This is a genomic window from Tenacibaculum profundicola (genome assembly GCF_057220795.1).
Genome location: NZ_CM170137.1, coordinates 1,445,001 through 1,560,343, shown reverse-complemented (window position 1 = coordinate 1,560,343; position 115,343 = coordinate 1,445,001). Strand labels below are relative to the sequence as shown.

Genomic DNA, 115,343 nt, shown 5'->3' with positions numbered 1-115,343 from the left:
AAAAGGAAGATACCATATCTATTCTTGATGTGGTGAGATCCAATATATTTTTGACGTTAGAAAGTGATCAAGCCGCAATATTTAATCCTATGGGCATGGCCGCATTTGATATTGCAATATCTGAGAATTATATAAAGAAAGCGATTAAAGAAAACATTGGGGTGTTTTTGAATTAGTAATTTAATAAAGCTAAAGGGTAAGTAATATTATTTCTAATGTTTATTTACTGAACATAATTATTTGTGAAAATCCCCCTATTGATAGGTAACCTCCAGTTTTAGGGAGTTATACGATTTATAGATACATATTTCGTGTATAGGTATTGAATTATTTTAAGTTAGTTTAAGGCATAAAACTTTAGCATAGCCAAGCTATGGTTAAGTTTTATAACGCAAAAATAGCTACAAAAGAAATAATAGATATGCGAAATATTTATTTGTAAATCGTATTACTAGGTATAGTCTAATAATCAGAGTGTAAAGAGAAATTTTATAAGTAGAATAGATTTAGTAGGAGTAGTGGGAAATGGTGTATTTGAAAAATAATAGGTATTAATTACTCCCCCTTGAAAGTAATTTTAAAAAGTAAAAACTATAATTGATGAAATTCAGAATTAAGAAGATAACGAGAAACCCATTTTTATGGGTATTAGGATTATTATTTGTTCTAAGTATAAAATCTTGCATAAAAAGTAATCAGAAAACGGGAGCTGAAATAACAGTAAATGGAACGAAAATAGCTGTTGATTCACTGGAAAAGAGATTGATGTTTTTAAAAGAAGATATTGGTATAACTGGAATTTCTGTGGCTGTAATTGATAAAAATAAGATAGTATATAGTAATGCATTAGGTGTTAGAGCTGCAGAGAATAAAGATAAAAAAATTGACATTGAGACAGTTTTTGAAGGATGTTCATTGTCAAAAAGTTTTGTTGTTTATTTAGCATATGATCTATTGAATAAAGGGTTGCTGGATATGGATAAGCCTTTACATGAATATCTGGAGTACGAGCCTCTTAAGTATGATTCAAGATATAAAGAAATAACAGCGAGAATGGTTTTGAGTCACAGTTCTGGAATAGAGAATCATAAAGTGAAAAACAACCCAGAACTTCTTGAAATAGTGGCAAATCCTGGAGAAGAATATGTGTATTCTGGAGAAGGCTATATTTTTCTTGGTGAAGTTATTAAAGAGATTTTAAACAAACCTATTGAGACCTACATGAAAGATGAAGTATATGAACCTTTAGGGCTGAAAAGAACGTTTACAACGTTTACACAAATAGATAAAGGGCAAGAAAAGAATTTTGCATTTGGACATAATGTTTTCGGAGAACGATTAGATAATCTTGAAACCGATTGGCCAAGTTTATCTGCCAGAATATATAGTAATGCAAAAGATTACGCCAAAATGATGATAGGAATTTGTAAAAAAGAGAACTTAACCAAGGATAGATTACTTGATCCAGTTTCAAAATTGAATCTTAAGAATTTATATTATGGTCCTGGGTATGAAGTTTTTTATAGTGGTGAAGATACCATATTAATGCAAGGAGGTAACAATGATGGTTATAAAGGTTTTGCTTGTTATTCGGTAAATACTCAATCTGGATTTGTGTTTATGGCTAATTCTGATCGTGCAGATAAAATTGTTGCTTCGCTTAATGACTTATTGACTCATTATGATTTGACCCAATATTTTGATAATATTTATAATAACCAGTATCCAAGCCATGCGAATGCTGTTTTTAATATTTATAGAGAACATGGTGTTAGTGCAATGAAAAAAGAAATTGATGAACTCGTGAGCAATGAAAAGGAAATGATGACTGTAAAAGATGTCATAGAATTGGCTTACTACTTCAAAGATCGAGAATATGAAGTGGTGAAAGATATGGTTGACCGTTATACAAAGATGAATGACAAAGTAAATTTAGATTTTATTTACTCACGTTGGTTAACAAAGTAATGATTGATGAGAAAGTAATAGGGGTAGTTGGAGGCATGGGGCCAGAATCAGGTGTAATGCTTTGTAATTATATCAGTGCCTTAACTCCGGCAACTAAAGATCAGGAGCATCTTTCTATGATACTGATGTCTTTTCCTAGGCATATTATGGATAGAACGGCATTTTTAAATGGTGAAATCACTATAAACCCTGCCTATCAAATAGCTAAAATTATTGAGAAATTAGAGAATGCCGGAGCCACAATTATTGGCGTTGCATGCAATACAGCACATTCTGATAAAATTTTTAATGTAGTTAAGAAGGAGTTGGAAGAAAGAGAGAGCTCAATAAAATTATTACATATGCCTCAGCTAACATGTGATACCCTAGATTATCAATTTCCTATGGTAAAAAGAGTTGGGGTAATTTCAACCAATGGAACCTATAAATCAAGAATCTATGAAAATCTTTTAAAAGAGAAAGGATATGAGGTAATTCTACCTGATTTTGAGTTTCAGAATAAAGTAATCCATAGAATGATATATGATTCTGATTTTGGAATCAAAGCCAATTCAAATATCCGAACGAAAGAAGTAGAACAGTTAAAAAATAAAACATTAGATTTTTTTTATGAGAATAATACTGAGGTAGTTATTCTAGGATGTACAGAATTATCGTTAGTGTTTTCTGAAAACATCTCGGGAATCAAAGTTATAGATTCTACCATGTCTTTGGCGAAGGCTCTAATACATGAAGCCTCAGTTGCTATGCCCAAAGCAATTATTTAAGTTTAAAAATTAAGCAACGAAACTATACATATTATGAGTGACACATTGCATAAAACCAAGGAACAAGAACTAAAATCTATTGCGAAACCTAAATTAGGAATTTTTTATCCGATATTAACTAACAGTAGTAGTTCAAAAGGATATGATGATGTAATAAAGGTGGTAAAACAGGCAGATAAAAATAAGTTAGATGTATTTTGGACAACTGACATTGAGGCGAATAATACAACACCTTCATATAGCAACCCTTCTATTATTAATGCTGCATTGTCTATGGTTACTTCTAGAATAAAAATAAGAGGAGAAAGTGCCATTGTTGCCAATCAGGACCCACTCAGAATAGCAGAAGAATGGTCTGTGATTGATAATGCTTCTAATGGTAGAGTTGGATTATCAGTTATTGGGGCAAACAATATGCAAGAAGACCAAAAGAAAATTCAACAAAAGATTGAAGTTGTCCGTACATTATGGAAAGGAGATAGTATTGCAAGAAGAAACGGTACAGGGCAGGAAGTAGCACTAAAAATATTTCCTAAACCCATTCAAAAGGAATTACCATTATGGGTATCTATAAAGGAAAACGATGACGGTATGTATAAAATGGCAGGAGCTATACGTGCTAATATATTGATCTATTATTTAGGTGAAAACATTGAAGACCTAGAAAGGAAAATTAAAATATACCAGAAGGCTTATCGTAATCAAAATAGTATAGAAGGAACAATTTCATTGGTACTTCCGACCTATTTAGTAGCTCAAGAAAAAGAGCTTCAACCGATGTTAAATACAGAGTTAATGCAATATTTAGAACATGTTGATTCTTTTTATAAAATGCTTAACAATATAAGTTTAGAGGGAAGTCTTCAGCATTTCTTACATAAAAACTCACTCATTGGCACCGAGAAAAGCTGTATAGAATTTTTTCGAAAAATCACAGCTATTGGCGTCAATGAAATAGCTGGCATCATGGCTCCTTCAATGAACTCAAATGGTATATTCGAATTACTTTCTACCCTAAGAAACAGTTAACTTAACTATAGATAAGGATATGGAACTGTTTTAACGAAATAGTAGAGTCAGTTCAGCTATGAATACAACTCATTCCTTAAAATCATTTAAGCAAATTACATACTGATAATCTTTTAAAACGATAACGCCTTTACAATGGCGTTATAACTATTTACTTAACTAAACCATAGTCAAAAAAAACGATGATGGAACAGAAACTTAACAAAGCTAACATCCAAGATATATTAGCACTGAATGATACTCAAAAAGGAATATTAATTGAGTGGATTAAAGGTGCTAAAGATTTATATACAGTTCAAATTTCATTTTCAATAACTGGAAATCTGGATGTATCATTATTTGAAAAAGCAGTGCATCTAGTTCAGACTGGAAATGATGCCCTGAGATCTGTATTTCGATGGGAAGGAATAAGTAACCCGTTACAGATTATACTGAAGGAAACAAACTCACCATATCAGTTTATAGATATTTCTTTACTGAATACAACTGAAAAGAAAGAAAAGCATGATACAATTATTAATGAAGATCGTCATGTAGGATTTGATCTTTTAGAGCTTCCGTTAAGAGTTGTTCTGATTAAAAAGGATATAAATGAATACGTACTTACGATTTCACATCATCATGTGCTTTATGACGGATGGAGTACAGGGGTATTGTTAAGAGAACTTTTTGAAACCTATAGTTCTCTGAAAGATGGAAAAACACCGCAGTTTAGAGCGAAGCCTGACTTAAAGAAAGTATATAAGAGAAATGAAATAACACAACCGAAAGAGGAGAAAGAAATTTTTTGGAAATCATATTTACAGGATTTTACGGCTTCTGAACTTTTTGAGGCTAAAGAGCAACGTAGGCAGGCTAATAGGGGCAAATACATGGTTAGTAGGTGTTTATTGTCAGTTGATAGCTTTGCTAATAAAAATCAAGTAACAAAAGCAGCAGTAATTTATGCAGCTTACGGATTATTACTTCAAAAATATTTAGGTACAAAAGATGTAATCTTTGGAAGATCCCAATCAAACAGACCTCCTTCACTCAGAGGAATTGAACATATTATCGGGAACCTGATTGATGTATTACCTTTACGTATTAAAAGTAACAATACAACAACGTTACTTGAACTCATTAAAGAAACACATACCAGTCTTCTTGAGAACGATCAGCAATTTAAAGGAACAGCATATTCTAAAATAAAAGAAATAGTTGGACTTAAACCTTATGAGCGTTTATTTGACTCAATCATTGCCATTGAAAATTACCCCTTAGATCATAGTGTTTTAGGAGGGAATAACCACTTTTCATTACAGCTAAACTCTACATACGAGAATAACAGTATTCCTTTAACAATGACGGTTTTTTTCAATGAAAAACTGGAGATTGAATTTGATTATGATGAACACTACGCAACGGAGAGCTATATTCAAAACATAGCAGAAAATTATGCGGAAATTCTTGATATTATTATGAAGGATTCGTCAAAAACAATAGATGAAATTTCGCTGATTTCGGAAAAAAATTATAAGGAGTTGATAACTGATTTTAATGATACATCAACGAACCTTTCAAATGAAGAAACGGTAATATCTCTTTTCGAAAAGCAACGTAGAAATACTCCGTATGCCATTGCAATTCGAGATGGTAATACCACCATGACGTATGAAGAACTTGGGATAGTTTCTAATCAAATAGCCAACTATCTTTCTGCTGAGAAAAAGGTAAAACCAGGTGATCTTGTCGGAGTTCTTTTAGAGAGAGAGTATGTGTTTATCCCCACCTTATTAGGAATATTAAAATCAGGAGCAGCCTATGTACCAGTTGATCCGAAATATCCTACTGAGCGTATTAATACGATACTTGAAAACGCTCAGCCGAAAATTGTAGTTACCAGAGGTTCATATATTCACCCTGAAATAACCCTGCCTGATACAATACTTGATTTTAGTAAGGAATACGATGCTATTTTGCTTGAAGAAAAGGATACTGTTTCCAGAGCAGAGCAATCTGAAATCGCCTATGTAATTTACACCTCTGGTTCTACGGGAGTTCCTAAAGGTGTAGCAATAGGACATCGTTCTTTTCTGAATTATATTACCTGGGCATCAGAATACTATCTCAGTAATATAAAAGGGAATTTTCCATTATATACATCGATCTCATTTGATTTAACGATTACTTCCATTTTTGTACCTCTTACCAGTGGAGGTGAAGTAGTTCTTTATAAGGAAACTGATGACAGTTTGTTAATAGAAAAGGTCTTATTAGATGATAAGGTTGATATTATTAAATTAACACCTTCTCATCTGCGAATCATTAATATTAGTGAGCGCTTAACAGGAAAATTCACAAATTCTAAGTTAAAGAAAATAATAGCAGGAGGGGAAGCTTTAGATTATTCTTTAGCGAAAACCATTTCTGACAAATATAATGGTGAAATTGAAATATACAATGAATACGGACCTACTGAGGCAACAGTAGGGTGTATGATCCATAAGTTCTCTGAAAAAGAGAATACTGCAACATCAGTTGCCATTGGGAAACCTGTGGCGAATACTCAGGTATATATATTAGATGCATCTTTACAACCAGTATCTAAAGGAGCTAATGGAGAACTCTACATTTCAGGAGAAGGATTAGCTCTTGAGTATCTCAACAGAAAAGAACTTACAAATCAGAGATTTATTCCGAATCCTTTTGTGAAAGGAAAACTAATGTATCGTACAGGCGACCTTGCCTGCTGGAATGATAACCAAACCATAGCGTTTTTAGGTCGTGTTGACGATCAGATAAAATTAAGAGGGTATCGAATAGAATTAGGAGAAATCCAAAGTCAACTCTCTGAATTTGAAGGGGTAAAAGAAGTTGTGGTGGTTGAGGTTACTCATGAAGAAGAAAAGCACTTAGCCGCATATTACGTTGGAGAAGAAAAGATACATCAAAGAGCACTTCGTTCGTTTCTTGCAGAGAAACTTCCGGCTTATATGATCCCGACATTCTATACACAGATAGAAGAAATTCCATTAACTCATAATGGTAAACTTAATAAAAGAGTATTGCCTAAGCCTGAGTTGGAGACCACTCAGGAAGTTACCAATGAAGCCGAAACAGTTATAGAAAAAAAGATCATTACTATTTGGTCTTCAATATTAAATGTTGATGAAGCAAAAATGGGATTACGATCAAACTTCTTTGAATTGGGAGGGCATTCATTGAGCGCAATTAAATTTGCAAATACCATATTCAAGGAATTTGATATCAAGATTACGATTAAAGAAATTTTTGACAACCCTACAGTTAAGGAACTGGCATCCTTAATTCCAAATACTGAAACCACAGTATTTACTTCAATTCCTAAAACTTCACCAAAACCATACTATCCAACCTCTTCGGCACAAACACGTTTGTACTTCCTATACACTATGGATACCGGTTCAACAGCATATAATATGCCATATGCGGTTAGAGTCAAAGGCGTACTGGATAAAGAACGTTTTTCTAAAACATTTGAAGCTTTAATCAAACGACATGAAACACTAAGAACTCGATTTGATATGGTAGAAGGGAAGGTTGTTCAAATCATTTCTGAAGATACTAGTTTTGAGTTTCAGTTTTTTAAAGTAGCAGATAAGTTAGATGAACTGTGCAATGCATTTATAAAACCATTCAACCTAGAGAAAGGGCCATTGTTACGCGCCGGATTGTTTGAAATAAATAAAGAAGAGTCTGTATTTATGGTTGATATGCATCATATTGTTAATGATGGATTATCGCATGCAATATTCATAAAAGAATTTATAGCCTTATATCAAAAAGAAGAACTTCCTGATCTGCAACTACAATATAAAGATTATGCAGCATGGCAACAGCACAATGATTACCAGAAGATGGTTGCAGAAGATAGGGCGTTTTGGATGGAACAATTTGAAGAAAAAGTGGAGACTTTAAACTTACCTACAGACTTCACAAGGCCTTCTATAAAGACATATCAAGGAGATCATTTAAAGTTTAAGATCAATAAAAATGAGGTTAAGAAATTAAAATTAATTGCGGAAGAAGAAGAAGCAACCATGTTTATGATTCTGATGTCAATTTTCAATATTCTACTGAATAAACTAAGTAATCAAAAGGATATTGTTATAGGAACGCCCTCTGCCGGAAGACCTCATGCCGAATTAGAAAATATTATTGGAATATTCCTGAATATGCTGTCGGTGCGTTCAAAAATAAGAAAAGACGCTTCTTTTAAAGAATTTCTGAAATCATTGAAAGTTACATTATTAGCGTGTTTTGAACATCATAAATTTCAATATGAGCAACTCATTGAGGAATTAAACATAGAAAGAGATCCAAGTCACAACCCATTATATGACGTTGCATTTTTCTTTGAAAACTTCGATTCGGAAGAACTTAAAATGCCTGATTTAACATTGGAGCCTTTTGGTTTTGATCATAAAACAGCAAAATTTGATATAGTACTTACAGCTGCAGAGGTAAATGATGAGATTGCACTGCGATTCGATTATGATGCTGCTCTATTTGAGAAAAAAACCATCAAACGATTTGCGTACTACTTTAAAAAGATAGTTAGTGAGATAACTACTAATCCGGATATTCAGTTGTTTAATATTGAAATCCTGTCAAAACAGGAGAAAAATCAATTGTTATATCAATTTAATGAAACGGATAAAGAACTTCCAGAATTAACAATTGTTGAATTATTTGAAGCGCAGGCAAAAAAGACGCCTCATAAATCAGCGGTTGTTTTTGAAAGAAAAGCACTTACCTATCAGGAGGTAGATGAACTGTCTAATGGTTTTGCAAACTACCTTAAAGAAAATTATAGTGTAGCTAAAGGAGATATTGTGGGGCTTATGACAAAGAGATCAGAACTTACAATTATCGCAATTATTGGAATTTTGAAAGCAGGAGGGGCATATTTACCTATTGATCCTTCATATCCTCAGGAAAGAAAAGAATATGTTCTTAATGACAGTAAAGCTAAATTACTGATTACAGATCAAAACCTAAATGATAATTTTGACTATGACGGAGTTTCTATAGTGCTTTCTGATACGAAATCATGGAATAGTAGTGAAGCGCTGACGATCTCGAATACAAATTCGGTTCACGATTTGTGCTATATAATTTATACTTCTGGTTCTACGGGAAATCCTAAGGGAGTGATGATTTCGCATCAAAACCTTGCTAATTTCTTTGTAGGAATGGATGAAAAGCTACCGATATCAGAAAAAGATAAAATGCTAGCAATGACCAGTGTGTCTTTTGATATCTCAATTCTGGAACTCTTATGGACGTTGTGCAGAGGAATAGAAATTACCATTCATCCTTCTGATGCACCTCATAGTGAATTAGACCGTTATGCAGAGACGGAAGGAAGCACAATGGATTTCGGGCTTTTCTTCTTTGCAAGCTATAATCATGGTGCCGAAGAAGGAAAATATAATTTGTTCCTAGAAACTGTTAACTATGCTGATGAAAATGGTTTTAGTGCTATTTGGACACCGGAAAGACACTTCCACGAATTTGGAGGGCTATTTCCTAATCCTGCTGTAACCAGTGCTATGCTATCAACAATTACTAAAAATGTTGAATTGAGAAGCGGTAGTGTTGTTGTGCCATTACATTCACCGGAAAACATTGTTGAAGAATGGGATGTAGTGGATCAAATATCAGACGGACGAATAGCATTGTCGTTTGCTCCAGGTTGGAATCACGATGATTTTTCTTTATCACAATACAATTATGCTGATCGACATAAGATAACACATGAAAATATCAATACGATACAGGAATTATGGAGAGCACGTAAAATAGCTCAGAATAGTTCTGAAAAAGAACTTTCCATCTGGTTAACAACAGCTGGTAATGAAGATTCATTTCGTTCAGCAGGACAAATAGGAGCGAATTTGTTAACACATTTGTTGGGGCAGGATATAGAAGAGCTAACTAAGAAGATCAGTGTTTACAGAAAGGCGAGGAAAGAGGCAGGACATCAAGGAGAAGGAAAAGTTGCTGTGATGTTGCATACTTACATTGGTAATACGATGGAAGAAGTTGAAGCAGTTGTAGAAGAGCCTTTTAAAGAATACCTAAGAAGCGCAATTGGGGTTAGCAAAATAGTGTATCAAGAAGCAGGATACATTGAAGGTGAACTAACGAAAGAATTTGAAGATAAAATTTTACAAAATGCAGTAAAACGCTACTACAAAACTAGTGCTCTAATTGGTACTAAAAGCACCGCGATTAATATGATCCAAAAGCTTTCTGCCGCTGGAGTGAATGAAATAGGATGCTTAATAGACTTTGGTGTAGAACAGCGTAAAATAGTAGAGGGACTGACGTATTTAAAAGAACTTAAAGACGTGTTTTCTGTAGAAAACAATAATTTTAGTCATCCAATATCAGTATTTCAAACGACACCTTCATATTTGAAATTGTTGGAGAATGACCAGGGGTCAGAAAGGTTCTTAAGCTCGCTTAAAACCGTATTGGTGGGTGGAGAGGCAGTACCGGCTGCATTGATTCAAAACCTGCAAAAAAAGACGGAGGCAGAGGTATACAATATGTATGGTCCTACGGAAACAACCATTTGGTCTAGTGTAAAACATTTTGAAAAAAACTTAAAGAAAATAACGGTTGGTACACCTATTGCTAATACGCAATTATATGTACTCGATGACCATTTAAACCTATTACCACAAGGAGTTATAGGGAACCTTTATATAGGTGGTAATGGAGTTGCAAAAGGGTATTGGAATCGTGAAGAATTAACGAAACAGAGGTTTATTGATAACCCTTTTGATCCGCAACAAAAGATATATTTTACAGGAGATTTAGCGAAGTGGTTACCTAATGGCGAAATGGAATTACTGGGTAGGGTTGATGATCAAGTTAAAATTCGTGGCTTTAGAATTGAACTGGGTGAAATTGAAAGTTTATTGAATGAAAATGAAAAGGTAAAAGAGGCTGTGGTAATAGCCAAAGAGAAATATGGAGAAAAACATTTGGTTGGGTATTGTGTAGTTCATCAACATATAGAAACTCTAGAACTTAGAGAATACCTTGCCAATAGACTTCCTAGTTTCATGGTACCAACCTTCTTTATGATCTTAGAAAAAATGCCACTGACGCCTAATGGGAAAATTGATAAGAAAGAACTACCTGACCCCAAAGTAGAAGCGAGTCAAAACTATTTGGCACCAACTACAGAAGAAGAGAAAATATTGCTTGACGTTTGGTCGGAAGTTCTTGGTATAAGTTCCATAGGTATCATGGATAACTTCTTTTCGGTAGGAGGAGACTCTATAAAATCTATCCAAATAAGCTCACGTATGCGTAATCTTGGGTATGAAGTATCAGTAAAAGATATTTTTACCAGTCAAACGATTAAAGAATTAAGTTTAAAGTTAAAGAAAACCCAAACATCCTCTATACAAGAGCCTATCGTTGGAAAGCAAGAATTATCACCGATTCAAAGATGGTTTTTTGATCATTCTACCATCAATAATCATCATTACAATCAAGCGTCATTACTAAGTTTCCATGAGAAAATTTCCAAAGAAGGAATAACGAGTGTCTTTGCAAAGCTTCAAGAGCATCATGATGCTTTAAGAATGACTTTTAAACAGGAAGGGAACACCTTACAAACTATGAATAGAGGACTCGATTTACCTCTAGGAATTCAAGAATTCGATCTAACAAAAGAAAAAAATCAGGAAGCTACATTGATAGATATTTCTGAGGAAATTCAATCAGGGATAGATCTTGAAAACGGGCCGCTTATGCAACTGGTACTTTTTCATCATACCGAAGGAAGTAAATTACTTGTGGTTATTCACCACCTTGTGATTGACGGAATTTCATGGAGAATATTGTTTGAAGATATTGAAACTTTATTCAAACAATTACACGAAGGTGAAGCATTGGCATTACCACTGAAAACGGATGCATTCTTATCTTGGCCGAAATATATTAAAGAATACATGCAAAGTAGTCGCTTTGCAAAAGCTAAGGCATATTGGGAAAAAAAGATAGTGCAGCCTTATGAAGTTATACCTAAAGATTTTCCAGAAGGTAAACATAAAGTGCAGGAGCAAAATACAGTAAAATTCAGATTAACTAAAACACAAACTGAAAAGCTTCTGACTTCAGTACACCGACCTTTTAACACAAAGATTAATGACATTCTCCTTTCGGCACTAATGCTGAGTGTACAAAAGAAATACAACATTAATGATCTTAAGGTAGATTTGGAAGGTCATGGTAGAGAAGAGATACTTCCCGATGTAAACATCAATAGAACGGTAGGTTGGTTTACCAGTATTTATCCGATGTACTTGCATAGCCAAAACACAAACCTTGCTGAAAATATTATTGCAGCCAAAGAAAGTTTCCGAAGTATTCCGAATAATGGTTTTGATTACCTAGTGGCTAAATATTTTATATCAGAAACCAATAAAGGATTTAAAGACTGTTCAGCTCAAATATTTTTTAATTATTTAGGGCAATTTGATGAAGATGTAAAAGGGAAATCATTCGATGTAGCTATTGAAGGTATTGGAAATGTGGTATCGCCTGAAGAAATATTGCATCATGACTGGGAAATTCTGGGCTTAGTAGCTGATGGTTGCCTTGAAATGAAGCTTACCTATAGCCCTAAGCAATATAAAGAAGAAACAATTGCTGAGTTTATGCATTTATATGAAGATTCATTGTCGAATATCATTACTTTTTACAGCACAAACACTAACGTAGAACTTACTCCTTCAGACCTAACATTCAATGAACTTTCTTTGACTGAACTTGGTGAGCTGTCTACAGCATATAGAATAGAGGATGTTTATACATTATCACCGATGCAAGAAGGCATACTATTCCACGCTTTGCATAATCAAGAATCGGATCATTATTTTAATCAAATATCATTTAAAGTAACAGATGGCATTGATATAAATGCAATGAAAGAGAGTTTTGAATCACTTGTAGAGAGATATGATGTTTTTAAAACAAAATTTATACCCAATTCATATGAGCGACCATTACAAGTTGTAGTAAAGGAATATGAAATAGATTTTCATTTTTTAGATGTACAAGAAGAATGTTTAGAACACTCTGAAGAGCAGGTTATCGAAGAATATAAAAAGGCGGATAAAGATAGAAAGTTTAACCTTATAGGAAAAAAGCCTTTAATTCGAATGACGATTCTTCAACTTCAAAAAAGTGTATATCAGGTAATATGGAGTTACCATCACATACTAATGGATGGATGGTGTATTGGCATTGTATTACAAGATATGAAGAAGATTTATGAGAAAACAAAACGTAAGGAAGTTTTTGAATTGCCTCCCGCAGTTCCGTTTTCGAAATATATAGAATGGATTGAAAACTTAGAGAAAAAAGAATCCGTTACTTTTTGGAATAACTACCTTAAAAATTATGAAAGTGTAGCTTCTTTTAATAAAAAACATACCTCGGAAACCTATAATTTAAGTTCAAGCAAGTTTATACTAAAAGGAGAAAGTATTTCCGGTATTAATTTTATATCTGAAAATTTAGGGGTTTCTATAAATACAATAATACAATGTGCTTGGGGGGTTTTGTTAGCTAAATACAATAATACCAATGATGTTATATTTGGTTCAATAGTTTCAGGAAGATCACCAGAGGTAAAGGGCATTGAAAGTATGGTAGGGTTATTCATGAATATGATTCCTGTTAGAATTACTTTTGATGAGAATGACACGTTAAAATCACTTATCCAAAAAGTTCAGACCAATGCTTTAGATGCAGAACCTCATCATTATGTATCGTTAGCAGAAGTTCAAAACGAAAGCTCTTTAAAAAATAATTTATTCGATCATTTTATAGCTTTTGAAAATTTTGTTGTTGAACCAGAAGGAAATGAAAATATTTCAGGTGAAGGTTTTGAAATGAAAGATTTAGAAGTTTTTGAGCAATCAAATTATGATTTATCGCTTATAATTGTTCCTAGTCCACAGCATTTAGAAATAAAAATAGAATACAATCAAAGTGTTTTTTCTACTGATTTAATACATGATTTAAGAGATAATTTTCAACACATTCTTTCTAAAGAAATAGGGAAGCTTAATGAAAAGGTTCTAGATATAAATGTACTGAGAGATCCGGGTAAATTAGTAACGAATAAATTCAATAATACCTTAATGACTTATAATAATGAAGAGTCAATTATCTCAGTCTTCGAAAGTCAGGTTAATAAAGTGCCTAATCAAATAGCAATTTGGTGCAATGAACAAACGCTCACGTATAAAGAATTAGATGAATTGTCATCTCAAATTGCGATATACTTAAAGCATAGAGGCGTAAGAAATGGAGATTATGTTGGAGTATTACTAGGAAGAGAAGAATGGGTTATTCCTTCAATGCTTGGAATAATGAAAGTAGGAGCAATTTATATTCCAATAGATACTTCTTACCCTGTTAACAGAATTGAGTTGATAAGTAAAGAAGTGGATTTATCAGCTTTAATTTCGAGAAGCGAATTTCTAAATGGATTACATGCAGCGAATGCTGAAATAATTGATTTGGATAAAAATTCAGAAGAAATTTTAAATAAGCCAATTATCTTTAATAATGAATCATTAGGACATGATACTGCTTATGTGATTTACACTTCGGGTTCTACAGGAATACCCAAGGGTGTGGAAGTGAATCATTATAGTATAGTAAACTTAATATTAGGGTTAAAAGATAAAGTATATAGTAAAATTTCTATAGAAAAAATGAACGTTAGTTCAATTGCTTCGTTCTCTTTTGATGCGTCTTTTCAACAAGTTTTTGGAGCCTTGCTGCAAGGTCATAGTTTATATATCATACCAGAAAAGGATCGTACAGATGGTAAACTTTTACGAGAGTTTTATAACCATCATAGTATTCATATTTCTGATGGGACACCAACACATTTCAGGTTGTTTGTGAATGCCAATCAAAAAGAAAACACCTTAAATACGCTTAAAGTATGGATGTTAGCCGGAGAAGAATTACCTAAAGTTTTGGTAAGTGAATTCTTCAATAGATTAGGTCTTTACTCGGTGAAAATTTTTAATATGTATGGCCCTACTGAAACATGTGTAGATTCAACCTATTTTGAAGTTGATCCAGCTAAATTAAACGATTATTCTTTTATACCTATAGGGAGTCCATTACCTAATGAAAGAATATATATAACTGATGAAAAAGGAAATTTATTACCTGTAGAAGCTGTTGGAGAATTATGTATTGCAGGTGATGGACTGGCAAAGGGTTATAAAGGAAATAAGGAGTTAACAGAAAAGTATTTTAGAAAAGATTGGATACCAGGAGAAAGAATATATAGAACTGGAGACTTAGCTAGATGGCTACCAAATGGTGTTATCGAATATATAGGGAGAGTTGATAGTCAAATCAAGTTACGAGGTCACCGTATTGAACTTCAGGAGGTTGAGAGGGTTGTTAAAAGGGTTGAAAATATTGATGATGCTATTGTAATTTTGAAGGATGTAGGTGAAGAAAAATCTTTAGTTGTTTATTATTCATCAGAGAAATCTATTTTAACTAGTGATATTAGACAGTATCTTAAAGGAAACATTCCTTTTTATATGATACCGTCGTATTATGTTCACATCGATAAAATACCTCTAACTTTAAGTGGTAAATTAGATCAAAACAAACTACCAAATCCTATTCATACAATTAAAGAAAATGGTAGAACTCCACAAGGTGAAATAGAATTACTTGTCGCTAATAAATGGTCGGAAGTATTGGGTATAGATACTATGTCAATTGATGTAACTAAAAGTTTCTTTGAACTGGGAGGACACTCTTTGAAGGCGGTTAGTTTAGTCGGAAAATTAAGTGAAGCATTTAATATAGAAATTCAAATTGAGCATCTTTTTGATAAAGATACTGTTGAAGCATTGTCAGATTATATTATGACAGTGAAAAATTTAACTGCTGAAACAGAAGTGAGTAATGATAATATTAGTATAGTGTTATGAGAATAGGTGATTATATAACTAAATTAAGAAAGGAAAACAACATAATTGTTTCAGTTTCAAGTGAAGGTAAGCTCATTTTAAATGGGAATAAAGAAGCTTTAACAAAGGAGGTTATTGAAGATATTAGAGAGAAAAAAGAAGAAATAATATCTTTTTTTCAGAAAAGTAAAATTCAAGTAATACGGAAAACTGAAAATAAAGAATGGTATAGAACTTCTTCAGTACAGAAAAGATTACATTTTTTACAAGAGTTAACACCTAATTCACATGCCTACAATCTTCCATATGCTTTTTCCATAGAAGGGAAGCTGAATATTGATAAGCTAGAAATGGTTTTTAATAAACTGTTAGAAAGACATGAGAATTTAAGAACATCATTAGATGTTAGGGATGGTGACGTTGTTCAAATTATAGAAGATTCAATTTCTTTTAAAGTAGAAAATTTTAGCGCTAATGAAGAAAAGGATATCGATGAGATACTTTCAAAATTCATAAGATCGTTTGATCTCAAACGAGCACCATTGATGAGACTTGGCGTTATTGAAATATCTCCATTAAAACACATTTTGATAATTGATTTTCACCACAGCATTATAGATGGTATTTCCATTAACATATTAATGGATGAATTTATAAAGTTGTATAGAGGTAATACACTAGAGGAAGTTAAATTTCAATACAAAGATTATATAGATTGGCAAGAATCAGAAGAACAGCATGAAAGTAAAAAAGAAAGCCGTCTTTTTTGGGTATCTGAGCTAGATAATTTACCATCTCCCATTGAATTACCAACTGATTTCCCTAGAACTTCAGAATATGATTTAACAGGTGAGTTGTTTACATTTAATTTAGGAATAGAGGAAACACAAAAGTTACAGGTTATTTCTAAACAAGAAGGTGTAACTCTGTACGTGCTGTTATTGACAGTATACAATGTGTTCTTATCTAAACTCTGTAATCAAAAAGATATAATTATAGGAAGTGTATCTAGTGGTAGAACTCACAGAGATATACAGAACACTTTGGGAATGTTTGTAAATACATTTGCCTTAAGAAATAATATAGAGAGTACATGTACTTTTAGAGACCTATTAAATAAAGTAAAGTTTAGTTCTCAAAAGTCGATAAAACATGGAGATTACCCTTTTGAAGATTTATTAAGAGATTTAAATTACCAGCGAAGTCATGGTAGGAATCCTTTATTTGATGTAGTTTTCAATTTCCAAAATTATGAAAACAAAATTTTTGATGTGGATGGATTGTCAATATCAAAATATGACATTGAAGCTATAACTTCAAAGTTTGACCTTAGTCTTACGGCTTATGAAAAAGACAATGATTTATTGTTTACGTTCGAATATCCAAAAGGACTTTTCAAAAAGGAAACAATAGCTGTATTTTCAGATTATTTCAAAAGAATTCTTAATACAATAGGAAATGATATTTTGTCTGAAGTGGGCACAATACAAATGGCGCCTTCTAAGGATGTAAAAAAAGTAGTATATGAATTTAACGAAACAACTGCTTTATATCCGCAAAATGAGACCATAGTTTCGTTGTTTGAAAAACAAGTACTGAAAACACCAAGTTTACCAGCAATTCATGGGCAGGGAAAAGTGTTAACCTATCAAGAGCTTAATGAAGAGGTTAATCAGTTGGCAAATTACTTGATAGAAAAAAAGAGTATAGGTCCTGAAGAGCTTATTGCTATTAAACAACAAAGGAATGAATGGTTAATTATTTCTATTCTAGCGATTTTAAAAACTGGAGCGGCTTATGTGCCAATAGACATTGAATACCCAGATAGTAGAATCGAATATATTTTAAAAGATTCTAATGCAGAAATAGTTATTGATGAACACTTTTTGTCAGACTTTTTTAAAGTAAAAGAGTATCTATCAAAAGAATTTACAAGAAACCATATTGACAATCATCATTTAGCATATGCTATATATACTTCTGGGTCTACAGGAAAACCAAAAGGAGTAATGGTAGCGCATAGAAACCTCATCAATTTATGTTTTTGGCATATTCAAGCGTATGGATTAACAGAACATAGTAAAGCTACATTATATTCAGGAATAGCATTTGATGCCTCTGTTTGGGAAATATTTCCGTATTTAATTTCAGGAGGGTGTTTGTATCCAATTGAAAGAATGAATATAAGAATGCAAATTGATGAGTTGGTTAGTTTCTTAAGGGAAAATACAATTACACATGCTTATTTGCCGTCTAAGATTTGTCAAGAATTAATAGAGCAAGAAATTCAATTGGACACTACCATATTAACAGGAGGAGAGGCCTTGAAATATGCTAAAGAGCCAAGGTTTAAATTATTTAATAATTATGGACCAACAGAGAACACAGTTGTAGCAACATATCTTGATACGAAAGGTCATATAGGAAGCATAAAAATAGGAAAACCGATTACAAATGTTAAAACATATGTCCTCTCTGAAAGTCTCATTCCTCAACCAATAGGAATACCTGGTGAGCTTTACCTTTCAGGAGCAAGTGTTGCTAGAGGCTACCTTAATAACCCTCAATTAACAAAAGAGAAATTTATTGAAAATCCTTTTGTGTCAGGGGAAAGGATGTATAGAACTGGAGATTTAGTAAAATGGACTCATGAGGGGCTATTAGAATTTTTAGGCAGGTTTGATGATCAAATTCAATTAAGAGGATATCGAATTGAGCTTGGTGAAATAGAGATTAAACTACAAGAGTTTGATTTAGTAAAAGATTGTGTTGTACTGTTAAAACATATTGAGGAAAAAGAACTACTAGTAGCATATTATGTTTCCGATGCTTTAATTCCTAAAGACGAACTGCATGAATTTTTAATGTCTAAGATTCCAAGTTATATGGTTCCGAATTATTTTGTGCACTTTGAATCTTTTCCACTTACCCCTAACGGAAAGGTTGATAAAAAGGCATTAGCGGCACCGAAGCTTGATCATGAATCAAATTTAGTTTTGGCAACTAATTTGGAAGAAAAGATACTCTCTAAAGTTTGGTCTGACGTTTTAAATGTAAAGAAAGTAGGAATTAATGATGATTTTTACTCTTTAGGAGGTGATTCGATCAAATCTGTTCAAATTAGTTCTCGTTTGAGAGGAACCGGTTATGAGCTTTCTGTTAAAGAAATCATGACTCATTTAACAGTGAAAAAGCAGGCGAAAAAGATCAGAAAAATAGTAAGAGTACCTGATCAATCAATGATTACTGGTGAAGTTGGCTTATCAGGGATTCAACAGTGGTTTTTCCATTCACCAATTGCAAACAAGCAACATTATAATCAGTCCGTAATGTTGCGTTTCATATCATATATTAATTCTAAGCAAATTCGCTTAATTTTTGACAAGTTAGTAGAGCATCATGATGCCTTAAGAATGAGTTTTAATCATACAAACTCAGGAATAGTTCAAGAAAATAGAGGAACAGATTTCGAATATGATATTGTTGAGTATAATTTGCATGATAAAAATGTAGATAATCAGTTTCTACAGGAAAAGTGTCAAGAACTACAATCTGGCATCCGTTTTAATGAAGGAGCGATATTTAAAATTGGACTTTTTCATTTTAAGGAAGGGAGTTATCTTTTTATAGTCATTCATCACTTAGTTGTTGATGGAATTTCATGGCGTATCTTATTTGAAGATGTAGAATTGTTATATAATCAGTTACAAAGTAATAAGAAACTCATTTTACCTTTAAAAACAGACTCTTTTCAACTATGGTCATCTGAGATAGATACTTATGTAAATACCTTAAACTTTCAAAGGAATAAAGAGTATTGGAGTGATGTTTTAAATAAAAACGCTCAACTTTTACCTAGTCTGAACAAGAAGAATAATACCCTAAAAGAAGTAAAAAAAGTTGGTTTTGTTCTAGATAGCTCATATACTAATTTATTGTTGACAGAGGCTCATTACTCTTTTAATACACAAATAAACGATTTATTGATTTCAGCGTTTATAAAAACATTAGGAGAAAATTTAAGTATATATGATATATGTATTGATTTTGAAGGTCATGGAAGGGAAGATTTCGGCGCAAAGCTAGATATTAGTAGAACCATTGGTTGGTTTACTAGTATATTCCCTGTTTTCTTCAATAACTCAACAAGTAACTCTATATCCGATATTATTAAATTAGTAAAGGAAAATTTAAGAAATACACCTAATAAAGGGGCTGATTATTTGCTATATAAATTTTCAGGAAACGATAAGATAGAACAAGGAACTAAGTCTCAGATAAGCTTTAACTACTTAGGGCAATTTGATCATGATATTAAAGGGAAAAGTTTTGAGGTTTTAAAGGAGGATTTTGGTCAGAATACCTCTTTAAATTCAGAAAAAAATTATGATTGGGATCTGTCAGGAATGATTATCGATGATCAATTAAACATGGGGCTTTCTTTTAATCATAAGGCTTATGATATTGATATGATTAATGGTTTAGTGCAGAGCTATAAGGAAAATTTACAACTAGTTATAAAGTTTTGTTTAGACCAAAAAAAGGCAGAATTGACTCCTTCTGACTTAACGTATAAAAAATTAAGTGTTTCAGAATTAGACAAGCTTCAGAACAATTTTTCTATTGATGATGTATATCCTTTGTCAGTAATGCAAGAAGGGTTGTTATATCATTCACTAAAAGATAGCAGTTCAGATCATTATTTTGAACAGGTAAGCTGTGAAATAGTAGGGAATTTGGATATTGACATAGTGCAAAAAACAATGTCTTATCTTGTTAAAAGGCATGAAGTTTTAAGGACTATATTTTTAAGTGGAGTTCATGAACGTTCATTACAAATAGTACTGTCTGATCAGAAATTAAACATCCTTTTTGAAGATATTGAAGAACGCTTAAAAAGTAAGTCGAAAGAACACATAATAAATGAATATAAAGAAAAGGATAAATTAGAAAAGTTTACGCTACCTGAAGGGCCTCTGATGCGTTTAACTGTTCTAAAGGAAAGCATTGATTCCTACACATTAATATGGAGTTATCATCACATCTTAATGGATGGTTGGTGTATGGGAACTATAGTGAATGAATTTAAGTTAATTTATTCACAGTTAATAAAAGAAGAAGAAGTTACCCTTTCAACTCCCGTAAAATATTCAACCTATATTTCTTGGTTAGAAGAAAGAAATACTAAAGAAACAGTAAGTTATTGGAAACAATTTTTGTCTGGATACGATAGTTTAACAACGTTTCCTAAAAAACAGAAAAATAATATTGCGTTTGATAAAAAAGAACTCGATATGTCTCTTAGTTTGGAGCAAACTTCTGGATTACAGAGTTTATCAAGAACTTTTGGAGTTACCATTAACAATATAATCCAAGTAGCATGGAGTATTTTATTGAGTAGGTATAATAATACTACGGATGTTGTATTCGGTTCTGTTGTTTCTGGACGTCCTTCAGAGGTTCAGGAAGTAGAAAGAATAATAGGCTTGTTTATTAATACAATTCCTGTAAGGGTTAAATTTGAAGGTAATGACGCTTTAATAGATGTAGTTAACTCGGTTCAAAATCAACAACTACAAAGTAATTCTCATCAATACTATTCATTAAGCAAAATTCAATCATTAAGTGAACTGGGACGTGGGTTGTTAGATCACATCTTGATTTTTGAAAACTTGCCAATAAGTACTAGTAATAATGGAGGGAATGAATCAGAGTTTTATATTAAAAATATTGAAGTATTTGAACAAACAAACTACGACCTAACGGTAATTGTTGTGCCAGGTAATGAGCTTAAGTTTAAGTTCTTGTACAATGGAAATACCTATACTCAAGAACTAATTGAAGGAATATCAAAAAGTTTAAGTTTAGTTGTTGAGCAAGCAATTCAAAATCCAGAGATGTACATAAAGGATATAAGCATCTTATCAACTACCGATAAAAACAAAATTTTACATAAATTTAATAGTAAAGAAATTTCTTATAAAAACGAAGAAACGGTTCTTTCTCTATTTGAAAAACAGGCACTAAAAACACCTAACAGAATTGCTGTAAACTATAAGAATGAGCAACTCACCTATAAAGAACTTAATGAACTATCAAGTCAAATAGCGCAATACTTAACGGAAGATAAAGGAATAAAGAAGAAGGATATAGTTAGCATTATTCTGGAAAGAGAACCTCTGTTAATCGGGGTTATTTTTGGAATTATGAAATTAGGGGCAATCTATTTACCTATAGATACAAAACAGCCCTTCAATAGAGTTGAAGCCATTTTAAATGACTCAGAAGCAAAAGTCTTACTAACTAGAAAGTCTTTATTTACACCAGAAAATGATCTTCCTCTAGATATTATAGATATTGATACAGTATATAATACTATTATAAATAAAGAAACATATTATAAATCAAAGACTACCTTAAATGATTTAGCATATGTGATTTATACGTCAGGGTCAACAGGCTTGCCAAAAGGAGTAACGATAGCACATTTATCATTAGTCAATTTGGTTTCAGCTATGCAGCAAAAATATAGACTAGCTGAAAATGATTCGTTTTTATTCAAAACAAATTATTCGTTTGATGTTTCAATAGCAGAAATTTTCGGATGGTTTTTAGAAGGCGGATCGTTAACTATATTACCTCAAAACCATGAAAAAGAACCTTTAGAAATTGTAAAAACAATTAAAGAGTACAGCATTACTCATATTAATTTTTCACCTTCTATGTTCGCGGTGTTTCTAGAAGAGCTAGAAATAACTAATTTGAAAGATATAAGCGCTTTAAAATATGTTTTTTTAGCAGGTGAAATGTTAACGCCTAATCTAATAAAGCGTTTTCAAGGCTTAAATACGAGTATTCAGTTAGAAAATATTTATGGACCCACTGAAGGAACAGTCTATAGTAGCTGGTTTTCAACAGAAGACTTCAAAGATGAAGTTAATACACCTATTGGAAAACCATTGAATAATGTAAAATTATACATTGTTGATATATTCGGTAATCTGCAGCCTGTAGGAGCATCTGGAGAGTTATGTATTGCTGGGGAAGGGTTAGCTACAGGTTATTTGAATAACAAAGAACTCACCGAAAAACAATTTGTCAACAATCCGTTTTCAATTAAAGAAAAAATGTATAAAACCGGAGATTTGGTTAGGTGGCTGAAAAACGGTAATATAGAATATTTAGGAAGGATAGATGACCAAATAAAAATTAGAGGTTTTAGGATTGAATTAGGTGAAATAAAAAGTCATTTATCGCAATACAAAGGCATTAAAGATGCAGAGGTATTATTAATAAAAAATGAAGAAAACAGTTATTTGGTAGGCTATTATGTTTCAGAAAAACCTATTAAAGCACAAAAAATTAAGGTATACCTGTCACAAAAGTTACCCAATTATATGGTGCCTTCCCATTATGTTAGTTTAAAAGAATTTCCTTTTACATCAAGTGGTAAAATAAACAAGAAGTTATTGCCTTTACCAAAAAAAGAGCACGATATCGAATTTTTATTTCCAAGGAATAAAGAAGAACACCTTTTAAAAGATGTTTGGCTAAAGGTACTAAACATAAAGGAAGTAAGTATTAAAGATAATTTTTTCTCGGTAGGAGGAGACTCTATAAAATCAGTTCAGATTAGTTCAAAATTAAGAAGTCTGGGGTATGAGTTATCTGTTAATTCAATAATGAGTAACTTCACTATTGAGACTCAAGCAAAGAAAATAAGCAAGGTTATAAGGATATCTGATCAATCTCCGATGACAGGAATTGTTCAGTTGACCGGAATTCAACAGTGGTTTTTGGATGGCTTTCAGGGTAATAAAAATCATTATAATCAATCAGTATTGTTATCTTTTCCTAATGGAATTAACTCGATAGATGTTTATGATATCTTTTCAAAATTAATAGAACATCATGATGCGTTAAGAATGGTGTTTAAAGAATTAGCTACAGGATTTGAACAAGAAAACAAAGGTACTGATGTAGTTATAGATTTAAAAGAGTTTGATTATAAGGAAACTGAGATAAACAAGAAAGAATTATCACTTTTATATAATAAAATTCAATCAAGTATTGATATAGAGAAAGATCCCTTACTAAAATTAGGATTATTTCATTTGAGAGGAGAGAGTAGGTTGTTGATCGCTATTCATCATTTAGTAATTGATGGAATTTCATGGAGAATTATTTTTGAAGATTTAAATAGCCTATATCAACAGCGTAAAAACAGAGAGGAATTTTCATTACCACTAAAAACCGATGCTTTTAAAAAATGGTCTTCAGAGTTAGTTACGTATGCAGAAGGTACGTCTTTTCTTGAAACCCAAAAGTATTGGGATCATAAATTAGCGCAAAAAAAAGGCACACCAAAAATTCCAGTATGCAACCCTTTAGGAGAAAATAATTACAAGCGATGCAAGAGTGAAATCTTTACGTTGAATACAGAACTAACTAGTAAAATGCTATCTGAAGTACATGTGCCTTTTAACACCCAAGTTAATGATATTCTGCTAAGTAGCTTATATATTTCTATTAGCTCATTTTTCGGTATTTCTGAAGTTCAATTAGACTTGGAGGGGCATGGTAGAGAAGATTTAGGGTATGATTGTAACATTACAAGAACCGTAGGTTGGTTTACAGGTATTTATCCTGTTTTCTTTGAAAGAAATCTAGAATCATTATCTGAGACTATTAAATGGGTAAAAGAGAGTTTACGAAGTATTCCTAAAAATGGAATGGATTATTTATTGTATCAAAATTCTCTACCGAAAGATAAAAGAGCAACTAGATCTCAAATTAGCTTTAATTATTTGGGACAATTTGATTCAGATATACAAGATAAGGAGTTTCAAGTTTTAAATGATTATAAAGGAGAGGATGTTTCTTTAGATTCAATTAGAGACTATGAATGGGAAATATCAGGAATGATTATTTCAGATAAATTAGAAATGCGTTTGTCATATAGTTCAGATAGATTTAAAGCAGCTGAAATAAAAAGATTTATAAAAACGTTCAAAACTACTTTAGAAGAGGTAATTGAATTTTGTGTTGGCTACCCGTCTTTAGAATTAACTCCTTCAGATTTGAGTTTTAATGGGATTACAATTGAAAAGCTAAATTTATTACAACAAAAACATGCTTTACAAGATTTGTATCCACTTTCACCAATGCAAGAAGGAATGCTATTTGTTTCATTGTTTGATAAGTTTTCTAATGATTACTTTGAACAAGTAAGTTGCGAACTATATGGAGATTTAGACATAGAATTGGTCAAACAATCCATAAAACAATTGGTAAACAGACATGAAATCCTTCGAACAACATTTTTACATGAAGGTTACAACCGTCCTTTACAAATGGTTTTAGAAGATCAAGAGTTAGATGTTGTTTATATCAATATTCAAGATGAATTAAAAGAAAAAACCAAAGATGAACTTGTAGATCAATATAAATATGAAGACAAGCTAAGAAAATTTAATTTGTCGGAAAGTACGGGTTTAATGAGGGTTACGGTTTTAGAAATTGGTGAGAACCAATATGAATTGATTTGGAGCTATCATCATATTTTAATGGATGGATGGAGTTTGGGGATTGTTGTAAAGGAGTTTAAAACAATTTATGATCAGCTTAGAAATAAAAAGGAAATAGATTTACCATCAAAACGTCCCTATGCAAAGTATATAAATTGGTTAGAAAGCAGAGATAAAAAAACGGCACTATCCTACTGGGAGAACTATTTAAATGCATATGAGAATCTAGCTTCATTTCCAAAATTGAAGAATACTTCAGGAATATATGAACAGCATGAGTATAAAACAGAAATATCAAATAAAGAAACGAGAAAATTACAAGAAGTTTCAAGTTCGTATGGAATTACTATAAGTAATCTGATTCAATTAGCTTGGGGAATTGTGCTAGGCAAATACAACAATTTAACAGATGTCGTATTTGGGTCTGTAGTATCAGGAAGACCTGCTGAGATTTTAGGAATAGATACTATGCTGGGGCTATTTATTAATACGATTCCTGTAAGAGTTTCATATAATAAAAACACTACAATAGAGGAATTGTTTAACAGTATTCAAAAGAAAGCATTAGAAAGTGATGCATATAAGTATTGTAATTTATCAGACATACAATCTATTAGTAAGCTACAAGGAGATATATTTGATCATCTTTTAATTTTCGAGAACTTTCCAATTAGCGAGCAACTTGAAGATAAAAAAGACAAAAATAGTACTGAAGAACCTTTTATAATTAAAAAAGTAAAAGGAGAAGTTAAAATAAACTACGATCTTAATGTAAAGATCGTTCCTTCAGATAAATTAGAAATTATTTTCGATTATAATTCAAATACCTATTCTTCTGAGTTTATTAAAAGTTTAGCCCAGATATTTGAGAACTGTATCAAAGAGATGGTTGATAATCCAAAACAGGAAATTTCTAAACTAAATACTAGTGCCCATGATCATAGATTGACAGAAGAAATTTTGACAACAGATTTATCGGAAGGAATAGAGCAAGTGACAATTCAACATCTACTTAACAAGAGTTTTACCCGCAATGAATTTTGTTCAGCTATTGAGTATAAAGGAAAAGTAATTACATATAAAGACTTAGAAATTCAATCTAATAAGATAGCTCACGAGCTACTACTTACTAAGAAATCAAAAGATGAATTTGTTGGAATTATGTGTGAAGATAGGCATCTAGTAATTGCATCAATTGTAGGTGTTTTGAAAGCAGGAATGACCTTCGTACCATTAGAGGTGAATTTACCTAAACAGAGGTTGAAATCAATTTTAGAGCAAGTTGAATGTTCTTATATTTTAACAGATAGCACCTCAAAACCTTTTGAGAAAAATGTAGAAGGTGTTTTTGATAGTAAATGGTTAGATATTAACCAGATCTTATTAAATGGATGTACTGATCATGTAGAATTGGATAATTACGATTTAAATGATTCTATTTATGTGTATTTTACCTCTGGCTCAACAGGAAGTCCGAAAGGTGTTTTAGGGAGAAATGTTGGTCTATCTCATTTTATTAATTGGGAGATTACGACCTTTAATATTGATAAAACTTTTAGATTTAGTCAATTTACGAACCCTGGGTTTGACGTTTTTTTAAGAGACATTTTTGTGCCATTATGCGCTGGAGGAACTATATGTATTCCAGATGAGGATCTACTTTTATTTGATGAAACATTAATTAATTGGGTAGAAGAGCATGAAATTACGTTGATTCACTGTGTACCCAGTCTATTCAAAATGATGAATACCTCAAGTTTAAAAGCTTCGGTATTTAATAAACTAAAATATATTCTTTTAGCAGGAGAAAAAATTGCTCCGTTTGAACTTATCAATTGGTATGAAACTTTAGGAGACAAAGTTCAACTAGTAAATATTTATGGTCCAACCGAGACTACTTTGGCAAAAGGATGTTACTTTATAGAACCAAATGACTCAAAAGAAAAGTACATTCCAATTGCACCAATACCTGGGGCTCAGTTTCTAATACTTGATAAATTTATGAATCCATGTCCTATGGGAGTTACAGGTGAAATATATATCAGAACGCCCTTCAGAAGTAAAGGATACTTGAATTTGTTAGAAGAAAATTCAAAAGTTTTTATCGCTAACCCTTTTGGAAATCAAATAGATGATCTTCTTTATAAAACTGGTGATCTAGGAAGATTAGATGTTAAAGGAATGGTTGAAATTTTAGGAAGAATTGATAGGCAAATTAAAATTAGAGGAGTTCGCATAGAATTAGATGATATACGCAAAAATATTTTATCATATCAAGGGGTAACTGAAGCTGTTGTTTTAGTTAAAAAGGAGGGAAAAGACGATGCAGTAATTTATGCATATTATGTTGCTGAATCGGAAATTGATGCTCAGGTTCTAAGAAAGTATATGTTAAATGTTCTACCAAGTAACATGATGCCATCTTTTTTTATTCCTATTTCAGAAGTACCCTTATCAGCCAATGGTAAATTAGATGTTAAGAAATTACCTGAAGCTAAACTCGAATTAAAAAAAGCACCTAAATCCTTAACTAAAGTGCAAAAAGATGTTATGGAAATATGGGCAGAAGTGTTAGATGTAGCTGTAGTTAATGTGCATACGGAACATTCTTTTTTTGAACAAGGAGGGCATTCAATTAAAGCGTTTCATTTACTATCAAAAATTCATGATCAATTTGGAGTTAAACTAAGTTTAAAAGATGTTTTTAGGTATTCAACCATTGAAGAGTTATCTCAAATAATTGAAAATTCAGACAAAAATGTGTCAAAAGAAATAGCGAGAATTAACGATGCTCCTTATTTTGTTTTATCTCCAGCTCAAAAAAGAATGTACTATCAACAAATGCTTCAAGAGAGAAGTGTAGCTTATAATATTTCTGTACCGATAAGAATAAATGGGTTGGTTGATAAAGTGAAAATAACAGCTGTTTTGTCAAAGCTTATAAATCAACATTCTTCTTTGAGAACAGGGTTTATTGAAGTTAATGGTGACATCTTTCAAAAAATATATGAAACAGTAGATTTTAAAATAGCGCAAATCGAAGATGGCTACAATAATACACAAGAAGCATTTTATGATTTTATAAAACCATTTGATTTAACGGAGCCTTCATTAATTAGAGCTGGTATTTATGAGAGTGAAAAGAATGGAAATTATCTATTCATAGACCTGCACCATATAATTGCTGACGGGACTTCTTTAAATATTTTAGTGAATGATTTTATAAATGTATTCGATGGAAAAGAACTAGATACTTTAGAGTTAAGGTATGTTGATTATGCTCAATGGATTTCTGAGAATAAAAATATAGATGAACAATTTAATTTTTGGAAGACAATATTATCAGATGATATCCCATATTTAGATTTACCGAAAAATGTAGATGAAGATATTAATATACATAATGAATCAAAGGAAGAAGTCTATGAGATAGCAGCAGAAACAGGTAACTTAATTGATGCGTTTTTGTCAAAGAATGAGGTAACTGAGTTTATGTTTTTTATATCAATCTATTATGTTTTATTATCAAAATTATCAGGAAATAATGATATTATTATAGGAACGGATGTTATAGGAAGAACTCAAAAAGAGCTTACTAAGCTTATAGGAACTTTTGTAAACATTATACCTCTAAGATTTAACATTACCCCTGAATCTACATATGAAGAACTGTTGGGTAAAATAAAGGAATGGGTTTTGGATGCCTATGAGAATCAAGACTATCAATTTGATGAGATGGTTTCTAATTTTCATAAGAATAAAAATAGTAATAATGCTCCACTTGTTCAAGTACACTTTTCTCAGCTAAATACACTACTCAGTACGAATAACAAAACAAGTGAGTTTGAAATTGTATCATTAAATTCTAAGAGAACAGTTAGAATGGACTATGAGTTAAAGTTAGAGGTAAGAAAAAACAAAAAACAAACAGCAATTGCTTTTATCTACAATCCTAACTTATATGATCAGGATACGGTGAAAATGTTTGTAAAAATGTATTCTATTTTACTTACAAATAGTATGAAGAATCCTCTATCGAATATTGAAGATATTCTAATAGAAGAAACTGCAGAGCTTTCAGCTCAAATTTAATAAAAACGACTTTCTGAAATATATGGATGGCAGATGAAATCATTATTGACGTATGATGCAACTGTGGTATCCATAAAAAATATAATTAATTCAAAACATATAACATGAAACAACAAGAAGAAGAGGTATTGGAAGGTATCAAAATTCAATTTTCTGAAGAATTTGGTGGTCATTTAGTGATAATTGAAGCAAAAGAGGGGCTTAACAGTCTTGATTGGGCAAAAAATAACAGCGATTATGTTAATAAATTATTATTAGAACACGGAGCAGTTCTTTTAAGAGGTTTTGAAATTAGTGAGGCTGAGAAATTTAATGAAATTTTTAAAGTGTTCGCAGGAGAAACATTAGAATACAAGAATAGAACCTCTCCCAGAAGTCAGGTATATGGTAATGTGTATACGTCGACAAGCCATCCGAAAGATCAAGTTATTCACATGCATACAGAGAACTCATATTCTAAAACTTACAATAGAATGATCGCCTTTTTTTGTTTAGATCCTGCTGATGTTGATGGAGAGACACCAATAGCGGATGAACGTAAACTGTTAAATTATTTATCTGAAAGTACCATAAACAAATTTAGAGAAAAGGGAGTCAGATATGTTAGAAATACGGTGCCAGGAGTTGGATTAGATTGGAAAACTATTTATCAAACAGATGATAAGAATTTAGTAAATGATGTACTAGAGAAAGGAGGGATGGAATATGAATGGGTTTCTGATGATCATTTAAGAGTAAAATGGACATTTTCTGCGTTTCAGAAACATCCTATTACCGGTGAAGAGATGTGGTTTAACCATATGTATTTTGGACATAAATCACTTTATGACCCTGTAGTACTAGAGTTTTTCGAAGAAGAGAACCTACCTTTTGTTACGTATTATGGAGATGGATCCGAAATTGAAGATGAAGTTATTCAAGAATTTAAAAATTTTTATGAAGAACATTCAACCATATTTACTTGGAAAAAAAGCGATTTTCTTTTGTTAGACAACATGATGTTCTCACATGGAAGAAGACCTTATGGGGGTGACAGAACTATTCTTACAGCAATGGCGCAACCTTATACGTTTGATTAATTTAAATTTAAAAGAATAGAGTATACATGTGTGGAATAAATGGATATATAAATTTCTCAAGGAAAGCAGATGGTAGAGATAGGAGAATTGTCGAAAAAATGAACGCAAAAATTATCCATAGAGGGCCAGATTCGCAGAGCTCCCTATTGTATAAGAATTTAGCGCTTGGTTTTAATAGGTTAAGTATTATAGGGATTGAGAATGGAATGCAACCCATTTTGAATGAAGATGAATCATTGATATTGGTATGCAATGGAGAGATTTTTAATTATATTGAACTGCGTAAAGAACTACAACAAAGAGGGCATCGTTTTAAGACCAAATCTGATGTTGAAGTAATCGTTCATTTATATGAAGACCATGGAATGGGGCTTTTAGATAAGCTAAATGGTCAATTTTCATTTGCCTTATATGATAAACAAAAAGAAAAATTATTTTGTGCGCGAGATCATTTAGGAATTCTACCTTTCTTCTATACTTTTAAGGATAATACATTTATTTTCGGTTCAGAAATAAAAGCTATTCTAGAACACCCTAGCGTAAAGTCAGAACCTGATCTTGTAGGTTTAGATCAAGTAATGACTTTTGCAGGGCTTATTAGCCCAAGAACCATGTTTCAAGATATAAAGAGTTTAGAAAATGGACACTTTCTTGAAGTAGATAATAATGGTAAAATTACGGATCGAGAATACTGGGATTTAATTTACCCGGAAGGAGAGGTTCCAATGAATGGAAAGACCGAAGCCGACTATATAAGTGAGTTGGAAGAACTTTTTCACGAATCTGTAAGTATTAGATTAAGAGCAGATACTCCAGTTGGGTATTACTTAAGTGGAGGGCTTGATTCATCTATGATTGCCATGAAAATTAATCAACTGTTGCCCCAAAAAGAAAAAGTATCTTTTTCAATAGACTTTCCTGATTCAAATATTTCGGAATCATATTATCAAGAATTAGTGGCCAAAGCAGGTAGCTCTAAATTGAATAAACGAACTTTTTTATCCAATGATATAGCAAGCCGATTAAAAAGATCGATATACCATAGTGAATGTCCTATAAAAGAAACATACAATACAGCTTCTCTTTATTTATCTAGTAAAGTTCGTGAGGAAAACATTAAGGTTATTTTATCTGGTGAAGGGGCAGATGAATTTTTTGCAGGATATGTAGGTTTTAGGTTTGATAAAATGAGAGAAATGGGCATGCTTACAAATAATACTTCAGAAGCAGAAAAACAGATGAGAAGAAACTTATGGGGAGATGAAAATTTTTATTACGAATTAGATTTTTCACATCATAATACCATTAAAAAACAATTATATTCTTCGGAACTACTAGCTTCTTTTAATGATGTAAATTGTCTTAACTACCCAATCATTAATAAAGAAAGAATTGCGAATAGAAGTATTTTAAATAAAAGAGCTTATATAGATTATAAACTTCGTTTAACAGATCATTTGATTTCTGATCATGGCGATAGGATGGCCATGGCAAATTCGGTTGAGGTCAGATTTCCATTTCTAGATAAGAATATTGTGAATTTTTCAACAAAAGTTCCTGATAAACTTAAACTTAATGAAGATCTTATAGAGAAACATATATTAAAACAAATGGCAAGTAAGTTTGTGCCAAAGGAAATTTGTGAAAGAGAAAAGTTTGGATTTGTAGCACCAGGGAGTCCATACTTATTACAACATAACCAAGAATATTTGTCTGATATTTTATCGTATGATACAATTAAAAGACAGGGCTTTTTTAATCCTAATGAAATAGAAAGATTAAAGAAAAAATATAGCGAAAAAGGATTTACAGTTAACGTTCCGTTTGAAATGGATTTATTACTTATTGTTTCAACATTTGGAATGTTTTTAGATAATTTCATAGAAAAATAAGAGGTAACCATATAAAATTTTAAACTAATTAAATTACACTTATGATAATCCAAGATGTACTTTATAAGAGTCTGCTAACGTATAATAATAATGTTGCAATCGAAGAAAATGGCATTAAAATTACATATGCCGATCTATTACGTAATGCTGATAAAATAACGGGCCACCTACAAGAAAAGCAATTAAAAACAGGAGCTTATGTTGGTATTCAGGCAGATACTATTTTTGATATGGTATGTGCTATGATAGGAATTATGAATGCCCGTTGTGTATTTGTACCTTTAAATAAAGATTTGCCTGAGAAAAGAATTGAATCTATAGTAAATTCATTGAGCTTATCCTGCATATTGGAAAGTAATGAAACCATACTTTCAGAAAAATACACATCAGTTCCTAAAGAAAATTTTCAATCAATTTATGCGGGCTCTTACGAGTTGGTTGAAAATGAGTATGATGCTGAAGATGCGGTTTACGTATATTTTACTTCAGGAACCACTGGAAAGCCAAAAGGAATCGTCGGCAAAAACTGTAGTCTAAGACATTTTTTAGATTGGGAAACTCAAAAGTTTAATATCGATACTTCAGACCGATTTAGTCAATTTATCAGTCCGTACTTTGACGCTTTTTTAAGAGATATATTCGTTCCATTATTAAATGGAGCCACTATTTGTGTTCCACCAAAAGAGGAAGATTTTTTTACGTCACCAAAGTTAATAGACTGGATAGATAAAAATGAAATAACTCTAATTCATTGTGTGCCTAGTGTTTTTAGAATTTTTAACGCTAACAATTTAACTCAAAATAATTTTAAATATTTAAAACATGTTTTGCTCTCTGGTGAGAAAATCAATCCCGTTGAGCTAAAAAAATGGTTTAAGGTTTTTAACAATAGAATACAGCTAGTGAATCTTTATGGAACTACGGAAACCACAATGGTTAGAAGTTGTTATTTTATTAAACCAACAGATGCAAATAGAACAAAAATACCAATAGGTTTACCCATTGATGATACTGAGTTTCTCATTTTAGATAAAAAACTTAAAGCATGTAATGTACTCTTAAAAGGAGATCTATATATAAGTAGCCAGTATATGACGAAAGGGTATATAGATGAAGATTTAACGAGAGAGAGATTTATAGTATTAAATGAAGGAAGCGCAGATGAAAAGCGTGCATTTAAGACGGGAGATATTGCCCGAAAACTGATAGACGGTTCTATAGAATTATTGGGAAGGTCTGATAGGCAAATTAAGGTAAATGGTATACGGGTTGAAGTAGATGAAATTGAAAATACATTGACAAGTGCCCAACAAGTTGAAAACTCAATAGTAGTAAAAAGTGATTTGGATCCTAATCAATTAATGGCTTACTACACAACAAAACCTTCATATGATGGAACTGTATTAGAAAGTGAATTACATAATTACCTTCTAGACCACCTTCCAACGTATATGATTCCTTCATCGTTTATTGAAGTAAAAGACTTTCCTTTATTGTCAAACGGGAAAGTAGATATTAAAGCTTTACAAGAACTAAAAAAAGAAAAAGCAGTATTGCTTCCTGAGAATGAATATGAACATAGAATTTTAACAATTTGGAAAAACCTATTAGGGAATAACGAAATTTCAGTTGATGAAAGTTTTCAAAAAGTTGGCGGAGGCTCGCTCGCGTTAATGAGATTAATAGGGAAATTTTTTACAGAGTTCGGTATAAGAGTTACGCTAAAAGATTTGTTTAACAATTTAACTATCCAAAATCAAGCGAATTTGATTAAGAGCTTGGAGAAGGGTAAAGACGATGTTTACATTATAAAGAAAGCAGATAAAAAGAAATATTACCAACTATCATCTTCTCAAAAAACCATTTATTATAATTATGAGCTTAATAAAATTGGAGTTGATTATAATATGCCAATGGTCTGGGAAATTTTATGGGAAGTTGATTGCTCTAAAATAGAACAAGTCATTAAAGAACTAGTCTCACGTCATGAAGTTTTACGTACATCATTTGTTGTGTTAGAAGATGAAATATACCAAATGATTCATGAAGAAAATAATTTCAAATTAGAGTATCGAGATATAAAAAATAGTAATCTGGATGACGAGATAGAAAAATTCATAAGACCTTTTGATTTAGGAACCTCTCCTTTATTAAGAGCTGGAGTGTTTAAAACTGAAACAAAAATATATTTGATTGTTGACATGCACCATATTGTTTCGGATGGTATATCACAACAAGTTCTTCATAAGGAGTTTATATCACTTTATACAGGTAAACCATTACCTCCATTAAAGTATACTTATACAGATTATGCTGAGTGGGAAAACTCTTTTAGAAAACAAAATGAATTTGAAAAACAAAAGAAATTTTGGTTAAATAAATTTAAAAAGGAAGTACCAAAATTGAATTCTCGTTCTAGTGATACTTCAAGTTTAGCTAAAGAAGGAGCTCAAGTTAATTTTAGTATTGATAAAAAAGCACTTGAAGAATTAACATTGTTGCTGCATAAAGATGAAGTTACCATTTCTACAGCAATTTTTAGCGTACTACAATTTTTGTTATTTAAAATAACAAAGCAGAATGATGTAGTAATAGGAATGCTATCTTCAGGAAGGTTTCAAGAAGAAATTGAAAATGTACTAGGGAATTTTGTAAATATATTACCTGTAAGATTTCAGATAGAAGAAGAAGAAAATATTAGCACTCATTTAAAAAGCTTGAAGAAAGAAATTGTAGAGGCTTTATCTAATCAGCAATATGATCTGATTGATATAAAGTCTGACTATAGTAATAATAGAAACCAACAGAACAATCGATTGTTAGATGTAGTGTATGGTTATCAGGATGTTACGGGCTTAGGTGAACTTCCAGAAGAATTTCCAATGAATCATTATGAGATTGATTCAAAAACTTCAAATTACCCACTTGTTTTTAAGGTGTTTGAAATGAATGATGTACTAGATTTTCAAATTATGTTTATGGAGAACTATTTTATAAAGGACGATATTTTAATTTTCATTGAAGAATTAAAGTCAATGATACTCAATTTGTATGCTGATAGAGAGGTTAAAATATCTGATTTTTTAAAGTCAGATATGAACCTCAAAAAGATAGATGAAGATATGGTCTTCAATTTTTGATACACTTAATTAATAACAAAATTCAGATAGTTTAAACAATTTAAACATCATTTAAAAACAGTTATCTCTAAGATTTAATTTTATGAATAAGACAGGCATTAATAGATATTGGAATAATAGGTTAGAAAACTTTGAGTTAGACGGGTATTTTGAAAATGGAAAAAGTGATATACCTTCTAATACACGAGAATATAAAAGCGAAATAGTAAATACTTCAAACGAGTTATTTGAACGTATAAACTTTATTGCGCCAACTGATAAATCTAAGTTTTTGATGTTGTTATCAACATTGGGGGCTTTTATTCAACAAGTAGAAAATAAAAGTAGTAGTTTGATTTGTGTTCCGCCTTTTTCAGAAAAAGAAGAAAATATTCTATCAAAAAAGACAATTCCAATACTTATAGATTCAATCGATGATTTCACCATTAAAGATTTGTTGTTTAGTTTATCTGAAAAGTTAAAAGAAGATTTTAAAAATATTGATTACCTAAAAGATACAATATGGAATAGTCAGTTAAATAGCACCAAGGTTGGAATGTATTTAAAACAGATACAGAAAGATAATTTTAGTCCATCGTATTTGCCTAGTTTACAATTCATTTTTGATATAACTGATAAAATTAGTTTAGAGATAAAGTATGACCCCAATTTATATAGTTGTGATTATTTGAAAACAATATCTGAGCGTTATTTTATATGGTTAGATTACGTATTAGCAAATAAAGAAACTAAACTCAAAAATTGTCGTTTAATCACAAAAGATGAAGAGGAAAGGATAAAGGCATTTAACCAAAATATACCTACTACGACTTCTGAAAAAGGAGTAAGTTTGAGTAAGCTATTTGAAAATCAAGTTTCTGTTTCTTCTGGGAAAGGAGCATTGATTTGTGGAGAAAAGAAGCTTACTTATGGGGAGTTAAACAAAAAATCGAATCAATTAGCCAGAATTTTTCAGAAAAGAGGTGTACAAAAAGGAGATGTAGTAGCCGTATATTTTGAGAGATCAGCAGAAGCTATTGTGAGCATTATGGCCACCCTAAAAATGGGAGGAGTATATTTACCGATATCACCGCAATTCCCTAAAAAGAGAATTGAATATATGTTGAGTTTAGCTAAAGCAAAATTGCTGGTAACTGATAGATTGAATTCAAAAAAATCTTTTTCTTTTGATGGAGTAGAGTTAGATATCAATGAACAAGAAATTGAACAAGAAATAGATACAAATATTGATATTGAAGCATCAATAGATGATACCGCATATTGTATTTTTACCTCAGGGTCTACTGGGAATCCAAAAGGGGTGTTGGTTTCGCACGAAAGTGTTATTAACCTAATTGATGGCTTGAAGGAAAAGGTATATAGCAAACTAGGAAATGAGTTACGAGTAGCTATGTTAGCATCTCATGTTTTTGATGCTTCAGTTCAACAAATATTTGGGAGCTTACTTCAAGGTCATACGTTGTTTTTAGCAAAAAAAGATGAATGTTCGGATGGGAAGAAGTTACTTGAGTTTTTTAATAACAATAAAATTGAATTATCAGATGGTACTCCCACTCATTTTAGATTGCTAGTTAAAGAATTAGAAAACGAGAGTGAGCTGTATAATTTAAAATCATGGATATTAGCTGGAGAGGAACTTTCCAAAGAATTGGTAGCGCTTTTTTATCAAAAGGTTGCAAAAGATATTTCACTATTCAATATGTATGGTCCAACTGAAACATGTGTAGACTCAACCTATTATCCGATAGATAGAAACGCTTTAGAAGATTTATCATTCATTCCAATTGGATACCCATTACCCAATGAACGAATCTATATAACCAATAAGAATGGTCATTTAATGCCTATTGGAATAACAGGCGAAATATGTATAGCAGGTAAAGGATTATCTAAAGGGTACATAGGGGATACTTTAATGACGAATGAAAAATTCCGAAAGGATTGGATAGAGGGTGAAGAAAGAATATATCGAACAGGTGATTTAGGACAATGGTTACCTAATGGAGAAATAAAATTCATTGGCAGAAAGGATACTCAAATAAAGCTAAGAGGATATCGTATTGAAGTATCTGAAATAGAAAGCAGGCTTAAAAAGCATGAAGGTGTTGAAGATGCAGTAATAACTTTCGAAGAAACTAATGATAACAATGATCAGATTGTTGCACATATAGTGCCAGGTGAAAAACAGGCATTTACAGTAAAGAAAATAGTAAATGCTAAGAATTCGTCTGAATCTATTTCAAAAGGAGAGTTGTATGAAATGGAGAATGGAGTTAGTATGTACTTCAATAATAAAGCAGAAGCAAAAACACTTTACAAGGAAATTTTTGAGCTCAGAACATATCATAAAAATGGGATAAAGCTCCCAAAAAATGCAACCATTTTTGATATTGGGGCAAATGTAGGAACGTTTACCGTGTTCTCAATGTTATCATTTCAAAACCCTAAAATATATGCTTTTGAGCCCATTAAACCTACTTTTGAATTATTACAAAAGAATGTAAATTCTTATAAAGGAAATGTAGAATTATTCAACATAGGTATTTCAGATAAAGAAGGAGAGGCAGTATTTGATTATTATCCAAATGCAACGACCCTTTCAGGTATGGAGTCTGATGATGATAGTATTCAAAAAATAGTTAAAACGTTTATTGAAAATACAGCAGGAGAAGATGTAAAAAAGTTAAGATCTAATAAAATTGAAGAATTGGTTGATCATCGTTTGATTAAAGAAAAACATACGTGTAAATTAAAACCAGTATCTCAATTAATTAGAGAATTACAGATTAAGCATATCGATTTGTTGAAAATAGATGTAGAAAATGCTGAACTAGAGGTTCTAAATGGAGTAGAAAACAACGATTGGTTGAAAATAGATCAAGTGATTATTGAAGTTTATGATGTAAATGAAAGGTTAGAGTTTATTAAAAGCAAATTTGAAAAATTAGGATATAGAGTTTCTGTTCTTCAAAGTGATGAATTAGAAAGAACAAATCTATACGATGTATATTGTATAAGAGAAAAAACTATTGTAGAAGGAAATATAACATATGATTACTCTAATAGCCAATGGTATTCAGAAAGTACTTTAATTTCTTCTATACGAAATATGTTATCTGAGAATTTACCAGATTATATGATTCCTAGTAAATTTTTATTTATCGAGGAAATGCCTATAACGACAAGTGGAAAGTTAGATTACAAAGCATTAAAGAATAAAATAAAAGAAAATGACTCCAAGAAAATTAATTTATCAGAACCTACAAATGATATAGAGAAAAAACTACAAAATATTTGGTCTGAAATATTAAAAATTGAAAAAGAAAAAATTGGCGTTCAGAGTAATTTTCTGGAATTAGGAGGTCATTCTTTGAAAATGATTTTTTTGTCAAATAAAATTAAAAAGGTGTTTGGTGTATCTATTGACCTTCCTAGTCTTTTTGAAAAAGGAACCATTAGAAGTATGGGACAAGAAATTATGAGTAGAACAAGCGAAAAGAATCTACCTTTCAAAAAAGCAACAGATAAAAAATCGTATCCCCTTTCATCCGCTCAAAAAAGATTATTCTTTTTAAGTCAATATGAAAAAAAGGCCTTAACATATAATATTCCTCAGTTTTTGAGGTTGAATGGAGCAATTGATATAGAAAGGCTAGAAACATCGTTTGCAAAAATTATAAATAGACATGAAATATTAAGAACTCAAATTGAAATTAACGAAGAAATTCCCGTTCAAAAAATAGTACCTTCATTAGATTTTAATATAGAGATATATGAAAATAGTGAGAATAATATTAATGATGTGATAAATAGGTTTGTTAGACCATTTGATGTATCAAGAGCACCATTGATAAGAGTTGGCTTACTTAAACTTTCTAAGGAAGATCATATATTACTAACAGATATGCATCATATGGTATCAGATGCAGTAACACAATCAATATTAATTGATGAATTGGGTTCCTTTTATGGAAATAAAGAAAAAGAACCCGTACAATTTCAATACAAAGATTATTCAGAGTGGCAAAACAGTAAAGAGTATAAGTCTAAAATAGATGCACAAAAAAGATATTGGTTAAAAGAATTCTCAGAAACTCCAGAACCAATTAATTTGCCAACTGATTATGAAAGACCTGAGGATAGAACTAAAAAAGGAAATACTATTGGTTTTACAATAGCACAGGAACAAATATCAGAACTTGATTTGTTTTCCAAAAAGGAGAAAGTAACCATGTTTTCCGTATTGTTTAGCACTATTGTTATATTACTGAATAAAATAAGTAGTCAGAAAGATATTGTGATAGGTACTCCGGTATCAGGGCGTGTTAATGATCATTTAACCTCTATGGTTGGGGTTTTCATTAATAGTTTAGCATTAAGAATTAGTTTAGAAGATGATTTTACTTTTAACGAGTTGGTTCAGGTTGTCAATAAAAAAACTCTTGATTCATTAAAAAATCAAGAATATAATTATGAAGACTTAATAGACGATCTTAAGTTAGAAAGAGATAGAAAAAGAAATCCACTTTTTGATGTAATGTTTAATTATCAGGATGTTGAAAGTTCGGAATTAGTATTACCGGGTTTAAAATTGTCCGATTATTTGGTTAATGATTCTGTTGCAAAATTTGATTTAACATTTCATATCAGTAAAAAAGGAACCAATTTTTTCTGTAGTTTGAATTATGCGACGGATGTGTTTGAAAAAAACACGATCGAAAGATTTATCGATTATTTGCAGCATATTATATTGAAAGTTTCTGAAAATCAGCATACAAATATTTCGAATTTATCGATTCTTTCTAAAGAAGAAAAAAATGAGATAATACAATTTAATGATACTAAAAGAATTTTTAATAAAGATGAAACAATTTTAGATTTATATCTAAATCAATTGCTAAGAAATCCTCATAAAAATGTTTTAGTGTTAAATGACGAAGCTTTAACTTATAAAGAGTTAGATGCTAAAGCGAATCAGTTAGCAAATTATATTGAAAACAAATTCAAAAATGAATCTAATTTTATTGCCATTAGTTTAGATCGCTCTTTTGAAATGTTTATAAGCATGCTTGCCGTTCTAAAATTAGGAAAAGCTTTTGTGCCTATTGATCCTAATAATACTATTAACAATAGGACCAACATCATTGAAGAAGCATCCATAAATTTAGTATTAACAACGCATAAATATAGCGAGGAGTTTTCCAAAATTAAACAGGTTTCTTTAGTTGTGTTGGATGATCAAGTTTCTGATTTCGAAAATTTTTCAAGTGAAAGAGACAGGCCGAATGTAACTGTGGAAAGTTCAGCATATGTTATATTTACTTCTGGAAGTACTGGAAAACCAAAAGGAGTTATAGTTGAGCATCATTCTATTGCAAATTACCTGAATTGGGCAAATGAAACGTATTTGGACAATGGAAAAGGAGATTTGCCTTTTTATACTTCAATAGCCTTCGATTTAACATTAACCTCTATCCTTTTACCTTTAGTTACAGGGAATGAAATAATTATTTACAATGATGATGATCCTGCACTGGTAGAAAAAATTCTAATGGATGATAAGGTGGATATAATAAAGATGACTCCTTCTCACTTAAGGATTCTAGATACAAGCACAGCGATTCTTCATAAAACCGAGCAATCGAAATTGAAGAAAATCATTGTGGGAGGTGAAATGTTACATAACGAATTAGCAAAAAGCATCAATGAAAAGTATAAAAATAAAATAGAAATTTATAATGAATATGGCCCTACGGAAGCAACTGTTGGCTGTTCGATTCATAAATATTCTCCAACGGATGTAGGTTTTTCTGTACCGATAGGTAAACCAATTTCAAACACTCAATTATATGTTCTTGATGCTGAGTTGTTACCAGTGCCTAAAAATAGTTATGGAGAGTTATATGTAGCTGGTGAAGGAGTTGCACGTGGCTATTTAAATAGGGAAGAATTAACAGAAAGTAAGTTTTTAGAAAATCCTTACGAAAAAAATAGCATCATGTATAAAACAGGTGATGTTGTAAAATGGTCGCCTGAAGGAATTATTTTTATAGGAAGAAAAGACGAACAAGTAAAAATAAGAGGACATAGGGTTGAGTTAGGGCATGTAGAAAATACAATAGCGAAAATTAATACAATTAAAAAATGTTGTGTATTAGCTAAGGAAAACAAAAAAGGAGATAGTCAATTAATTGCGTATATCGCCATAGATGGAGATTTCAAGAGAAAAGAGATAGAAAATGAATTGAGTACCATGCTTTCTAGCTATATGATTCCTGAGCTATGGATTACTATTTCAGACTTCCCTCTTACAAAAAACGGAAAAATAGATAAAAAGAAATTATTAACACTAGAGAATTATGATAGAGAAGAAGTAAAATATGAAGCACCTCAAAATGAGATTGAGAAAAAACTTGTTGAAATATGGGAAGAATTACTAGAGGTTGAAAATATAGGAGTGTTTGATGAGTTTTTTAAATTAGGTGGGAATTCATTGAAAATAGTATTCTTGTCTAATAAAATAATGAGAGAATTTAAGGTAACAATTGAAGTCGTAGATTTATTTGATCTCAGAAACATTAGAAATATTAGTAAAGAAATATTATCAAGAGAGAAAAAAGTATTTTATGAAATAGAACCAACTAAGGAAAACGATACTTATATCCTTTCTTCTGCGCAAAAGCGTTTATATTTCTTGCATGAATACGATAAAACATCCATAGCTTATAATATTCCTCAGTTCTATATCTTTAAGGGTGAACTAAAGGTGGAATTGGTCGAAAATGCGTTTAAACTGTTAATAGAACGTCATGAGGTTCTAAGAACAACTATTGAACTAATTAATGATCAACCAGTACAAAGGATAGCTTCAGAAATAGCTTTTAATTTGGAGTATTTCGAAACTGAAGCTAGTAGATTAAATGATTTAATAAAAGAATTTGTAAGGCCTTTTAATTTAAGTAAAGCACCTTTTTTTAGGGTTGGATTAGCCAAGGTATCATCGTCTAAATATATATTGCTTTTTGATATTCATCATTTAATTTCTGATCGAATAACGCAATCAATTTTAATCAAAGAGTTTTTAAACCTCTATGAGGGGAATCAAATAGAACCTCATAAAATTCATTATAAAGATTATGCTGTTTGGCAAAATAGTTTAGCCAATAAGCAAAGAGTGGCTATTCAAAAACAATATTGGTTACATGAATTCAAAGACATACCACAATTATTGGACCTTCCTTTAGACCATCTAAGACCACAGATTCGTAAAAAATTGGGGAATAGCATTAACTTTACTATAGATAGTAACACATATACATCACTTAATAATATGGTAGCGGAACAAGGAGTTACCATGTTTTCATTCCTTTTAGGGAGCTTTGTAGTATTGTTGAATAAATTGACTGGACAAGAAGATATTGTGGTAGGAACATCTGTTTCAGGAAGAGCTCATCCTTCTTTGGAGAATCTTGTTGGGGTTTTTACAAATAGTTTGGCATTGAGAAATAAAATTGAAGAAAATGTACTTTTTCGAGAATTTATAAAGGAGGTAAACCATAGAACCATGTCAGCTATTAATAATCAAGAATATAATTATGAAGATTTAATAGATGATCTTGATTTGAAGCGTGATAGTAGTAGGAATCCCTTGTTTGATGTTATGTTTGAATACCAAGATTCATTACTATCAAAACCGAATGTAAATAGTATCGAGGTTGAATCATATATATTACCTGATGAAATTTCTAAATTCGACTTAACTTTTAGAGCTCATAAGTCAAAAGACAAATTAGAACTAAGTTTTAATTATGCTACTGATATTTTTAAAAGAGAAACAATCAGTCGTTTCGTTATGTATTTCAAAATTCTCTTAAATCAATTAGTAGAATCAGATACATTAAAATTGTCTCATTATACAATTTTATCACTTGAAGAAAAACAGAAACTAAATAGAGTTAATTCTTATCAAATAGATTACCCAAATCAATCGAATTTAGTAGAACTATTTGAAGAACAAGTTAAACTGACCCCTGAAAATCATGCGGTAGAAAGTATAGGCGAAGTACTAACGTATAGAGAGCTAAACTCTAGGTCTAATCAACTCGCTAAAAAACTGTTAGAAGTAGGAGATGATAGTGCAATTATAGGACTTCAGGTAGATAGATCAGTAAATATGGTTATAGGTATTTTAGGGATATTAAAAGCTGGAAAGGCTTATCTTCCAATAGCTACTGATTTTCCAATAGCAAGAGTAAATAAAATGTTAGAAGGCAATGTTACGTTAGTTGTAACGCAAAGAAAGTTTTCTGAAAGGTCAAGAATGTTTTCATGTACATCAATATTTATTGATGATATCATTGAAAAAGATACACAAGCAAAAAACCTGTCTTTGGATATTAAAAATGACGAACTGGCTTATTGTATTTTTACCTCAGGCTCTACAGGAGAACCCAAAGGAGTGTTGGTAGAACATAAAAGTGTGATTAACTTGGTATATGGATTGAAAAATACAGTATACAAAGGAATCTCAGAAGATAAATTAAAAGTAGGGTTATTCGCTTCATATGTATTTGACGCATCTATTCAGCAAATATTTGCTAGTTTACTGATGGGCCATTCCTTGGTGATAGCTAATGAAAAAGAACGATCATCAGGTGATGGAATAAAAAAGTTTTTGAATGAAAATAAAATTCAAGTTTCAGATGGTACACCAACACATTTTAGACTGTTTTTAGAAGCCTTAGATAGTAATGATACCTTAAACACATTAGAAATGTGGTTGATTGCAGGTGAACAGTTATCTAAACGATTAGTGGAAAGGTTTTATTCAAAGATTTCTAAAGAAATAAAATTACATAATATGTACGGTCCTACAGAAACCTGTGTAGATTCGTTATTTTATTCAATTAATAGAGAAAAATTAAGCCATGTACATAATATGCCAATAGGTGGTGTTTTGCCAAATGAAAGAGTATATATAGCGGATGGACATGGGAATATATTACCCACTGGAATTATTGGCGAAATTTGCATTGCAGGAGATGGTTTAGCGAGAGGCTATTTAGAAGATGCTTCGTTAACTCGTAATAAATTCAAAGAAAACTGGATAAAAGGAGAAGACCGAGTGTATTGTACTGGAGACCTAGGGAAATTACTACCTGATGGGACTGTTGAATTTATAAATAGACGAGATAATCAAATAAAGCTACGAGGTTATCGTATTGAACTAGGAGAAATTGAATACCTTTTAAAGAAAAATATAAATATTCTTGAATGTGTGATCGATTTTAGGGACTATAACGGAGAAATGTGCCTAATTGCGTATTATGTTTCAAAAAATAAATTTAAGGACTCTGAACTAAGAGATTATATATCAAATTACTTGCCTAATTATATGGTGCCTAGTTACTTCGTTGAGTTGGAGGAAATGCCGCTTGCTATAAGTGGTAAATTAGATAAATCAGCATTACCAAACCCTAATATAAAAGTAAACAAAGAAATCATTTTACCATGTAACTCCATGGAAGAAGAACTTTTAGATATATGGGCAGCAACCTTAAATATAGATAAAACACTTATTAGTACCGATATAAGCTTTTTAGAATTAGGAGCACATTCTCTAATGGCAATTCAAATTGCAAATAATATTAAGCAACTATTTGAGATAGAAGTTGCCTTGATAGATTTATTCAAAAACCCTACAATAAGTGAGCAAGCAAAATTCATAGAAGTAAATAGTTGGATATCAAAAGGGGTAGAAAATAATGATAAATCAACGATAGAAATTGACTTGTAGTAATATTACATAAAATGGTTTTGGTATACCATTTTATGATTGTATAAAAGTTAATAAAACTAAAAAAACTTCAAATTTAGCATAGTGCCAATAGAATCCATATGGAGGTGCTCAATCGCTCTATTTTGAGATGATTCAATATGAAATAGACTTTCTATTATTAGGATTGAGTTAAAAATCAAACTATAAATCATTTTACTAACAAAACTTTCTTACCTATAAAATAAACTCGCGCTTTTATAAGTCAGTGAAATATAAACGCATGGTTGCATGTAGTTAATTCAGTATTAACTAAAGTAATATTTTACTAAATAGATTTTTAGGTATAAAAACAAGATATTAATTGAAAATGGAAGAATTAATTTTAAAATTAAAACATTATAATGTTGAACTTAAGGTAGACAATAATAAGCTGAAAGCAGTATTACCTGAAAACTTTAATAATGATGACCTAATTAATGAGTTACGTAAACACAAGGATGAATTAAAAACCTATATTAAAAAGCAGAGTGATAAAGTACGGTTGAATGGCAGAATTCCTGTAACAAATAAGAGTGGTTTTTTTCAATTAAGTTCCCCTCAACTGAGAATTTTTTTAGCAGAGAAATTAAATGAGAACTCACTAGTTTATAACCTACCTCAAGCTTATGTGCTAAAAGGAGATTTAGATATAAATCATTTAAATACAGTTTTTAGAAAACTTATAAAGAGACATGAAAGTTTACGTACAAGGTTTTTAGTGAATGCGGAGTATGTTCCTGTTCAAGAAGTGTTGGAAGAATTTGAGTTTAACATAGAGTGTTTTGAAGGAGATTTAGATACGGCCAATACCATCATAAAAAGATTTATTCGTCCCTTTAATTTGCAAGAAGCTCCTCTATTTAGAGCGGGTTTAATTTCTCTGAAAAATAATAGTCATATACTAATCATAGATTTGCATCATATTATTTCAGATGGTAGTTCTCAAGAAGTTTTATTAAGGGACTTTGTGGCTCTATTTAAAGGAGAGTCATTACCGTCTAATAATATTAGATACACTGATTATATTGATTGGTATTTTGGTGAAAGTTATCAACAAAACCTTTTAAAACAAAAAGAATTTTGGATTGATTCTTTAAAAGGAGACTTACAATTAACAGAACTTCCTACAGATTTTTCTAGGCCAAAAGAGAAGACATTTAGAGGAGACGGTTTTTCTTTTTCTTTGGATACCGAAAGGTCAAGTAAATTAATAAAATTAGCATTAGAAAATAAGGTGTCTCTTTTTACTATTCTTTTTTCTGCATATAGCATTTTAATATCAAAACTGGATAACGAAGCAAAAGATATAGTCATTGGTTCACCATCTGCTGGTAGAAACCATATAGATTTAGAATCTATAATAGGATGTTTTGTAAATGTATTACCCGTACGAGTTTTTCCTCTTTCTGAGCTGACATTTAAAAAGTACATTGAAGTTACAGGAGCTAAACTTTTATCGTGTTTTGATAATCAAAACTATCCCTATGAACAATTGATAGACGATTTAAAGGTGCAAAGAGACCCAGCTCACAACCCATTGTTTAATACAATATTTGCATTGCAGAACATGCAAAAGGAAATTTCTAGTACTGATAATACAGGGATTGATAATTTCACTTTTGAAGCAGAAAGGAGTTCAAGATATGATCTGTCATTGTATGCACTTGAAAAAAATGATAAACTATATTTTGAATTTGAATACGCATTAGACTTATTTGAAAAAAATAGCATTGAAAACTTTTCAAGATATTTTTTAACCATCATTGATCAAATTATAAGCAATCAAGATATCTTAATTTCTGATATTTCTATTTTATCTGAAAAAGAAAAAAATGAAATCATACATTTAGTTAATACTAATGAAGCAGCAGAATACGATAAGGAAAGTACCATTTTAGATTACTTTAAAATTCAAGTATTAAATAGACCTGATTCAATAGCTTTAGTAGATAAGAATACAAAATTAACATACAAAGATGTAGATATAAAATCTAATGAAATAGCGTATGAATTAATTGGGCATGGAGTAAATAAAGGGGATCTAGTAGGCTTATTCATGGGTAAATCTGTGAATGTTGTGGTAGGAATGTTAGGTATTCTGAAAGCAGGAGCAGGATATGTACCGGTAGATACAACCTATCCTCAAGAACGAATTAACTATTTATTTAAAGATAGTAAGGTTGATTATATTGTAACTGATTCTACTTCTCAATCAAAAATAGAAGTAGATAGTAAGGTGATTTTAATTGATGGGTTAACAATAGATTTGGAAAATCAATGTAACTTAGATGATATTGTAATTCGACCTAATGATACGTGTTATGTTATTTATACTTCAGGAACAACGGGTAAACCGAAAGGAGTATTAGTAAAACATCAAAATGTAGTAAGATTACTTTTTAATGAAAAGACTCCTTTTAATTTTTCAGAAAATGATGTTTGGACGATGTTTCATAGTCATTGTTTTGATTTTAGTGTTTGGGAAATGTACGGCGCCCTATTGTTTGGAGGGAAATTAGTGGTTGTTTCACCAGAAGAATCTAGAGATCTGCCTAATTATTTAAAAATACTATCTTCTCACAAAGTCACTATATTGAATCAAACACCAAGTGTTTTTTATAAACTCTCTAATCTTAGTGAAGAACAGAATATTTTATTAGAAAGTATTAGGTATGTAATTTTTGGGGGAGAATCATTAAAAATTTCCAATTTAAAAAACTGGAGTTTAAGACATCCAAAAGCCAAACTTATCAATATGTATGGAATAACAGAAACGACTGTTCATGTTACCTATAAACATATTTCACATACTGATATGGAGGTCAATATAAATAATATTGGAAAACCAATTCCAACTACATCTATGTATTTATTAGATACTAATATGGAACTAGTACCTAAGGGTGTTGTAGGGGAAATTTATGTTGGAGGTAGTGGTGTTACTAAAGGTTATCTTTATAAAGATGAATTAACAAATGAAAGGTTTATTCCCAACCCTTATAAAAAAACGGAACAATTATATAAAACAGGAGATTTAGGGAAGTTATTACCAAATGGAGATATAGAGTATATAGGGAGAATAGACAACCAAGTTCAACTAAGAGGGTTTAGAATAGAGTTGGGAGAAATAGAATATCATTTATCTGAGTACCTAAATGTAGAAGGAGTGGTTGTGATAAAGAGAGATGATAAATTGTGTGCATATATAAAAACTAATAAAAGTATAGATGTAGATCCTATTAGAGCTTTTTTGAGCAAAAAATTACCTCTATATATGATACCATCAAATTACTATAAAATAGATGAAATCCCTTTAACAAATAATGGAAAAGTTGATACCAGTAAACTTTTAAAGATAAAGAAGAACCTATCAATAGCCAACTATATAGCTCCAGCATCAATAATAGATCAGGAGATGGTGAAAATTTGGGAAACATTTTTAAAAATAGAAGGAATTGGGATTAAAGATAATTATTTTAGTTTAGGAGGAGATTCTTTAAGAGCTATAGGTTTGATCTCTGAAATCAATAATAAATTCAATTCTACCTTAACAATTGCAGACTTATACTCGAATCAAACGGTAGAAGAATTAAGTAGCTGTATTTCAGTTAATAAAAACGAAGAGGTTGAAGTGGCAATGGATCTTGCGAGGAAAGAGTTGAGAGAATTTAAAGAGAATTATAAAAAAGAAAAAAATAATTCTTTAGAAGAATTCGAAGAAATATTTCCAATGAATGGTATAGAAAAAGGAATGGTTTATTACTTCTTGAAGAATACGTCAAACAATATCCATGAAATAATGTATCATGAACAAAATTTATATGATATTCCGTTCAAAGATTTTGATTTTGCAATATTAGAGAAGGCATTACAATTATTGATAGAAAAGCATGGAGAGTTAAGAAAAGTGTATGATGTAGAAATATTTGCTCACCTCATAAAAAAACATTTTGAAGCTGAAGTAAACTTCATTGATATTAGTAACCTAACTAAGTATGATTATGAAAAATTTATTCGAAAAAAAGGAAATGAAGAGAAATTAAGAGGATTTGATTTAAGTCAATCGTTATGGAGAATTCATGTATTCAAAGTTGAGCAAGACTATCATTACCTTATGTTTGATTTTCATCACAGTTTATTGGATGGTTGGAGTTTATCTTCATTTATAACTGAATTAACGAATACTTATTTTAGAATAAAACTTGAAGGAAACGTTTCTTTGAGGGAGATAGAAGTTAGTTATTATGATCAGATTCTACAAGAATTAGCTTCCAATTATAGACAATCAAGTTTAGATTATTGGAAAAAAGAATTGAAAGGGTATACCAGATTTGAATTACCAGAAGCAGGGGGGAGCCATACATTTCAGAGTGATGAGTTTAATTTGGATTATTTACGATCAGACTTAGAGAAAGTTGCCAATAAAAATAATACTAGTTTTAAGCATTTATGCTTTAGTGCTTATCTCTATGCATTGGGGATGTTAAGTTATGATAAAGATATTACAGTTGGTATGGTGACGAACAACCGACCATTAGTGAAGAATGGAGAAAGACTATTAGGGTGTTTTTTAAATACAATACCGTTTAGAGCAATTTTACCTGAATCGTTAACATGGAAAGCATATATAGATCAGATAGAAAATAAATTACGAAAACTAAAGTATCATGAACATATGCCACTACATAAAATTGTAGAAATAATAGGTGATACTTCTTATGATGGGAACCCAATTTTTGATACTGCATTTAATTTTGTTGACTTTAGAGTTTTTCATGAACTTGAAGGGCATGAAAAATCAGAGGTGGTTGAAACAGATTTGAATAAAGATTATATGAATACGAATACAAATTTAGATATTCATATTCAAGGAAGAGACAAGGAATTCAAACTATACATTACCTATTCAACGGCTTATTTAAATGAAGATTTGTCAAAAAAAATGGCCAGTTTTATTGAAAATGTATTGCTTCAGTTTATCAATAATATAGATGAAAAAGTAGATAATGGTTTTATTATTCCTCAAACGGAGTATCAAAAATTAAAGCAGTTTAATGCTACGGAGGTAAAGTATCCAAGAAATAAAACGTTCATTGATCTTTTTAGAGAAAATGTAATCCTGAAAGCAGATGAAAAAGCTGTTGTTTATGGAGATAAGGCTTTGAGCTTTCAAGAACTAGATCAGCGTTCTAATCAAGTAGCTAATTATTTAATAAGTAAAGGTGTTAAACCTAATTCGTTAGTTCCTATATGTATTAATCGCTCCTTAGAAATGATTGTTGGTATACTGGGGATTCTAAAGACAGGATCAGCTTATGTGCCTATAGATCATGAGTATCCTCAGGAGAGAATAAATCTAATATTAAAAGACATAAATGCACCTATTGTTTTAACTGAAAGTAGTTTTTTACCATGTTTTACGAATTATCAAACGCTAGATTTGGCAAACTGGAAGCTATGCAGTGAAATGCCTGTACTAGCAACAGATGTTGAGGTTAGTGAGGAGTCAATTGCATATGTGATTTATACTTCAGGAACAACTGGTAAACCTAAAGGAGTCGCAAATGCCCACGCTGGATTATATAATAGGTTATTGTGGATGAAAGACTATCTTGAATTGACAGAAAACGATGCGATTATGCAGAAAACAACTTTTTGTTTTGATGTTTCTGTATGGGAACTATTTTTGCCATTAATTTCCGGAGTAAAGTTAGTTTTTGCGAAACCAGATGGTCATAAAGATCCAAACTATTTACAAAGATTAATAGAGAAAGAGAAAATAACTATCATGCACTTTGTACCCTCTATGTTATCAGTTTTTTTATCAGACATTGATAAACATAGATGTAAAAGTTTAGTACATGTTGTTTGTAGTGGCGAAGAACTTAAATTATCTACAATGAGAGAGTTTAAAACAAAACTGTCTGCTGTAAAATTACATAATCTTTATGGACCAACTGAAGCAGCAATTGATGTTACTGCCATTGATTTGACTGAAGAAAATGAAGTAACCATTGGTCGACCTGTACCGAATACAAAAATATTCATCGTTGATAAAAACAATAATATTCAACCATTGGGGGTAAAAGGTGAATTATTAATAGGAGGTGTTCAAGTTGCTAAGGGGTATATTAATCGTTCGGAACTTACCGAACAAAAGTTTATTAACAACCCATTCGAAAATGATCAACATAAGCTCTACAGAACAGGAGACTATGCAAGATGGACAGAGGATGGTCGTATTGAGTTTTTAGGAAGAATTGATAGCCAGATTAAAATAAGAGGCTATAGAGTAGAATTGGGAGAAATAGAATTTCATCTCGAAAATATTGCTTCGCTAGAAGAGTCTTGTGTTTGGGTAAAAAAGGACTTAGCTGGAAGTCAGTTAATTGCTTATGTAAAAGGTAAGGATATTGATGAAGAGTTTATAAAGGAAGAACTTCTTAAGAATCTACCAGATTATATGGTGCCTCATACCTATGTTAAGCTTGATGAGTTTCCTTTAACACCAAATGGCAAAATTGATAGAAAATCATTGCCAGCGCCTACATTAAAACTAAAAGATGAATATGTAGCTCCAAAAAATGAAATAGAACAACAAATTGTAGCCATCTGGCAAGAACTATTAAAAATTGAAGAAATAGGAGTGAGAGATAATCTTTTTAGATTAGGAGTGAATTCTCTTTTGATAATGAGGTTTATTGCTAAGTTGAAAAGTGAATTGGAAATAGATATTTCATTTAATATTGTTTTTAAATATGGCACTATTGAAGAATTATCGAGATTTTTAGAAATTACTTTGGAAGAGAAAACAAATGTAAAAACTACAGAAGATGTAGAAAATGAATATGAAGAGGGGGTGTTTTGATAATAATGTCTTTAAAAAGAAGAAGTTAAAAAATATGGAAAGCATGAGAAATATAAATTTCTTGAATATAAAAACATCTGATTATAGTGGGTTTAAATTGCCTTTTTCACAATTAACAAAAGATTATAAGGAGATTTCATTTAGTACTGAAGAAGTTTTTAAAAAGAATATTGTACAAAATGATGATATAAAAAAAATAAGTATTGCTGCATATGTATATGCATTAAAAATGTTTTCATATAATAATGATATTCTTTTTGGAACTAAATTTGGAATCAAAGATTATTTTTTCCCATTTAGGATAAAAATTGAGAAGCAACAAACATGGGCATGTTTCTTAGAGTATGTTACCAATGAATTGGATGAATATAGAGAACATGTTCTGATGCTTAAAGATGGGGCTAATTCTTTAAAAGATTATACAAACAAAGAGTTCGTTAGAGATATAACATTTACTTATTTAGAGAATAATCAGCCTACGGATGTGAATACATCAAATTATGGTAGCGTATTGTCTTTAGTAGTTCAGAATAATGATAAAGAGAAGTGCTTTACGTTTCGTTATAATGAAGGAATACCGCAAAACATACTCAATAGACTTGTTACTTACTTTAAGAATGTCTGTAATCAAATGTTTCTTTTTCCAGAAAGTAAACTGAGTAATGATTTTATTCTAACTAAAGGAGAAAAAGACGCTCTTTTAAATAAATTTAATGCGACTAAGGAAAAATTTCCTGAAGAAGAAACCCTTGTTTCTTTATTTGAAAATAAAGTGAATTTGATCCCTAATGCTATTGCTATACGTATGGAAGAACAGACCTTGACGTATAGAGAATTAGATATTCTTTCAGATAAAATCGCTTCTTTTTTAATAAAGGATTTTGGAGTTAAAAAAGGAGATATTATTGGGGTACTTTTATACAGAGAAATATGGCTTATTCCCGTAATCTACGGCATAATAAAAGCTGGAGCAGCTTATTTACCTTTAGATCTTAATAACCCTATAAATAGAATAAATTCAATTATTAACGATTCACAACCATCTGTATTAATTTCCAGAGGGAAATTTCTTAGTAGAGAATTAACACCTGTTAATAAGGTACTGAATTTAGATGTTTCTTTGGATCAAATAGAAAAACAAGAAATAATATATTCTGTTGATGTTAAGCCTAAAGATTTAGCATATATAATTTATACTTCTGGCTCTACTGGTAAACCAAAAGGAGTAATGATAGAGCATTATGCAATCGTTAACTTGATGTATTCAATGCAGAAAAGATATAAGTTATCTGAGGAAGATTCTTTTTTGTTTCAAACAAATTATGCATTTGATGTTTCTGTAGTAGAATTGTTTGGTTGGCTCCTAGGTGGAGGAACACTAAATATCTTCCCAAATTTTAAGGATAAAGAACCTTCTGAAATTTTGGGTATAATTGAAAAGTATAAGATAACTCATATCAATTTTGGACCGTCATTGTTTTCAGTTTTCTTAGATATTGTAGAGCTTGAAGGGGAAAAAAAATTAAAGAGTTTAAAATATGTTTTTTTAGCAGGTGAGCCCCTAACATTAGATTTAGTAAAACGATTTAACAAACTGAAAATTGAGGCAGAATTAGAAAATATGTATGGTCCTACAGAATGTACAATATATAGTTCTAGTTATACTACAGCTGATATAAAAAACGAAACTACGGTTCCTATAGGGAAGCCTTTAGATAATGTTAGGTTTTATGTTATTGATGTGATAAATAATCTACAACCAATTGGAGTGATAGGAGAATTATGCATTTCGGGAAAGGGGGTATCTAAGGGGTATCTTAACAGAGAAAATTTGACAAAAGATACGTTTAAAGAAAATTTGTTTGAAGAAGGCAAGACAAGAATATATTATACGGGGGATCTTGTGAGATGGAGAGAAGACGGAAACTTAGAGTTTGTTGGGAGGATAGATGATCAATTAAAAATAAGAGGTAATAGAATTGAACTAGGGGAAATTCAAACAGTTATAAATGAAATAGATAATGTTAGTCAATCTATCATAAGTGTTCAAGAAGATAACAATGAAAAAAAACTCATTGCATACATCATCGGAGATGATCTAGACATGGAAAAAATAGAAACCTATTTGATATCAAAACTTCCTGATTATATGTTACCCCACTATTACAAATCACTTGACAAATTACCATTAACAAGTAATGGAAAAATAGATGTCAAAGCTTTACCGAGAGTACATAAGAAATATTCAGGTAAATATGTAGCTCCAAGAACAACTTTAGAAATAGACTTAGTGCAAATTTGGAAAGAGTTAATGGAAGTTGATGTAATAGGGATGTACGATGATATTCTAAAGTTAGGGGCAAATTCATTGATAATTATGAAGTTTATTGCGCAGTTGAAGAAGAGGTTTGGTATAGATATAACTTACAGTATGGTTTTTAAATATAAAACAATAGCCTCATTGTCAAAGGCAATTAGTATATCGAACCAAGTAAAAAGCATATTAAATATAGAAGAAGAACTAATTGAGGGTGAATTTGATAGTGGAACTATATAGAAGATGTGCCTGATTGATAAAACTAAACTTTAAAAACTTGATGACACCATGGGTAATGTTTCTTAAAAAAATGTATGTTTTTAAGTACTTAAAGTTTTAAACTTTTTAAAATTAAAGGGGAGATCTACAAGTTCAAAAAATAAAATCAATTAAGGTTTTAATTTTTCTACTGAGTTTCTTCTAACAAAACTTCAACACCATTTGTAATTTGAAATTACGGTGTAAGAAACGAATAATTTTACTTTTTATACAAACCATAAAAATCAAACAGACCTTTTAATGATGTTTTTTTTCTAATAAAATTTAGAAAAGAAGGCATTTTATTACGTTAATTTCAAGTAATACATAAAAAAAACAGTCAGGATTCAAGTTGTTTAGCAAACTAGTAAATCTGCATTTAATCTCTTGTGATAGGAATTATTATCAACAATAAAAGAGAGTCAATAGTCTTTATGAAATAATGATTAAACCAGTTTTGTATGTAATGAGAGAAACGATTTACTCAAGAAGCATACAAATAAAATTAAATTATGAAAAACAATACAATTTTAGATATCATATATGAAGCGAAGGAGAAAGGAATTAAGTTATATGTTGAAGGAGGTGCACTTAAGTTTAGAAAAAAGAAAGATGTAAATATAGACAGTGATATTTTCAAAAAAATAAAATCTCATAAGAGTAGTATAATCAATTTTTTTGAAGAGGAATTGCACTTAACAAAGAAAAAAACGAGTATAGAAAAACAAGAGAGACCATTAAAAATACCGTTATCATTCTCACAGGAAAGGTTGTGGTTTTTAGATGAATTGCAAGGAACTCTTAATTATCATATACCATTTATATCAAGTTTTGACAAGGAGTTAAGTATAGATGGGTTAGAATATGCTTTTAAACGTATAATGGAAAGGCATGAGGTGTTAAGAACCATCATAAAGAAGGATGAAAGTTTACCTTACCAAGAAATAATTGCCCCAGACTCATTCAAATTAGAACACCTTCATTTGAAGAGGGAAAACTTAGACGATACCATCAGGAGCCTGATGAATATACCTTTTCAACTCGATAAAGATTATATGTTAAGAGCATATTTGTTGAAGGTTGAAGAAGAAGAAGAGCAAGTACTGGTAATTATTTTGCACCATATTGCTTCAGATGGTTGGTCATTACCAATTTTAGGAAGTGAATTAGATCTTTTCTATAAAGAATTTGTTCATGGTATTGAATCTAATATAGAGCCTTTAAAATTTCAGTATGCAGATTACTCTATTTGGCAAAAGAATGAACTTTCAGATGAAGCACTGGGCTCAAAACTGAAATTTTGGGAAGGGTATTTACAAAATATTGAACCATTAGAGCTACCTACTGATTTTGCCAGACCTCGAGTAATGAGCACCAGAGGGGCTCATTATAAATTTAACATAGATAGTACCTCTGCAAAAAAACTAAAAGACCTATCAGAAAAATTTGGAGGAACGTTATTTATCACATTTTTGGCTGTATTTAAAATTCTGTTATACCGGTATTCTAATCAAAAAAATATAGTAGTTGGAACACCTGTTGCGAATAGAAGCAATGAAGAGTTTTTTAATCTTATAGGCTTTTTTGTTAATAGTGTTGCCATAAAGAGTGAAGTAGACGGGAATTTACGTTTTAGTACATATTTAAAGGATCTAATAGACAATGTACTAAAGGTGTTTGAACATCAGGATGTGCCATTTGAAAAAGTAGTACAATTGGTTGAGGAAGAAAGAGAACAAAGTAGAACATCCTTATTTCAAGCTATGTTTACTTTAGAAGAAGGTCAGCAACAGGCTGGAGGTGATTCGGATAGTACAAGTATGTATGGTTATGATAATAATTCAGCTTCGTATTTGTATGATTTAGATCTTTCTGGTCTTAGACTTAGTGATGGTAGTATATCATTCAGCATGACCTATTCTCTTGATTTGTTTAAGGAAGAAACTATTGCTAGAATGATAGCACATTTTAAAAGTTTAATTCATTCAATTTTAGAAAATATAAACTGTGAAATTGATTTTCTGAAGATGCTTAAACCAGAAGAGGAGAGTGAATTATTACAGCTTAGCGATGGAGAAGGTGGAAAAAATGGATGTACTCAATACGAATCAATTCTAGATTTATTTTTGAAACAAGTTGAAGAAACCCCAGAAGAGATTGCTATAATTGATAAAGAAAAGGAAATTTCATTTTATGAGTTAGACAAGGAATCTGATCAATTTGCAAATTATCTAATATCCTATGGAGTTGAGGAGGGAGATTTTGTGCCAGTTTATATGGATAAAGAGGCTCTCGTAATAAGTCATATATTAGGGATAATGAAGTGTGGGGCAGCATTTGTACCTTTAAATACGAGTATAACTATTGAAAGGTTAAAGTTTATTTTAGAAGAAATAAAGGCCAAGTTAATAGTAACATCGATAGCATACAAAGAAATATTAAAAAATGAACTAGAACTACCCATTCTCAATTTTTCTTGTAAGTTAGAAAACAGCAAAAAGGTCTGTAATAAAATCAAAAGCAACCACCCCGCTTATGTTATATATACATCTGGATCAACTGGGATACCGAAAGGTGTAGTTGTTTCTCATAAATCGTTACTGGCTAAATCTTGGACATGGAAAGAATTATATAGTTTAGATAGTTCAACAGTTGTTTTACAAATGGCTAATGTATCATTCGATGTTTTTGTGGGTGATTTGTGCCGATCTATACTCAATGGAGGTCAGATGGTTTTATGTAGAGTCGAAGACTTTGCCCCTGAGAGACTAACCGAGTTGGTACAGAAACATAAAGTTAATACCCTAGAATTCACCCCAGGAATAATAGTCCCGTTTTTAGAATATACGTATCATAATGAATTGGATATTAGTTGTTTAAATACGATTATTGTTGGTTCAGACACTTTCCATCTTAATGATGCAAAACTATTGTTAAGCAGGTATGGAAATAAAATGACTATTTATAATAGCTATGGAGCCACAGAAGCTACAATTGATTCCGTTTGTTTACAATTGAATAAATATCAATTAGAGAATATATCCTCTGTCCCTATAGGGCGTCCTTTAGCTAATACCTTTGTATATATATTAGATAGCAAAGATAGATTACTGCCAAGAGGAGTAATAGGTGAATTGTTTATTGGAGGAGATGGAGTTTCTCAAGGGTACTTAAATAAACCCAATCTTACGAAAGAACGCTTTGTCAAGAACCCTTTTCGAGAAGGAGAATTAATGTACCGCACAGGAGATTTAGGAAGATGGCTAGCTGATGGTAATATAGAGTTTTTAGGAAGGAAAGATAATCAAATCAAACTTAGAGGTTATCGTATAGAGTTAGGAGAGATTATTACACAAATTGAATCACATGCTGAAATAGAGCAGAGTGTTGTTCAAATCCAAGGAGAAGGAAATGAGCGATTTTTAGTGGCTTATTACCTTAGTAATAAAGGAATAGATGAAGTTGAATTAGAAAAATATTTAGCCGAACGTTTACCAGAATATATGGTTCCAGGAGTTTATGTTTTGCTAGAAAGTTTTCCACTTACCGTCAATGGTAAGATTGATTATCGTAATCTGCCTGAAGTGAGTATGGTTTCTCACCAAGAGTATGTACCAGCATCCACATCATTAGAATCAGAATTAGTAGAGATATGGTCAGAAGTGTTATCAGTTCCTTCATCAGAGTTAAGTGTAACTCATAGTTTCTTTCGAATGGGCGGACACTCTTTAAAGGCGATTAGTTTAATCAACAGACTTAACAAGGAGTTAGACATATCACTGAGTCTTCGAGATATTTTCACATACCAAGATATCCGATCTTTATCACGTCATATTGATAGTAATCAAGCGGAAGGGTCGAGTTCTGTAATTCCAATGTCAGAAGTTAAGGAATATTATGAGCTATCATCAGCTCAGAAACGTATGTACTTTTTGTATGAGTTTGATCGAGAGTCGACCAACTATAATATGCCGTCGTTCTATCACTTGGATAGTAGTATAGATATGAATCAAGTGACAACCGTATTTAAAAGATTGGTAATTCGCCATGAGAGTTTGCGCACACGTTTTGTATTGCAAGAAAATCAAGTGTATCAACAAGTGATGGACGGATTGGATTTTAGTGTAGCCTATATGGAAGCTATGCTGTCAACAGAGGAACAGGTTAAGTCTTTTGTACGTCCTTTTGATTTGAATAACGAGTATCCTTTCCGAGTGGCATTATTGAAGAATCCGGAAGGAGGATATTTATTGTTAATTGATATGCATCATATTATTAGTGATGGGGTATCATATGAAATCCTGATGGATGAGTTTATGCGAATGTATAAAGGAGAGGATTTACCTGAATTACCCTTACAATACAAGGATTATTCGGAATGGCAGCAGAGCAAAGCACACGGCAGACAGAGAGCATTGGATAAAGAGTATTGGCAAGAGAGGTATGCTACTCCTGTGACGACATTGATGTTACCGTACGATTATACAAGACCAACGATTAAAGATAGTCAAGGAGCGGGTTTTGGTATTACTCTTAGTAAGGAAAAGACGTTGAAGCTTATTGAGTTAAGTGTTTCTAATAATAGTACCATGTATATGCTCATGCTATCATTGTATAAGGTATTACTGAGTAAGTTAGGAAATCAGGATGATATAGTTGTAGGAACACCAACGTCAGGGAGAGGTCATGCAGATGTTGAGCGAATGGTGGGAATGTTTGTAAATACTTTAGCACTTCGTAGTTATCCATCAGGAAATAAGTGTTATAAAGATTACTTATTAGAAGTTAAGAACATGGTCTTATCAAGTTTTGAGCATGAGGGCTATCAATATGAAGATTTGATTGATAGCTTGTCTATACGTAGAGATACCAGTCGTAATCCACTATTTGATGTGATGTTTTCATATTTTAACTCAGAAGATACAGTTCCTGATACAGAAGTAAAGATTCGTCCTTATGAAGAGAAAGGGGGTGAGATGAATTCAAAGTTCGATATGACGATGTCTGTAGTAGAAGGAACGGAGCATATCAGCATAAACCTGAACTATAGTAGGAGCTTGTTTTCTGAGTCGACAGTAAAGAGCTTTCTGGTTTACTTTGAGCGCATAGTCGATACGATTCTTTTGAACTCAGATATTGTTATAGGAGATATCGGTTTATTGAATAAAGAAGAAGAAAGTCTTCAGGTTTCAATGTTGCAGGGAGTTAGTGTAGAATATGATAAAAAAACGACCTTTTTGGATATGTTCCGTAAACAGGTGTCCGTTAATCCGCATAAAGAAGCAATAGTAAGTGAAGAAGGAGAAGTCATAAGTTATCAGGAGTTAGATGAGCTCTCAGATACAATGGCAGGGTATTTATCAGAGAAAGAAGGTCTGTCTTCCGGTACCTGTGTAGGAGTATCACTTTCCCGAGGAAGCTGGCTTATTATAAGTTCACTTTCGATTCTTAAAGCAGGTTGTGTTTATGTTCCAGTAGACCCGTCGCTTCCAGAGCACCGTAAAGCATATATAGCAGATGATTGTGGTTACCGTGTTCTTATAGACGATGATTATATAGAAAGATACTTAGGAATAAGTAATTCATCAGACTTTAGTACCCGTTTCTCAGGAATTTCTTTAAAGAGAGAAGATATAGCTTATATCATCTATACTTCAGGTTCAACAGGAACTCCCAAAGGAGTCAAGGTTAGCCATGGTAACTTAGCACATTTGTGTTTGTGGTATCGTACGTATTATGAATTGAGTAGTAGCAGTAAGAGTACGTTATATTCGGGAATAGGGTTTGATGCATCCATCTTTGAGGTATATCCGCAACTTTCTGAGGGTTCCTGTATTTACCCTTTAAATACAGACAGAGTTCGTTTGGATATAGACTATTTATGTGATTATCTCGAGAGTAATGGCATTACCCATAGTTTTTTACCTACTGCGATGTGTCATGAGTTTGTAGAAAAGGGCAGGAAGCTAAAATCTATAAAAATCCTTACGGGAGGCGATGCACTGAATTTACAAAAGGAAGCAGATTTTGATCTTTATAACAATTACGGTCCTGCTGAAACTACAGTAGTAGCTTCTGGTTATGCTGTTCAGAGAGGAGAGAAAGGAATGATTTCTATAGGAAAGGGGATTTTAAACACAGATATTTACCTGTTGGATACTTGCAGAAATATGGTTCCGCAAGGAGTAATCGGTGAGATTTACATAGGAGGCCCTGGTGTATCACAAGGATATTTAAACAGAGCAGACCTTACCGAGGAACGTTTTATTGAAAATCCATATAGAAAAGGAGAGAAGATGTACCGTACAGGAGATCTAGGGTGCATTACAAAAGATGGTGTGATAGCCTTTAAAGGTAGGAATGACGAGCAGGTGCAACTTAGGGGATATCGAATAGAACTAGGAGAAATCATCACACAGGTAGAGTCGCATCCAGAGATACAACAAAGTGTTGTGCAGATTAAGGGAACAGATAACGATAAATATCTGGTGTGTTACTACCTAAGTAATAAAGGAATAGATGAAGCTGAATTAGAAAAATATTTATCCGTTCGATTACCAGAATATATGGTTCCAGGAGTTTATGTTTCGCTAGAAAGTTTTCCACTTACCGTCAATGGTAAGATTGATTATCGTAATCTGCCTGAAGTGAGTATGGTTTCTCACCAGGAGTATGTACCGGCATCCACATCATTAGAATCAGAATTAGTAGAGATATGGTCAGAAATGTTGTCGGTTCCTTTAACAGAGTTAAGTGTAACTCAGAGTTTCTTTCGAATGGGCGGACATTCTTTAAAGGCGATTAGTTTAATCAACAGACTTAACAAGGAGTTAGACGTATCACTGAGTCTTCGAGATATTTTTACATACCAAGATATTCGATCTTTATCACGTTATATTGATAGTAATCAAGCGGGAGGGTCGAGTTCTGTAATTCCAATGTCAGAAGCTAAGGAGTATTATGAGCTATCATCAGCTCAGAAACGTATGTATTTTTTGTATGAGTTTGATCGAGAGTCGACCAACTATAACATGCCGTCGTTCTATCACTTGGATAGTAGTATAGATATGAATCAAGTGACAGCCGTATTTAAAAGATTGGTAATTCGCCATGAGAGTTTGCGCACACGTTTTGTATTGCAAGGTAATCAAGTACATCAACAAGTGATGGACGGATTGGATTTTAGTGTAGCCTATATGGAAGCTATGCTGTCAACAGAGGAACAGGTTAAGTCTTTTGTACGTCCTTTTGATTTGAATAACGAGTATCCTTTCCGAGTGGCATTATTGAAGAATCCGGAAGGAGGATATTTATTGTTAATTGATATGCATCATATTATTAGTGATGGGGTATCATATGAAATCCTGATGGATGAGTTTATGCGAATGTATAAAGGAGAGGATTTACCTGAATTACCCTTACAATACAAGGATTATTCGGAATGGCAGCAGAGCAAAGCACACGGCAGACAGAGAGCATTGGATAAAGAGTACTGGGAAGCAATGTATGCTGTTCCTGTTAATACACTGACATTACCTTATAATTATACCAGACCAGCGATTAAAGATAGCCGTGGATCTAGCGTTAGTATTACGCTTTGTAAACAGCAGACTTTAGGACTTCGTGAATTAAGTGCTTCTCATTATAGTACCATGTATATGCTTATGTTATCATTGTATAAGGTATTACTAAGTAAGTTAGGAAATCAGGATGATATAGTTGTAGGAACACCAACGTCAGGGAGAGGTCATGCAGATGTTGAGCGAATGGTGGGAATGTTTGTAAATACTTTAGCACTTCGTAGTTATCCATCAGGAAATAAGTGTTATAAAGATTACTTATTAGAAGTTAAGAGCATGGTCTTATCAAGTTTTGAGCATGAGGGCTATCAATATGAAGATTTGATTGATAGCTTGTCTATACGTAGAGATACCAGTCGTAATCCACTATTTGATGTGATGTTTTCATATTTTAACTCAGAAGATACAGTTCCTGATACAGAAGGAAAGATTCGTCCTTATGAAGAGAAAGGGGGTGAGATGAATTCAAAGTTCGATATGACGATGTCTGTAGTAGAAGGAACGGAGCATATCAGCATAAACCTGAACTATAGTAGGAGCTTGTTTTCTGAGTCGACAGTAAAGAGCTTTCTGGTTTACTTTGAGCGCATAGTCGATACGATTCTTTTAAACTCAGATATTGTTATAGGAGATATCGGTTTATTGAATAAAGAAGAAGAAATTCTTCAGGTTTCAATGTTGCAGGGAGTTAGGGTAGAATATGATAAAAAAACGACCTTTTTGGATATGTTCCGTAAACAGGTGTCCGTTAATCCGCATAAAGAAGCAATAGTAAGTGAAGAAGGAGAAGTCATAAGTTATCAGGAGTTAGATGAGCTCTCAGATACAATGGCAGGATATTTATCAGAGAAAGAAGGTCTGTCTTCCGGTACCTGTGTAGGAGTATCACTTTCCCGAGGAAGCTGGCTTATTATAAGTTCACTTTCGATTCTTAAAGCAGGTTGTGTTTATGTTCCAGTAGACCCGTCGCTTCCAGAGCACCGTAAAGCATATATAGCAGATGATTGTGGTTACCGTGTTCTTATAGACGATGATTATATAGAAAGATACTTAGGAATAAGTAATTCATCAGACTTTAGTACCCGTTTCTCAGGAATTTCTTTAAAGAGAGAAGATATAGCTTATATCATCTATACTTCAGGTTCAACAGGAACTCCCAAAGGAGTCAAGGTTAGCCATGGTAACTTAGCACATTTGTGTTTGTGGTATCGTACGTATTATGAATTGAGTAGTAGCAGTAAGAGTACGTTATATTCGGGAATAGGGTTTGATGCATCCATCTTTGAGGTATATCCGCAACTTTCTGAGGGTTCCTGTATTTACCCTTTAAATACAGACAGAGTTCGTTTGGATATAGACTATTTATGTGATTATCTCGAGAGTAATGGCATTACCCATAGTTTTTTACCTACTGCGATATGTCATGAGTTTGTAGAAAAGGGCAGGAAGCTAAAATCTATAAAAATCCTTACGGGAGGCGATGCACTGAATTTACAAAAGGAAGCAGATTTTGATCTTTATAACAATTACGGTCCTGCTGAAACTACAGTAGTAGCTTCTGGTTATGCTGTTCAGAGAGGAGAGAAAGGAATGATTTCTATAGGGAAGGGAATTTTAAACACAGATATTTACCTGTTGGATACTTGCAGAAATATGGTTCCGCAAGGAGTAATCGGTGAGATTTACATAGGAGGCCCTGGTGTATCACAAGGATATTTAAACAGAGCAGACCTTACCGAGGAACGTTTTATTGAAAATCCATATAGAAAAGGAGAGAAGATGTACCGTACAGGAGATCTAGGGTGCATTACAAAAGATGGTGTGATAGCCTTTAAAGGTAGGAATGACGAGCAGGTGCAACTTAGGGGATATCGAATAGAACTAGGAGAAATCATCACACAGGTAGAGTCGCATCCAGAGATACAACAAAGTGTTGTGCAGATTAAGGGAACAGATAACGATAAATATCTGGTGTGTTACTACCTAAGTAATAAAGGAATAGATGAAGCTGAATTAGAAAAATATTTATCCGTTCGATTACCAGAATATATGGTTCCAGGAGTTTATGTTTCGCTAGAAAGTTTTCCACTTACCGTCAATGGTAAGATTGATTATCGTAATCTGCCTGAAGTGAGTATGGTTTCTCACCAAGAGTATGTACCAGCATCCACATTATTAGAATCAGAATTAGTAGAGATATGGTCAGAAATGTTGTCGGTTCCTTTAACAGAGTTAAGTGTAACTCAGAGTTTCTTTCGAATGGGCGGACACTCTTTAAAGGCGATTAGTTTAATCAACAGACTTAACAAGGAGTTAGACGTATCACTGAGTCTTCGAGATATTTTTACATACCAAGATATTCGATCTTTATCACGTTATATTGATAGTAATCAAGCGGAAGGGTCGAGTTCTGTAATTCCAATGTCAGAAGCTAAGGAGTATTATGAGCTATCATCAGCTCAGAAACGTATGTATTTTTTGTATGAGTTTGATCGAGAGTCGACCAACTATAACATGCCGTCGTTCTATCACTTGGATAGTAGTATAGATATGAATCAAGTGACAGCCGTATTTAAAAGATTGGTAATTCGCCATGAGAGTTTGCGCACACGTTTTGTATTGCAAGGTAATCAAGTACATCAACAAGTGATGGACGGATTGGATTTTAGTGTAGCCTATATGGAAGCTATGCTGTCAACAGAGGAACAGGTTAAGTCTTTTGTACGTCCTTTTGATTTGAATAACGAGTATCCTTTCCGAGTGGCATTATTGAAGAATCCGGAAGGAGGATATTTATTGTTAATTGATATGCATCATATTATTAGTGATGGGGTATCATATGAGATCTTGATGGATGAGTTTATGCGAATGTATAAAGGAGAGGATTTACCTACATTAGCATTACAGTACAAAGATTATTCGGAATGGCAACAGAGTGAAATACATAGCATACAGAGAGTATTGGATAAAGAGTATTGGAAGGAAATGTATGCTACTCCTGCGACGACATTGATGTTACCGTACGATTATACAAGACCAGCCATTAAAAGTGACGTAGGTTTATCAGTTAACATAACCATTACACCGCAACAAGTCAAAAAATTAAGAAACTTAGTGGAGTCAAAAGATGTAACGATGTTCATGTTTTTACTCTCAATTCACAAGGTAGTACTGAGTAAATTAAGCGGGCAAGAAGATATTGTAGTAGGAACTCCAACTTCAGGGAGAAGTCACGCAGATGTTGAGCAAATGGTGGGAATGTTTGTCAATACCTTGGCTCTTCGTAGTTACCCATCAAAAAAGAAGAAGTATACAGATTATTTACAGGAGATAAAGGACATGGTATTATCAAGTTTTGAGCATGAAGGGTATCAATATGAAGATTTGATTGATAGTTTGTCTATAGCTAGAGATACAAGCCGCAATCCACTATTCGATGTGATGTTTGCATATCAATATCAAGAGAAAGGAGAGCAACAAGAAGTTGTTGCTATTCAACCATACGGAAATAAAGAAAATACAACATCTAAGTTCGATTTAGAATTTGATGTATTAGATAAAGGTGAGGAGATTGTTCTTTCTGCTACATATTGCACAGCTCTATTTAAAGAAAGCACTATTAAAAATTATATGACGTATTTTGAAAATTGTATTGGACAAGTCATAGAAGATTCAGAGAAACAAATTGCTGATATAGATATTATTACTAATGAAGAGAAGGAGAAGTTAATTAAAGGATTAGGAGAGGGAATTATAAATACCGAATATAAAGAAGGGTCCTTTTTAGACTTATTTAAGAGCCAAGTTAGCTTTAGTCCAGAAGCTATTGCTGTAGTCTATAGAGAAGAAGTCGTAAGCTATAAGCAATTAGATGATCGTTCAACGCAGCTGGCATTAATGCTACAAGAACAAGGAGCCAATCCTCAAGATTTTATAGGTCTTTATATGGAGAGAAGTGTTTCTGTTATTGTAGGGATTTTAGGGATTCTAAAAATGGGAGGAATATATGTGCCTATCGATCTAGAACACCCTGAAGATCGAGTGAATTTTATGATCTCAGATGCTCAAATAAAGTATATGGTTAGTGATGCTTCTACGGCGTTGAATAATTTAGCTTTTCGAAATACAAGTGTGCTGTTAATAGATGATAAACCAGGGCTGGATACTAAGGATCCAAAAGACTTTGTGATTCCTTCGATAGTTGATAAAAATGTAGCATATATAATCTACACCTCAGGAACAACAGGGGTACCTAAAGGAGTTATGGTAACCCATGGTTCATTATCGGATTATGTGCATACAGTAAAGGAATATTTTGGATTGAGAGCAACAGATAGTATGTTACAACAATCTAGTATTTCTTTTGATACTTCAATAGAGGAGATATTTCCGATACTTGGAGTTGGTGGAAAGTTGGTTATCACTGAGGAACGAAGAGATTTTGTGAGGGTCTTAGCAGACTGCATAACGCATAAAATTACCGTGTTAAGTACCAATCCATATTTATTGGGGTATCTGAACGAGAATATCGAAGATTATGATTTGTCTTTGAGGGTATTGATAAGTGGAGGAGACATATTGAAATGGAGTCAAGTAGATAATTTGATTTCTAGATTTGCAGTGTATAACACCTATGGACCCACAGAATCTACAGTATGTGCTACGTATCACAGGGTTGAAGAAGAATCAGAGCATATTCCAATAGGGAAGCCTATATGTAATAGAGCTGTATATATTCTAGATGAGAATTTGAGATTACAACCTCATGGCACAGTAGGAGAGTTGTGTATAGGGGGGGCTGGAATAGCCAAAGGATATTGGAACCGTCCAGAACTTACATCTGAGAAGTTTGTGAATAATCCATTTAGAGACGATGAGTTGATGTATCGCACAGGAGACTTGGGAAGATGGTTGTCAGATGGTAGTATAGAGTTTTTAGGAAGGAAAGATACTCAAATTAAGATTCGAGGACATCGTATTGAGTTGGGAGAGATAGAAAACAGACTTACTGAAATTCAAGGAATAGGCCAAGCAAAAGTAATTGCTGTTGACCATCTAGGAACGAAACAACTAGTAGCTTACCTGGTTGCACAAAATCAAAATATAGAAGCGATAAGAACAGAATTAGCATACCACCTACCGAAATATATGATTCCTGTCGAATACCTTTTCTTAGAAAACATGCCACTTACTACGAATGGAAAGATAGATAAACAAGCTTTACCTATTGCTGAAATTAAAGGAAAGGAAACGGTATATGTAGCTCCTAGAGATAAGAAAGAATATAAGTTAGTAGCATTATGGAAAAATTTATTGCAACGTGATAAGGTAAGTATAAAAGATAATTTCTTTGATATTGGAGGACATTCATTGCTATTGATAAAACTTAAAATAGCGATCAAAGAGGCACTAGATTTAGAAGAGTTAGAACTTCAAACTTTACTAAGATATCCAACAATTGAAGAGTTTAGCAATGCTGTATGCCAAAAAGAATCTAAGGATCAACAAAACAGTAGGCTAACGCAGTTAAGTCCTGGAGGAAAGGAATCTCCAGTTTATATTATTCCAGGATTATACGGTATAGTAGATTATTATTATGACCTTGCTCAAGCACTTGGAGAAAACAGACCTGTTTATGGTATACAGGCTATAGGTATGCAACAGGGAGAAATGCCTTTATCAAGTGTTCAAGAAATTGCTCAAAAAAATATTGAAGAGATCCGAAAAATACAACCTGAAGGGCCTTATGCTTTTGTAGGACATTCTGACGGAGGAATTATAGCATTAGAAATCACGGCACAATTACATCAAGAAAATGAGCAAGTGACCTTAACAATGCTTGATTCTCAACCGGGAATTCAACCTGTAAAACAACAGCAAATTGTTGAACATGTGTTTTTTCTGTTGGAACGCTATTTACTACAAGATTTTTTTACGCCTAAAAAGGGTTATAAAAGAGTGACCATTGAAAAAGAGTTTCTTGTAATGAAAGGAAATGTTCTTAAAAGTGGAGTGACTTTAGAGACTTTTAAATTCTTAGAAACGTATTTTGAATTTGACAATTATATGGAAACGTATAAAAAAATATATAAGGTCTTTATAGCAAACTTAAAATTGAGCTATGATATCGTTACGGAACATTATGAAGCGTTACTTATACAAGCCCAATCACATGATAAAAAACATATAGATGAAAGCATGGAACAATGGGGAATGAAAAATCAAAAGTTAATCTTTCAAACAAGTTCAGGAGACCATTTTACCATGGTACAAAAAGAAAATGTAGAAGAACTTTCAAAGAAGATTCTCTCTTTTATATCTGCAGAAATGATCATTGCCTAAAAGCAATGCCAATTAAGGTAGCTTAAGAGAAAAAATAGCGGAAGCCGAAAAGCTTAAAAAGTAGGCAATAATTTATTAATTTTTAATTATGTGTAAATCACGTAAATTAGCTAAAGAAAAAGAAATAAAAATACTTTCTAGAGATGAATTAGTATGATTTTTATAGGCTGAATAATAGGGTCTTGGCACTGAGTGTTAGAGTTTTTGACCTGAATATTGTCGTTGTTATTTACTATCTCCCACATGGTAAGTAGTATTTAAAAACACGATTAATTTAATAGCGTTGGAGGTATTTATATAATCTTTTAAAAAAAGTAAATATCAGAACTTAGTAAATATTTTCTGACAAGAATAATCATTATAAAAAATCAAATAACCATTTATAACTTACACAAAATAACTAAAATGCAGATGCACAAAAAAAGTATACGTTATACTATAGTTTTAATAATTAACTTCTTATGTTTTGGAGTTACATTTGGACAAGAAGAGCAACCAAAAAAATCTCTTTTTTCCAAAGAAATGATTTCTGAATTAGAAGATTTAATGGAAGAAGGGGATATACCAGGCTTAGCTGTAGGTATTGTAAAGGGAAACCAAAAAGAAATTAAAACCCTAGGATATCAATCAACAAATCATGATAGAGAAATAACTAGCCATACACTTTTTGAGTTGGGTTCTACTACAAAGGCTTACACTGCTTTAGCAATTCTAAAGTTAGTAGAAGAACAAAAAATAGACTTGAAGAAAAATATCTCAGATTATATCCCATGGTTTGATGTTGTTTTTGAAGGAGAACAAGTTCATATTACAATAAAACAATTGTTACATCATACCAGTGGAATTCCTTGGACAACATTGTCTTTAATTCCTGAGGGAGCGGAAAAAGAAGCGTTGAAAAACACTGTTAGTTTGGTTGATGGTATTGAACTCAGTACCACTCCAGGCACTACTTATGAATATGCTACGATCAATTACGATATACTGGGGTTACTAATAGAGAAAGTAACAAAGATGTCTTATGAAGAATACATCCAAAAAGAAATACTGCTGCCTTTAGGGCTTAAAGACACCTATGTTGGATCTGATGGTGTTGAAGACCGAATGAGTATTGGAAATAAAATCAGCTTTTTTGAAGCCAGACCTTATGAAGCTCCTATATACAAAGGAAATGAACCTGCTGGTTACATCGTTTCTGATATAGAAGACATGACAAGATGGTTGCAGTACCAAATGGGGGTAAAGTCTAATCCATTTCAACAACTCATTGAAAAATCACATCAAAGAGACCCATCTGTAAAGCCTCACGGATTGGCATCTTATGCCTATGGATGGGAAGTTTCCTTACGTGGAGATGATGCAATTTACCATGGAGGCATGAACCCTAACTTCTCTTCCTTTATTACTTTTCGGAAAGAAGAAAACATTGGAATAACGGTACTAGCGAATGCTAATAGTAGCGTTACACAAGTTATTGGAGATCGTTTGCTTAAACTTGCGACAGGTGATGAGTTAGAGCCTCTTCAGTTTCAGGCATCACAAGACAAAAGCTTTTCTATTGTTTCAATTCTAATTGTAATATATCTGCTAGGAGTGCTAGTGTTTATGGGATATGCTCTTTATGAAATTGTTGCGGGAAAACGTTCCTTTGAAAAGGTTACGCTTCAAAAAGTTAAGAAATTGTTTTTAGGTTTATTAGCCTTTATACCATTATTAGCTGGAATATATCTCTTACCCATGGCAATGGCAAATTTTTCATGGGATACAGCCTTGGTTTGGGCTCCCAATAGCTTTGCTGCCGTTGCTGTTTTAACAGTGATCGGGATGGGGCTAAGTTATATAGCGCTTTTAATAACTTCGATATTTCCTGAAAAGAATGAATATAAAAGAGCCGCACCAAAAGTAATTGTACTTAGTGTGATTTCTGGATTGGCAAATATGGTAGTTATTGTTTTAATAACGTCATCTTTTGAAAGTAATATGGAATTAAAATATATGTTCTTTTATTTTACTTTAGCGGCAGGTACTTATTTATTAATGCGGAAGATTGTACAAAGCAAAATGATTTATGTAACTAAAGACATCATTTATGATTTACGTATAAAAATGATTGATAAAGTTTTTCTTACCTCTTTTCAAAAATTTGAAAAAATTGACCGTGGAAGAATATATTCGGTAATGGATGATGATATTGGAACCATTGGTCAGTCTGCTGATACATTTGTAAGTATTACCACCAATATAATTACGGCTTTTGGAGCATTTACTTATATGGCAATTTTGAATATGTGGATTACATTAGTAACGGTCTTAATGATTGGTGTAATAACCTCAATTTATTATATAGTGAGTAATAGAGCCAGAGGATTATTTGATAGAGCTAGAGAAACCAAGACAATTTACTTAGAGCTCCTTAACGGAATGATTGATGGATACAAGGAACTAAGTATTAATAATAAGAAAAAAGAAAATTATAAAGAAGACCTCAAAGATAGTACTGAAGAATTTAGAAATAAGAGCACAAAAGCCAATATAAAATTTATTAATGCATTTCTCGTTGGTGAATCATTGTTAATTGTTCTTCTAGGAGTAACAGCTTTCGGAATTCCTGAATTTTTCCCGCATGTACAAACTGGGCTTGTATTAAGTTTTGTGGTGATTTTACTATACCTCATTGGCCCTATTAATGGAATTTTTAATGCAATTCCTCAGCTTATTCATTTACAAATCGCTTGGAAACGAATTCAACATTTACTAAATGATATTATTTTAGAAGCAGAAATAAGCTCAACCCCTAATGAAATTATTGTTCCTAAGACATTAGAATCTTTTCAAGCTAAGTCTCTTAAATTTGAATATGGAAGTGGATTTTCAGTTGGCCCCATAGATGTAGAAGTGAAAAAAGGGGAAGCCCTCTTTATAATTGGCGGAAATGGAAGTGGAAAAACAACATTGTCACGATTGTTAACAGGATTGTATGTAGCCCAATCAGGAGCATTACTTATCAATGGAGAAAAAGTTAAGCCTGAAGATTTAGGAGAATATTACAGTGCTGTGTTCAACCCATTTTATCTTTTTCAAAAGATATACGCAGAAGATATTAATTTAGATGAAAACAAAATTGAAGAACTTTTAGAAGTACTTAAACTTCAAGGTAAAGTTGATATTAAGGATGGTAGGTTTAGTACTATTTCACTCTCAGGAGGTCAATTGAAGAGGTTGGCATTATTACAGTGTTACTTGGAAGATAAGCCAATCTATCTTTTTGATGAATGGGCAGCAGATCAAGACCCAGTATTTAGAAAATACTTCTATAGAGAACTTTTACCCAAAATGAAGGAACAAGGGAAAATTATTATAGCAATTTCTCATGATGATCAATATTTTGATGTAGCTGACAAAATTTTAAAGCTAGACTTCGGGAAAGGGCAATATGTTAACGAATACGAACTAATAAACGATAATAAAACGTTACAAATTTAAGAATACCTATGAATACAATAAAACTATTTTGCTTCCCATATGCAGGAGGATCCGCAATGATCTATCACAAGTTGGAGCCTTTTTTAGATGATAGTATTATACTTAAACCGATTGAGTTACCAGGAAGAGGGAAACGAATTAAAGAAACACCACTGTCTTCTTTAGACGAAATCGTAGAAGATGTATTGAATACAATAGAAAATGATATATGGAGCGGAGAACCATATGCCTTCTTTGGACATAGTATGGGAGGGCTAATTGTTCACCAATTATTAGAAAAAATACAAACAGATAAAATGCCGTTGCCAGTTCATGCCTTTTTCTCGGGAAAAGGAGCTCCACAGGTTGAAAGAAAGAAGAAAGATTATCATTTGATGGATGATGACACTTTTAAGAATGAAATCATGAGATTAGGAGGAACTCCTCCTAGCTTCTTTGAATATCCTGAATTGGTCGATATTTTTCTTCCATTGCTAAGAAAGGATTTTAGTATTGCAGACACTGCAGTTCATGTACAAAAACATAAGTTGAGAACCGTTGATATTACAGTGCTTTTTGGAGAAGAAGAGGAATTATGTCAAGAAAAACGAGATGGGTGGAATGACTACTCAACGGGAACGTGCACTATAAAATATTTTAAAGGCGGCCATTTTTTCATTCATAATGAAACCAAAGAAATAGTAAAGGTGATTAATAATGAATTAGCAGCTATTGTAAGAGTATAATTCCCTGCTAAGGAACATAAAAATTTAAAATTTGAACACAGTTTATATCTTTTATTCAACTTTTCCGAAAAGCCTTCCGGTGGCAAGTTATAATGAATATTTACAATTTTTACCAGACGAATTAATAGAAAAAAATAAGTTTTATACACGTTGGGAAGATCAGCATGCAAATTTATTTGGTAAATTGCTATTACAACTTGGATATAATAATTTTGGACATAAAGATTGTATTTTGAATAAAATACAATATGGGAAAAATTCAAAACCATATATTGAAGGCGATCTAGAATTTAATATCTCTCATTCAGGAGAATATGTCATATGCTGCTTGTCAGATAATGTGAAATTAGGAGTTGATATAGAGGAAATAAAAGATATTGGATTTAAAGACTTTAAACAAGTTATGAATAAGAAGCAATGGAAAAAGATTAACGATGCTTCTGATCCTCAAAAACAGTTCTTTACATATTGGGTAATTAAAGAAAGTGTAGTAAAAGCAGATGGCAGAGGGTTTTCTCTCTCTTTACCAGAAATTGATATTCAATATAATAAAGCAATTTGTAACGGAGTAACTTGGTACTTGAATGAAATTCACTTGGAAAAAAATTACAAAACCTATATAGCAACTAATACAGAAGAGATACAGATAGAACTTGTCAATATAGATTTCTATAGCACTCTAAAGAAAAAGAATATTATAAAAACATTAGAAAACGGTGTAATTATTTAAAACAATAAGGTGAAGGTTGTCTTCTCATTAACTTTGGAATGAAGTGAAATATTCCCTCCATGTAAATGCATTATTTGTTTAGATAAACTCAAACCTATACCTGTTCCATGTTCTTTAGTGGTGAAAAAAGGAACAAAGATATCATCTATAAATTCTTTAGGAATACCAGGTCCATTATCAGAAACGCGAATAAACTTTTTACTAGAGCTATGTATACCAGCTTCAAGAATTATTTTCCCTGAAGTAGTATTAGTATCGAAAGCTTGGAGTGCATTATGAATTAAATTTACAAGTACTTGATTAATTTGTTGCTTATCGGCAAAAAGCTGTAATTCTTCAGAAATAGTAAGAATTGATAATACGATACCTTTTTTGTCGGCTTCCGAGATCATTAAATTTTGAACTTCTATTAAGAGCTCATGTACATTGAAAACATTTTTGTTTGGAAGAGGAATACTAATATAACTACGATAAGAATCTACAAAGCGAAATAGATTTTCACTTTGAAGTTTTACCACAGCGAGTCCTTTAGCAATATTTCTCTGCTCAATATCAGAAAGAGAGAATTCAGGGTTTTCTTTTTTAGGGTTATAATAGCGTAATAACGAATCGGCAATCGAGGTAATAGGAGCTATAGAATTCATAATTTCATGAGTCATAACCTTGATTAATCGCATCCAAGAATCGGTTTTATTTCTATCGAGTTCTTGTTTAATATTTTGTATCGTGATTAGTTTAAGTGTATTTGTGAATAATTTAAAAGGAGTAATTTTTACAATCAGTTGAACAGTTTCTCGTTCATTAGCGATTTCTATAAGTGTTTTGTCAGAAGTTTTGGTAGCATTAATAAAAGAAAACAAATGTTTATTTAAACCTTTAATTTGGCGTACATGATTTAAAGAAGAGTAATTTAGTAGTTCTTTAAGTTTAGAGTTCTTAAAAAGAATGGTTCCTTCTTCATCAATAGTAAAAATACCAATACTTGTTTGGTTCAATAGAGTTTTATAATAATTTTCTTGCGCGCGGTTTTCTGCGTGAATACGCTTAATTTTTTGATTAAATAAATTAATGTTCTTTGTTAAATTACCCAGAGTATTCCCTGAAGTATGTTCAGGAAAATTTAAACTAAAATCGTCATTTTTTAAGGCTTCAAAAAAAAAAGCAATTTTCTTATTGATTTGATTGATGTATGAAATCAACATAATTGTTTGAAAGATCAAAAGAACAATAGATAACGCAATTCCATAGTATGAAGAAGAAAATATAAAAGCTCCTGCAAAGCAAGTAAAAGCAATTAGGATAACTCGTATTACAATTTGAATAAAATAATATTTACTTGCCATTAGCTTTCATTTTTTTTAACTTATTATACAGCGTTTGCCTTGTAACTCCTAATTTGTGAGCAGCTTCGGTAAAGTTACCTGAAGAATGTAATAATGCTTTGGAAATCATGTTTTGCTCCATTTCTTCAAGTGTATGAATTGTAGCGTTTTCAGAAGCTTTTTTTACAGAACTTACAGTAAAATCTTCGGGGGTTAATATTGATGAACTACTAAGAATAACAGCGCGTTCCATAGTATGTTGTAACTCTCTAATATTACCTGGCCACGAATGTTCTCGGAGTTTTATTTTTGCTTTTTCACTTAACGAAAAAGGTGATTTATTATATTTTGATGCAAGAGTGTTTAGGAAATGTTTTGATAATAAAATAATATCATCACCTCTTTGACGCAACGGCGGAATACTTACATGAATTGTGTTAATTCTGTAAAGAAGATCTTCACGAAAGGAGCCTTCTGTAACCATTTGCTCCAAATTGCAGTTGGTTGCGCACACTAAACGAATATCAACAGGAATAGGGGTGTTTGACCCTACTTTAATAATGGTTTTATTTTGTATAGCTGATAATAATTTCGCTTGCATTGAGAGAGATAAATTTCCTATTTCATCAAGAAATAATGTACCTCCTTCTGCGGCTTCAAATTTTCCAATACGATCATCTTTGGCATCTGTAAAAGCACCTTTTAAATGCCCAAATAGTTCGCTTTCGAATAAGCTTTCGGAAATAGATCCCATATCAACAGAAATAAAAACTTCATCTTTTCTATTAGATTTAGTATGAAGTGCTTTGGCAATCATTTCTTTTCCAGTTCCATTTTCGCCAGTAATTAGAACATTTACGTCAGTATTCGCAACCTTGTCAATTAAATGTATAACCTCTTGCAATGCTTTAGATGTGCCAATAATAGAATTATGATCTTGCTGGGTGATAATTTTTTTTAGTTGTTTGGCTTTGCTTTTAAGATTGTGGATTTCAACTCTAGAGCGTCGAAGTTCCATGGCCGACTTAACCATGGTTAGTAATTTTTCATTATTCCATGGTTTTAAAATAAAATCGTATGCCTGTTCTCTTAAAGCTTTAACAGCAAGTTCGATGTCTCCATAAGCAGTCATCATAATCACAGCAGAACTAGGAGAAAGCTCCTTAAGTTTTCGCAACCAAAAAAGTCCTTCGTTTCCGGTGTTTACACCAGCAGAAAAATTCATGTCTAATAAAATGACATCGTAACTTTTAAGATTTGGAAAAGAAGGTATTTGATTAGGGTTGTTAATAGAGACGATAGTTTCGTACTCAGATTGTAACATAATCTCTAAAGCACTAAGTACGCTTTTATTATCATCAATAATTAAGATTTTTCCTGAATGCATGACCACTATTTTAGTCTAGTAAAAGTATTAAAAACTTTAAAAACATACAGTAAGAGTGTAAAAAAAATATACAGATAACGTTAAAAAATTTTACATATAGAAACCAGTGTATGTCTGTTCTTTTTCATAAGGGATTGATATATAGATTTTTGTTTTTTTTGGCATTGTCTTGGCACTGTTTCCATATATATGATATTACTAATTAAATTAAAATGACACAAAAAACTAGTCTATACATATTAAGTTTTATCTTTTTGACCCCGGTTCTAGCAGTAGCGCAGAAGAGTTGGTCATTGGATGAATGTATTAATTATGCTATAGATCATAACCTATCAGTGAAAAGACTAAAATACAACGAAGCTTCAGAGCTTGAAACACGACGACAATCGTACAGAAATTTACTCCCTGATATTTCAGGAAGCACCATGTATTCTGTGCGATATGGAAGATCAGTCGACCCAAATAACAATACCTTTGTTAGTTCAGACTTCTTCTCTAATAATTATTCATTAGATGCTTCATTAGATATTTTCAACGGATGGCAAAAAGTGAATACAATAGCATCAGCTAAATATATTTATACAGCAGTTTCAGAAGAAACATTACAAGAGAAATACATGCTTTCTTTTAGAATTATGCAGCAATATTATGATGTATTATATTTTAAAGAAGCGATCATTATTTCTAAAAAGCAGCAAGAAATATCTGAAATGAATTACCGCCTAGTTAAGCGCCAAAAAGAATTAGGACTTAAGGCAGGGGCCGATGTTTACACGGCTAAATCTACTTTGGTTTCTGATAAATTGAAACGTACTCAGATGGAAAATAATCTAAGGCTAGCCAAACTTCAATTGGCACAAGAAATGAATTTAGAAAACGCATCAGACTTTACTATTGATAATGTATCCTTCTTTGAAGAACCTCAGAAGCAAAATGATTCGATTCGTTTTGTCGAAGTTGTTTATGATAAAGCTGTTAAGTTCCTTCCTTCTATTAAAGCAAGTGAAGCAAGAATGGAATCGGCAATAAAAGAATTGGCAATTTCAAGAGGAGCATTAGCGCCATCATTATCACTCTTAGCAGGATATAGTACTGGGTACTTCGAAACTAATCTAGATGAAGATGGAAAGATTATTTCTTTTAATAAGCAATTAAGTGACAATGGGTCAACTTTTATCGGTGTTAATCTACAGGTGCCTATTTTTCAGGGATGGAGAAGAAGGTCAAATGTAAAACAAAAGAAAATAGCCTTGTTGCAGGCTGAAAATGACTTCGCCTTAAAAAAGCAGGAATTGAGAAAGATTATTGAGCAGTTAATTCAAAATTATAATGCCTCTCAATTAGAATATGAGCAAACCCAACAGCAGGAAAAAGAAATGGGATTATCCTTTAAAATTGCTCAGAAAAAATATGATAATGGGTTGATTAACGTGATTGATCTTAACATGGAAAAAAACCTCTATGCAACTGCACAAAATCAACATTTACAAGTAAAACTAAAACTAAAACTGCAAGAACAAACTTTAGCATTCTACAGAGGGATTAAAGTGTTTAACATTAACGAAGCAAATTAATAATAATGGATATTCAATTAGAAGAAAAAAAAGGAATTAGAAAAAAACATATTATCATAGTATTCGTTGGAATCATTGCATTTTTTGTAGGACGAAAACTGTTGTTTGGGTATAACGGAGCTACCTATAAAACAGATAGAAACCGTTTAAGTATTGTTCAAGTAAAGAAAGGAAACTTTGATGACTATATTTCAATTAATGGCTCAGTAGCACCAATAGCCACTATTTATATGGATGCCTATGAAGGAGGAAGAGTAGTAGAAAAAAAAATAGAAGAAGGAGCTATGGTAAAAAAAGGAGATATTATTTTGCGATTAGAAAATCAAAGTTTATATGAAAGGATTCTCTCAAGTGAGAATAATTTGGCGCTAAAACAAAACGATTTAAGAAGTACAAGATTAAATTTTGATGTTCGTCAGATAGAAGGACAGAAAAGCTTGGCACAATCAGATTATGATTTAGTTCAGAAAAAAAGAGCATATGAACAAAGTAAAACTTTATATGAAGAAGAACTAATAGCAAAAGAAGAGTATTTAAAAGCAAAAGAAGCATATGAATTGGCAAAACGAAATAATCAAATTATAACCAAACAAACTGAGCAAGATGCTAAACTAAGAGTTGCTACAATTGGTGAGTTAAATTCTGACTTGGCTCGAATGCGTAAAACATTATCAATGGTATATGAGCGAATAGATCATTTAAATGTAAGAGCCCCTGCTGATGGACAATTAGGGTACCTAGATGCGGAAATTGGTCAGAGTATTGATGAAGGCGAACGTATAGGTCAAATTAATGTGTTAACCGATTTTAAAATAGAAGCAGCGATTGATGAGCATTATATTGACCGAGTTCAACGAAATCTTAATGCTATTATCGAGAGAAACGGAACATCATATGCACTTCGTTTACGAAAAATATTTCCAGAAGTGAGAAACGGTAAATTTAGAGTCGATTTGGTATTTACAGACAAAAAACCAGAAACGATTAGAACAGGGCAAAATTATACGTTAAAATTACAGTTAGGAGAGTCAAATGAAGCTTTATTAATTCCAAGAGGCGGATTTTATCAAAGTAGTGGTGGGCAATATGTATTTGTGCTTAATAAAGATGAAATATCCGCAGTTAAAAGACCCGTTCGCTTAGGGAAACAAAATTCACAATACTTTGAAGTAGTTGAAGGGCTAAAGCCTAATGAAAAAATAATAACGTCTAGCTACAATGGCTTTGGCGAGGCAGAAAAAATAGCCATAACCAATTAATCAATACAAAACTTTAATAAGAAGAAATGATACAATTAAAAAATTTAAAGAGAAGTTTCAGAACTGAAAATGTAGAAACCTTTGCAATTAATGATGTTTCGTTACATATTGCTGAAAATGAATTTGTGGCCATAATGGGACCGTCAGGGTGTGGAAAATCTACATTGCTAAATACACTTGGTCTTTTAGATAAACCTTCTTCTGGTTCGTATGTGTTTGCTGGGCACGAAGTTTCAAAACTTACAGATGATCAACGTGCACAAATCAGAAAGGGAAATTTAGGATTTATTTTTCAAAACTTTAATTTGATTGATACACTTACTGTATATGAAAATGTAGAGCTTCCATTACTATTTATGAAAGTTCCGAAACAAGAGCGTAAGCAAAAAGTAGAAAAAGTATTGGAGAGAATGAAGATAGGGCATAGAGCAAAACATTATCCACAGCAACTTTCAGGAGGGCAGCAACAACGGGTAGCAATAGCTAGAGCAGTCGTTACTAGTCCTAAAGTCATTTTGGCTGATGAGCCTACGGGAAACCTTGATTCAAAAAATGGGCAAGAGGTAATGAATTTGCTCTCAGAGCTTAGTCAAGAAGGGGCTACCATTGTAATGGTAACGCATTCTGATTACGACGCTCAATTTGCAAATCGAATAATCAATCTATTCGATGGTAAGGTCGTTTCAGAGACGATGAATGAACCTGTTGAGGTGAACAGCAAAATGTTAAATTAACCATGTTAATTAAAAAAGATTATGATAATCAATAATTTAAAACTGTTTCTTAGGAATGCATTGCGCTATAAAAGTGTAACTCTAATTAATATCATTGGATTAAGTGCTGGTTTAGCCTGTGCTTTATTTATTTGTCTTTGGATATATGAGGAGTGGACGGTAGATAAGTTTCACAAGAATGAAAAGCAGTTGTATCAAGCAATGGTGAGGTCTCAAGAAAGTAATGGTACTTCAATCTATGAAAATACGCCTCCCGTACTAGCAGAAACCATTAAAAATGAGATCCCAGAAGTAGATAAAGTAATTCCTTATATCTATGATTTTGCAAAAAATGTGATCTCTGTAGAAAACACAAGCTTTAAACTTCAAGGGGTATATGCTGGAACTGAATTTTTTGAAATGTTTTCGTATAATCTTATACAAGGAGACCCGAAAACTACCTTAAGAGATATTAATAATATTGTTATTTCAAAAGAAATGGCAATCAATTTTTTTGGAACTAGTGAAGGGGTGTTAGGGAAAAGTATCATGTACAATAATGAACATGTAAAACAGGTTTCTGGTGTTTTTGATATGACAGGGTTAAATAACTCTATTCAATATGATTATGTTGTTCCGTTTGAGTCTTTATATGTTCACATTCCCAGGGTGAAGAAAAACTGGAACAATAGTTATGTTCATACCTATTTACAACTTCAAAAAGGGGCATCACCTCAATTGGTTGAGTCCAAAATAGAAAGCATCATTGCTCAAAACTCTAATAATAAAACAGCAACTTTATTTTTGCGTCCGTTCTCTAGTAAATATTTATATGGTAAGTATGAGGAGGGGGTTCAAGTAGGGGGAAGAATTGATAACGTGAAAGTTTTCGGACTCATCGTATTTTTTATTCTACTGGTAGCCTGTATTAATTTTATAAATCTATCTACAGCGAATGCTTCTAGAAGAATGCGAGAAATAGGGATAAAGAAATCTATGGGAGCCAAAACTAAAGAGTTAAGAATGCAGTTTTTTGGAGAATCCATACTAACGGTTTGTATTGCTGGAATTATTTCCCTCTTCATTGTTGTTTTACTGTTGCCCCAATTTAATGCGATTGCAGGCAAACAAATTACACTTTCTTTAAATATCACATTACTAGGGCTTTTTGTGGGGATGATTATAGTTACTGGTTTTTTAGCGGGAAGTTATCCAGCCATTTATTTGTCAAAATTAAATGCAGTAGAGGTTTTAAAAGGGAAGTTAAGTACAAGTTTTAGTGAATTATTGATACGAAAAGGATTGGTTATTTTTCAATTTGCACTATCGGTAGTTTTAATTGTTGCGGTAATGGTTATTTACCAACAAATGAAATTCATTCAAAATATGGATTTAGGGTATAATAAAGATAATATTATAGCTTTCAAAGCTGAAGGAAAAGCAATCACTCAACTAGATGATTTCCTATTAGCACTTAATAGACAACCAGGAGTAAAGCATACTTCAAGTATGTTTAATGAATTTATAGGAAAAGCAAATTCTACTGGAGATTTGATTTGGCAAGGAAAAAATCCTAATGAAACTACTGATATGCAATATATGCGTGTAAATTATGATATGCTAGAATTATTAGGGATTAAAATGAAAACAGGAAGGTCTTTTTCAAGAAACTTTAGTAGTGATAGTCTTAAAATTATCTTTAATGAAAGTGCAATAGGAGTTATAGGAATGAAAGACCCTATAGGTAAAACTGTAGATCTTTGGGGAGACCGTTATGAAATCATAGGGGTTGCTAAAGATTTTCATACAGAATCTTTACAGCAACAAGTGAAGCCAATGTTTATGATATGTAATACAAAAAGAACGAGTACCATAATGGCTAAAGTTGACACTAACGGACTTCAAGGAATCATAGGAGGGATAGAGCGTTTTTACGCAAACTATAATCCAGGGTTTCCATTGGAATATAAATTTATAGATGAAGACTTTGATGCTCAGTATAGATCTGAACAGCGAATTGCGACTCTTTCAAAGTATTTTGCAGGATTGACTATACTTATTTCCTGTTTAGGGTTATTTGGGCTGGCAATATTTACATCTGAAAATAGGAGAAAAGAAGTAGGGATAAGAAGGGCTTTAGGTCAAAAAAAATCAGAGATAATTGTATTGTTAACTTCTGAATTCGCAAAGCTTGTTGGTGTAGCTATTTTCATAGGACTGCCCTTAGCTTATCTTTTAATAAAGGATTGGTTGGCTGGCTTTGCATACAGAGTAGATGTAAATATAGGATATTATTTGTTAGCCGGCCTTATAGCTATGGTTATAGCACTTTTAACGGTAAGCTACCAAGCAATTCAAGTAGCTTATAAGAATCCCGTAGAAGCGCTGAGAGATGAATAAGAATTTTCGATGTTATTACAGAAAGAGAAAGAAGTAGTAACCTAATGTATTAATAATAAATAAAATTTTATAATAATGAGTCTTACGATTAGAAAAACAAAAAAACATATTGTTTCTTTAAAAGATTTATCTCCTCAAGAAACGATAGAAATAATAAATAGAGGTGTGTCACATGTCAATAAAGAAGTGATATTGGGGAGTCAATTAAAAGGGAAAATAGTTGGGGTGTATTTTACAAAAACATCAACGAGAACAAGAACCTCTTTTTCAACTGCGGCGCTGCGGTTAGGAGCACAAATTGTAACCTATGGGCCCAATGATTTGCAATTGAATACAGGAGAAAGTATAAATGATACCATAGAAGTGCTTTCTAGAATGTTAGATGGCTTAGTGGTTAGAACTGCCGGTGACCCTAAAGTGATTAGAGCTTTTGCAAATCAAGATAAAGTCTCAATAGTAAATGCTATGACAGCTGATGAACATCCAACGCAAGCATTGGCCGATTTGACAACCATGAAACACTACTTTGGCGAGTTAGCTGGTTTAGATATAGTTTATTTGGGAGAAGGTAATAACACAGCTGTAGCATTAGCACTAGCAATAGCTAAAATACCAAATATGAGAATTAGTTTCTTTACACCTGCAAATTATGGTTTAGATCCAATGTTGTTGAAATATGTAAAAGAGATGGCAGGTAAAAGAAATACTATTATTAATGAATTTAATGATTTAAAATTTCTGCCAACTAAAGCAGATGTTGTATATACAACACGTTGGCAAACAACGGGAACTCAAAAATCAGATCCAAATTGGCGTAAATCCTTTGAACCTTTTGCTGTAACTCAGGAGTTAATGAATAAGTTTACAGATTCAATTTTTATGCATGATTTACCAGCACATAGAGGAGATGAAGTAGAAGCTGCTGTAATTGATGGAGTTAAGAGTATTGCATTTGATCAAGCTGAAAATAAAATGCATAGCGCAAAAGCTGTATTAGAATGGTGTATGCAAGGCGAAATATAATGAAATTCAAAAGAGTAAACAGAAAACGTGAAAATTAAGGAGTGATTGAAATAGCCTCTTATATGATTTACAGATAACTATTTCGTCTATAGGTATTGAATTATTTTAAGTTAGTTTAAGGCATAAAACGTTAGCATAGCCAAGCTATGATTAAGTTTTATAACGCAAAAATAGCTGCAAAAGAAATAATAGATATGTGAAATATTTATCTGTAAATCGTAGTAGGTACTATACCTACAATTATTAAATTTAAAAATAGATAAGCCTCTTGATTGAGGCTTATTTTCGTTAGTTGGAATATTAAAAACTCGTCAGGTGGGTAATACCGATTCTCAGGTAAAAATCAATAATCTTTTTGTTGTATGTATTCTTGTATTTCATTTCTAGTTTAGAATGACTAGAGGGAGCTATACAACGAGGTGAAAATAGATGGAGATTTTTTTAGAGTTTAGGGTATGTTTTTAAACGCTTATGAAATCTTTATATATTTGTGAGTGAGCTAAAAAACTGGTAATGAAGATAGAGAAAGCGTATAGAGCAGACGCAGAAAAAATAACTGAATTGACAATTCGTTCAAAGAATCATTGGAATTATGGCGCAAAACAACTTGCGGAATGGAGAGATGAATTGACCATCACAGCACGATATGTTGATGAAAACGAGGTATACAAACTAACTGTTGTTGATGAATTAGTCGGATTTTATGCCTTTCAATCTATAAACAAAAAGGACGTTAAATTGAATTTCCTGTTTATCGAACCAAAATATATTGGAAAAGGATATGGAAAAACACTAATGACCAATTTTTTGCAACGAATTACAAATATTGGATACGAAAAAGTTATTCTTGATGCCGATCCCAACGCTACAAAATTTTACCAACGAATGGGTTTTAAAGTAGTCGGAAAAATAAAAAGCTCAATTAAAGATAGGTATCTACCAATAATGGAAATGAAAATAAAGTCAGTACATCATAAAGTATAATTACTATAGATTCGAGTACATATAATTACCCCCCTGAATAGTAAGGGGCAGTGAGTCAAAATTATATAATAAGCCATAAGCTGGTTATACTAAAACTTAGAGGTAAACTTGAGAAAATCACGAATATGAAAAGCATAATAATTTATTTCACTGCTTGTCATGTTACCTATATCCTGTAATCAAAATAAAAAGGAAACTTAAAAAAACAAATGAAAAGCAAATAGAATAGACCAATTAAGATAGAAAATTTTGACTGGCTATTGGGAAAGTGGAAAAGATTAAACGATGAAGTAGGGAAAGAAACTTTTGAAAATTGGAATAAAATAAGTTTAAGCAAATATTTGGGAATCGGATTTACAATGCAAAGGGGAGATACGATTAAAAGAGAAAAATGAGTTTGATAAAAGAGAGTGAAGACCGGAAGTTAGCAGTAGAAGTTCTTGAAGAGTAACGCTAACAATATTTATGGTTGAAAGTTATAATGAAACCGAATTTACTTGTGAAAATGACTCAATTGAGTTTCCAAACAAAATAAAGTAATGGAAAGAGGGCAAAAAATTAAAAGCAACAGTTTCCAATGCTGAAATAGAAATTCCATTTGAATTTTAAAAACTGGAAGAATAAAAGTAAATGACTAACAAAAGCATAAAAACAGCTTCTTAAAATTAGTTGTTTTAATACCATTGTTTTTTTTTGGGGTAAAATAAGTCGATGATTTTTTTCTTTATAAAAAATTAAACACAGCCTTAGTTTATGGTTTTTTTTCTAATGAAGAAGAAAGGAAAAAAAGGGTGTTTTAGTATAGTAGCTTCAAATTATAAATGGCGTAAATTTTTGAGAGTAAGTGTTTTTATAATAACGATTGTATTTTATCATGTTTTTAATAAAAATATAACTCGTGATTTTGATATATTTGATAAAAATAAACGACGAACTATGCGAACACAAAAGATACCAGTGACAATAATTACAGGGTTCTTAGGATCAGGAAAGACAACCCTTATTCATCAGATAGCGAAAAATGCAAATGGAAGACGTTTAGCCATTATAGTGAATGAGTTTGGAGAATTAGGAATGGATGGTGAAATTTTAAAAGGAAACGACTGTGGTTGTGAAGAAGAAAATATTTTAGAACTGAGTAATGGGTGCTTATGTTGTACTGTTCAGGAAGAGTTTTTACCGACCATGTTAGAACTTATGGAGCGTAAAGATCAAATAGATCATATTATTATTGAAACTTCTGGACTGGCACTACCCAAACCTCTAGTGCGAGCTTTCAACTGGCCCGATTTAAAACCACAAATAACAGTTGATGCTGTGGTAACGGTTGTGGATAGTGTAGGGCAGGCAACAGGGCAGATATGTGATAGAGTAAAAGTACAAGCACAGCGCTTAGAAGATGATAGCTTGGACCATGAATCGTCTATAGAAGAATTATTTGAAGATCAATTATCATGTGCAGATCTGATTATCATGACCAAATCAGATTTGATAGATAGAGAAACCTACGAAGATGTGCGCGGAACTATTCAGAATAAAGTAGGAAACAATATTAAGTTAGTAGAAGGGGTAAAAGGAAATGTGCCAATTGATATATTATTAGGATTAGATGCCAAATCAGAAGATTTTATTGAAGAAAAACATTCACATCATGAAGTGCATCATCACGACCATGACCATGACCATGACCATGATCACGACGATACTATTAACTCTATTGTAATTGAAATTAAAGTGCCTCACCAACCAAAAGAGTTGATCAAAGCTTTAGAAGAATTAGTAGGTGAGTACCAAATATACAGAATCAAAGGAATTATTCATGTACCGGGTAAACCTATGCGTATGATTGTACAGGGTGTAGCAAATCGATTTGAAAACTATTTTGACAGAAAATGGAAAGAAGGAGAGTTACAAGCAACACAATTGGTAATCATAGGGGAGCAGCTGAAGGCAATAGAACTTCAAAAAACACTTGAAGAAAAACTAGTAGTTAACGCTTAAAAAAGATAAATCTAAAGATACATTTAGCTTTGGATAGACATTGTTTTTTTAATCTTCATAGTTGTTAATGGTTTTAACACAAAGGAAATTAGATCAAATGACGTGGAGATGTGATTATACAACCATGGAGAAATAAAGGTGATAGTCATGTAATAATAGATAAAATCTACATAAATGAAAATATATACTCGTAAAGGAGATACAGGGAAAACCGGTGTTTTTGGAGGAAAAAGAGAGCATAAAGATTCTCCAAGAATTGAATGTATAGGAACACTAGATGAGGCAAACTCAACAATTGGTTTACTACGTGCTAAATTAGGTGATGAACACCCGTGGCAAGAGAACTTACATCGAATTCAAAAAGATATGATGGATATGATGTCGCATCTTGCCCGACCATCAGATTCCAAAAAAACAAATACCAATCCTAAACACCTCGATGGAGCCGAATTTTGTGAAGTTTGGTTAGATGAATTAGAAAACAATATAAGCTCTCCTTCTGACTATTTTATACTGCCAGGAGGAAATGAAATTTCGGCATTGTGTCATGTATGTCGTACACAAATAAGAAGAGGAGAACGTACTTTGGTAACTTTAATGAGACACGATCCAGAAAGTGTTGAAGAGTACGTAATGGCATATATTAATAGATTGTCTGATTTGTTCTTTACCATGGCTCGTGCTGAAATGGATAAAAAAGGGGTCGCAGAAGAAAAATGGCAGTTGTTTTTATATAAACGAAAAAAGAAAAAAGCCGAGTAGCGTGCATACAGTATACGGAGTAGCATTAGGGCCTGGAGATCCGGAATTAGTAACCTTAAAAGCCTTACGCGTTTTACAAGCGTCAGATGTTATTTATTATCCTGGGTCTTTGTTTAAAGGAATAAAGAAAAGTTATGTACGGCCTTTGTTACAATACCATCAACTGGAAAATAAAGATCTCAGAGGGTTTTATTTAGAAATGTCCGATAACAGAGCACAGTCGGAAAAAGTCTATGTAGAAACAACACATGAGATAGAAGAACTGGTTCATATTGGTAAAAAAGTAAGCATTGTGTGCGAAGGAGATATCAGTCTATTTGCGTCTTTTTCATATGTCTTAGCAAACCTAAAGAATAAGGAAATTCCTGTTGAATTAATTCCCGGGGTAAACTCGTTCAGTCTAGGCGCTGCTAAACACCAGATTCCTTTGGGGCTACTCAATGATAAAATAGCTATAGTACCAAGAGTAAAATCATTAGAAGAAATACAAGACTATTTATCTAAATTTGACACGTTAATTTTGATGAAGGTAAAAACAAGTTGGACGCACTTTTATCGACAATTGAAGCAACAAGATTGGGAATTTTACTATTGTGAACGATTGGGAACAGCAGAAGAATTTATAACTACGAACTTAGATGCCATAACGGAGCGGGAAATCCCATATTTCTCCTTGTTAATTATAAAAAAGAAACCGAATGATTAAAGTTGTGGGGCTTGGGCCCGGACACAAAGATTATATTATACCCATGGCGGCAGAGGCTTTACGAGAAGCCACAGTTGTTATCGGGTATCATTACTATTTTCAATTTATAACACATATAATTCAACCAGATGCACTATGTATCGGAAAGGAATTAAGTGAGGAGGAAAAAAGAGCAGATATCGCTATTGGACACGCGTTAAATGGTGAAAATGTAGTAGTTATAGGTTCAGGTGATGCCAGTATTTATGCTATGGCGTCAATAGTATATCAGAAAGTAGCCGAACAACAGCTAGAGTTACCCGTAGAAACAGTTCCAGGTATTTCAGCTTTTATTACAGCAGGAAGTAAACTAGGAGCAGTGCTGGGTCATGACTTCTGCTGTATCTCATTGTCTGATTTAATGACACCTTGGGCTACTATTGAAAAAAGAATTAAAGGAGCCGCAGTTGGCGATTTTGTAACGGGCTTGTACAATCCTAAAAGTAAAAAACGATATTGGCAGCTACAAGCGTTGAAAACCATATTCTTAGCACATAGAAATGCGGAGACTCCAGTAGCTATATGTAAACAATTAGGGAGGCCAGAAGAAGCCATTACAATTACTACTTTGAGAGATTTAGAGGTAGAGGAGGTTGATATGTTTAGCGTAGTTTTGATTGGAAATAGCCAAACCTTTCGATATAAGAATCATTTAATAACTCCAAGAGGTTATTTAGATAGAAAGCCCCATACAGGTGCTGAAATTCAGCAAGCAAGTTTTCAGGAAATTGTACATAATTTACCTAAAACTAATTTAGATAAAGATGCTTTATGGGCTGCCATTCGTTGTATACATACTTCAGGAGATTTTGACTATATCAATTATGTAAATGCATCTAAAAATGCGTTTACACACTGGCATGAATATCTAAAAAATGGAGGAACGATAGTTACTGATGTTACCATGGTGCAATCTGGAATAACCAGAGCTTTTACCAGTAAGTATGGTAATAAAATTGTTTGCTTGTTGAACGATGAAGAAGCTTTAACGATAGCTAAAGAAGAAAACTTGACCCGCTCACAAGCAGGAATAAAATTAGCGGCTCGGAAGTATCCTGATGCTTTGTTTGTTGTAGGAAATGCCCCAACCGCTTTAATTGAAATTACAGATCAGGCATATGAAGGAATCATAAATCCTGCGGGTATAATAGGGGCTCCGGTTGGCTTTATCAATGTAATAGAGTCGAAAGAACGCTTGAAAATGCTTTCTAACGTTCCTTATGCATTGATAAAAGAACGACGAGGGGGCAGTAATTTTGCGGCAGCTTTGGTGAATGCAGCATTTACCTTAGATGAGGTAGAACAGTTAGCAATATAAATGATGGAAGAACAGGATAAACAACGTCAGTTTAATGAACAAGAGCAGCAACTACTAGAAGAAATTCTTATCAGTAGAAGAGATGTTCGAGGAAATAGGTTTTTGTCTCAAGAAATTGATAAAGAAACTATTAAAAGAATTGTAAGGGCAGGTTTATCGGCACCCTCAGTTGGCTTTTCTCAACCTTGGGAATTTGTTATTATTCAAGATCCAGAAACCAAGTTAGCAATTAAAGAGTCTTTTGAAGTTGAAAACGAAAAAGGAGCTAAACAGTTTCTAGATGAAAAACAAGAAGCCTATAACCAATTGAAATTAGAAGGTATAAAAGAAGCTCCGTTGAATATTGCTGTTTTTTATAAACCTAAAAACGCTCCTGTTTTAGGACAAACAAGTATGCCTGATGTGGGTCGTTATAGCGTGGTATGCGCGATCCAAAATATGTGGCTAATGGCTAGATCTTTAAATATAGGAATGGGGTGGGTAAGTATTCTGAATCCAGAAAAGGTAAAAACCATTTTAAACGCTCCTAAAACCCATGAACTCATCGGGTATTTATGTTTAGGATATACAGATATGTTTTATAAAAAGCCCGAACTAGAACTTAAAAAATGGGACGTACGTAAACAACTTGATGAGGTAATTATTGAAAATCGTTATTAGATGACTTTTTATGTATTGGGTATAGCAAATAAAATACCTCAGTTTTCAAAAGAGCAATTAGAACGAATTCAGCAAACAAAGGTGTTTAGTGGAGGCAAAAGACATTATGATTTAGTAGTTTCTTTTTTGCCCAAGAATCATCATTGGATTTCTATAGCATCACCAATGGAAGAAGTATTCTCGGCATATGAAAAAGCAACAGAGTCTATAGTGATATTTGCATCAGGAAATCCGCTTTTTTATGGAATGGCGAATACCTTGAAAACGAAATATCCACAAGCAACCATATACACATCGCCATCGTTCAGTGCAATACAGTTATTAGCGAATAAGACCAATACCAATAGCAATGATTTAATTACAGTAAGTGTACACGGAAGAACATGGAAAGCTTTCGATAAAGTTATCATGCAACAACTACCATTGATTGGTGTGTTGACTGATAAAGAAAAAAATCCAAAGACAATAGCAAAACGGTTGCTTTTATATGGTTATACCAATTACCATATGATTGTAGGTGAGGATCTTGATGGAGTAAATGAACGAATTAGAGGTCTGAGTTTGGAGGATGCTTCACACACTGATTTCTACCAATTAAATAGTATTCTTTTGCATAAAAAAGAACACAGGCCTATGTTCTTCGGCATTCCCGATAAGCAATTTATAGGATTGCCTGGACGACCTAATATGATAACTAAAATGCCTGTTAGACTTACATCGCTTCATTATTTGGATGTAGTAGGGGTTCAAACACTTTGGGATATAGGTTTTTGCACCGGATCTATAAGTATTGAAGCAAAATTAAAAAATTCTGCATTAGAAGTAATAGCTTTTGAAAAAAGATCAGAATGCCGCGCGATTTTAGAACAAAATACTCAACGTTTTGGTGTTCTTGGAGTTCAAGCAGTGATGGGAGATATTTTTAACAAGGATCTTTCCACTTATCCTTTGCCCGAAGCTGTTTTTATTGGAGGTCATGGAGGAAAGTTGTCAGAATTACTTAAAAACTTAGCGATGGTACTAAAACCTAAAACAATCATAGTGATTAATGCGGTGAAAAAAGAAAGTATTTTAGCTTTTGAAGAGGCATGTAAAAACTATGGTTTTACGATTTCAGAAAAAACAAATATAACAGTAGATTTGCATAATCCTATACGTATTATAAAAGCAATCAAACAATAACGATGTAACGAAATGTTAGACAAAGTACACAAAGTAGCAATCGTAAATTTCACAGATAATGGGTTGGCGATTGCAGACTTATTACAAAAGGAGTTTTATCGAAGCAAAATTTTTTCAACAAGAAACCTTCATGAAACCAAAGACTCCAAAAAAATTGATTCTGTAAGTGAGTTAATGGAAAAGAGTTTTCAAAAATTTGATGCTTGGATATTTATTGGAGCTTTAGGAATTTGTGTTCGTAGTATAGCTCCTCATATAAAAGATAAAAAAACAGACCCAGCTGTGATCAATATTGATGATCAGGCAGTCTTTGTACAATCAGTACTAAGTGGTCATATCGGCAAGGCCAATGAACTAACCAAGCAAGTGAGTAGAATATTACAAGCACAGGCAGTTATTTCGACATCGAGTGATGTACAAAACTTATGGAGCCTGGATACCTTGGCAACAACCTTTGGTTGGAAAGAAAGAAAGATCATTTCAACAAATGAGATGATATCACTATTTGTAAATAGAAAACCAACGGCGTTAGTGTTGAAGGTATCTGACAAGGGAACAGAGACTCTTGAAAAATCATGTCCAGATTTTGTGACGATATACCGCAGTTTGAAAGAGGTAGACCTAGCTAAATACGAGCTATTACTGTATGTTGGATACGAATCAATCAATTGTTCTATACCAACTTGGTCATTTTATCCACCTTGTATCGCTTTAGGAAGTGGCTGTGCTAAAGATATCGAACCTTCTTTGTTGATCATGGGAATTCAGGAAGAATTGTCTAAACAAGAAATAGCTCTAGAAAGTGTATATGCTATAGGTTCAGCTGATATCAAAGAACAGGAACAGGCGTATCTCGATTTTGCGCAACAATGTGAAATCCCTTTTATAACCTATAATGGAGAAGAATTAAATACAATTACGGTTCCGAATCCATCTGAAACAGTAAAAGCTAAAGTAGGTGTGTATGGGGTAGCAGAAGCTTCTTCGGCATTAATAGCAGGGGCAAGCCAATGGTTGGTAGAAAAGACAAAGGTAACCACCACATCGGGTAAAAAATTCACCTATGCATTGTCCATTGCATCAGCATACCAGCGAAAATCTATAATTGCTATTGTGGGAGCAGGATCAGGAGATCCTGAGTACCTTACTCTAAAAGGACGCCATTTATTGGAAGAAGCAGACTGTATTTTATATGCAGGTAGCTTGGTGCCTGAAGAGTTAACACATATGGCGAAAGAAGGAGCCTTAGTTCGTAATTCAGCCTCGATGACTCTTGAAGAACAAATGAATATAATAGATTCATTTTATAAGCAAGGAAAGAAGATTGTGCGTTTGCATTCAGGAGACCCTTCTATATACGGAGCCATTCAAGAACAAATGACCATTTTTGATGCAAAAGGATACGACTATTTTATAGTGCCAGGAATATCGTCATTTCAGGCAGCTGCGGCACATCTAAAATCGGAGTTTACCATTCCAGAAGTAGCACAAACCATTATTTTAACTAGAGGAGAAGGCAATACACCGACACCAGAACATGAAAACATTGTTGATATGGCCAAATTAAGAGCCACGATGTGTATATTTTTGAGTGCGGGAATAGCGAAAAAAATGCAAGCAGAATTACTAGAACATTATCCACCAGAAACACCTTTGGCGGTATTGTACAGAGTGAGTTGGAAGGATGAGCAGGTTTGGACAGGAAAATTGACCGAATTAACACAAATTATAAAAGACAATAAATTAACTAGAACGGTATTGATTGTGGTAGGAGAGGCAGTTGGTGCAAGAAAAAACAGATCGTGGTTATATGATGATAATTGGCATCATATTTTTAGAAAAAAACAAAAAGTAACAAATAATTGATAAAATGATTTTAGTTTTTGGTGGAACAACGGAAGGAAAATTAATAGCGAGCATTTTGGATTCTCACAATGTAGGTTATACCTATTCCACTAAAACAACCATCCCTTTTCAAGGTAGCGGGAGTTATATTTCCGGAGCGATGACCAAAGCGTTACTAGAAGATTTTTGTACCAAACACAAAGTAACTCATATAATAAATGCCGCACATCCTTTTGCGGAAGAGTTACATGAAACTATTATCAAAGCTGAGGTGTCTATTCCAAAAATTCGGTTTGAAAGAAATTTCCCCGAACGAACAGCGCATAAGTTGGTGACCTATGTGAAGAGCTATAGTGAGGCTATTTCGTATTTTGAAGCAAAAAATTATCAAAAATTACTAGCTTTATCAGGAGTACAGACCATTCAAAAATTAACACCCTACTGGTCTGAATATATCGCTTGGTTTCGGATTTTAGATAGACCGTCGTCGAGGAGAATAGCGAACAAAGCAAAATTTCCAGAAAAACAATTATTATTTGGCTTTCCCCAGCAGGTAAAAGAAGAAATAGAATTGATAAGAACCTATGCTCCAGATGTAATTTTAACCAAAGAAAGTGGTAGTAATGGTAAGTTAGAACAAAAGATTGAAGCTGCTATTAAAACAGAAACGCCGATAGTTATTATAGCAAAGCCTTTACTGTCTGAGGCTTATAGGTGTATACATACTGAATTAGAACTTTTAGAACAGTTAATCTAAATTAAAGTGAGCGATTTACAAGAAATACCTGACAAGCCCTTACGAAGAGGGTATACAACTGGAGCTTGTGCAACAGCTTGTACGAAAGCTGCTTTGCTCTCATTGATTACCCGAAAAAAATCAACCTCAATTTCCATAATTTTACCCATTGGTGAAAGTGTAACATTTACACTGATTTCATGCGTTATAGAGAAAGAAATATGTAGTTGTACGGTAATAAAAGATGCTGGTGATGATCCAGATGTAACTAACAAAGCAGTAATAACAGCAACCGTTTCATTAAATAATACTGGAGAGATTCTTTTTAAAAGAGGAGAAGGAGTTGGACTAGTAACCTTACCTGGCTTGGAAATACCAGTTGGAGAACCGGCTATCAACCCAGTGCCGAGAAAAATGATGCGAACGGTTTGTCAAAAATTATTGGCAACCTATAACTTGGAAAAAAACGGAGTAACGATCGAAATTTCTGTTAAAAATGGAGCGGAATTAGCGAAACGAACGTTAAATAGTCGCTTAGGAATTATTGGAGGGATTTCTATTTTAGGAACCACAGGAATTGTAACGCCATTTTCTGCCGCATCATATATTGCGAGTATTCAACAAGGCATTGAAGTGGCTGTTGCAAATGGAAACAAATCATTGCTTATAAATTCGGGAGGTAGAAGTGAAAAAGCACTAAAAAGAATAGTGTCCTCTGTGACTGAAACTGCATGCATTCATTACGGAAATTGGATTCAGGAAACTTTCGAAAAAATTAATCAAACACCTCAAATTACGCATGTTTTTATGGGGATCATGCTTGGGAAAGCTGCAAAATTAGCACAAGGGCATACAAATACACATAGTAATAAAACAACTTGGAACAAAGAATTTATATATCAGTTGGCCATAGAAGCAGGCTATTTAGAGGAAACAGCGAGTAAGGTTTTAAACCTAAATATGGCTGGTAGATTGCGAGAAATTTTTACTTTTGGGGCAGAGGAACCTTTTTATCAAATGCTGCTTCGAAAGTGTTTCGAACATTGCCATAAAATAGCTCCTGATGTAACAATTAAGTTGTATTTAATTAATAACAATAACGAAACTATACTTTACAAAAAACAATGAACTTTTTAAATTTAACGAGACCACTTATTGCAGGAATACTACATTCTTTTGAACCAGATCATATATCTGCCGTATCAGTATTAGCAGCCGACAATGCCGTTAAAAAGAAAAAGGTAACCATGAAAACGGTATTTACCGCATCTCAATGGGCTTTTGGACATTCTGTAACCTTATTACTCTTTGGAGGAATTGCTCTTTTATTTAGATCGATCTTGTTGTCTTTTGTTGAAAATATTTCTCTTTTCGCAGAATTAATCGTAGGACCTATTATGATCTGGCTAGGAGTAGCTGCCATTAAAAGAAACCATAAATTAAAATCCTTAATGGCTGATCATAAGAAAATAGAAGAGCATGAGCACGATGCTAATAACGTATTTCACCTACATGGAAAATCTGGAGAAGAGATTGCTATGAACCCAATCAATAAATCTTTTTGGGTTGGAATGGTACATGGTTTGGCAGGTACGGGAGGGGCGTTAACGTCAGCACTGATAATAAGTGCAAGTACGGTAACAGAAGCTATTTGGATTTTGGTAGTGGAGTCTATTGGAGTAATTTTAGCCATGGCGGTTTATAGTTATGTACTTATTTTTACGATGAGCCGATTTATTGAACGCAATATGTCAATTTTTAAATGGTTAAATGCATTTGTAGGAATCATCTCTATTGTGGTTGGAACACTATTGTTATACAAAACGTTAACTCAATTGTAGTATGCAGAAGAAAATTAACTTCCCGTTTACAGCAATTGTTGGACAAGATGATTTTAAGCGCTGTCTGATATTCAATATTATTGATCCCACCATCGGTGGTGTTTTAGCAACAGGTGATAAAGGAACAGGGAAAACAACAACAGTAAGAGCGTTAAGTCAATTGATGGGAGAGACCTTTCCTTTTGTGAATTTACCAATAGGAGCCACAGAAGATAGAGTCTTAGGAAGTGTTAATTTGGAAGTACTGTTGAAAGATAAACTAACACTGATTGATAAAGGGCTGTTGGCAAAATCACATGGCGGATTCTTATATATAGATGAAATTAATTTATTAAATGAATACTTAATGGATGTGTTGCTTGATGCATCTGCATCTGGAGGGTATTTTTTGGAACGAGAGGGAATTTCCCAGTGGTTGGAGAGTAAATTTTGTTTAGTGGGAACCATGAATCCTGAAGAGGGAGCACTACGTCCACAACTATTGGATAGATTCGGATTAAATGTTGTAGTGACAACACCCAAAGAGATTCAAAAACGAAAGGAAATTGCCAATGGAAGACTTACTTTTGACACAGATCCAAAATTTTTTTATCAAGAATACGAACAAGAAGAATTGCTTCTCAAAGAACATATAGTAAAAGCAAAAGAAAGTTTGCATGGGATCGTTTTAACAGATACAATAAAAAATATGTGTGCTCAATTGACCCTAGATAATCAGGTGGAAGGAATGCGTGCTGACATTTTACTACTAAAAACAGCAAGAGCGTATGCAGCCTATTTAGGAGAGAAAGAAGTTACGAGGGAGATGGTAACATACATTGCTCCATTTGTGTTGCAACACAGAGCAAAAGAATACAATCCGCCATCTGAGAATAACACTTCAAATGATGATCATAACGACCATCAAAACGAACCAGAAGATCAAAATAACGAAACAAAAAAAGAAGGAGGTTTACAGTTCCAATTACCAGAGGATGTAAAGAAAGAACTAAAATTTAATGTGACTTCTATAAAAAAAAAAGAAGTTGAGTTAAAAGTTAGTAACAAAATACAAAAAGATTTTTTTCCTACGGTACATGATAAATCATTGGCTGTTTTCAAAACTGTAAAACAATACCTAACTACTCAAAAAGCAATACCGGTATATGAGTATCAATCAACCAAGAAAACAGTGCATATTGTGTTTTTGGTAGATACGAGTACTTCTATGGCTAAGGGAAAACAGATGGCATATTTAAAAGGAATTATCCAAAAAACATTGAAAGCACATCCCCTAAAAAAAATTAAATACGCTATCGTAACCTTATCGGAAAATTCTTCGAGGATAACACAGCCTTTTACAACTAATATCAGTGCAATTTTAGAAACTAGCTACCAATTAAAAACACAAGGAAAGACAAATTTAAAAGACGCATTTAGAAAAGTAGCAGAGTTGCTAAAGTCAATAAATAAAAAATCTGTACAGCTATTTGTTTTTACGGACGGTAGAGCAAACACAGGAGCTAAAAACCCGTTTGCAGCAGCGGTGCAGACCTACAAAATGCACTTAGCAGGATTAAAACACACCACAGTGGTAGATACGGAAACGAGTTTTGTTAAATTGAGAAAAGCCAAACAATTGGCAGAGCAATTACACTTAAGGTACGTATCCTTAGATTCATTAAACTCATAATCTAATGAAAAACAAATTTTTAATAGCTGCACCTTGGAGTAACTCTGGTAAAACAACCGTCACTCTAGGTTTATTGAGGTACCTTAAAAATAAAGGGTATAGCGTGCAACCATTCAAATGTGGTCCTGATTATATTGATACCATGCATCATGGTACTGCCGCTGGAATTTCTAGTATAAATCTAGACTCCATAATGATGTCTGACACTCATTTAAATCAGGTGTTTACTAAGTACAGTGATAAAGCCGATATAAGTATCGTCGAAGGAGTAATGGGGTTGTTTGACGGCGCGGTAAAAGATAAGGGAAGCTCTGCTGAGATTGCTAAAAAGTTGAATATCCCAATAATTTTAGTAGTAAATGCTAAGGCAATGGCATATACAGTAGCCCCTATTTTACATGGCTTGAAGACTTTTGACCCAGAGATTACCATTGCAGGAGTACTCTTTAATTTTGTAAGAACAGATTCTCATTATGCGTTTTTAAAAGAAGCTTGTGAAAAGGTAGGAATAACAAGTTTAGGTTATTTACCACCTAATGAAGCAATAGAGATCCCATCAAGACATTTAGGGTTGCATATAGATAAAAGTTTTGAAGAAGTAATACATCAAGCCTCAAATCATGTCGGTAACCACATCAATATTGCAACATTACTTAACCGTACTAAAAACGCAAGAGTTAATTCTAATGATAATGAGAGCTATACAAGTAACTCGTTGATGAAATCGTGTAAAATAGCTGTAGCAAAAGATGAAGCTTTTAACTTTACATATAGTGAAAACATACAATACTTAAAACAATTAGGTGAAGTGGTTTTATTTAGTCCGTTGCGAGATGACGACCTTCCAGAGGCTGATATAATATATCTAGCAGGTGGATATCCTGAGTTATATTTAGAAAAGCTATCAGCCAATAAAAAGATGCTTATCGCTATTAAAAATGCTGCTGATAATGGAACACAAATATTGGCAGAATGTGGGGGGATGATGTATTTGGGTAAAAGTATTATAAATGAAAAAAAAGAAGAATACTCTATGGCTCAAGTGTTTGAGTTTAGTACAACGATGGAGCATAAAAAATTACAACTGGGATATCGTAAAGTACTGTTTAATGACTATGAACTATGGGGGCACGAATTTCATTATTCTAAAATTTTAAATGATGAAAAAGAAGGGGCAAATATTACCGTTTTAACGGCACGAAACAAGGAAATAAAGACCAGAATATACCAATACAAAAATGTATTGGCAAGTTATATTCATTTTTACTGGGGAGAAGGAAATTTTAATTGGCTCATAAAACCAGAAAAAAAATGGAAAACTAAGAAAAAGCCAGTAACTGAATAACTGATCCAATTATGCATTTAATAGCTACAATTCCGGGAGGATGGAATCCTGATGACGACGGAGTTTTTTATATAGAACAGAAACCAGGAGATATTGTTTTTCTAAGCGCAAGTGATACAGAAATTCATACGATGAATGAAGCGTATAAAGAAGTATATGCTGAAAACACGAACGCTCTTCCTAGTATAAGGATGACTAATTTGGTTTACTTAAAACAAGAACTGACGATTGATACCTATATAGAAGACGTACTAGAAAAAGCAAAAGTTATTATATGCAGTTTATTGGGCGGAATGAGTTATTACCAATATTTGGTTGAATCTCTGATAGAACTACAAGAAAAAACCGATTGTGTTTTGTTACTTATACCAGCTCATGAGCCAGATTATGAGTTAATGAAACGGTCTTCTGAATCATTGAATGTAGTTCATCAATGCAGACGATACCTTCAAGAAGGAGGTAAAGAAAATACGATTTCATTACTTTATTATCTATATGAGAACTTTTTTGACATACCCTCAGAAATCGATGTGCCAAAAGCTTACGATCATCTGTTTTTATATACCACGAAACAAGGAATTGTAAGTCAGAAAGAGTTGGAATCGGCACTAGATAAAACTCAAAAAAATGCACTTATTTTAGCTTATAGAGCTCATTATTTAGCTAATAATTTAGACCCGATTATTGAATTGAGTAAGAGTTTACAAGCACAACAATTAAATCCAATTGTTTTGTTTGTGAATAATTTGCGAGATCAAGAAGTATTGATGGAGGTAGAAAAAATGATAACATATGATAAGCAACGTACTATTGACGTTATTTTGAATACTACAGGATTTACCATTAAGCCAACGGATGATGAAGGTTTTATTTTTGAAAACCTTAATGTCCCAGTGTTACAGGCTATTTTTTCTACGAGTAATAAACAAGTTTGGAAAGAAGGATTGTTTGGATTACCACCTACAGATATCGCTATGAATATCGCCTTGCCAGAAATAGATGGCCGTATTATAGGTAAAGCCGTTTCTTTTAAAAAGGAGATTGCCAAAGATCCATTAACGGATAGTTCGATTATAAAATATGAAGCCTATACCCCGGCATGCGATTTTATGGCAGCATTAGCCAATAATTGGGTAAGCTTACAAAAAAAGAATAACACTGATAAAAAGGTAGCAATCATACTACCCAATTACCCTAATAAAGATAGTAGATTAGCCAATGGGGTAGGATTAGATACCCCTGAGAGTTGTATCAGGGTATTGCAAGCTATGAAAAAAAAAGGGTATAACCTTGGAAATCAGTTACCTCAAAGTGGTACGGAGTTAATGCATTGGTTAACTCAAATGACAACGAATGATGTTAGTACGGTACAAACTCGTCCGCATGCAGTAGTTTATTCTAAACGTGATTTTGATATAAAATTCGGTACTTTAGCAAGTACTTTACAGGAGAAGATTAGAGTACAATGGGGAAGAATGGAAGATGATCCATATTATAATGGAGAAGGGTTTATCGTGCCCGGTTTTATACTGGGAAATATTTTTGTGAGCATCCAACCTTCAAGAGGTTATAATCAAGATCCACAAGCTATTTACCATTCACCAGATTTAGCACCTACTTATCAATATTTAGCATATTACTTTTGGCTTCAAGATACATTTAACGTTGACGCGGTGATTCATTTAGGAAAGCATGGAAATCTAGAATGGCTTCCAGGTAAAAGTGTATCTCTTGATGAAACATCGTGTTATCCTGCCGCAATTTTTGGTCCATTACCTCATTTTTATCCTTTTATAATCAATGATCCTGGTGAGGGAACTCAAGCGAAAAGGAGAACACAAGCGGTAATTATTGACCACTTAATTCCACCAATGACACGTGCGGAGAATTTTGGAAATCTTTTAAAGCTTGAACATTTAGTAGATGAATACTATGAGGCATCTACTTTAGATATTAAAAGAGCAAGAGTACTTGAAAAAGAAATTGCCACTTTAGTAAAAGAGGCTCAATTGAATGTTGATTTGGGCATTAATTCTGATGATGTAGATGAGCTGCTGGTTAAGTTAGATGGGTATTTGTGTGAATTAAAAGAAGCGCAAATTCGTGATGGCCTTCATATTTTTGGTACATCTCCTCAAAATGAGCAACTGATTGATTTGTTAATAGCATTGCATAGATCAGGCTCTTTTCAAACAAAAGGAATCACGCAGGCACTAGCTATAGATTTTGGAATTGAAGATACTATTTTGACATTAGATTATGGAGAGGCTATGAATGTTTGTATTCATGAGCATTCTTGTAAAACAGTTGGACAAGTAATAGCTGTTTTAGAAGATCTGAGCAAGAAGTTCCTCATCCAATATCTTGAGGAGAATAGACTAGAGGAAACCTATCCAGAACTGAATAGAGTTTTAACGCTTATAAAAACGAAAACCCTAGTTGCAGTGGAACAAACCACAGATGAAATCACTTATTTATTACAAGGTTTAAATGGGCTGTATGTCCCTTCCGGGCCTTCAGGAGCTCCAACGCGAGGACGGGTAGATTTGTTACCAACTGGAAGAAATTTTTATTCGGTAGATGTAAGAACAGTCCCAACAGAAACTGCGTATCGATTAGGAGAAAAAAGTGCACAACTTATTATAGAACGTTATTTACAAGAACATGGAGATTATCCAGAAACTATTGGTATTTCGGTTTGGGGAACTGCTACAATGCGAACTGGAGGTGATGATATTGCACAAGCGTTAGCGTTAATGGGGGTGAGGCCTATATGGAAAAGTTTAAACCGAAGAGTAACTGATTTTGAAGTGATTCCTATCGTAAAATTAGGTAGACCACGAGTAGATGTAACGCTGAGAATATCTGGTTTCTTTAGAGATGCATTTCCAGATGTTATTAATTTGTTCAATGCTGCAGTAAAAAAAGTAGCGATGCAAGAAGAGCCAGAAGAAGACAATCCTATTCGTAAGAGATTCTTAAAAGAAACCCAAACATGGAAAGAAAAGGGCTTGGCTAAAGATGAGAGTGTACAAAGAGCCTTGTATAGAGTTTTTGGTTCCAAACCTGGCTCTTACGGAGCGGGATTGCAAGGGGTTATTGATGAGAAAAATTGGGAAACGCAAGAAGATCTAGCTAACGTTTATATTAATTGGAGTGGTTATGCCTATGGAAGTTCAAAACAAGGAGTATCGGCTCATGAAGCATTTCAGTATCGTTTGAAAGACATGCAAGTAGTGATGCAAAATCAAGATAATAGAGAACATGATATTTTAGATAGTGATGATTACTACCAGTTTCAGGGAGGATTGGCAAACGCAGTGAAAACTATAAGTAAGAAAGATCCTGAAATTTATTTTGGAGATCATTCACGTCCTGAAACACCAAAAGTAAAAACATTAAAAGAAGAATTATTGAAAGTGTTTAGATCAAGAGTTATTAATCCGAAATGGATTGCAGGTGTGCAACGTCATGGTTATAAAGGTGCTTTTGAAATGTCAGCTACCTTAGACTATTTGTTCGCCTATGATGCTACCACAAATTTGGTTGATGATTTTATGTATGAAGGAATCACAGAAACGTATTTACTAGATGAACAGAATAAAGCATTCATCAAACAACATAATCCTTGGGCATTAAAAGATATGAGTGAACGTTTGTTAGAAGCCATACAACGAGGTATGTGGAAAACCCCTTCAGAAGAAATTAAACAACGATTAGAAGCGCTATTTATAGAGGGTGAGGGAGTGGTTGAGTAAAGAAGGATTATATAGTGTTATCCTATGATTTTCAATGTGTTTAACAAGCCTAACAACTTAAAAAAAGACACTTGGTTTTCAAAATTAAATCCACTGGTACTGAGTTTTAAGTCGTAATCAGAAGTTTTGAGAATAAGGAAGGTTTCTGAAATAGCATACCCAGATCCGAAAGAAGCATATCTTGCGTATCTAATGGAAAAACCTAGTTTTAAGAGAAGATTCATAATAGAGATGGTGGGTGGTGAAATGATTTCTTTTCCTCGGATGAATGTGATTTCCTTAATCTCTACGTTTTTTATTGGTAAGGCAAAGCGCTTATTAGCGTAATTAGCTCTTACAAGAAGTCCTTTGCTATACCGTTGAATATTGCATCTGGAATTCTGGATTAAAACATGATGATTACCTGGTTTTTTACAACTGAATGATTTTAGAAAGAAAGCCGTACTGCCAATAGGAGCCATGTTTTTAAAGTTGAACTTGATAGGAGTCCCGATTACCTTTTCAATAACATGGGAGGATATGTCATTTTCAACTAAAACCATTTTATATGCCTATTTAAATGCGCAATATACTATATTTAACATTGAATTTTTATTATTATTTGTTAGGTATAACATCAATTGATAGCTTCGTATTATGCAATAGAACTTTATCATGAGAGAGGTAGTCGCCATAAAAGGAAGTGCTTCCTCAATTTTACACCAGTTATTGTTTGAATTTACTGTAAAAGAAAAAACGACGTTTTATTGTTTTACAGTAAATTCAAATGGTAAATGATATTAGCATAGCACCGCTATGGTTAAATGTTAAAGTACAACGAAATGGTCGATTTTACAGTGGTTTCATCCTGTAATAGATTTTCTATTATGTACTTTGCTGATAAACAGACTTACTACAAGTAGAACTATTAAGTCATTTCCTTGCAGCCATGCTAGTGTTTTGCCTATAGTTCGGCATTCATAATAAACAAAATAGAAACCTTTTAATAAACGAAACGAACCTAAAGGATACTATTTATTAAAAGGAAATTAGGAATTAAATTCCGAGAACCTTTTTTATTTTATTTCCTAAACTATTTTTATTAGCATCGGGTTTTTCATCTTCTTCAAACAAAATTCCTTTGACATTTAAATGATGGCCCACTTGCTCTTTTCCGATATCTTGTTCAAAACCTACAATTTGCTTTCTATATTTACAAAGTTGACAATTCATATGAGCTGCACCATGTTTAGCTTCTTTTAAACGTTCGTCAAAGGCTTGTAAAATTAATTCATCAGTTCCAAACGGGTCAGTATACACGTATTCGTTTTCTGACTGTCTATTCCTTTCCGAAACATACGTATAAATGCGTTCTAATAGCACGCCAGTAAAAAAGAAGAAAGGGATCACAATTGTTCGTTTAAAACCGAGTTTATCAATCATAGCTAAAGACGTGTCTATTTTCGGATACGCCGTTCCGCTATACCCTGTCGTGGCGAAGCCAAACCCCATCCCATCCCATAGCATGCTTGTAAGCTTGGCAACATCACTATTAGCATCAGGGTCTGTAGTACCTCTACCAACAACCACTAAACAGGTGTCTTTTCTGTCTATTTTGGGAAGTTTTCGTTCCGTTTCTTCAATGCGCTTAACAGCCAGATCTAATAAAAATGAACTTACACCAATATGTTTGCCCATGCTTATTGTTAAATCATCATGATAGCTTTGTAAGGTGTTTAATTCAAAGGGGATATCATTTTTAGCATGAGATCCGGCAAATAAAATAACGGGTAAGGCATATATTTTTCGTACACCGTTTAAATACATGCGCTCAACAGCCGCCTCGTAAGTAGGATGATTGAACTCCAAAAAGCCATAATCTACCTCATAAGAGTTCTGATAACGTTCTTTTAAAATACGAACTAATTCTTTAAACGATTCCACGCCACTGGCTCTTCGACTACCATGACCACATAATAAAATTCCTTCTTTCATCTTAGTTATAAATTTTAGTTGTTTTTGCTACCGATAGGTGTTGCTCCGATGATAAATACTACAGGCATAGGTAAATCCTTCTTTTTAAGCAAAGCTTCAATGGTTCCTAAGGTTCCTGTTATAATTTGCTGACTTGATCTTGAAACATTTGAAATGGCATTTACGGGAATGTGTTCATCTTTACAAACACCTATCAATTTTGGGATAATTCTATGAATACTTTTCAATCCCATATAAATAGAAATGGTATTACCAGCTTTTAACATATGGGCAATACCGTTGAGTTGCTCAAAGGAATAATCAGCAGTATGAGCTGTGCAGATAAGCATGGCATTAGAATGGTTTCTTTCGGTAATAGGAATATTGTAAAGGTTGGCTGCTGCTATTGCTGCGGAGATGCCTGGAACTACTTCAAATGGAACATCTTTAACATGTAAATATCGAGCTTCCTCAGCTGCCCTGCCATAGATATAAGGGTCACCTGATTTTAGCCGAACGACTTTTTTACCTTTTTTATAATGGGTATATAATAGTTCGTTAATGTGCTGTTGTCTATCGATTTGATTACTTGAATCACCAAATTTTCGACCTACATATATTTTTTCACAGGTGCTGTTGAGGTCCAGAATGGCACTTGAAACTAAATTGTCATGTAAAATAACATCTGCATTGCTGATCAGTCTGTGCGCTTTTACTGTTAACAACTCTGGGTCTCCCGGTCCAGCGCCAATAATGGTAATAGGGTGCATCACTAAATTAGTTTTAAAGGGTTTGGATGTATATAGTTGTACTTAAGTAAGGATTTACTTTTAGTATTGGAAATTTTTTTAAATCCAATTTCATGATCTTGCTCTATAAAACTCGGTGGAGTTAGTCCTATGTTGTTAGCCGCTTGCGTATAAAAAACGGCTCTCATAGGATGTTCATCGGCACACCCGTTTATAATCTGTCCCCAACATTTTTTTTCAATTATAGCGTGAATGAGGCCAATACAATCATCACGATGAATTACATTAATAGGTGATTTCCCGTTTTTTAAATTGACCTTATTTGCTAAAAACCTACCAGGTAGTCGATCATAGCCTATTAATCCAGAAAAACGCACAATTGTGAGTCGGTCTTTTAACGATTTTTCTAATAACTTCTCAGCTTCGTATACTGCTTTACCAGAATTTTTTTCAGGAAACACTTTCATGTCTTCAGTAACCCAATCATTAGTGTTTTGGTATACAGAGGTAGAGCTTACAAAAATTACTTTTTGATGCTTTTTGATCGACGATAAAATATGTTCAACTTGCTTTGGGTATACGGTTTGAATATTAGTGATGCTTCTTTTGGGAGGAAAATTGATAATAACAACATCACTATCTAATAAAAAATCATTTATAGACGATGAGCAATCGGGATTTCCTAGAGAAAACACATAAGGAATAAATCCTTTATTGGATAATAAAGTTACCTTCTCTTTAGAAGTGGTAGAACTTTTTATTTGATACCCCAAGGAGTGTAAATAGGTTCCTAAAGGAGCGCCTAACCAACCAGAACCGACTATACTAATTTGTTTGTACTTCATTAATTATTCTTGGATTGTTAGTTTTCATTTCTAAATATATTTCTAAAATATAGCTCCAAAGATCACTATTTTCTTTAGGAATAAAAAGTGTAATTAGATGTTTACCTTTTCTATTTTTAAGTTGAATAGCTCCAATAAAAGCTTCATGCTCTTGAAACCAGATCACCTCAGATACGCCAACTTTTCTAGTAATGATTTCAGAATCGATTTCTTTTTCTAGAGCCTTAGTTATTGGTCCGATAGCTAATTTAAATTGAATATCATTTCCGCGTATTTCAAGATCAAAAATATCGAGATAGTCAACAGAATGTTTGCTGCTAATCGTATAGTTGTTTGCATTGTACAGCACCTCGAATTCATGTTCAGAGGCAAATATAGTTTTAAACACAGGGTATAAATATTGATCGGAGGCAGAGGCTCTTGCAACTAGGATATTCCCAAAACGATCGTCTGTTTTTGGCTTAAATGCTGGAAGTGAACCTGTTCTTTCTTTTACAGTGTTTAGTTTACTAGCGCCTTCTTCATACAGTAAGTATTCTTGAATAGGTACTTTCTCTTTTGTATGAGCGTTAACAATTTTTATTGCTTTTTCAGGGCTTACATCTTTGTACCAAAAATTCCCAGGTTGAACAATCCAAGTAGGAGCATCTTCACATCTGCCATTACAACGAGTTCTTATGGTATGTGTAGTGTTCCATAAATTTTCATTTCGTAAGAGTGCCCTCGCTTCTCTTACCGCCAATTCACTCTTTGCCTTTTTACAAGATCCACCATCACAGAAATGAAATGTAGTGATTACTTTCGATAAATTTTTCCCCATAATTTAAAAGAAATAAGAAAGGTTTTTTTTAGATAACAATAAAGGGTTACGAGAACAATTAGTAGAGAAACCATTACTAGGTTTTAAAGCTACAAGGGTTTCAACGTTGTAATTTTTAGTGCTATCTGACAGAGTTCCTGAATGCGAAACAATTGGAGTTTCACTAGAATTGACAAGGTTTTTGGTATTGTTAGTACATGCATTTGCTATAAAAGCTTGAGCGAACAATACACTGCATAATATTAGTTTCTTCATTTAAAAATAAAATTAAGCAGGCAAGTTGTAGAAAAATACACCGATAATGTAGTATTATTTTTCAACTCTTTACCCGAGAGTTCATAAAATAAATTCACTAAAATGGCAGGTCTCCTGACTTTACTCGACAATCATTTCACCTTCCCATATATTTTACAGTGGCTCTATTTAATGACGTCTTGAAATAAGTATTACAGTTGCGGGAACAGCTTTGGATTTTCACCAAATTCCCTTTTAATCTTTACCAGAGGTAAAAAACCATTTTAAGGGACCAATATAATCTTTTATTTAATAGCACTTATAATTTTTACAAAGAAGCTTTTTATCAATTCTTCTATAATAATGTTTTTTTAATATTTGCTAGACGTGAAGCGTAAAAATTTATGCATAGAAAGTTACGAAATGATGACCGATAATGAGATATGATAAAAGATGGATATATTCATAAAAAAAACCCGCTCAAAAGATGAGCGGGAAAATTGCTATGAAAAAGAAAATCTTAGGACGTCTCCTAAGTTATGTCAAAGATAGGATAAAGAATAATACTGTAAAATAAGTAAAAACCCTAAAGGTTGAACTAGGGAAAACCATGAGTCTTAACCTGTTTTTTACTAGTGATTGAAATTTGCTGTTTATAGAAATATGATTTATTTGATTTTTGTGAAAATAAAATTCTTTGCAGATTATCGGAATTGCATTTTTTTAGTTAAATATTTTAACTTCAAGTTTCCTCTTTTTTGAACTGATTAAAATCTCAAAGATTATATGCATATTGTTTCATTGATGCATAAATGGAATGATTTGACTGGATTTGGAACAAGAGAATCTATTTGTTACTGGTTTTTCAAGTTTAAAGAGTTAACGATAATATATAGGCGTGATTTTATAGAATAGACCTTGTCACGCGATAGTATAGCTGGTTTTTTATTTACTTTTCAATCATGAAGAAAAGCAAATACGAAGCTATAGTACTATTAGGACAGTTTTAAAAAGTATAAGAAATAAAAAAAAGCTCTATAAAGAGCTTTTGTATATAAAGAAGTAGAAATTTAAAGTATGGTTAGTTGTATAATTAATTAAGGCTTAAATTGATTCCTACTCAACAATAAGTCAAGTAGGAATCTTCCCCTTAATAGAATATCACTTCTACTTAAACTGATGTAAATGTAGAGATATTAAATTTATAATAAGGTGAGTAAAAACACTAAAAAAATACTAGGGGTAACCATGATGGGTTTACCTATAAACCCTATAAGTAAAACCTAAGAATAGAATGCCGATATCGCTGTTTTAGAGAACAACTTTTTAAAAATATGTATATAATACAATTTACAAATAAATATTTCGCATATCTATTATTTCTTTTGTAGCTATTTTTGCGTTATAAAACTTAACCATAGCTTGGCTATGCTAACGTTTTATGCCTTAAACTAACTTAAAATAATTCAATACCTATATACGAAATATGTATCTGTAAATCGTATAATTACCTGTTTGGCTGTATTTATTTTGTAATACTTCTTTTAAGATGCTGTTTTTGGTGGCTCAGCTTTGTATGATATCATCTTGATATTAATTTACCGACATAATTATTTATCTGTAAATCGTATAACTTCATTCCAATCGATATAAAACACAAGCATGATTTACCTAAGATGCGGTATAGTAATGCATTTTATTGATATTAGGAAAGACTAAAATTACTATCAATTTGTAAATTATGTAATGTTTAGTTTTGTAAAAAATTGGTTAGTATTTTAACCCGTTCAGCAATGGTTGTTTGTGGTAATATGTTCACTGAAAAGTTTAAATCGTTATACGTGGTTAGCAATAATTGATGTAGTTTCTGAGACTCTTCAAAAGATTGTTGTCGTTGTGGATCTTTTGTGTAAATCTCTTTCCAAGGAGGCATCATAAAAACAGTTGTATGGTAGTGTTTTTTATAATTAAAGTGTTTAAAAGAAGCAGAGATAGGAATATTTTTTAGTTTCAAGTAAGCTATATTGTCAGCTACACTCCTGTCAACGAAAGAGGTCCTGTTTACTGGGATTAATAATTCTTTTGTAATGTGTTGATAAACCAATTGAGTAAAGCCTGAAACATTTTGCCAAGGTGTTTTGTCTCCTTTTGTTTTTTGCTGTTCAATGATTATTTTTCTAGAGATCTCATCAAAACACGTGAAGTGATGTTTTTTTAGGGCATTTATTAAACTTGTTTTACCAGTTCCTGGGGCTCCAGTAATAATATATCGTTTCATTTTTAAGAAAATAAATAAAGAAATACAGCGATGCATATTACAAAAGCAGCCGTAACAGAATGATTAATCGTCGAGACTTTTTTAATTTCTGAGATATTGATATGTCTATCATTATCTCCAATATAAGGTTTGGGCACTAATTTTCCGTGATAATAATTGGGACCTCCAAACCTACAATTTAAAATCGCAGCTAAAGCTGCTTCCGGATAACCAGCGTTAGGACTGGAATGTTGACATCCGTATTTCAAAATGAAATTAATTTTATGCAGCTTCCCTGTCACGATTAGCATTAATATAGCCGTTAATCGAGCAGGAATATAATTGAAAACATCATCTAATTTTGCAGCAAATTTACCAAAGTTTAAGTATCGCTCGTTTTTATATCCAATCATGGAGTCCAAGGTGTTTACCATTTTATAAAGCATGGCTCCAGGCACACCTAAAAAAGCAAAGTAAAATAAAGGAGCGATAACACCATCACTTAAGTTTTCAGATAAGGTTTCAAATACTGCTGTTTTTATTTGTTGCTCATTTAATTCAGAAGTGTCTCTTCCTACAATCCAAGAAAGTCTCTTTCTACCCTGAATGACTCCTTTCTTAAGTTCGCTAAAAACGGCTTTACCTTCGCTGATCAAGCTTTTATTAGCAATCGCATAAAATAAAAATACAGCGTTAAAAATGATAAAAACGATAGGAAAAGGTTTAAGTATCTGAACTATTAAATAAAAAAACAGAAATGCACCAGTTGTAAGTAGGAATGTTAAGATTAAGCCTTTTAGAAATTTAAAATTGTTTTGGTTAAGATGTTTTTCACCAAAAGAAATTAGTTTACCAAAGAAGCGAATAGGATGTGGTAACCATATCGGATCCCCTAAAATTAAATCGAGGACGTAGGCAATCAATAATGGAAGTAATACAATTAATTTTTCCATTCCATCAAAGCATTAATTAATAATTTATTTTGTGTGCTGGTTTGGCAAGCTAAACGAAAATAATGCTTGTCCAAAGTTCTAAAATTGGAAGCATCTCTTATCAAGAGTTGGTGTTCTCTCGCGAGATAGTCCTTTAATTTTGATGATCTTGGTTTATTCATCTTTACAAGGAAGTAGCTTGTGTTGGATGGTATAACTTCAAAGCCTTTAATTGTATTTATAGATTCTTTTAAAAAAGAAAGATTTTTAACGTAGGTGTCAAATGTAGGAGTGATTTGGGTGTAGTTTTCAAAGATAAAGGAACCAGCAATTAGCGCTAAGCTGTTAACGTTCCAAGGCATCTTACTTTTCGATAAAGAAGATATTAATTCAGAGTTACCAATAATATAACCTAATCGCAAGCCAGGAATACAAAATAGTTTGGTAAGTGATTTTATGATAATAATATTAGGATGATTAGCGATTAAAGAAAGGCAAGAAATAGATGAATTTGTAAATTCTATATAGGCTTCATCAATGACGAAGTAGGTGTTTGGGAATTTTTTTGCTAGTAGGCCGATCTCACCAGATGTAGTCTCAAAACCATCAGGGTTATTGGGGTTGCAAATAAAAGCAAGTTTAGTGGTGTATACATGGTCTGTAACTGATTTTCTATCGATGAACTCTATATAAAGTGAATGTATGTTAGAAGCTAGTTCGTATTCTGAGAAAGCAGGAGTACAGATGGTAACCGATGTGTTACGAAACATATTGGTAATTAAATAAAAAGCTTCTGTAGCACCATTTGTTACTATGGCAGATCCAAATGGTAACTTATGATGTGTTTCTATTTGTTTTGTTAAGTATTCGGCATTTGGATCGGGGTAATTTTCTATACGATGAATTTGCTTTTTAAGGTGTTCTAACAACAAAGGGTGGGCGCCTTGATACCATACATTTGAACTAAAATTAGCTTTAAATTCAATAGTATTGTATTTATGAAGATCATCTCCATGTCCATAATCGATAGCCATAACGTTAAGTAGGAATTGAAGTTTTCATATTTTTCACAATGGACTTAATATCGATATGTTTTTCCAAATGCTTTGCTAACTTATCATAGTTTTCTTCTTTATAGGCTTGGTAGTCAAAACGATTACCGTTGGTTTGTGTATTAAAGTTAGACAATAGATCTTCAATAACAACTGTATTGTCGAAAAGACCGTGAATATAAGTTCCCCAACAATTTTCAAAAAAATAACCTTCTGGTCGGGCATTCATTGAATTCAATGCTTTCTGATTATCAAAAGTTGTTTTTCCCATGTGAATTTCATATCCAGAACAAGGTTCAGAGTGATTTTTAAACGTAAAACTACATTGTTTAGTTGTTTTTTCAGATGTCATTACGGTATGCGAAGGAATAATTCCTAATCCCGGAATTTGTTCAATGTCGTTTTCTATATGATAAGGGTCAGAAATAGACATGCCTAGCATTTGAAAACCACCACAAATACCTATAATAAAAGTGTTGTTTTTATGTGCCTTGAGTATTTCTTTTGCCAATTGAGAGTTTCTCAGAAATTGCATATCCGCTATAGTATTTTTACTCCCTGGAATAATGATCACGTCAGCTTTTTTAATATCCTCTGCACATCTTGTATAAAAAAGATGAACACGGTCTTCTTTTTCGAGTCTATTAAAATCAGTAAAATTGGAAATATGGGGTAACAAAATTACTGCAATGTTTACGTTGTCAGCTTTTGAATTTTTATGTCTGTTGTTTAAACCTAAAGAATCTTCGTCTTCTATATATATGTCATTGGCGTATGGGACTACGCCTAAAACAGGAATATTCGTAAGAGACTCTAGTATTTTTTTACCATCTTCAAATAAAGAAATATCTCCTCTAAATTTATTAATGATAATTCCTTTAATTAACAAGCGCTCTTCGTCCTCTAATAAAGCAATACTACCATATACACTGGCAAAAACACCACCTCTATCTATGTCGGCGATCAGATACACATCTGCATTGGCAGCTTTTGCCATTCGCATATTTACAATGTCGCGATGTTTTAAATTTAGTTCACTGATACTCCCAGCACCCTCCATAACAACAGGGCTATATTTAGATTGCAGTTTTTTTAACGCTTTTTTAGCTTCTTCAAAAAGAGGTAATTTATTATTTCCTAAAAAATAAGAGCGAGCCGATTGATTACCGATTGGTTTCCCATGTAAAATAACTTGAGAAGTATTGTTTCCTGAAGGCTTCAAAAGTACAGGGTTCATCTCGGTAGAACAATCTATTCCTGCAGCTTCTGCTTGCACTGCTTGCGCTCTGCCAATTTCCAAACCATCTTTGGTTACAAAACTGTTTAATGACATGTTTTGGGCTTTAAATGGAGCAGGAGAGTACCCTTGTTGTTTTAGAATACGACAAATTCCTGTAACAATAATACTTTTACCAACATCTGAGCCAGTACCAACAAACATAATAGGGTGCGACGATTTCGTCATAAGATAAATTAAAATAAATGCTAAAATAAGCTAAATTAAAAGGAAGAAAAATTAGTGTTTATGATTTTTCAGAGAGCATATATTTTATGATTTAAGAGTCAGGTTATTAAGTGAAATTTTGAACGCTATTTGAATTAATACGAATAAGCACTCCTATTTATAAAAGGTTATACCAGTTATTGTTTGAATGTACTGTAAAAGAAAATGAGTATTTTTTTCTAGATATAAGATAGAAAAATCAATAATAGCAGTAGCTATGATTTCTTTTTATATTGAAATAGAAAGGGAGAAAGGACGTTTTATTACGGTAAATTCAAATGGTAAATGGTATTATATTCTAAATTTTAAAATGAAATGTTTATATTTAGCATTAGTTGTTATTTGATATTTTCTTGAATATGATAGTGAGTTTTTTGAAGAAAATTGGGAAGCTAGAGTCCTATGAAGTTAAAAACAGTAGCCTTGTGTTGTGTTTAATAGCCCCTGGGATTTATCTGTATTCCCTGTTGATACTTACCTTGAATTCTGAGATAAGAGAGTTGCCATATACGAGAGCTTTTTTCACAATTCTTTTTTTGATCGTAGGGTTACTTCCTTTGACTAAAAGGAGGTTTGTGGTTGATTATTATGGATTGTATGTTTTTGTACTATTGTTTATGCTTCAACACTACTTAACATATGTGGTGGCACTTAATAATTTTTCTATAGACTATTTGTTGGGTAATTTAATAGTAATGTTTGGTGCGATTTTAATGCTTAGCAATAGAGTTTTAATTGTTCTATTTAGTACATCACAGCTTTTGCATATGGGATACAGAGTATTGCAGTCTAATGTCGATAATGTGGTGGAAGGTGCTATTCTAATGTCAATAATAACAATTTTTATATATTCCTTTATTATTTTAAATGGGTTGATAAGGCATCGGCGCGGTTTAGAAGAAATGAATAAGAGTCTTGAAAATAAGATAAAACAAAGAACTAAGGATCTAGAAAACCGTGCGAAAGAGTTATTTGATCGTAATAAAGACTTAGAGGAGTTTGCGTATGTAGTGTCACATGACCTAAAAAGACCACTCAGAAACATTCATACTTTGGTAGGTTGGTTAACTGAATCAGAGAATGAAAACGGAAAAAAGGTGTTTAAGGTATCAGAAAATTTCACTAAGATTCAAGAGCAGGTAGAACAAATGGATTTGTTAATTAGCGGAATATTGAACTACTCTTTGCAAATGGAAAAGGAACAAGGGTTTAAAAAAGTTGATGTAGATGCTATAGTAAGAAGAATTATTAGGATGAATACTTCAGATTCATGCATTGTAGAAATCAAAAAGAAACTTCCAAAGTTAATTTTTAATGAGTCGCAACTGTTGCAGGTTTTTCAAAACTTAATTCAAAATGCAATAAAGCATAATAATAAGGATGTGATACAAATTTCTATAGATTATAAGAAAGAAAACAAAGAACATATATTCTCTATCACGGATAATGGACCGGGGATAGATAAAAAGTACCACAAAAAAATATTTCATTTATTTCAGAAATTGGAGATTAAACCCAATATCGAATCAATTGGTATAGGGCTGGCATTGGTAAAAAAAATTATAGAACGAAATAGAGGTAGGATATGGTTAGAAAGTGAAAAGGAGAAAGGAGCAACTTTCTTTATTACCATAGTAGACTCTTGAATAAAGTAAACCCTTCAATAAAAGTTAACGCATTCTGAAAGCCAAATTCGATATGGTTTCTTAATTAACGTGAGTTCGACGCAATTTTATGTTACATCGTTATCTGAAATTTAGCCAGTGACTGTATGAAAAAGGTAGTGAAATGAAGTTTTTGTGGCAGCCTCTGCACACGATACGATTACGTCAGCCTGAAAAAGACAACGGAATGACCTGTCTTATATCAAACTCAAATTAATTAGACGCTACAGTGTTATTTATAACGTAACATATTTTTGTGTTCTACTTTTAAACCTAGATTATGTATAGGAATTGCACTATGTTCTGAAATAGCTGGAAAACTAAAGGTTTCAATTGTGTTTTTTGATTTTAAAACTAAGAGAGTGGTTGATTTTAGTAATCTTTCAAGCTTTGTTTTGGAGTTTCAATAAAAGATATTGAGCTAAAAGAGATTACGAAAACACTATACTAATGAATATGTATATCGCAGTATTAAGTAATAGTAGATATCGAATAATACGAACTCTTCAACAGAACTATTAGGATTAAAATTTTGATTTTTATGTGTTTGGGTTAGGGGTTGTTTTATTTACAGAAATAAACTAAAAAAAGTTCTTGCTATGTTAAAAAAGGGTTCTATATTTGCATCCGCTAACGGGAAAACGCAAGTTAGAAACTTAGCAAAGTTCATTAAAATAAGGATTAGTAAAAGGTAAAGAAAGGGTTAAAAAATAAGTTAAAAAAAAGCTTGTTTATAACGATTTAAAGTGAGTATCTTTGCAGTCCGGTTTTAATAAAAGAGTTCATTGAATTAGGGTGTTTAAGAAGGTAAAAAAAACTTTAAAAAAGTTTTGTCAGAATAAAAAGAGTTTATATCTTTGCATCCGCTTTCAGAGAGCGACACGATCACAGAAATTTTGGAATGATAAACAGTAAAAAAGTCAGTTAGTTCGAGTCTAACATTTCTACAAAAAGGTTAAGTTTAAAAGATGGTTTTAGATCATTAATTAAGATTAGCGAAGTTCATTGAAAATATTGAAATTGACAGCGTAATTAAAGAGTAGAATTACCAAGACCTAGATTTATCTAGGTCGAAACAAATTCTTTTGAAACTTATTCATAAATAATATTAAAGATTATACAATGAAGAGTTTGATCCTGGCTCAGGATGAACGCTAGCGGCAGGCTTAACACATGCAAGTCGA

48 protein-coding genes, 1 rRNA gene and 1 riboswitch (2 of these 50 cut by a window edge) are annotated in these 115,343 nt (G+C 32.5%); of the genes, 37 read left to right on the top strand and 12 right to left on the bottom strand.

Annotated elements, in window-relative coordinates; translation table 11 throughout:
• The 16 genes from AC2TDS_RS06605 to AC2TDS_RS06530 form a co-directional block, all read left to right on the top strand.
• Positions 1 to 176 carry the final stretch of a 2,3-diaminopropionate biosynthesis protein SbnB gene (locus tag AC2TDS_RS06605; protein WP_484738314.1) on the top strand. Its footprint begins 793 nt before the window's first position, so 176 of the gene's 969 nt are visible here — the last part of the coding sequence; the start codon falls outside the window, past its left edge; it ends in the stop codon at positions 174 to 176.
• A 424-nt stretch (positions 177 to 600) separates the two neighbouring features.
• Positions 601 to 1,968 carry a serine hydrolase domain-containing protein gene (locus tag AC2TDS_RS06600; RefSeq protein ID WP_484738313.1) on the top strand — a complete coding sequence of 456 codons (1,368 nt, stop codon included), beginning with the start codon at positions 601 to 603 and terminating at the stop codon, positions 1,966 to 1,968.
• Positions 1,968 to 2,735 (top strand): aspartate/glutamate racemase family protein, encoded by a 768-nt coding sequence (locus tag AC2TDS_RS06595; RefSeq protein WP_484738312.1) that lies wholly within the window; start codon positions 1,968 to 1,970, stop codon positions 2,733 to 2,735. Before AC2TDS_RS06600 ends, AC2TDS_RS06595 begins: the two co-directional genes overlap by 1 nt.
• Before the next feature lie 33 nt (positions 2,736 to 2,768).
• On the top strand, positions 2,769 to 3,764 hold the full coding sequence (locus AC2TDS_RS06590) for an LLM class flavin-dependent oxidoreductase (protein ID WP_484738311.1): 996 nt from the start codon (positions 2,769 to 2,771) through the stop codon (positions 3,762 to 3,764).
• A gap of 185 nt (positions 3,765 to 3,949) precedes the next feature.
• On the top strand, positions 3,950 to 15,793 hold the full coding sequence (locus tag AC2TDS_RS06585; RefSeq protein ID WP_484738310.1) for a non-ribosomal peptide synthetase: 11,844 nt from the start codon (positions 3,950 to 3,952) through the stop codon (positions 15,791 to 15,793).
• On the top strand, positions 15,790 to 29,391 hold the full coding sequence (locus AC2TDS_RS06580) for a non-ribosomal peptide synthetase (RefSeq protein ID WP_484738309.1): 13,602 nt from the start codon (positions 15,790 to 15,792) through the stop codon (positions 29,389 to 29,391). The genes AC2TDS_RS06585 and AC2TDS_RS06580 overlap by 4 nt, the downstream gene beginning before the upstream one ends.
• 104 nt (positions 29,392 to 29,495) lie before the next feature.
• A complete protein-coding gene (locus AC2TDS_RS06575; RefSeq protein ID WP_484738308.1) occupies positions 29,496 to 30,470 on the top strand; it encodes a TauD/TfdA family dioxygenase in 975 nt (324 codons plus the stop codon).
• Between the two features lie 26 nt (positions 30,471 to 30,496).
• Positions 30,497 to 32,362 carry an asparagine synthase (glutamine-hydrolyzing) gene (gene asnB / locus AC2TDS_RS06570; RefSeq protein ID WP_484738307.1) on the top strand — a complete coding sequence of 622 codons (1,866 nt, stop codon included), beginning with the start codon at positions 30,497 to 30,499 and terminating at the stop codon, positions 32,360 to 32,362.
• 41 nt (positions 32,363 to 32,403) lie between these two features.
• Positions 32,404 to 35,502, top strand: a complete 3,099-nt coding sequence (locus AC2TDS_RS06565) for a non-ribosomal peptide synthetase (RefSeq protein WP_484738306.1) — start codon at positions 32,404 to 32,406, stop codon at positions 35,500 to 35,502.
• A gap of 82 nt (positions 35,503 to 35,584) precedes the next feature.
• Complete coding sequence (locus tag AC2TDS_RS06560) at positions 35,585 to 45,298, top strand: non-ribosomal peptide synthetase (protein WP_484738305.1); 9,714 nt, start codon at positions 35,585 to 35,587, stop codon at positions 45,296 to 45,298.
• Positions 45,299 to 45,647: 349 nt separating this feature from the next.
• Entirely contained in the window at positions 45,648 to 52,187 is a 6,540-nt protein-coding gene (locus tag AC2TDS_RS06555; protein WP_484738304.1) for a non-ribosomal peptide synthetase, read from the top strand.
• Positions 52,188 to 52,230: 43 nt separating this feature from the next.
• Entirely contained in the window at positions 52,231 to 54,744 is a 2,514-nt protein-coding gene (locus tag AC2TDS_RS06550) for a non-ribosomal peptide synthetase (RefSeq protein ID WP_484738303.1), read from the top strand.
• Between the two features lie 530 nt (positions 54,745 to 55,274).
• A complete protein-coding gene (locus AC2TDS_RS06545; RefSeq protein ID WP_484738302.1) occupies positions 55,275 to 68,684 on the top strand; it encodes a non-ribosomal peptide synthetase in 13,410 nt (4,469 codons plus the stop codon).
• 405 nt (positions 68,685 to 69,089) lie between these two features.
• Positions 69,090 to 72,167, top strand: coding sequence for a cyclic peptide export ABC transporter (locus AC2TDS_RS06540; RefSeq protein WP_484738301.1), 3,078 nt, complete (start codon positions 69,090 to 69,092; stop codon positions 72,165 to 72,167).
• An 8-nt stretch (positions 72,168 to 72,175) separates the two neighbouring features.
• Complete coding sequence (locus AC2TDS_RS06535) at positions 72,176 to 72,892, top strand: thioesterase II family protein (RefSeq protein WP_484738300.1); 717 nt, start codon at positions 72,176 to 72,178, stop codon at positions 72,890 to 72,892.
• A 31-nt stretch (positions 72,893 to 72,923) separates the two neighbouring features.
• Entirely contained in the window at positions 72,924 to 73,622 is a 699-nt protein-coding gene (locus tag AC2TDS_RS06530) for a 4'-phosphopantetheinyl transferase family protein (RefSeq protein ID WP_484738299.1), read from the top strand.
• Here AC2TDS_RS06530 and AC2TDS_RS06525 read toward each other — a convergent pair.
• Together AC2TDS_RS06525 and AC2TDS_RS06520 are read right to left on the bottom strand one after the other, a co-directional pair.
• Positions 73,619 to 74,965 carry a sensor histidine kinase gene (locus AC2TDS_RS06525; protein WP_484738298.1) on the bottom strand — a complete coding sequence of 449 codons (1,347 nt, stop codon included), beginning with the start codon at positions 74,963 to 74,965 and terminating at the stop codon, positions 73,619 to 73,621. The genes AC2TDS_RS06530 and AC2TDS_RS06525 overlap by 4 nt on opposite strands.
• Positions 74,955 to 76,331, bottom strand: a complete 1,377-nt coding sequence (locus AC2TDS_RS06520; RefSeq protein ID WP_484738297.1) for a sigma-54-dependent transcriptional regulator — start codon at positions 76,329 to 76,331, stop codon at positions 74,955 to 74,957. The genes AC2TDS_RS06525 and AC2TDS_RS06520 overlap by 11 nt, the downstream gene beginning before the upstream one ends.
• 212 nt (positions 76,332 to 76,543) lie before the next feature.
• On the opposite strand from AC2TDS_RS06520, the gene AC2TDS_RS06515 reads away from it, so the two are divergent.
• The 19 genes from AC2TDS_RS06515 to cobN all read left to right on the top strand — a co-directional run bounded on the left by AC2TDS_RS06515 (position 76,544) and on the right by cobN (position 102,149).
• On the top strand, positions 76,544 to 77,905 hold the full coding sequence (locus AC2TDS_RS06515) for a TolC family protein (protein ID WP_484738296.1): 1,362 nt from the start codon (positions 76,544 to 76,546) through the stop codon (positions 77,903 to 77,905).
• A 5-nt stretch (positions 77,906 to 77,910) separates the two neighbouring features.
• On the top strand, positions 77,911 to 79,164 hold the full coding sequence (locus AC2TDS_RS06510; RefSeq protein WP_484738295.1) for an efflux RND transporter periplasmic adaptor subunit: 1,254 nt from the start codon (positions 77,911 to 77,913) through the stop codon (positions 79,162 to 79,164).
• A gap of 26 nt (positions 79,165 to 79,190) precedes the next feature.
• Entirely contained in the window at positions 79,191 to 79,898 is a 708-nt protein-coding gene (locus AC2TDS_RS06505; RefSeq protein ID WP_484738294.1) for an ABC transporter ATP-binding protein, read from the top strand.
• A gap of 21 nt (positions 79,899 to 79,919) precedes the next feature.
• Positions 79,920 to 82,277 (top strand): ABC transporter permease, encoded by a 2,358-nt coding sequence (locus AC2TDS_RS06500; protein ID WP_484738293.1) that lies wholly within the window; start codon positions 79,920 to 79,922, stop codon positions 82,275 to 82,277.
• A 75-nt stretch (positions 82,278 to 82,352) separates the two neighbouring features.
• Positions 82,353 to 83,300 carry an ornithine carbamoyltransferase gene (locus AC2TDS_RS06495; RefSeq protein ID WP_484738292.1) on the top strand — a complete coding sequence of 316 codons (948 nt, stop codon included), beginning with the start codon at positions 82,353 to 82,355 and terminating at the stop codon, positions 83,298 to 83,300.
• Between the two features lie 513 nt (positions 83,301 to 83,813).
• Complete coding sequence (locus AC2TDS_RS06490) at positions 83,814 to 84,284, top strand: GNAT family N-acetyltransferase (RefSeq protein ID WP_484738291.1); 471 nt, start codon at positions 83,814 to 83,816, stop codon at positions 84,282 to 84,284.
• Positions 84,285 to 85,220: 936 nt separating this feature from the next.
• Positions 85,221 to 86,285 (top strand): cobalamin biosynthesis protein CobW, encoded by a 1,065-nt coding sequence (gene cobW, locus AC2TDS_RS06485; RefSeq protein ID WP_484738290.1) that lies wholly within the window; start codon positions 85,221 to 85,223, stop codon positions 86,283 to 86,285.
• A 174-nt stretch (positions 86,286 to 86,459) separates the two neighbouring features.
• Positions 86,460 to 87,047, top strand: coding sequence for a cob(I)yrinic acid a,c-diamide adenosyltransferase (locus tag AC2TDS_RS06480; protein ID WP_484738289.1), 588 nt, complete (start codon positions 86,460 to 86,462; stop codon positions 87,045 to 87,047).
• 1 nt (position 87,048) lies between these two features.
• Positions 87,049 to 87,753, top strand: a complete 705-nt coding sequence (cobI, locus tag AC2TDS_RS06475) for a precorrin-2 C(20)-methyltransferase (RefSeq protein ID WP_484738288.1) — start codon at positions 87,049 to 87,051, stop codon at positions 87,751 to 87,753.
• Positions 87,746 to 89,110, top strand: coding sequence for a precorrin-3B C(17)-methyltransferase (gene cobJ / locus AC2TDS_RS06470; protein WP_484738287.1), 1,365 nt, complete (start codon positions 87,746 to 87,748; stop codon positions 89,108 to 89,110). The genes cobI and cobJ overlap by 8 nt, the downstream gene beginning before the upstream one ends.
• Positions 89,111 to 89,770, top strand: a complete 660-nt coding sequence (gene bluB / locus AC2TDS_RS06465; RefSeq protein ID WP_484738286.1) for a 5,6-dimethylbenzimidazole synthase — start codon at positions 89,111 to 89,113, stop codon at positions 89,768 to 89,770.
• Positions 89,771 to 90,952, top strand: a complete 1,182-nt coding sequence (cbiE, locus tag AC2TDS_RS06460) for a precorrin-6y C5,15-methyltransferase (decarboxylating) subunit CbiE (RefSeq protein ID WP_484738285.1) — start codon at positions 89,771 to 89,773, stop codon at positions 90,950 to 90,952.
• A gap of 12 nt (positions 90,953 to 90,964) precedes the next feature.
• Positions 90,965 to 92,818, top strand: coding sequence for a precorrin-4 C(11)-methyltransferase (gene cobM, locus AC2TDS_RS06455; protein WP_484738284.1), 1,854 nt, complete (start codon positions 90,965 to 90,967; stop codon positions 92,816 to 92,818).
• 4 nt (positions 92,819 to 92,822) lie between these two features.
• Positions 92,823 to 93,554, top strand: a complete 732-nt coding sequence (locus tag AC2TDS_RS06450; protein ID WP_484738283.1) for a precorrin-6A/cobalt-precorrin-6A reductase — start codon at positions 92,823 to 92,825, stop codon at positions 93,552 to 93,554.
• A gap of 6 nt (positions 93,555 to 93,560) precedes the next feature.
• Positions 93,561 to 94,661, top strand: a complete 1,101-nt coding sequence (locus AC2TDS_RS06445) for a cobalt-precorrin-5B (C(1))-methyltransferase (RefSeq protein ID WP_484738282.1) — start codon at positions 93,561 to 93,563, stop codon at positions 94,659 to 94,661.
• The gene (locus AC2TDS_RS06440) at positions 94,658 to 95,374 is read left to right on the top strand and encodes a hypothetical protein (protein ID WP_484738281.1); all 717 of its coding nucleotides are present in this window, start codon (positions 94,658 to 94,660) and stop codon (positions 95,372 to 95,374) included. The genes AC2TDS_RS06445 and AC2TDS_RS06440 overlap by 4 nt, the downstream gene beginning before the upstream one ends.
• A 1-nt stretch (position 95,375) precedes the next feature.
• Complete coding sequence (locus AC2TDS_RS06435) at positions 95,376 to 97,046, top strand: VWA domain-containing protein (RefSeq protein ID WP_484738280.1); 1,671 nt, start codon at positions 95,376 to 95,378, stop codon at positions 97,044 to 97,046.
• A gap of 4 nt (positions 97,047 to 97,050) precedes the next feature.
• Positions 97,051 to 98,391, top strand: a complete 1,341-nt coding sequence (locus AC2TDS_RS06430) for a cobyrinic acid a,c-diamide synthase CobB (protein ID WP_484738279.1) — start codon at positions 97,051 to 97,053, stop codon at positions 98,389 to 98,391.
• Positions 98,392 to 98,402: 11 nt separating this feature from the next.
• Positions 98,403 to 102,149: a cobaltochelatase subunit CobN gene (gene cobN / locus AC2TDS_RS06425; protein WP_484738278.1), complete on the top strand. Its 3,747-nt coding sequence runs from the start codon at positions 98,403 to 98,405 to the stop codon at positions 102,147 to 102,149.
• Positions 102,150 to 102,166: 17 nt separating this feature from the next.
• On the opposite strand, the gene AC2TDS_RS06420 is transcribed toward cobN, so the two are convergent.
• The 10 genes from AC2TDS_RS06420 to AC2TDS_RS06375 form a co-directional block, all read right to left on the bottom strand.
• On the bottom strand, positions 102,167 to 102,691 hold the full coding sequence (locus tag AC2TDS_RS06420) for a hypothetical protein (RefSeq protein WP_484738277.1): 525 nt from the start codon (positions 102,689 to 102,691) through the stop codon (positions 102,167 to 102,169).
• A gap of 493 nt (positions 102,692 to 103,184) precedes the next feature.
• A complete protein-coding gene (locus tag AC2TDS_RS06415) occupies positions 103,185 to 104,123 on the bottom strand; it encodes a sirohydrochlorin chelatase (RefSeq protein WP_484738276.1) in 939 nt (312 codons plus the stop codon).
• Positions 104,124 to 104,137: 14 nt separating this feature from the next.
• Entirely contained in the window at positions 104,138 to 104,872 is a 735-nt protein-coding gene (cobA, locus tag AC2TDS_RS06410; protein ID WP_484738923.1) for a uroporphyrinogen-III C-methyltransferase, read from the bottom strand.
• Positions 104,873 to 104,874: 2 nt separating this feature from the next.
• Complete coding sequence (locus tag AC2TDS_RS06405) at positions 104,875 to 105,696, bottom strand: Rossmann-fold NAD(P)-binding domain-containing protein (RefSeq protein WP_484738275.1); 822 nt, start codon at positions 105,694 to 105,696, stop codon at positions 104,875 to 104,877.
• Positions 105,677 to 106,516, bottom strand: a complete 840-nt coding sequence (locus tag AC2TDS_RS06400) for a (2Fe-2S) ferredoxin domain-containing protein (protein ID WP_484738274.1) — start codon at positions 106,514 to 106,516, stop codon at positions 105,677 to 105,679. The genes AC2TDS_RS06405 and AC2TDS_RS06400 overlap by 20 nt, the downstream gene beginning before the upstream one ends.
• A 3-nt stretch (positions 106,517 to 106,519) precedes the next feature.
• Positions 106,520 to 106,771 carry a hypothetical protein gene (locus AC2TDS_RS06395; RefSeq protein ID WP_484738273.1) on the bottom strand — a complete coding sequence of 84 codons (252 nt, stop codon included), beginning with the start codon at positions 106,769 to 106,771 and terminating at the stop codon, positions 106,520 to 106,522.
• Positions 106,772 to 106,858: 87 nt separating this feature from the next.
• Positions 106,859 to 107,049, bottom strand: a riboswitch (cobalamin riboswitch).
• Positions 107,050 to 108,500: 1,451 nt separating this feature from the next.
• Positions 108,501 to 109,028 (bottom strand): AAA family ATPase, encoded by a 528-nt coding sequence (locus AC2TDS_RS06390; protein ID WP_484738272.1) that lies wholly within the window; start codon positions 109,026 to 109,028, stop codon positions 108,501 to 108,503.
• Between the two features lie 2 nt (positions 109,029 to 109,030).
• Positions 109,031 to 109,960 carry an adenosylcobinamide-phosphate synthase CbiB gene (gene cbiB, locus AC2TDS_RS06385; RefSeq protein WP_484738271.1) on the bottom strand — a complete coding sequence of 310 codons (930 nt, stop codon included), beginning with the start codon at positions 109,958 to 109,960 and terminating at the stop codon, positions 109,031 to 109,033.
• The gene (locus tag AC2TDS_RS06380; RefSeq protein ID WP_484738270.1) at positions 109,948 to 110,973 is read right to left on the bottom strand and encodes a pyridoxal phosphate-dependent aminotransferase; all 1,026 of its coding nucleotides are present in this window, start codon (positions 110,971 to 110,973) and stop codon (positions 109,948 to 109,950) included. The genes cbiB and AC2TDS_RS06380 overlap by 13 nt, the downstream gene beginning before the upstream one ends.
• A 4-nt stretch (positions 110,974 to 110,977) precedes the next feature.
• Positions 110,978 to 112,456 carry a cobyric acid synthase gene (locus AC2TDS_RS06375; RefSeq protein ID WP_484738269.1) on the bottom strand — a complete coding sequence of 493 codons (1,479 nt, stop codon included), beginning with the start codon at positions 112,454 to 112,456 and terminating at the stop codon, positions 110,978 to 110,980.
• A gap of 614 nt (positions 112,457 to 113,070) precedes the next feature.
• On the opposite strand from AC2TDS_RS06375, the gene AC2TDS_RS06370 reads away from it, so the two are divergent.
• Together AC2TDS_RS06370 and AC2TDS_RS06365 are read left to right on the top strand one after the other, a co-directional pair.
• Positions 113,071 to 114,141 carry a sensor histidine kinase gene (locus AC2TDS_RS06370; protein ID WP_484738268.1) on the top strand — a complete coding sequence of 357 codons (1,071 nt, stop codon included), beginning with the start codon at positions 113,071 to 113,073 and terminating at the stop codon, positions 114,139 to 114,141.
• Between the two features lie 1,137 nt (positions 114,142 to 115,278).
• Positions 115,279 to 115,343 (top strand): 16S ribosomal RNA (locus tag AC2TDS_RS06365) (it continues 1,454 nt past the right edge of the window).

Bases quoted from the DNA above. Each gene is read 5' to 3' on its own strand.
- AC2TDS_RS06380 (WP_484738270.1), bottom strand. From the start codon at position 110,973: ATGGCTATCGATTATGGACATGGAGATGATCTTCATAAATACAATACT.
- AC2TDS_RS06550 (WP_484738303.1), top strand. From the start codon at position 52,231: ATGAGAAATATAAATTTCTTGAATATAAAAACATCTGATTATAGTGGG.
- AC2TDS_RS06515 (WP_484738296.1), top strand. From the start codon at position 76,544: ATGACACAAAAAACTAGTCTATACATATTAAGTTTTATCTTTTTGACC.
- AC2TDS_RS06480 (WP_484738289.1), top strand. From the start codon at position 86,460: ATGAAAATATATACTCGTAAAGGAGATACAGGGAAAACCGGTGTTTTT.
- asnB (WP_484738307.1), top strand. From the start codon at position 30,497: ATGTGTGGAATAAATGGATATATAAATTTCTCAAGGAAAGCAGATGGT.
- AC2TDS_RS06575 (WP_484738308.1), top strand. From the start codon at position 29,496: ATGAAACAACAAGAAGAAGAGGTATTGGAAGGTATCAAAATTCAATTT.
- AC2TDS_RS06405 (WP_484738275.1), bottom strand. From the start codon at position 105,696: ATGAAGTACAAACAAATTAGTATAGTCGGTTCTGGTTGGTTAGGCGCT.
- AC2TDS_RS06490 (WP_484738291.1), top strand. From the start codon at position 83,814: ATGAAGATAGAGAAAGCGTATAGAGCAGACGCAGAAAAAATAACTGAA.
- cbiE (WP_484738285.1), top strand. From the start codon at position 89,771: ATGACTTTTTATGTATTGGGTATAGCAAATAAAATACCTCAGTTTTCA.
- AC2TDS_RS06435 (WP_484738280.1), top strand. From the start codon at position 95,376: ATGCAGAAGAAAATTAACTTCCCGTTTACAGCAATTGTTGGACAAGAT.
- cobW (WP_484738290.1), top strand. From the start codon at position 85,221: ATGCGAACACAAAAGATACCAGTGACAATAATTACAGGGTTCTTAGGA.
- AC2TDS_RS06505 (WP_484738294.1), top strand. From the start codon at position 79,191: ATGATACAATTAAAAAATTTAAAGAGAAGTTTCAGAACTGAAAATGTA.
- cobJ (WP_484738287.1), top strand. From the start codon at position 87,746: ATGATTAAAGTTGTGGGGCTTGGGCCCGGACACAAAGATTATATTATA.
- AC2TDS_RS06600 (WP_484738313.1), top strand. From the start codon at position 601: ATGAAATTCAGAATTAAGAAGATAACGAGAAACCCATTTTTATGGGTA.
- AC2TDS_RS06390 (WP_484738272.1), bottom strand. From the start codon at position 109,028: ATGAAACGATATATTATTACTGGAGCCCCAGGAACTGGTAAAACAAGT.
- bluB (WP_484738286.1), top strand. From the start codon at position 89,111: ATGATGGAAGAACAGGATAAACAACGTCAGTTTAATGAACAAGAGCAG.
- AC2TDS_RS06495 (WP_484738292.1), top strand. From the start codon at position 82,353: ATGAGTCTTACGATTAGAAAAACAAAAAAACATATTGTTTCTTTAAAA.
- AC2TDS_RS06555 (WP_484738304.1), top strand. From the start codon at position 45,648: ATGGAAGAATTAATTTTAAAATTAAAACATTATAATGTTGAACTTAAG.
- AC2TDS_RS06395 (WP_484738273.1), bottom strand. From the start codon at position 106,771: ATGAAGAAACTAATATTATGCAGTGTATTGTTCGCTCAAGCTTTTATA.
- AC2TDS_RS06585 (WP_484738310.1), top strand. From the start codon at position 3,950: ATGGAACAGAAACTTAACAAAGCTAACATCCAAGATATATTAGCACTG.
- AC2TDS_RS06450 (WP_484738283.1), top strand. From the start codon at position 92,823: ATGATTTTAGTTTTTGGTGGAACAACGGAAGGAAAATTAATAGCGAGC.
- cobM (WP_484738284.1), top strand. From the start codon at position 90,965: ATGTTAGACAAAGTACACAAAGTAGCAATCGTAAATTTCACAGATAAT.
- AC2TDS_RS06560 (WP_484738305.1), top strand. From the start codon at position 35,585: ATGAATAAGACAGGCATTAATAGATATTGGAATAATAGGTTAGAAAAC.
- AC2TDS_RS06500 (WP_484738293.1), top strand. From the start codon at position 79,920: ATGATAATCAATAATTTAAAACTGTTTCTTAGGAATGCATTGCGCTAT.
- AC2TDS_RS06440 (WP_484738281.1), top strand. From the start codon at position 94,658: ATGAACTTTTTAAATTTAACGAGACCACTTATTGCAGGAATACTACAT.
- AC2TDS_RS06520 (WP_484738297.1), bottom strand. From the start codon at position 76,331: ATGCATTCAGGAAAAATCTTAATTATTGATGATAATAAAAGCGTACTT.
- AC2TDS_RS06510 (WP_484738295.1), top strand. From the start codon at position 77,911: ATGGATATTCAATTAGAAGAAAAAAAAGGAATTAGAAAAAAACATATT.
- AC2TDS_RS06535 (WP_484738300.1), top strand. From the start codon at position 72,176: ATGAATACAATAAAACTATTTTGCTTCCCATATGCAGGAGGATCCGCA.
- AC2TDS_RS06565 (WP_484738306.1), top strand. From the start codon at position 32,404: ATGATAATCCAAGATGTACTTTATAAGAGTCTGCTAACGTATAATAAT.
- AC2TDS_RS06540 (WP_484738301.1), top strand. From the start codon at position 69,090: ATGCAGATGCACAAAAAAAGTATACGTTATACTATAGTTTTAATAATT.
- AC2TDS_RS06595 (WP_484738312.1), top strand. From the start codon at position 1,968: ATGATTGATGAGAAAGTAATAGGGGTAGTTGGAGGCATGGGGCCAGAA.
- cobN (WP_484738278.1), top strand. From the start codon at position 98,403: ATGCATTTAATAGCTACAATTCCGGGAGGATGGAATCCTGATGACGAC.
- AC2TDS_RS06580 (WP_484738309.1), top strand. From the start codon at position 15,790: ATGAGAATAGGTGATTATATAACTAAATTAAGAAAGGAAAACAACATA.
- AC2TDS_RS06430 (WP_484738279.1), top strand. From the start codon at position 97,051: ATGAAAAACAAATTTTTAATAGCTGCACCTTGGAGTAACTCTGGTAAA.
- AC2TDS_RS06375 (WP_484738269.1), bottom strand. From the start codon at position 112,456: ATGACGAAATCGTCGCACCCTATTATGTTTGTTGGTACTGGCTCAGAT.
- AC2TDS_RS06525 (WP_484738298.1), bottom strand. From the start codon at position 74,965: ATGGCAAGTAAATATTATTTTATTCAAATTGTAATACGAGTTATCCTA.
- AC2TDS_RS06415 (WP_484738276.1), bottom strand. From the start codon at position 104,123: ATGAAAGAAGGAATTTTATTATGTGGTCATGGTAGTCGAAGAGCCAGT.
- AC2TDS_RS06420 (WP_484738277.1), bottom strand. From the start codon at position 102,691: ATGGTTTTAGTTGAAAATGACATATCCTCCCATGTTATTGAAAAGGTA.
- AC2TDS_RS06590 (WP_484738311.1), top strand. From the start codon at position 2,769: ATGAGTGACACATTGCATAAAACCAAGGAACAAGAACTAAAATCTATT.
- AC2TDS_RS06400 (WP_484738274.1), bottom strand. From the start codon at position 106,516: ATGGGGAAAAATTTATCGAAAGTAATCACTACATTTCATTTCTGTGAT.
- AC2TDS_RS06545 (WP_484738302.1), top strand. From the start codon at position 55,275: ATGAAAAACAATACAATTTTAGATATCATATATGAAGCGAAGGAGAAA.
- cobA (WP_484738923.1), bottom strand. From the start codon at position 104,872: ATGCACCCTATTACCATTATTGGCGCTGGACCGGGAGACCCAGAGTTG.
- cbiB (WP_484738271.1), bottom strand. From the start codon at position 109,960: ATGGAAAAATTAATTGTATTACTTCCATTATTGATTGCCTACGTCCTC.